Annotated in this window: 101 protein-coding genes and 3 pseudogenes (1 of these 104 only partly in view); 45 read left to right on the top strand and 59 right to left on the bottom strand. The window is 58.6% G+C overall.

Features of this window, described 5'->3' with window-relative positions; all coding sequences use genetic code 11:
* From ACEN84_RS01100 to ACEN84_RS01080, 5 genes are all read right to left on the bottom strand, one after another.
* Positions 1–1,004: the 5' portion of an FAD/NAD(P)-binding protein gene (locus ACEN84_RS01100; RefSeq protein ID WP_413708903.1), read on the bottom strand. 733 nt of this gene lie to the left of the window's left edge; the window shows 1,004 of its 1,737 coding nt (coding positions 1–1,004); it begins with the start codon at positions 1,002–1,004; its stop codon lies beyond the left edge, outside the window.
* A 78-nt stretch (positions 1,005–1,082) separates the two neighbouring features.
* Positions 1,083–1,316: a DUF2171 domain-containing protein gene (locus ACEN84_RS01095; RefSeq protein ID WP_413708902.1), complete on the bottom strand. Its 234-nt coding sequence runs from the start codon at positions 1,314–1,316 to the stop codon at positions 1,083–1,085.
* A 677-nt stretch (positions 1,317–1,993) separates the two neighbouring features.
* Complete coding sequence (locus ACEN84_RS01090) at positions 1,994–3,106, bottom strand: NADH:flavin oxidoreductase/NADH oxidase (protein WP_413708901.1); 1,113 nt, start codon at positions 3,104–3,106, stop codon at positions 1,994–1,996.
* A gap of 205 nt (positions 3,107–3,311) precedes the next feature.
* Entirely contained in the window at positions 3,312–3,998 is a 687-nt protein-coding gene (locus tag ACEN84_RS01085; RefSeq protein WP_413708900.1) for an HAD-IA family hydrolase, read from the bottom strand.
* Between the two features lie 469 nt (positions 3,999–4,467).
* Entirely contained in the window at positions 4,468–5,082 is a 615-nt protein-coding gene (locus ACEN84_RS01080; RefSeq protein WP_413709012.1) for a GntR family transcriptional regulator, read from the bottom strand.
* A 373-nt stretch (positions 5,083–5,455) separates the two neighbouring features.
* Here ACEN84_RS01080 and ACEN84_RS01075 point away from each other — a divergent pair, with 373 nt between their 5' ends.
* The 10 genes from ACEN84_RS01075 to atzF are packed head-to-tail and all read left to right on the top strand — an operon-like array spanning position 5,456 to position 15,822.
* Positions 5,456–6,583, top strand: a complete 1,128-nt coding sequence (locus ACEN84_RS01075; RefSeq protein WP_413708899.1) for a BMP family ABC transporter substrate-binding protein — start codon at positions 5,456–5,458, stop codon at positions 6,581–6,583.
* Between the two features lie 21 nt (positions 6,584–6,604).
* Positions 6,605–7,735 carry an ABC transporter permease gene (locus tag ACEN84_RS01070; RefSeq protein ID WP_130279538.1) on the top strand — a complete coding sequence of 377 codons (1,131 nt, stop codon included), beginning with the start codon at positions 6,605–6,607 and terminating at the stop codon, positions 7,733–7,735.
* Positions 7,735–8,661 carry an ABC transporter permease gene (locus ACEN84_RS01065; protein WP_112715961.1) on the top strand — a complete coding sequence of 309 codons (927 nt, stop codon included), beginning with the start codon at positions 7,735–7,737 and terminating at the stop codon, positions 8,659–8,661. The genes ACEN84_RS01070 and ACEN84_RS01065 overlap by 1 nt, the downstream gene beginning before the upstream one ends.
* A gap of 19 nt (positions 8,662–8,680) precedes the next feature.
* Positions 8,681–9,697, top strand: coding sequence for a formamidase (locus ACEN84_RS01060; protein WP_413708898.1), 1,017 nt, complete (start codon positions 8,681–8,683; stop codon positions 9,695–9,697).
* 9 nt (positions 9,698–9,706) lie between these two features.
* The gene (locus tag ACEN84_RS01055) at positions 9,707–10,408 is read left to right on the top strand and encodes a cysteine hydrolase family protein (RefSeq protein WP_203431202.1); all 702 of its coding nucleotides are present in this window, start codon (positions 9,707–9,709) and stop codon (positions 10,406–10,408) included.
* The gene (locus ACEN84_RS01050; RefSeq protein ID WP_413708897.1) at positions 10,408–11,463 is read left to right on the top strand and encodes a ring-opening amidohydrolase; all 1,056 of its coding nucleotides are present in this window, start codon (positions 10,408–10,410) and stop codon (positions 11,461–11,463) included. The genes ACEN84_RS01055 and ACEN84_RS01050 overlap by 1 nt, the downstream gene beginning before the upstream one ends.
* Position 11,464: 1 nt before the next feature.
* A complete protein-coding gene (locus tag ACEN84_RS01045) occupies positions 11,465–13,015 on the top strand; it encodes an ABC transporter ATP-binding protein (protein ID WP_413708896.1) in 1,551 nt (516 codons plus the stop codon).
* Entirely contained in the window at positions 13,015–13,683 is a 669-nt protein-coding gene (locus tag ACEN84_RS01040) for a cysteine hydrolase family protein (RefSeq protein WP_130279541.1), read from the top strand. Before ACEN84_RS01045 ends, ACEN84_RS01040 begins: the two co-directional genes overlap by 1 nt.
* The gene (locus ACEN84_RS01035; protein ID WP_130279542.1) at positions 13,676–14,029 is read left to right on the top strand and encodes a cupin domain-containing protein; all 354 of its coding nucleotides are present in this window, start codon (positions 13,676–13,678) and stop codon (positions 14,027–14,029) included. Before ACEN84_RS01040 ends, ACEN84_RS01035 begins: the two co-directional genes overlap by 8 nt.
* Positions 14,026–15,822 (top strand): allophanate hydrolase, encoded by a 1,797-nt coding sequence (gene atzF, locus ACEN84_RS01030; protein WP_413708895.1) that lies wholly within the window; start codon positions 14,026–14,028, stop codon positions 15,820–15,822. The genes ACEN84_RS01035 and atzF overlap by 4 nt, the downstream gene beginning before the upstream one ends.
* Positions 15,823–16,320: 498 nt before the next feature.
* Here the strand turns inward: atzF and ACEN84_RS01025 are convergent, their stop codons facing one another.
* The gene (locus ACEN84_RS01025; protein WP_413708894.1) at positions 16,321–18,177 is read right to left on the bottom strand and encodes a glycoside hydrolase family 15 protein; all 1,857 of its coding nucleotides are present in this window, start codon (positions 18,175–18,177) and stop codon (positions 16,321–16,323) included.
* A gap of 345 nt (positions 18,178–18,522) precedes the next feature.
* Here ACEN84_RS01025 and ACEN84_RS01020 point away from each other — a divergent pair, with 345 nt between their 5' ends.
* Complete coding sequence (locus tag ACEN84_RS01020) at positions 18,523–19,026, top strand: 2'-5' RNA ligase family protein (RefSeq protein WP_413708893.1); 504 nt, start codon at positions 18,523–18,525, stop codon at positions 19,024–19,026.
* A gap of 572 nt (positions 19,027–19,598) precedes the next feature.
* Here the strand turns inward: ACEN84_RS01020 and ACEN84_RS01015 are convergent.
* The 5 genes from ACEN84_RS01015 to ACEN84_RS00995 form a co-directional block, all read right to left on the bottom strand.
* Entirely contained in the window at positions 19,599–20,585 is a 987-nt protein-coding gene (locus ACEN84_RS01015) for an aldo/keto reductase (RefSeq protein ID WP_413708892.1), read from the bottom strand.
* Between the two features lie 188 nt (positions 20,586–20,773).
* Complete coding sequence (locus ACEN84_RS01010) at positions 20,774–21,979, bottom strand: mandelate racemase/muconate lactonizing enzyme family protein (RefSeq protein ID WP_112715939.1); 1,206 nt, start codon at positions 21,977–21,979, stop codon at positions 20,774–20,776.
* 15 nt (positions 21,980–21,994) lie between these two features.
* A complete protein-coding gene (locus ACEN84_RS01005; protein ID WP_148195186.1) occupies positions 21,995–23,356 on the bottom strand; it encodes a mandelate racemase/muconate lactonizing enzyme family protein in 1,362 nt (453 codons plus the stop codon).
* Positions 23,357–23,421: 65 nt separating this feature from the next.
* A complete protein-coding gene (locus tag ACEN84_RS01000; RefSeq protein WP_413708891.1) occupies positions 23,422–24,588 on the bottom strand; it encodes a mandelate racemase/muconate lactonizing enzyme family protein in 1,167 nt (388 codons plus the stop codon).
* 53 nt (positions 24,589–24,641) lie between these two features.
* Positions 24,642–25,352: a GntR family transcriptional regulator gene (locus tag ACEN84_RS00995; RefSeq protein ID WP_413708890.1), complete on the bottom strand. Its 711-nt coding sequence runs from the start codon at positions 25,350–25,352 to the stop codon at positions 24,642–24,644.
* Between the two features lie 201 nt (positions 25,353–25,553).
* Here ACEN84_RS00995 and ACEN84_RS00990 point away from each other — a divergent pair, with 201 nt between their 5' ends.
* From ACEN84_RS00990 to ACEN84_RS00965, 6 genes are all read left to right on the top strand, one after another.
* The gene (locus ACEN84_RS00990; protein ID WP_130279548.1) at positions 25,554–27,032 is read left to right on the top strand and encodes an ABC transporter substrate-binding protein; all 1,479 of its coding nucleotides are present in this window, start codon (positions 25,554–25,556) and stop codon (positions 27,030–27,032) included.
* A gap of 77 nt (positions 27,033–27,109) precedes the next feature.
* The gene (locus ACEN84_RS00985) at positions 27,110–28,069 is read left to right on the top strand and encodes a carbohydrate ABC transporter permease (RefSeq protein WP_112715931.1); all 960 of its coding nucleotides are present in this window, start codon (positions 27,110–27,112) and stop codon (positions 28,067–28,069) included.
* Positions 28,066–28,956, top strand: coding sequence for a carbohydrate ABC transporter permease (locus tag ACEN84_RS00980; RefSeq protein WP_112715929.1), 891 nt, complete (start codon positions 28,066–28,068; stop codon positions 28,954–28,956). The genes ACEN84_RS00985 and ACEN84_RS00980 overlap by 4 nt, the downstream gene beginning before the upstream one ends.
* Positions 28,957–28,966: 10 nt before the next feature.
* Positions 28,967–30,064 carry an ABC transporter ATP-binding protein gene (locus ACEN84_RS00975; RefSeq protein WP_413708889.1) on the top strand — a complete coding sequence of 366 codons (1,098 nt, stop codon included), beginning with the start codon at positions 28,967–28,969 and terminating at the stop codon, positions 30,062–30,064.
* A 30-nt stretch (positions 30,065–30,094) separates the two neighbouring features.
* Positions 30,095–31,258 (top strand): mandelate racemase/muconate lactonizing enzyme family protein, encoded by a 1,164-nt coding sequence (locus ACEN84_RS00970; RefSeq protein ID WP_413708888.1) that lies wholly within the window; start codon positions 30,095–30,097, stop codon positions 31,256–31,258.
* A 21-nt stretch (positions 31,259–31,279) separates the two neighbouring features.
* A complete protein-coding gene (locus tag ACEN84_RS00965) occupies positions 31,280–32,020 on the top strand; it encodes a ribonuclease activity regulator RraA (protein ID WP_130279549.1) in 741 nt (246 codons plus the stop codon).
* A gap of 1,383 nt (positions 32,021–33,403) precedes the next feature.
* Here ACEN84_RS00965 and ACEN84_RS00960 read toward each other — a convergent pair.
* The gene (locus ACEN84_RS00960) at positions 33,404–33,820 is read right to left on the bottom strand and encodes a hypothetical protein (RefSeq protein WP_112715921.1); all 417 of its coding nucleotides are present in this window, start codon (positions 33,818–33,820) and stop codon (positions 33,404–33,406) included.
* A 487-nt stretch (positions 33,821–34,307) separates the two neighbouring features.
* Here ACEN84_RS00960 and sdhD point away from each other — a divergent pair, with 487 nt between their 5' ends.
* Entirely contained in the window at positions 34,308–34,691 is a 384-nt protein-coding gene (sdhD, locus tag ACEN84_RS00955) for a succinate dehydrogenase, hydrophobic membrane anchor protein (protein ID WP_112715919.1), read from the top strand.
* 66 nt (positions 34,692–34,757) lie between these two features.
* Here the strand turns inward: sdhD and ACEN84_RS00950 are convergent, their stop codons facing one another.
* Genes ACEN84_RS00950 through ACEN84_RS00915 form a run of 8 tightly spaced genes read right to left on the bottom strand, consistent with a single transcriptional unit; the run spans position 34,758 to position 44,150 of the window.
* Positions 34,758–35,513, bottom strand: a complete 756-nt coding sequence (locus ACEN84_RS00950; protein WP_413708887.1) for a TIGR04290 family methyltransferase — start codon at positions 35,511–35,513, stop codon at positions 34,758–34,760.
* A gap of 2 nt (positions 35,514–35,515) precedes the next feature.
* A complete protein-coding gene (locus ACEN84_RS00945; RefSeq protein ID WP_112715915.1) occupies positions 35,516–36,550 on the bottom strand; it encodes a UDP-glucuronic acid decarboxylase family protein in 1,035 nt (344 codons plus the stop codon).
* A 12-nt stretch (positions 36,551–36,562) separates the two neighbouring features.
* Positions 36,563–37,675: a glycosyltransferase gene (locus ACEN84_RS00940; RefSeq protein WP_112715913.1), complete on the bottom strand. Its 1,113-nt coding sequence runs from the start codon at positions 37,673–37,675 to the stop codon at positions 36,563–36,565.
* The gene (locus tag ACEN84_RS00935; RefSeq protein ID WP_112715911.1) at positions 37,672–38,763 is read right to left on the bottom strand and encodes a glycosyltransferase; all 1,092 of its coding nucleotides are present in this window, start codon (positions 38,761–38,763) and stop codon (positions 37,672–37,674) included. The genes ACEN84_RS00940 and ACEN84_RS00935 overlap by 4 nt, the downstream gene beginning before the upstream one ends.
* Positions 38,760–39,890 carry a glycosyltransferase gene (locus ACEN84_RS00930; RefSeq protein WP_112715909.1) on the bottom strand — a complete coding sequence of 377 codons (1,131 nt, stop codon included), beginning with the start codon at positions 39,888–39,890 and terminating at the stop codon, positions 38,760–38,762. The genes ACEN84_RS00935 and ACEN84_RS00930 overlap by 4 nt, the downstream gene beginning before the upstream one ends.
* The gene (locus ACEN84_RS00925; RefSeq protein WP_413708886.1) at positions 39,887–40,966 is read right to left on the bottom strand and encodes a glycosyltransferase family 4 protein; all 1,080 of its coding nucleotides are present in this window, start codon (positions 40,964–40,966) and stop codon (positions 39,887–39,889) included. The genes ACEN84_RS00930 and ACEN84_RS00925 overlap by 4 nt, the downstream gene beginning before the upstream one ends.
* 38 nt (positions 40,967–41,004) lie before the next feature.
* On the bottom strand, positions 41,005–43,047 hold the full coding sequence (locus tag ACEN84_RS00920; RefSeq protein ID WP_112715907.1) for an NAD-dependent epimerase/dehydratase family protein: 2,043 nt from the start codon (positions 43,045–43,047) through the stop codon (positions 41,005–41,007).
* Positions 43,044–44,150 (bottom strand): NAD-dependent epimerase/dehydratase family protein, encoded by a 1,107-nt coding sequence (locus tag ACEN84_RS00915; protein ID WP_112715905.1) that lies wholly within the window; start codon positions 44,148–44,150, stop codon positions 43,044–43,046. The genes ACEN84_RS00920 and ACEN84_RS00915 overlap by 4 nt, the downstream gene beginning before the upstream one ends.
* A gap of 276 nt (positions 44,151–44,426) precedes the next feature.
* Between ACEN84_RS00915 and ACEN84_RS00910 the strand changes: the two genes are divergently transcribed.
* From ACEN84_RS00910 to ACEN84_RS00900, 3 genes are read left to right on the top strand one after another with little or no spacing between them, the layout of a single operon-like run.
* A complete protein-coding gene (locus ACEN84_RS00910; protein WP_130279551.1) occupies positions 44,427–45,812 on the top strand; it encodes a UDP-glucose dehydrogenase family protein in 1,386 nt (461 codons plus the stop codon).
* A gap of 15 nt (positions 45,813–45,827) precedes the next feature.
* A complete protein-coding gene (locus ACEN84_RS00905) occupies positions 45,828–46,817 on the top strand; it encodes an MDR/zinc-dependent alcohol dehydrogenase-like family protein (protein ID WP_413708885.1) in 990 nt (329 codons plus the stop codon).
* Positions 46,814–47,857, top strand: a complete 1,044-nt coding sequence (locus tag ACEN84_RS00900; protein ID WP_130279552.1) for a Gfo/Idh/MocA family protein — start codon at positions 46,814–46,816, stop codon at positions 47,855–47,857. The genes ACEN84_RS00905 and ACEN84_RS00900 overlap by 4 nt, the downstream gene beginning before the upstream one ends.
* A 488-nt stretch (positions 47,858–48,345) precedes the next feature.
* Here ACEN84_RS00900 and ACEN84_RS00895 read toward each other — a convergent pair whose 3' ends face one another.
* The 3 genes from ACEN84_RS00895 to ACEN84_RS00885 all read right to left on the bottom strand — a co-directional run bounded on the left by ACEN84_RS00895 (position 48,346) and on the right by ACEN84_RS00885 (position 51,230).
* Positions 48,346–48,609, bottom strand: a complete 264-nt coding sequence (locus tag ACEN84_RS00895; RefSeq protein ID WP_112715895.1) for a hypothetical protein — start codon at positions 48,607–48,609, stop codon at positions 48,346–48,348.
* A gap of 140 nt (positions 48,610–48,749) precedes the next feature.
* Positions 48,750–51,095: a glucose/quinate/shikimate family membrane-bound PQQ-dependent dehydrogenase gene (locus tag ACEN84_RS00890; protein ID WP_413708884.1), complete on the bottom strand. Its 2,346-nt coding sequence runs from the start codon at positions 51,093–51,095 to the stop codon at positions 48,750–48,752.
* Between the two features lie 6 nt (positions 51,096–51,101).
* The gene (locus tag ACEN84_RS00885; protein WP_354541261.1) at positions 51,102–51,230 is read right to left on the bottom strand and encodes a hypothetical protein; all 129 of its coding nucleotides are present in this window, start codon (positions 51,228–51,230) and stop codon (positions 51,102–51,104) included.
* Between the two features lie 462 nt (positions 51,231–51,692).
* Here ACEN84_RS00885 and cyoA point away from each other — a divergent pair, with 462 nt between their 5' ends.
* The 5 genes from cyoA to ACEN84_RS00860 all read left to right on the top strand — a co-directional run bounded on the left by cyoA (position 51,693) and on the right by ACEN84_RS00860 (position 56,394).
* The gene (gene cyoA / locus ACEN84_RS00880; protein ID WP_413708883.1) at positions 51,693–52,586 is read left to right on the top strand and encodes a ubiquinol oxidase subunit II; all 894 of its coding nucleotides are present in this window, start codon (positions 51,693–51,695) and stop codon (positions 52,584–52,586) included.
* Between the two features lies 1 nt (position 52,587).
* The gene (locus ACEN84_RS00875) at positions 52,588–54,600 is read left to right on the top strand and encodes a cbb3-type cytochrome c oxidase subunit I (protein WP_112715889.1); all 2,013 of its coding nucleotides are present in this window, start codon (positions 52,588–52,590) and stop codon (positions 54,598–54,600) included.
* Positions 54,597–55,292: a cytochrome c oxidase subunit 3 gene (locus ACEN84_RS00870; RefSeq protein ID WP_112715887.1), complete on the top strand. Its 696-nt coding sequence runs from the start codon at positions 54,597–54,599 to the stop codon at positions 55,290–55,292. Before ACEN84_RS00875 ends, ACEN84_RS00870 begins: the two co-directional genes overlap by 4 nt.
* On the top strand, positions 55,289–55,696 hold the full coding sequence (cyoD, locus tag ACEN84_RS00865) for a cytochrome o ubiquinol oxidase subunit IV (protein ID WP_112715885.1): 408 nt from the start codon (positions 55,289–55,291) through the stop codon (positions 55,694–55,696). Before ACEN84_RS00870 ends, cyoD begins: the two co-directional genes overlap by 4 nt.
* 410 nt (positions 55,697–56,106) lie before the next feature.
* Entirely contained in the window at positions 56,107–56,394 is a 288-nt protein-coding gene (locus tag ACEN84_RS00860; protein WP_354541259.1) for a hypothetical protein, read from the top strand.
* Positions 56,395–56,519: 125 nt separating this feature from the next.
* Here the strand turns inward: ACEN84_RS00860 and ACEN84_RS00855 are convergent, their stop codons facing one another.
* From ACEN84_RS00855 to ACEN84_RS00845, 3 genes are all read right to left on the bottom strand, one after another.
* Positions 56,520–56,780 carry a DUF982 domain-containing protein gene (locus tag ACEN84_RS00855; protein ID WP_112716163.1) on the bottom strand — a complete coding sequence of 87 codons (261 nt, stop codon included), beginning with the start codon at positions 56,778–56,780 and terminating at the stop codon, positions 56,520–56,522.
* A 343-nt stretch (positions 56,781–57,123) separates the two neighbouring features.
* Positions 57,124–57,537, bottom strand: a complete 414-nt coding sequence (locus ACEN84_RS00850) for a hypothetical protein (RefSeq protein ID WP_199629705.1) — start codon at positions 57,535–57,537, stop codon at positions 57,124–57,126.
* The gene (locus ACEN84_RS00845) at positions 57,530–59,773 is read right to left on the bottom strand and encodes a PAS domain-containing protein (RefSeq protein WP_413708882.1); all 2,244 of its coding nucleotides are present in this window, start codon (positions 59,771–59,773) and stop codon (positions 57,530–57,532) included. The genes ACEN84_RS00850 and ACEN84_RS00845 overlap by 8 nt, the downstream gene beginning before the upstream one ends.
* Positions 59,774–59,806: 33 nt before the next feature.
* On the opposite strand from ACEN84_RS00845, the gene ACEN84_RS00840 reads away from it, so the two are divergent.
* On the top strand, positions 59,807–60,175 hold the full coding sequence (locus ACEN84_RS00840) for a hypothetical protein (protein ID WP_413709047.1): 369 nt from the start codon (positions 59,807–59,809) through the stop codon (positions 60,173–60,175).
* On the opposite strand, the gene ACEN84_RS00835 is transcribed toward ACEN84_RS00840, so the two are convergent.
* Positions 60,139–60,267, bottom strand: a complete 129-nt coding sequence (locus tag ACEN84_RS00835) for a CheR family methyltransferase (protein WP_354541256.1) — start codon at positions 60,265–60,267, stop codon at positions 60,139–60,141. The two genes, ACEN84_RS00840 and ACEN84_RS00835, sit on opposite strands and share 37 nt — an antisense overlap.
* 772 nt (positions 60,268–61,039) lie before the next feature.
* Between ACEN84_RS00835 and ACEN84_RS00830 the strand changes: the two genes are divergently transcribed.
* Positions 61,040–61,909: an SDR family oxidoreductase gene (locus ACEN84_RS00830; protein WP_165402644.1), complete on the top strand. Its 870-nt coding sequence runs from the start codon at positions 61,040–61,042 to the stop codon at positions 61,907–61,909.
* Between the two features lie 225 nt (positions 61,910–62,134).
* Here ACEN84_RS00830 and ACEN84_RS00825 read toward each other — a convergent pair whose 3' ends face one another.
* Positions 62,135–65,416 carry a DEAD/DEAH box helicase gene (locus ACEN84_RS00825; RefSeq protein WP_413708881.1) on the bottom strand — a complete coding sequence of 1,094 codons (3,282 nt, stop codon included), beginning with the start codon at positions 65,414–65,416 and terminating at the stop codon, positions 62,135–62,137.
* A 669-nt stretch (positions 65,417–66,085) separates the two neighbouring features.
* Between ACEN84_RS00825 and ACEN84_RS00820 the strand changes: the two genes are divergently transcribed.
* Positions 66,086–67,021: a c-type cytochrome gene (locus ACEN84_RS00820; protein WP_112715881.1), complete on the top strand. Its 936-nt coding sequence runs from the start codon at positions 66,086–66,088 to the stop codon at positions 67,019–67,021.
* A gap of 1 nt (position 67,022) precedes the next feature.
* On the opposite strand, the gene ACEN84_RS00815 is transcribed toward ACEN84_RS00820, so the two are convergent.
* From ACEN84_RS00815 to ACEN84_RS00785, 7 genes are all read right to left on the bottom strand, one after another.
* Positions 67,023–67,430: a c-type cytochrome gene (locus ACEN84_RS00815; protein WP_413708880.1), complete on the bottom strand. Its 408-nt coding sequence runs from the start codon at positions 67,428–67,430 to the stop codon at positions 67,023–67,025.
* Positions 67,411–68,298 (bottom strand): cytochrome c oxidase assembly protein, encoded by an 888-nt coding sequence (locus ACEN84_RS00810; protein ID WP_112715879.1) that lies wholly within the window; start codon positions 68,296–68,298, stop codon positions 67,411–67,413. Before ACEN84_RS00810 ends, ACEN84_RS00815 begins: the two co-directional genes overlap by 20 nt.
* Positions 68,299–68,596: 298 nt before the next feature.
* Positions 68,597–69,199 (bottom strand): heme-copper oxidase subunit III, encoded by a 603-nt coding sequence (locus ACEN84_RS00805; protein WP_112715875.1) that lies wholly within the window; start codon positions 69,197–69,199, stop codon positions 68,597–68,599.
* A complete protein-coding gene (ctaD, locus tag ACEN84_RS00800) occupies positions 69,196–71,079 on the bottom strand; it encodes a cytochrome c oxidase subunit I (RefSeq protein ID WP_413709011.1) in 1,884 nt (627 codons plus the stop codon). Before ctaD ends, ACEN84_RS00805 begins: the two co-directional genes overlap by 4 nt.
* Before the next feature lie 26 nt (positions 71,080–71,105).
* The gene (coxB, locus tag ACEN84_RS00795) at positions 71,106–72,089 is read right to left on the bottom strand and encodes a cytochrome c oxidase subunit II (protein ID WP_130279554.1); all 984 of its coding nucleotides are present in this window, start codon (positions 72,087–72,089) and stop codon (positions 71,106–71,108) included.
* Positions 72,086–72,646 carry a c-type cytochrome gene (locus tag ACEN84_RS00790; RefSeq protein WP_354541274.1) on the bottom strand — a complete coding sequence of 187 codons (561 nt, stop codon included), beginning with the start codon at positions 72,644–72,646 and terminating at the stop codon, positions 72,086–72,088. The genes coxB and ACEN84_RS00790 overlap by 4 nt, the downstream gene beginning before the upstream one ends.
* A 52-nt stretch (positions 72,647–72,698) precedes the next feature.
* Positions 72,699–75,101 carry an FdhF/YdeP family oxidoreductase gene (locus ACEN84_RS00785; protein WP_112715869.1) on the bottom strand — a complete coding sequence of 801 codons (2,403 nt, stop codon included), beginning with the start codon at positions 75,099–75,101 and terminating at the stop codon, positions 72,699–72,701.
* A gap of 458 nt (positions 75,102–75,559) precedes the next feature.
* On the opposite strand from ACEN84_RS00785, the gene ACEN84_RS00780 reads away from it, so the two are divergent.
* From ACEN84_RS00780 to ACEN84_RS00770, 3 genes are read left to right on the top strand one after another with little or no spacing between them, the layout of a single operon-like run.
* Positions 75,560–75,913 (top strand): hypothetical protein, encoded by a 354-nt coding sequence (locus tag ACEN84_RS00780; RefSeq protein ID WP_413708879.1) that lies wholly within the window; start codon positions 75,560–75,562, stop codon positions 75,911–75,913.
* Positions 75,914–75,931: 18 nt separating this feature from the next.
* The gene (locus ACEN84_RS00775; RefSeq protein ID WP_112715865.1) at positions 75,932–77,107 is read left to right on the top strand and encodes a zinc-dependent alcohol dehydrogenase; all 1,176 of its coding nucleotides are present in this window, start codon (positions 75,932–75,934) and stop codon (positions 77,105–77,107) included.
* A 9-nt stretch (positions 77,108–77,116) separates the two neighbouring features.
* Positions 77,117–77,365 carry a hypothetical protein gene (locus tag ACEN84_RS00770; RefSeq protein ID WP_112715863.1) on the top strand — a complete coding sequence of 83 codons (249 nt, stop codon included), beginning with the start codon at positions 77,117–77,119 and terminating at the stop codon, positions 77,363–77,365.
* Positions 77,366–77,531: 166 nt separating this feature from the next.
* On the opposite strand, the gene ACEN84_RS00765 is transcribed toward ACEN84_RS00770, so the two are convergent.
* The 4 genes from ACEN84_RS00765 to treZ form a co-directional block, all read right to left on the bottom strand.
* Positions 77,532–78,848, bottom strand: a complete 1,317-nt coding sequence (locus tag ACEN84_RS00765) for an NAD(P)/FAD-dependent oxidoreductase (protein ID WP_112715861.1) — start codon at positions 78,846–78,848, stop codon at positions 77,532–77,534.
* Between the two features lie 107 nt (positions 78,849–78,955).
* Positions 78,956–79,813 (bottom strand): manganese catalase family protein, encoded by an 858-nt coding sequence (locus tag ACEN84_RS00760; protein WP_413708878.1) that lies wholly within the window; start codon positions 79,811–79,813, stop codon positions 78,956–78,958.
* A 225-nt stretch (positions 79,814–80,038) separates the two neighbouring features.
* Positions 80,039–81,922, bottom strand: a complete 1,884-nt coding sequence (malQ, locus tag ACEN84_RS00755; RefSeq protein WP_199629707.1) for a 4-alpha-glucanotransferase — start codon at positions 81,920–81,922, stop codon at positions 80,039–80,041.
* Positions 81,923–81,928: 6 nt separating this feature from the next.
* Positions 81,929–83,710 (bottom strand): malto-oligosyltrehalose trehalohydrolase, encoded by a 1,782-nt coding sequence (gene treZ, locus ACEN84_RS00750; RefSeq protein WP_112715855.1) that lies wholly within the window; start codon positions 83,708–83,710, stop codon positions 81,929–81,931.
* A gap of 482 nt (positions 83,711–84,192) precedes the next feature.
* On the opposite strand from treZ, the gene ACEN84_RS00745 reads away from it, so the two are divergent.
* Both ACEN84_RS00745 and ACEN84_RS00740 read left to right on the top strand, forming a co-directional pair.
* A complete protein-coding gene (locus ACEN84_RS00745) occupies positions 84,193–84,705 on the top strand; it encodes a ferritin-like domain-containing protein (RefSeq protein WP_112715853.1) in 513 nt (170 codons plus the stop codon).
* 106 nt (positions 84,706–84,811) lie between these two features.
* Positions 84,812–85,735, top strand: a complete 924-nt coding sequence (locus tag ACEN84_RS00740; RefSeq protein WP_413708877.1) for a neutral zinc metallopeptidase — start codon at positions 84,812–84,814, stop codon at positions 85,733–85,735.
* A gap of 76 nt (positions 85,736–85,811) precedes the next feature.
* Here ACEN84_RS00740 and ACEN84_RS00735 read toward each other — a convergent pair whose 3' ends face one another.
* Both ACEN84_RS00735 and ACEN84_RS00730 read right to left on the bottom strand, forming a co-directional pair.
* Complete coding sequence (locus ACEN84_RS00735; RefSeq protein ID WP_130279555.1) at positions 85,812–86,378, bottom strand: DUF1003 domain-containing protein; 567 nt, start codon at positions 86,376–86,378, stop codon at positions 85,812–85,814.
* A 448-nt stretch (positions 86,379–86,826) separates the two neighbouring features.
* Positions 86,827–87,084: a GlsB/YeaQ/YmgE family stress response membrane protein gene (locus ACEN84_RS00730; protein WP_130279859.1), complete on the bottom strand. Its 258-nt coding sequence runs from the start codon at positions 87,082–87,084 to the stop codon at positions 86,827–86,829.
* 305 nt (positions 87,085–87,389) lie between these two features.
* On the opposite strand from ACEN84_RS00730, the gene ACEN84_RS00725 reads away from it, so the two are divergent.
* Positions 87,390–88,274, top strand: a complete 885-nt coding sequence (locus ACEN84_RS00725; RefSeq protein ID WP_130279556.1) for an MBL fold metallo-hydrolase — start codon at positions 87,390–87,392, stop codon at positions 88,272–88,274.
* Positions 88,275–88,614: 340 nt separating this feature from the next.
* On the top strand, positions 88,615–89,388 hold the full coding sequence (locus ACEN84_RS00720) for an alpha/beta hydrolase fold domain-containing protein (RefSeq protein WP_413708876.1): 774 nt from the start codon (positions 88,615–88,617) through the stop codon (positions 89,386–89,388).
* 808 nt (positions 89,389–90,196) lie between these two features.
* Here ACEN84_RS00720 and ACEN84_RS00715 read toward each other — a convergent pair.
* From ACEN84_RS00715 to ACEN84_RS00680, 8 genes and pseudogenes are all read right to left on the bottom strand, one after another.
* Positions 90,197–90,358, bottom strand: a complete 162-nt coding sequence (locus ACEN84_RS00715; RefSeq protein ID WP_413708875.1) for a hypothetical protein — start codon at positions 90,356–90,358, stop codon at positions 90,197–90,199.
* A gap of 1,429 nt (positions 90,359–91,787) precedes the next feature.
* A pseudogene (locus ACEN84_RS00710) lies at positions 91,788–92,416 on the bottom strand (ABC transporter ATP-binding protein).
* 158 nt (positions 92,417–92,574) lie between these two features.
* On the bottom strand, positions 92,575–93,762 hold the full coding sequence (locus ACEN84_RS00705) for an NADH-quinone oxidoreductase subunit D (protein ID WP_112715837.1): 1,188 nt from the start codon (positions 93,760–93,762) through the stop codon (positions 92,575–92,577).
* 7 nt (positions 93,763–93,769) lie between these two features.
* Positions 93,770–94,393, bottom strand: a complete 624-nt coding sequence (locus ACEN84_RS00700; protein ID WP_112715835.1) for an NADH-quinone oxidoreductase subunit C — start codon at positions 94,391–94,393, stop codon at positions 93,770–93,772.
* Positions 94,394–94,500: 107 nt separating this feature from the next.
* Positions 94,501–95,004 carry a hypothetical protein gene (locus tag ACEN84_RS00695; RefSeq protein WP_130279559.1) on the bottom strand — a complete coding sequence of 168 codons (504 nt, stop codon included), beginning with the start codon at positions 95,002–95,004 and terminating at the stop codon, positions 94,501–94,503.
* Positions 94,985–95,173 carry a hypothetical protein gene (locus tag ACEN84_RS00690; protein WP_112715833.1) on the bottom strand — a complete coding sequence of 63 codons (189 nt, stop codon included), beginning with the start codon at positions 95,171–95,173 and terminating at the stop codon, positions 94,985–94,987. Before ACEN84_RS00690 ends, ACEN84_RS00695 begins: the two co-directional genes overlap by 20 nt.
* Before the next feature lie 9 nt (positions 95,174–95,182).
* Positions 95,183–95,359, bottom strand: a complete 177-nt coding sequence (locus ACEN84_RS00685) for a hypothetical protein (protein ID WP_165402646.1) — start codon at positions 95,357–95,359, stop codon at positions 95,183–95,185.
* A 12-nt stretch (positions 95,360–95,371) separates the two neighbouring features.
* The gene (locus tag ACEN84_RS00680; protein ID WP_112715831.1) at positions 95,372–95,587 is read right to left on the bottom strand and encodes a hypothetical protein; all 216 of its coding nucleotides are present in this window, start codon (positions 95,585–95,587) and stop codon (positions 95,372–95,374) included.
* A 1,200-nt stretch (positions 95,588–96,787) separates the two neighbouring features.
* Between ACEN84_RS00680 and ACEN84_RS00675 the strand changes: the two genes are divergently transcribed.
* The 3 genes from ACEN84_RS00675 to ACEN84_RS00665 all read left to right on the top strand — a co-directional run bounded on the left by ACEN84_RS00675 (position 96,788) and on the right by ACEN84_RS00665 (position 98,881).
* Positions 96,788–97,204, top strand: coding sequence for a hypothetical protein (locus ACEN84_RS00675; RefSeq protein ID WP_112715827.1), 417 nt, complete (start codon positions 96,788–96,790; stop codon positions 97,202–97,204).
* Between the two features lie 137 nt (positions 97,205–97,341).
* Positions 97,342–97,905 carry a hypothetical protein gene (locus ACEN84_RS00670; protein ID WP_112715825.1) on the top strand — a complete coding sequence of 188 codons (564 nt, stop codon included), beginning with the start codon at positions 97,342–97,344 and terminating at the stop codon, positions 97,903–97,905.
* A gap of 568 nt (positions 97,906–98,473) precedes the next feature.
* Entirely contained in the window at positions 98,474–98,881 is a 408-nt protein-coding gene (locus tag ACEN84_RS00665; RefSeq protein WP_413708874.1) for a hypothetical protein, read from the top strand.
* Between the two features lie 391 nt (positions 98,882–99,272).
* Here the strand turns inward: ACEN84_RS00665 and ACEN84_RS00660 are convergent, their stop codons facing one another.
* Both ACEN84_RS00660 and ACEN84_RS00655 read right to left on the bottom strand, forming a co-directional pair.
* A complete protein-coding gene (locus tag ACEN84_RS00660) occupies positions 99,273–99,461 on the bottom strand; it encodes a hypothetical protein (RefSeq protein WP_413708873.1) in 189 nt (62 codons plus the stop codon).
* 841 nt (positions 99,462–100,302) lie between these two features.
* Positions 100,303–101,283: a DUF4105 domain-containing protein gene (locus ACEN84_RS00655; protein WP_413708872.1), complete on the bottom strand. Its 981-nt coding sequence runs from the start codon at positions 101,281–101,283 to the stop codon at positions 100,303–100,305.
* Here ACEN84_RS00655 and ACEN84_RS00650 point away from each other — a divergent pair.
* Positions 101,204–102,198: pseudogene (locus ACEN84_RS00650) on the top strand (ATP-binding protein). The gene ACEN84_RS00655 and the pseudogene ACEN84_RS00650 sit on opposite strands and share 80 nt — an antisense overlap.
* Before the next feature lie 778 nt (positions 102,199–102,976).
* On the opposite strand, the gene ACEN84_RS00645 reads toward ACEN84_RS00650, so the two are convergent.
* Complete coding sequence (locus tag ACEN84_RS00645) at positions 102,977–103,084, bottom strand: hypothetical protein (protein WP_413708871.1); 108 nt, start codon at positions 103,082–103,084, stop codon at positions 102,977–102,979.
* A 274-nt stretch (positions 103,085–103,358) separates the two neighbouring features.
* On the opposite strand from ACEN84_RS00645, the pseudogene ACEN84_RS00640 reads away from it, so the two are divergent.
* Positions 103,359–103,593, top strand: a pseudogene (locus ACEN84_RS00640) (DUF378 domain-containing protein).
* 79 nt (positions 103,594–103,672) lie between these two features.
* Positions 103,673–104,128: a ferritin-like domain-containing protein gene (locus ACEN84_RS00635; RefSeq protein ID WP_413708870.1), complete on the top strand. Its 456-nt coding sequence runs from the start codon at positions 103,673–103,675 to the stop codon at positions 104,126–104,128.
* Positions 104,129–104,333: 205 nt separating this feature from the next.
* Here ACEN84_RS00635 and ACEN84_RS00630 read toward each other — a convergent pair whose 3' ends face one another.
* The 5 genes from ACEN84_RS00630 to ACEN84_RS00610 all read right to left on the bottom strand — a co-directional run bounded on the left by ACEN84_RS00630 (position 104,334) and on the right by ACEN84_RS00610 (position 109,547).
* Positions 104,334–104,552, bottom strand: a complete 219-nt coding sequence (locus ACEN84_RS00630; protein WP_413708869.1) for a hypothetical protein — start codon at positions 104,550–104,552, stop codon at positions 104,334–104,336.
* 6 nt (positions 104,553–104,558) lie between these two features.
* Complete coding sequence (locus tag ACEN84_RS00625) at positions 104,559–104,990, bottom strand: response regulator (RefSeq protein WP_112715815.1); 432 nt, start codon at positions 104,988–104,990, stop codon at positions 104,559–104,561.
* The gene (locus tag ACEN84_RS00620) at positions 104,987–106,114 is read right to left on the bottom strand and encodes a PAS domain-containing protein (protein ID WP_413708868.1); all 1,128 of its coding nucleotides are present in this window, start codon (positions 106,112–106,114) and stop codon (positions 104,987–104,989) included. The genes ACEN84_RS00625 and ACEN84_RS00620 overlap by 4 nt, the downstream gene beginning before the upstream one ends.
* Positions 106,115–107,844: 1,730 nt before the next feature.
* A complete protein-coding gene (locus ACEN84_RS00615; RefSeq protein ID WP_413708867.1) occupies positions 107,845–108,198 on the bottom strand; it encodes an ArsR/SmtB family transcription factor in 354 nt (117 codons plus the stop codon).
* A gap of 707 nt (positions 108,199–108,905) precedes the next feature.
* Positions 108,906–109,547: a hypothetical protein gene (locus tag ACEN84_RS00610; RefSeq protein WP_413708866.1), complete on the bottom strand. Its 642-nt coding sequence runs from the start codon at positions 109,545–109,547 to the stop codon at positions 108,906–108,908.
* A gap of 758 nt (positions 109,548–110,305) precedes the next feature.
* On the opposite strand from ACEN84_RS00610, the gene ACEN84_RS00605 reads away from it, so the two are divergent.
* The 3 genes from ACEN84_RS00605 to ACEN84_RS00595 are packed head-to-tail and all read left to right on the top strand — an operon-like array spanning position 110,306 to position 112,258.
* A complete protein-coding gene (locus ACEN84_RS00605) occupies positions 110,306–110,860 on the top strand; it encodes a nutrient deprivation-induced protein (RefSeq protein WP_413708865.1) in 555 nt (184 codons plus the stop codon).
* Entirely contained in the window at positions 110,853–111,269 is a 417-nt protein-coding gene (locus tag ACEN84_RS00600) for a phage holin family protein (RefSeq protein ID WP_413708864.1), read from the top strand. Before ACEN84_RS00605 ends, ACEN84_RS00600 begins: the two co-directional genes overlap by 8 nt.
* Positions 111,269–112,258: a DUF3618 domain-containing protein gene (locus tag ACEN84_RS00595; RefSeq protein WP_413708863.1), complete on the top strand. Its 990-nt coding sequence runs from the start codon at positions 111,269–111,271 to the stop codon at positions 112,256–112,258. The genes ACEN84_RS00600 and ACEN84_RS00595 overlap by 1 nt, the downstream gene beginning before the upstream one ends.
* Before the next feature lie 268 nt (positions 112,259–112,526).
* Here the strand turns inward: ACEN84_RS00595 and ACEN84_RS00590 are convergent, their stop codons facing one another.
* A complete protein-coding gene (locus ACEN84_RS00590; RefSeq protein WP_413708862.1) occupies positions 112,527–113,747 on the bottom strand; it encodes an adenylate/guanylate cyclase domain-containing protein in 1,221 nt (406 codons plus the stop codon).
* Positions 113,748–113,867: 120 nt separating this feature from the next.
* Positions 113,868–114,230, bottom strand: a complete 363-nt coding sequence (locus tag ACEN84_RS00585; protein ID WP_112715795.1) for a hypothetical protein — start codon at positions 114,228–114,230, stop codon at positions 113,868–113,870.
* Positions 114,231–114,874 lie beyond the last annotated feature (644 nt).

The following is a 114,874-nucleotide window of genomic DNA, read 5'->3' as shown; positions in this document are numbered from 1 at the left end:
CGGCCGGCCCATACGAACTGGTCGCTGGCTGTCCGTTCGCGGAAGTATCGATCGGAAATATCTTCTACCGTCGCAAGGGCCAGTCCAATGCGTGCAGCAAAATCAGGATCCGCACGGGCAAGCTCCTGCTTGAAGAGATCGAACACAGCGTCCAGAAGCCTGTCCGGTTCATCGTGCACTGCCTGCTCGACCGCCATCGGTGTACATATAGCCAATGGCTCGTAAGGGATAGGGCAGTAGAAATCGGCCTCAGGAAGCAGTCCCTTCCTCGACATCATCGTGATGTGCAGGTCCTCGCGACCTTGCAAAGGCTGGTACAGCAGCGCCCCCATATCGTCCCGCAGGAACATCCCGTGCGCCGTCGCCACCGAAACCACGGCGTCAATGCCACTGAGGGACGTTCCAAGAACGCCGACCTTGACGGCCTTGATCCGCTTGATAGCAGCTGCGGGCCATGGAGAGGCAAAATAGCCCGGAGATGTTTCTGTATCCTGCGGCCAGTCATGACCTGTTGCCATCACAACATGATCGAAGCTCAACCGGCAAGGCGAACTCTCGCTGCTTGTTGCCGTGACTGTTAGATCATGCGCATTCAATGCGATGTCGGCGATCCGGCAGCTTCCCCGGACGTCAATCGTGTGACCCGCCGCATGGCCACGCCTGACCAGCTCCCAAAACTGCGCAGCAAAGTAGTCACCAAGAACGATGCGGGGATAGAACTCGCGCTCGCCGATCGCGTCGCGTGCTATGCCGAGATTCTGTAGCTCCTCGTTGGACCGCGATCTGAGCCAGCCTACGAGGCTGTCAATGATCGGCGGAATCTCGATGCTCGCTATATTCGCCAACATAGCCTTGTCGTTGACGGCTGGATGGTAAGGAGTGCCTTTACCGGGGTCCGGACTTTCCTCGAAGACGGTGATCGAAAGTCCAGCCGGGTGCGAGATGAGCCCCTTGAGAGTATAGATCCCCGTCGGTCCCGAGCCGATGATCGCGATCCTTGCCATGCTGTTCCCGTAGCTGCTTGAAGGAGGAGCCGGACGGCCCGGCCCCATGGTTTGTTTCACGTCAAGCGTTGTAGGTCGTCAGTCCTCGACGGACCATGCGCTGCGAACATCAGCTTCGCTCTTGGAGAGGTGCACATGCTCATCGACATGATCCACCCATTCCAAGGGAACGAAATGATGTTTTCCATCGTCGGAGTCGGTCTTGGTAAGCTTGAAGCGGCTGTCGCCGTCCATGTGGTCGACCGTGCCGACATGCGCTCCGTCCTGAGAGATGACTTCCATGTGCTCGGTAATCTGTTCTGCTCGTATCATCATTTGCTCCTTTGCTGGCGGCGAGGAACGTGTAGATGATGATGATGTTCCATTGTCATCAATGCGAGGGTTCACATGAGAATGGGAATATGACGGTCGCCAAATACGCTGCCTCGTCATAGGCCCGCGCGAGGCTTTCTGTATTCGTGCACTGCAGCGACCGATAAGGGAAGATCCACCGGATCGGCTTCGAGGGAGCCTCATCGGTACTGAATTTGAAATATTGGCGCCGTGCGGGGTGCCGCCGACAGCGGGGCGCTTGACAGGCGAACGTTTCGGCTGACGCCAGATCCCACGCAGGCGCGATAGCCACCGCGTGATCCTGGCTGCGCAGCATCGCAGCCGAGACAATGCCCGCAGGCCGGAACCCATGGAGGCCGTCCAAGTTCTACTTTCATGTAAATGGTCAGATGGGGCGTGATGCGTAGAGCGATCTCATTTCTTGTCGCCTTGTTTTTGATGGCTGACGCAGTATGGATGCTATGGTGGTTGACCGGTGCTCTCAGCGTCTGGACCACTCCCATAGTCGCTATTCCGACCGTTTTCCTATTGCTAGCCGGTATCGCCTTGGCTTGGGAAAACATTTGCAGCTGGCGGGGACGGCGGCAACCGGAGAAGCGTTAGTTCGGTTGCCGCGAGGTCTCATCGAAGGTCTGAGTGGCAATACCCTACGGCAATCATCCCGCCGGCGTTCCGAACAGGTCCTTGAACTGACGAGGCTGGCTGCGAAGATATTGTTCGGGCGCATCAACGGTTTCCCCGAAATGCGCGGCAGCGTGCCACGGCCAGCGCGGATCGTAGAGGATCGCTCTCGCGATCGCAATGAGATCAGCATCCCCCGTTGTCAATATGGCTTCCGCCTGTTCGAAGTCAGTAATGAGACCGACAGCGATCACAGGTATCTTGACTGCATGTTTGACGGTGCGCGCGAAGGGTACCTGGTAGCTTGGACCGATTGAAATCTGCTGGTGAGCCGAGAGCCCGCCGGTCGAAACATGGATTGCCGAGCACCCTCTCGCCTCCAGCGCCTCGGCGAAAACGACGGTCTGAGCGTTGTCCCACCCCCCCTGTGCCCAGTCGGTCGCCGACACGCGCATCGTCACAGGCTTGTCGGAAGGGAAAGCCTCTCTGACCACATCGAAAACTTCCAGGGGAAACCGCATGCGGTTCTCAAGCGAGCCGCCGTACTCGTCGGTGCGTTTGTTTGACAGTGGTGACAGGAACTGATGCAGCAGATAGCCATGTGCGCCATGGATCTGCACAGCGTCAATCCCGAGAGCGGCAGCACGTCTTGCGGCGTCTGCAAAAGCACCACGCACCCGCTTAAGTCCGTCTCTATCGAGTTGTTGAGGCGGATCGTATTCAGGCTTGAACGCAACAGCGCTAGGAGCGGCGGTTTTCCAGCCGTTCTTTTCGCCTGGGCTCAGCTGATGACCACCAAGCCATGGCTTCTCAGTCGAGGCCTTGCGGCCAGCATGGCCGAGTTGGATCGCAACAGGCATGTTGGACCACCGTCTGACACTGGTCAGCACACGATCCATCGCGGCCTGACAGCCATCGGAATATAGGCCGACGTCACCGTAGGTTATCCGACCCTCTGGTAAGACTGCTGTCGCCTCGATCGTAAGAATGCCCGCGCCCGAGAGTGCGAGATGGCCAAGGTGAATGTGATGCCAGTCAGTCATTTCGCCGTCGGCAGCCGAGTACTGGCACATAGGCGCGATGACGATGCGGTTTCGCATGTTGAGCGACCCGATACGGATAGGCGAGAACAGTCTTGTCTTTGACATGTGGGCTCCTCTACGACGCACAGCTATGACGCTGGTGACAGCCGGTTGCAAGTGCATCTCATACGCAACACGCCTGACACCGTGCCATTTGAAAGGAGATCAAGAAGGGTTTTCGTCGCGGCACGTCAGGCGCGATCATCATGATTTAAAACGACACCGGAGCACCGGATGAGACAGCGTCGAGCGCCTGGCCGCCATCAAACGTTTACCTACCGGCAATACTGCTGCCCGTGATTTTTTCGATTCGAAGCACAGCGCCGTCGTTGGAAGGAACCGCTCTCAGTTGCCGAAAGTCGTCGACCGCCTCGTGTTCGCTTGCCAGGGGAGGATTATGAACGGCGCTGATCAGCAGGATGTTGCCCCCAGCAGCTTCGCCAGCGTTCAGACCCGGCATCGTATCCTCAAAGATCAGGCAATCTCTTGCATTGACACCCAGCTTCTCGGCGCCGAGAAGATAGGCTTCGGGATCGGGCTTCCCATGCACGACTTCCTCAGCCGTTACGAGAAACTCAGGTACAGGAAGTTGTGCAGCCTCCAGTCGACGCAGCACAAGCTTCTTCGAAGACGATGTCACCAGTGCCCACCGTCGCGCCGGCAGACTGTTTAAGAATGTCTGAGCGCCGGGAATGGCAACCACGTCCTCGATGTCATCAGCTTCCTCGGCTTCAATTGCCGCGGCTTCCCGTTCGGGATCTACCCCCGGCAGGTTCAATCGCCGGATCGTATCAACCGACCTCGATCCGTGCATTTTCGCAAGAAGCTCATGTGGATCTAATCCGTGGCGAACGGCCCACCTGCCCCAAACCCGATCAGTTGAAGCTGCTGAGTTGATGATCGTGCCGTCCATATCGAAAAGGAAGCCGGCAAATGGCTTTGTGAAAACAGAGATCATGAATAGCTCTTCCCGCAGTTCGTGTTTCGGACTCGCGGCAGCCAACCGCGTGAAACACGTGTGGTACCGCCTTCTACAGTCAAGGATGTGACCTGACCTTTTCTGACATCCAGCCATCCACTGGTGAGATCTCACGCGCACGGCCGCTCTATCAACGGCGGCCTATTTCTGGGGCATCGCGATGATCGCACTGATCACGTTTTTGAGGGGCCTCCCGTCAATGGTTCGTGAAGATTATGGACCTGGACGCGAGGTCCACGCGGTGCTTCGGCAGCTTTGTTATCTACGATAACCGCAGACGACGGACGCGTGTCGTCCCCTCAATCAGTTCACCCGATATCTAAACCCGGGAGCATTGATGCGCTCTCGCTTCCGACCCGAGCGGTGAGCTCGTCAGAGCATTATCGGATTGTTTGGACCGGACTGGTTGCAGCGTGACCCATTCTAAAAAGAACGCATCATCGACATATCAGCCCCTTGCGAAGACGCTGCTTGCGCTACTGACCAATTCAACGTGCTGGAAAGCATAATCGCCAGCCGCCGCTCCATCCGCTCTCAGGATTGCCTGGACGATAAGATCGTGCTCTTGAAATGATCTTGCCAAACGGTCAGGCAGGCGGAACTGGGCGCTGCGAAAAGGTGCAAGTCTGGCACGAGTTGCAGTCGCTAGCTCGAAGATATGATCGTTGCGCGCTCCGCGATAGAGGCGGGTGTGGAATTCGGCGTTATGCGCGGCGTATTCATCCACGTTAAACTGATGCACCAACACCTTTGAACCCTCGTGTTGGCGCTCGAGCAATCTGCGCTCGTCAACGCTCATACGCTCGGCACAAAGCCGGGCGCATATTCGCTCGAGCTCAGCCATCGCCTCGAACATCGAATGAAGATAGTGCCCAGAAACATTTGCAACAACTGCGCTGCGGTTGGGCTCGCGGGCAACCAGCCCCATCGCCCCGAGTTCGCGCAAAGCCTCGCGCACCGGTGTGCGGGAGACGGCAAAGCGGTCGGCTAGCGAGCCCTCATCGAGCTTTTCGCCCGGTAGCAGTTCTCCCGTCACAATCAGATCGGCAACTGCCCTCACCATCTGTTCGACGGTGTTACCGGCTCTAATGACCTCTCTTTTTCGTATCCGCGGCAACGCCCTGCCTTCTCTCAGCAATCTGCATACAGATGATACAGATTTACGAGATAGTCAAATATCTAGATAATTCAGGGATTTAAAAACTCGTCCACGAATCGAAGTTCGAAAGACGTTACGCAGAAGGCGTAATTTTCACCATGGAACCTGTTTTGATTATAAAATCATCATTTTATCCAACGAAAGTGCATACACTTTTATCAGGTGCGGCTGAATGTCGATTTTCAACTCCTCTTTTCAATGACTTAGGAACTGGCACGGCCATTGCATACACTTTTTCGTAACCCTTTTTATCGGCCCAGCCGTCAAGGAGCCTGCAATGACCGACCTCCTTCCCATGAACCGCCGCAAATTTCTGACTGCTACTGCTGCCGGCGCCTTCGCCGCAACCGTTACCGGCCTCACCGCGTCACGCTCGCTCGCCCAGAATGCTCTGACCATTGGTTTCATCTATGTCGGCCCAAAGGATGACTACGGCTACAACCAGGCGCATGCCGAGGGTGCCGCCGTCGTCAAGGCGATTCCCGGCGTCACCGTCGTCGAAGAAGAAAACGTCCCCGAGACCGTAGACGTTCAGAAGACCATGGAATCGATGATCAACCTCGACAGCGCAACGCTGCTCTTCCCGACCTCCTTCGGCTATTTCGATCCGCACATGCTGGCCATGGCCGCCAAATATCCGGATATCCAGTTCCGCCATTGCGGCGGCCTCTGGCAGGAGGGCAAGCATCCGAAGAATACCGGCTCCTATTTCGGCTATATCGGCCAGGGCCAGTATCTGAACGGTATCGCCGCCGGCCATACGACGAAGAGCAAGAAGATCGGCTTCGTCGCAGCCAAACCAATCCCGCAGGTCATCCAGAACATCAATTCCTTCCTGCTCGGCGCCCGCAGCGTCGATCCGACTATCACCTGCCAAGTGATCTTCACCGGCGAGTGGTCGCTGGCGGTCAAGGAAGCGGAAGCGACCAACGCGCTGATCGATCAGGGCGCCGACGTCATCACCTGCCATGTCGATAGCCCGAAGGTCGTCGTCGAGACGGCGGCTGGCCGCAATGCCTTCGTCTGCGGCTATCACGCCAACCAGAGCCCGCTGGCTCCTGAAAAATACCTGACCGGCGCCGAATGGGCCTGGGGCAACGTCTACACCGACTTCGTCAAGAAGGCCCAGGCCGGCGAAAAGCTCGCCAACTTCGTCCGCGGCGGCCTGAAGGACGGCTTCGTCAAGATGAGCCCGCTCGGACCGGCAGTGCCGGAGGCAGGCCGCAAGGCGTTCGAAGCGACGCATGCGGAAATCATGAAGGGCGGCTTCTCGGTCTTCAAGGGCCCGATGAAAGACAACAAGGGCAACGAGGTGATCGCCGGCGGCAAGAGCTTCGCCGAGGACGCGATCGAGCTCGAGAGCATGGATTATCTGGTCGAGGGCGTCGTCGGATCCACCGCCTGATGGATTGAAGGGAGAAGTGCCATGACGGTCGAGACCCACGATCCCGCAATGACAGCCGCTCCTGCCAAGCCCGCCTCGCTGCGCCCGGCCATCGAATGGCTGGCGCGGCGCACCGAGCCCGTCGCCATCGGGCTCGTGGCCATCCTGATCGGGCTCGCGCTCTTCTCCCTCTTCATCCTCATCATCGGCAAGTCGCCGGCGATGCTCTTCCAGCTGATGTATACCGGCGGTTTCGGCAGCTGGTTTTCGATCCAGAACTGCCTGAGCCGAGCTTCCCCTCTGCTGCTGACGGCACTCTGCGTAGCACTTCCCGCCCGTCTCGGCCTCGTCATCATCGGCGGCGAAGGCGCTGTCGTGCTCGGAGGGGTCGCAGCGGCGGCGATCGCTCTGCCACTCGTCGGCTTTGCGCCGGTCTGGCCGACGCTGATCCTGATGGGCCTGGCGGCAATGGTTGCAGGCGGCTTGTGGATCGGCCTTGCCGGCTTCCTGCGCCACTATCGCGGCGTCAACGAGACGATCTCCTCGCTGCTGCTCGCCTATATCGCCATTGCCCTGATGAACCAGTTCGTCGAGGGACCGCTGCGCGATCCGGCCAGTCTCAACAAGCCATCCACCGCGCCGTTACCGGCCGAATACATGCTCGGCAAGATCCCCGGCATGGACGTCCATTGGGGTCTGGCGATCGGCATCGCCGCCTGCATCCTCTCCTGGTTGCTGATCGAGGCGACCAGCTACGGCTTTGCCGCGCGCATCGCCGGCGGCAACGTCCGCGCCGCCCAGATCCAGGGCCTGCCGGTCGGCAGGCTGATCACCGGCTTCACCGCGATCGCCGGGAGTTTTGCCGGACTGGCGGGCATGATCGAGGTGGCGGCCGTCCAGGGCGGCGCCAATGCTTCGCTTGCGGCCGGCTACGGCTATACAGGCATCCTCGTCGCCTTCCTTGCGCGGCATAATCCGCTGGCCATCATCCCCGTTGCCATCCTGCTCGGCGGCATCGATGCCTCGGGCGGTCTGATCCAGCGGCGCATGGGCCTGCCGGACGCCACGGTTCTCGTCCTCCAGGGCACGCTCTTCATCGTCATCCTGTTCTGCGAGACCTTCTACGGCCGCTTCAAGATCTTCAATCCGGACCTCTGGAAAAGGAACCAGTGATGGAAAGTTCAGGCATCGGCATCTGGGGTGTTCCGCTTGCAATCCTGGCCGGCGCGATCCGCGTCTCCACCCCCTTCATCTTCGTCAGTCTCGGCGAGACGATCACCGAACGCTCCGGCCGCATCAATCTCGGCCTCGAAGGCACGCTCGTCTTCGGCGCCATGACCGCCTATGCCATCGCCGTCATGACCGGCTCTCCCTGGCTCGGCGTACTCGCCGCGATGGGGTCGGGCGCGATCTTCGGCTTGGTGCACGGCTGGATCTGTAAATGGCCGAAGGTCAACGATATCGCCATCGGCATCGCCATGATGCAGTTCGGGCTTGGCCTCGCCTTCTTCCTCGGCAAGCCGTTCATCCAGCCGGTTGCCCCGCGCCTGCCGGCCATCCCGCTCGGCTTCTGGTCGGCGAGCCCGCAGATACAGGCCGCCCTGAACATCAATGTGCTGTTTGTCATCGGCGCCGCGTTGGCATTCCTGCTCTGGTGGGCGTTCCGGAACATGCGCGTCGGACTGATCCTGCGGGTCGTCGGCGACAGTACCGATGCGGCGCGTGCCATGGGCATCAATCCGGACCGCGTCCGTCTGCTCGCCACGGCCACCGGCGGCTCGCTGGCAGCGATCGGCGGCGCCTATCTGTCGCTCTACTATCCCGGCTCCTGGAACGAGGGGATCTCCTCCGGACAGGGCCTGATGGCCGTCGCGCTCGTCATCTTCGCGCGCTGGAACCCGATCGGCTGCTTCTTTGCGGCACTGCTCTTCGGCGGCGCCGGTGCGCTTGGTCCGGCATTGCAGTCGGTCGGCGTCACGCAGGGCTATTACCTCTTCTACGCCGCCCCCTACGTGCTGACGCTCGCCATCTTGATCGCCACCTCGTCGCCCAACCGCTCGCTGACGGGCGCGCCGGGCGCCCTGTCACTGACGAAATGAACCAGAAAGGAGCCCAGCCATGAACGGCCTAGGCGGTTTGAACAAATCGGAGCACGGTGTCGGCATCGGCCTCGTCCAGCTGCAATTGCCGGTCACCGTCACCAGGGCGGACCTTGCGCGCCAGACGCAGGTGATCGTCTATCTCGTCGGCAAGGCGAGACGCAATCAGCCGGGCATGGATCTCGTGGTCTTCCCCGAATATGCCCTGCACGGCCTGTCGATGGACATCAATCCGGATATCATGTGCAGCCTCGACGGTCCTGAAGTCGCCGCCTTCAAGCAGGCCTGCCGCGACAACGCCATCTGGGGCTGCTTCTCGATCATGGAGCTGAACCCCGGCGGCATGCCCTACAATTCCGGCATCGTCATCGACGATCAGGGCAAGCTCAAGCTCTACTATCGCAAGATGCATCCCTGGGTCCCGATCGAGCCATGGGAGCCCGGCGATCTTGGCATTCCCGTGATCGACGGCCCGAAGGGCGCGAAGCTTGCGCTGATCATCTGCCACGACGGCATGTTCCCGGAAATGGCCCGCGAATGCGCCTACAAGGGCGCCGAGATCATGATCCGCACGGCGGGCTATACCGCGCCGATCCGCGACAGCTGGAAGTTCACCAACCAGTCCAACGCCTTCTGCAATCTCATGGTCACCGCCAGTGTCTGCATGTGCGGCTCCGACGGCACCTTCGATTCCATGGGCGAAGGCATGATCTGCAATTTCGACGGCACGATCATCGCTCACGGCACATCCGGCCGCGTCAACGAGATCATCACCGCCGAGGTCCGTCCCGATCTCGTCCGAGAGGCACGTCTCGGCTGGGGTGTCGAAAACAACATCTACCAGTTCGGCCATCGCGGTTATGTCGCGGTATCGGGTGGCGCCGGTGACGCGCCCTACAGCTACATGCACGACCTGATCGCCGGCCGCTACCGCTTGCCCTGGGAAGACCAGATCAAGGTCACCGACGGCACCTCCTGCGGCTTCGACACGCCGGCACGCCGCTACGGCGAAACCCTCAAACCCGCTGCCGAATAGGACAAGACGATGGACACTCTGGTCGAGACCAAGATGCATTACATCACCGCCGACCCCTATCCCTGGCCGTATAATGGCGCGCTGCGACCCGACAATACCGCTCTCATCATCATCGACATGCAGACCGATTTCTGCGGCAAGGGCGGCTATGTCGATCACATGGGCTACGACCTGTCGCTGGTCCAGGCACCGATCGAGCCGATCAAGGCGGTGCTTACAGCCATGCGTGCCAAGGGCTATCACATCATCCATACCCGCGAGGGCCACCGGCCCGATCTCGCCGACCTGCCGGCCAACAAGCGCTGGCGTTCGCAACGCATCGGCGCCGGCATCGGCGATCCCGGCCCCTGCGGCCGCATTCTCACCCGTGGCGAACCAGGCTGGGACATCATCCCCGAACTGTACCCGGTCGCCGGCGAGACGATCATCGACAAGCCCGGCAAGGGTTCCTTCTGCGCCACCGACCTGGAGCTGATCCTCAACCAGAAGCGTATCGAAAACATCATCCTGACCGGCATCACCACTGATGTCTGCGTCTCGACCACCATGCGCGAAGCCAACGACCGCGGCTTCGAATGCCTGCTGCTCGAAGACTGCTGCGGCGCCACCGATTACGGCAATCATCTCGCCGCCATCAAGATGGTGAAGATGCAGGGCGGCGTGTTCGGCTCGGTCTCCAATTCGAACACTCTGATCGAGGCGCTGCCCTGATGTCCTCAATGCGTGCCCATGTCTATCGCGTTGCGGCAGCCGGCCCCGACGACGTCTCCGGCGTCGAGGCGCTGTTTGCCGCCGGGCTGAGGCCGGAAAGCGTCGTTGCCATCCTCGGCAAGACGGAAGGCAATGGCTGCGTCAACGACTTCACCCGCGGCTTTGCCAGCCGCAGCTTCGAAGCGCTGTTCGCGAGGCATGACGTCACCGGCGTCTGCCTCGTCATGTCCGGCGGCACGGAGGGCGCGCTGTCGCCGCACTGGACGGTCTTTTCCCGCGAAAAGAGCGAGGCGCCGGCGGGCCGCGCGTTGGCGATCGGCACCGCACGTACGCCGGTCCTTCCCTTCCACCATCTCGGGCGCCGCCAGCAGATCCTGATGGTCGCCAACGGTGTGAAGGCGGCGATGCGCGATGCCGGCATCGATGACCCGAGGGACGTGCATTTCGTCCAGATCAAATGCCCGCTTCTGACGCTGGCCCGCGTTGGCGTCGCCGAGAACGAAGGCGAGGCGGTCGCGACCCGCGACACGCTGAAATCGATGGGCCTGTCGCGCGGTGCCTCCGCCCTCGGTGCCGCCGTCGCCCTCGGCGAGGCCGACCCAGGTTCGATTGCCGACGCCGACATCTGCACGCGCTACGCCATCTTCTCTCGCCGCGCATCCACCTCCGGCGGCGTCGAATTGCTTGACCATGAAATCGTCGTGCTCGGCATGGGCAACGGCTGGTCCGGTCCCTTCGCGATCGACCATGCCGTGATGGAGAATGCGATCGACACATCCTCCGTGCTAAAGGCACGCGATCGTCTGCCCGCCAGTGCCCGTCTCACCGCGGTGCTCGCCAAGGCTGAGCCCGACCCGTCGGGAAAGGTCGGTGGTCTGCGCCACACCATGCTCGACGATTCCGACATATCAGGCACACGCCATGCCCGCGCCTTCGTCGGCGGCGTGCTCGCCGGCGTCTTCGGCATGACCGATCTCTATGTCTCCGGCGGGGCCGAACACCAGGGTCCCTCCGGCGGCGGTCCCGTCGCCATCATTGTTGAAAAGGAGAGTTGAAGTGAGCATCGTTCGCGACACGCCCCTTCCCCAGGCCGGCAAGGCCATCGGTATCGATACCCTCGGCATGACCATGCGCTTCGGGTCGTTCACCGCACTGGACAACGTCTCGATCAGCATTCCTGCCGGCAGCTTTCACGCGCTGCTCGGAGAAAACGGCGCCGGCAAATCGACCCTCGTCAAATGCATCATGGGCTTCTACCATGCCACATCGGGCTCGCTATCGGTCGGCGGCCGCGAGGCTGCGATCGCCTCGCCCCGGGATGCGGCTGCCTATGGCCTCGGCATGGTCTACCAGCACTTCACACTGGTGCCGTCGCTAACCGGCGCCGAAAACCTGGTGATCAGCGGAGCCGAAGTGCCCGCAGTCATCAACTGGGCCAAGGAACGCCGTGATCTTGCGGCCTTCATGGAACGCATGCCGTTCAAGATCCCGCTCGAACGCCCTGTCAGCGAGCTGGCGGCCGGCGAAAAGCAGAAGCTTGAGATCGTCAAGCAGCTCTATCTCGGCCGCTCCTTCATCGTGCTTGACGAACCGACATCGGTGCTGACCCCGGCCGAAGCCGACGAGATGCTGGGGCTCGTGCGCGCTATGACCGAGCGCGGCGAGCTGACCGTACTGATGATCAGCCACAAGTTCCACGAGGTGACCAAGTTTGCCGATGCCGTCTCGATCCTGCGCCGCGGCAAGCTGGTCGGCAGCGGCAAGATCGGCGAGCTCTCGATATCCGATATGGCGGCGATGATGATCGGCGACGTCAAGCTTGCCGAGCTCGACGCCCGCACACCGGTTTCCGATAGCGCGCCGATGGTGCTTGCCGTCGAGGCCGCCAAGGCACCGGATCGCTCCGGCCTCAAGACCATCGAGATCGACAGGCTCACCGTCCGCTCGGGCGAAATCCTCGGGATCGCCGGCATATCCGGCAACGGCCAGAAGGAACTGACAGAAATTCTCGCAGGGCAGCGCCCGCTGGAAGCAGGCAGCGTCTCCGTCAAGGGCAGCCGCTACGGCGCCACCCGGCCGGAAACGCGCCAGCACAACGTCCGCTTCATCCCCGAAGAGCCGCTGCAGAACGCCTGCGCCCCGAAGATGACCGTCAGAGAGAACCTTGCCTTCCGCACCTTCGATCTCAAGGACGGCGGCGGCGATGCTATCTGGCTGAGCAAGGGACAGATGAAGAAGCGCGCCGCCGATCTGATTGCCGATTTCAAGGTGAAGACCGCCTCGTCCGCCTCGCCGATCGCGGCTCTGTCGGGCGGCAACGTGCAGCGTGCGGTGCTTGCCCGCGAGCTGACCGGCGATGTCGATCTCCTGATCGTCTCCAATCCCTGTTTCGGCCTCGACTTTTCTGCTGTCGCCGATATCCGAGCCCGCATCATGAAGGCGCGCAACGCCGGAACGGCGGTGCTGCTGCTGTCGGAAGATCTGGACGAGCTCCTGGAAATGTCCGATCGCATTATGGTCATCTCGGAAGGCAAGCTGGTTTACGAAACGCCAGCCCGCGGTGCCGACATCGGCGTGATCGGCGCCCATATGGCAGGACATCACTGATGGTCGGCATTGCGGCAGAACCATTTGCCTTCCCGGCAAGACCGGGCGAACTGGCCCTCGTCGTCATCGACATGCAGCGTGATTTCGCCGAGCCCGGCGGCTTCGGCGCCAGCCTCGGCAACGATGTCAGCCGGATCACCAGGATCATTCCCGACGTCAAGCGCCTGATAGAAGGCTTCCGCCAGGCGGGACTGCCGGTCATTCACACGATGGAATGCCACAAGCCCGATCTTTCCGATCTGCCGCCGGCAAAGCGCGATCGCGGCAGCCCGTCGCTGAGGATCGGCGATGCCGGTCCGATGGGCCGCATCCTGATCGCAGGCGAGCCGGGAACAGCTATTCTCCCTGAGCTTGCACCCGTCGATGGCGAGATCGTTATCGAGAAGCCTGGCAAGGGCGCCTTCTATGCCACGCCGCTCGGCGACATCCTGAAAGAGAAAGGCATCGGCCAGCTGGTCTTTGCCGGCGTCACCACCGAGGTCTGTGTGCAGACGACGATGCGCGAAGCCAACGACCGCGGTTACGAGTGCCTGCTCGCCGAAGAGGCGACCGAAAGCTATTTCCCCGAATTCAAAAAGGCGGCAATCGACATGATCCGCGCCCAGGGCGCGATCGTCGGCTGGACCGCCCATGTGGACGATATTCTGAAAGGAATCGCCGATGCCTGAAACGACGCGCGAGATGCTAACGCTGGGCGGCTGGAATAAACTGGCCTTCGAGCCATTCCGTGACGGGGTGGAGATACACTGGATCCGCAGGTTCGAGGCGGACCAGCCGGGGATAGCGCTCTTGAAATACGAGGCAGGAGCAGCAGTCCCCCGGCACCGCCACCAGGGCTTGGAGACGATCTTCGTTCTCGATGGCACGCAATCCGACGAGGCGGGCGACTACGGCCGAGGAAGCTATGTCGTCAATGCCGAAGGCACCGAGCATTCGGTGTGGAGCGATACCGGATGCGTGGTCCTGATCCAGTGGGACAGGCCGGTGAGGATTTTGGAAGAGGAAATGGCATGAGGACGGCACCAGCCTTCGATATCAGTTCACTGCACGCCTTCTACGCCGACGGCGGAAAGGCCGAGGATGTGATCGAGGCGGTCTTCGCCCGCATCGCGGCGGTAAACGATCCGGGCATCTTCATCTCAATTGCCAGCAAGGCGGATCTGCTCGCCCAAGCATCGGCGCTCGGCACATTCGACCCGTCGGCAAAGCCGCTCTGGGGCATCCCCTTCGCCGTCAAGGATAATATCGACGTCACGGGCATGCCGACCACCGCCGCCTGCCCCGACTATGCCTATACGCCCGAAAAGGATGCGACCGTCGTTGCCCGGCTGAAGGCGGCCGGTGCCATTGTCGTCGGCAAGACCAATCTTGATCAGTTCGCCACTGGCCTCGTCGGCGTCCGCTCGCCCTATCCGATACCGCGCAACGCCATCGATCCCAAGCTTGTGCCAGGGGGCTCGTCTTCCGGATCGGCGGTCGCCACCGCCCAGGGCATCGTCAGCTTCGCGCTCGGCACCGATACAGCCGGCTCCGGCCGCATTCCCGCCGGCCTCAACAACATCGTTGGGCTGAAGCCGAGCCTCGGCGCGCTTTCGACATCGGGCGTCGTCCCCGCCTGCCGCACGCTCGATTGCGTCTCGGTCTTCGCGCTGACGGTCGACGATGCATGGTGCGTGTTCTCGGCTGCGGCCGCGCCAGATGAAACCGACGCTTATTCGAGAGATTACGGCCCGCTTGCGCTAGAGGCGCTGCCGCCGGTTCTGAGAATCGGCGTGCCGGCGCGTGCCGATCTGCGGTTCTTTGGCGACGAGGCGATGGCTGAAGCTTTTGACAAGAGCCTCGATGACCTCGCCGGGATGGGCTACGCGATCACCGAACTGCCCTTCCACGATTTCTATAAGGTCGCCGATTTGCTCTACGAGGGGGCCTGGGTCGCCGAGCGCTATGCCGCCGTCAAGGAATTCTTTGATGCGAAGGAAGCGAGCTTCCATCCGGTAACCCGCAAGATTTATGGCGGCGCCAGGACGCTCTCCGCCTCGGACGCCTTCCGCGGCCTCTACGCGCTTCAGGCCTATAAAAAGCAGCTCGCGCCTGTCATCGCCTCGGTCGATCTGCTCTGCGTGCCGACGGCACCGCGGCACTTCACTGTCGCCGAGCTGGAAGCCGAACCGATCCGCGAGAACTCGCGGCTGGGCACCTACACGAATTTCGTCAATCTGCTCGATCTCTGCGGCATCGCCGTACCCTGTGGCCGGCGCCGCGACGGCCTGCCATCGAGCGTGACGCTGCTTGCGCCAGCTGGCCAGGACGGCATCGCTGGCGCCGTGGCGCGGAGGCTTCACCAGGCGAGCGGCCTAACGCTGGGTGCTACCGGCTGGACGCTTCCAAAGACCGCTGCCGTGGCGCCACCCGCGCGTGGCCAAATTGAAATTGCGGTGGTCGGAGCTCATCTGAGCGGCATGCCTCTCAATGCCCAACTCACATCCAGGGACGCGCGTTTTGTGCGCACCGCAAAGACATCCGATGCGTACCGATTGTTCGAATTGACATCCCAGAAGCCTTCGAAGCCCGGCCTGCTTCGCATCCGTGATGGAGAAGGCGGCGAAATCGACGTGGAGGTTTGGCGTTTGTCTGCTGAGGCGTTCGGAAGTGTCGTCGCCGAGATACCATCCCCCTTAGGGATCGGGACGATCGCCTTGGCCGATGGGTCCAGTGTTAAGGGCTTCCTCGTTGAAGCATCTGCAGTGAGCAACTGTGCCGACATTACGGCATTTGGAGGCTGGCGCGCGTTCCTGACGGGTAAATAGTTGCCCGTCATCCTGCCATTGCCATGCACGCCGCGTCGGTCGATGCGGTCAATGTCGCTGAGTGCTGATGAAGCAAGAGATGTTCGCAAAACCGTCGATGGCACATGAGTTGACGCACGGCTGACCCATGCGATGAACCGTTTTTGTTTTTCAGCGCTGTTCACAGCGGCAAAATCATGTCGTCGTTCATTAACGCTGCATTAACCAAACCGCCTCAGTCTCAGCTTGTCAGTTCCTCTCTGGCATCGACTGCTTTGCGGGGGCGTGGAGCAGTTTTAATTGGAGATCACGCGGGCGAGCGTGATCTCCTTTTTCCCTTGCAACGGTCGCTCGCAAGGGACGGCCGCCGAGAGCGGTCAGCAGTCTCCGAGACAGGGTGGCGTGCTCACGGATCAAGCCGGATCCTCCGGCCAGTCGGCCCGGCACTGCTATCGAACGTGCGCTCGACAGATGGCTATTCATTTCTGCTCGCACGCCGGGATCCGCAACCGCCATTGCTTACGGCCGCCATTCTTGGTCGTTTCGTCGATCAAGCTCACGGTCGAGATAATAGGCTGCGCTGATCAGCGCCAAATGCGTGAAAGCTTGCGGAAAATTGCCGATCAAGTCAGAGCGGACATCGAACTCCTCGGCATAAAGACCGAGATCGTTGGCGTAGTTGAGGACCGCCTCGAATACCTGCCGCGCCTTCTTCAGGTCGCCGGCGCGCGCAAGGCATTCTGCATACCAGAAAGAACAGGCCGAGAAAGCACCTTCCCGGCCGCGCAAACCGTCGGCGCTCTTGTAGCGATAGACGACGCCGTCGTCAGAAAGGGTTCGCCCGATCGCGTCAAGAGTTGCCAGCCATCGCGGGTCTGTCGCACTGACGAAGCGCACCAGTGGCATCAGTAGCAGGGATGCGTCGAGGCTATCGCCATTCTTCGTTTGAACAAAATGTCCGTTTTCCTCATTCCAGAAATTGGCCCAGATGTCCTCATAGATATCATTGCGCACGTCGATCCATTTGGCGAAAGGCGCAGCCAGCGAGCGCTTGCTCGCAAGGCGTATCGCGCGATCAACCGCCACCCAGCACATCAGCCGGGAATGGAGGAAATGCTGCGGCTCCCGGCGCATTTCCCAGATACCCGCATCGGCATCCTGCCAATGCTCGCACACATTGTCGATGACGTCTCGCACGCCACGCCAGCCGTCATGAGAGATGGCGTGACCGTATTTGTTGCTGAGATAGATCGCATCCATAAGCTCGCCGTAGATATCAAGCTGGAACTGCTCGGATGCCTTGTTGCCGATGCGAACCGGACGCGCTCCGCCATAGCCCCGCAGATGGTCAAGACTGACCTCTTCCGGCACTTGCCCACCATCGACGGCATACATGATATCAAGTTTGCCTCGGGAACCGCATCTCATAGCGCGCTTGCCGATCCAGCCGTTGAAAGCCTCGGCCTCCTGCTGGTATCCAAGTCGCATCAAGGCGTAAACAGTAAAGGATGCATCCCGGATCCATGTCGCGCGATAATCCCAATTGCGGCTACCCCCGGGCGCTTCGGGCAAGCCAAAAGTTCCCGCTGCAACAATAGAGCCGTGGCGCCTTGACGTCATCAGCTTCAGCGTCAGCGCTGATCTGTTGACCATCTCCCGCCATCGGCCGCGATAGGTTGATTGCGAAGCCCAATTCTGCCAATAGGCAATGGTGGCGTCCTCGAAACCATCAATCTCCGATATCTCGATTTGACGCTGATCGACAGCTGCAAGGATGAAATCTGCCGTCTCTCCGGCCATCAGGAGACCGCCAGCTACGACGTCGGCGCCATCGGCGGAAAGGCCAGTGTTGGACGACAAACGAAATCCCTGAACGGAAGCTGACGGCTCCCAAGATGCCTCTTTGCCGTTCACGATAGCGCCCATCTTTTGCCGGGCGTAGTCGAAACGCGGCGCGCAGCGCATCGTGAACTGGACCTTGCCGCGCGTGATCTTCAGACGCCGCGCGAGCGTCGTCGCTGTGCCGGCTACGCCGTTGTTGACGGCCATGAAATCAGTAAGTTCCGCGCTCGCATCAGCGCCCATCCAACGGGTGATGAGCACATTGGTATCTGGACGGTATTGATGGACCACCCTGGCATCAGCGATATTCGGCGAGATTTCGAAGTTTCCACCATTTTCGGGATCGAGGAGCGCCGCGAAGATTGTCGGACTGTCAAAGTTCGGCCAACACATGAAATCGATCGTCCCATCCTTGGCGACCAAGGCCAGTGTTGCGAGGTCACCGATAACGCCATGATCAGAGATCGGACGCGGTATGACGTTTCCCTGCTTTTCACGTTCAATCTCGTCGTATCCTGTCGACAGGCGTTCCATCCGCCACTCCAGTCATGTTGCCTGCTCAAAACGCGCCGACCGAGATTCGGTTTCGTGGCGATCGGTGACAACATTAAAGCGCTAATTCCACAGGGAGGTCTGTGGGTGGTAAGGATCGCCTGCCTTCTCGGCTACCTGCATTCTTCGCTCCGGTCCCGGCAGCGGGCGGCGCCGTGCCCCGACAGCCTCATGGTGGTGTCGACCTGGCGTTCATCTCTCCACCGGCGATCAACCGCCGAGCGATGCTGGTAGCTTGTTTGGCCAGACCAGCGCACTGAGCGCCTTTGCGCGCTTCTCTGAGATGCCCCTGCTTGTATTTTAACTGCGTCAATCTATCTCGATGCTATGATCCTGACCGCAGCATTCCCCGATGACGATCTCGCAGCGTTTGAAGCCTTGCGTAAAAGGCACTTTCCCAGTCCCCGCAACTTCTTGCGCGCGCATCTGACGATGTTTCATCAAATCGATAACATCCGCCTCGCAGACATCCGTTCAACACTCGCCGCCCTGGCAGCAGACGTCGTGCCTGCGACAGTGACAACGACCGGCATATACCACCTTGGCCGTGGCGTCGCATTCGCGGTCGCCTCCGACGAGCTCAACAATATTCGCGCTGCCTTGCGACGCAGCTTTCAGTCGTGGCTTTGCCCGCAGGACCTTCGGCCATGGCGGCCGCACATTACCGTGCAAAACGGGGTCGACACGAAAAAGGCCAACCTGTTGTTCGACGAACTACGCAAAGAGTTTGAGCCGAAGACATTGAACATGATTGGGTATCAGCTATGGCACTACCAAGGTGGTCCCTGGAAGCTGGAGGCAGCGTATAGCTTCTCCGATCCGGCGAGATAGGCAACTGGCTGTTGCCCCCGCTTGATGCCGGGAAGCCGACGGGTTGAAAGCCGCGAAGAATGGCAACGGTGGCGCCATCGATCATGGACAACGCATGGTTGAAGACCCACTTTATAAGCTCTGGCGAACGATCAGGCCTGCAGCGGTTGGACGCCAATCCCGCGGCCTCTGCCACTTGACATTGGCAGCGGGAGAAGTACCGACGTTGGACATCAACCAGATTTTTCTATCAATCTTGCTTTTGTGGAGATCCTTATGAGCTTGATGAGGGAAACCAAGGACGCCGAGCAGGCCGGTTGTTTGAGCGCGCGAAATGGGGCCTTACTGTTTGCAAACCCTTATCAAGGTCGACCTGACCTCTATGCGGCCTGGCTTAGAGGTTATAGAGACGCTTGGGCAAACGTGACAGGCACGGGGCTCAAAACATCTGCAGAATTATCTCCGGACGGTAACGCTTCCCCACTTGGATAGGACGATCAGCGGCGGCGGCTCATCGCCGTAAGATGTCTCGTTTGCCGACAGGACATGGCAGCCTGAAATGGCTCTGTAAGGCTGCGACGGGAACCGGCGCTCTATCGTTCGGCCGTTGGCGCAGGAGCGCTGGCATAGCGCTCACCGTGAACCGTGATGGTCGAAAGTAGGCGATCGATTTTCTCCAGATCACTTTCACTGAACTCAAGGGAAAGCGCATCGAGATTTTCGTCGAGCCTTTGCAGCTTCGTCGTTCCGGGAATGGGAACAATCCATGGCTTCCGTGCCAGCAACCAACCGATCGCAACCTGTGCAGCGGTCGCCCGCTTTTCCTCCGCGATTGCCTTGATCGCATCAATGATCGGTTGGTTCGCCGCGCGATTTTCAGCTGAGAGATAGGGATTTGTCTTGCGCTGATCGTTGTCGGTCGCGAAGTTCGTGCTTTCCCCCATCGTCCCCGACAGGAAGCCGCGTCCCAGAGGGCTATAGGCTACGAACCCGATCCCCAATTCTTCGACGGTCGAAAGAACGCTCGCCTCGGGGTGGCGCCACCACAGGGAGTACTCACTCTGCACGGCGGCAACCGGCTGGACCGCATCAGCTATCCGGATAGCTTCATCGTCGGCCTCCGATAGCCCAAAGTGCAAGACTTTACCGGCGTCGATCAAATCCTTGACCGTTCCTGCAACATCCGCCATCGCAACGTCAGGATCGATACGGTGCTGGTAGAGAAGGTCGATGTGATCGGTTCTAAGCCGGACAAGCGCGGCATCGACCATCCGACGGATACTCTCCGGCCGGCTGTCAAGGCCATTGCTTGATCGCCCGTCCCTGAAGCCAAATTTTGTGGCAATCACGACGTGGTCGCGGATCGGTGCGAGAGCCTCCCCTACGAGTTCCTCGTTCGTGAAAGGACCATAGATTTCGGCGGTATCGAAGAAGGTCACTCCGCGATCGAATGCCGTTCGCATCAAAGTGATCGCATCGCTTGAGCGCATCGCGGGACCGCGGTGATGGTTCAAACCCATGCAGCCAAAACCAATAGCCGAGACTTCCAGACCCTGCCGGCCGAGCGTCCGTTTGAGCATCTTTTCCTCCTTCTATGATTTGGATCAAGGCGGCCAGACATTGCAATGAACCAGTCGCTCACCTGCCCACCCATCTTCCGGCAGGAGACTTGGCTGCTTCAGACACCTGCCAGCGGGGCCGAGAAATTTGGGTGACACGTTCGTTGAAGGCTATTTTTCGCCTGGTCGTTGCTCGCGCTGATGACGCTTCAGTTCAGGTCGAAAAATCCTGCATCTTCCTCCTTGAGGTATTTCTTCGCGCTCTCCGCGTCGATGTCGAGACCGAGGCCTGGCGTCTCAAGAAGATCCACCATGCTGTCCTTCACGATCTCTTCCGGCAAGCCAATGATCAGATCTTCCCACCAAGGATCCGAGGCGGTCGGATATTCGAAGGCAACATAATTTGCCGGCAGCGTCGCGCACACATTAATCAACGCGCCGAGACCAAGGAGCCCGTTTGCCGTTCCGTGTGGGGCCATCAGGATCGAGTGCATATAGGCGTGTTCGGTGATCCATTTCAGTTCCGCGATACCTCCGACATCAGCCGGGTCAGGCCCGATGACACGAACGGCTTGCGTTTCGATCAGCTCCTTGAAGTTGTGACGGAGATAGATCTGCTCGCCGGTGTGAATCGGTGTCGAGGTAGAGGTGGTCAGCTCCCTGTAGGCCTGAGGATTGACCCAGGGCACATAGTCGCCTGTCAGCATGTCCTCCAGCCACATCAGATTGTATTTCTCGACCGCGCGAGCAAACTTTATCGCATCCGGCAACATCCAGCCTGGGCCACAATCAAGCGCCAGGCTGACTTTGTCCCCAAGCACTTCCTTCATTGCGATGACGCAGTCGAGCATATGGTTGAAGCCGCGCTCGCTGATGACGCCCTGATCCATCGCGCCGTGGTAACCCGCCTTGGTCTGCGTCACACCATAATGAAATTCCTCGACCGTATCCTTCATATTGGAGTGGAACGAGATCCCCTGCTTGACCATAAAGAAATTCTGCGGCTGCTCCATCATCCATCTGACGTCGGCGGCGTAATCCTCCGGCCGATCACCCGAACGCTTCCGGCGCACCGAGCCATTATAGACGCGCACCTTGTCTCGCACCTTGCCCCCAAGCAGCTTGTAGGCCGGCACGCCAGCCGCTTTGCCGGCGATATCCCACAATGCATGCTCAATGGCGCTCACGGCCGCGCCATATGGCTTGAACGAGCCGCGCTGGCGGATCTTCAGCATCACCCTCTCGACGTCGGTGGGGTCCTCACCGATCAGAGCGTCGCGAAAATGCAATACCCATGGCTTGAGGTAAGTCTTGGTAAATTCCACCTCGCCGAGGCCATAGAGGCCCTCGTCGGTCACAATCCGGACGATGGGGTGTTTGCCGATAACAGCGCAGCGCAGGTCGGTGATCTTCATCTTCGTTTTCTCGCTTCAACTCCAGGTACGATCCCAGGAATACTCGTCATCCCAATGGTCAGTGGGCTGCCAAATGCCGGCGACACCCGGCTGCAAATGCTGCAGGATGACCTCGTCGACGACATCGTCGATCCCAAGCCCCGGCTTGTCGGGCACAGTGATAAAACCATCCTTCACCAATGGTCTTGGTAGGCCCGTCACAATGTCGTCCCACCAGTCGACATCGGCCGAATGATATTCAAGGGCCATGAAGTTTTCGGTCGCTGTCGCAACATGAGCAGCCGCCATCGCCGCGATCGGGCTCTCCGCCATGTGGATCGCCATTGCCACACCGCGATCCTGGGCCATGTCACCGATCTTCTTGGTCTCAAGGATGCCTCCGCTGGTCAGAAGATCCGGATGGATGACCGAAACACCGCCACTGTCGAGGAGCGGCTGAAAACCCTCCTTGAGATAGATGTCTTCGCCGGTACAGATCGGTACGGTGGTAGCATCCTGCAATTGCCGATATTGCTGTGCGTATTGCCAGGGGATCACGTCCTCGAGCCATGCCGGCACATATTTCTCGATGCGTCGCGCGAGGCGAATGCCGTTCTGCATCGAAATATGGCCGATGTGGTCGATCGCGAGCGGTACATTCATTCCAATGACTTCGCGAACCTCGGCGATGTATTGCTCAAGCAAGTCCAGGCCCTTGTCGGTAAAGTGCAGACCCGTAAATGGATGCTGGACGTTGTGCAGGTCATAGGCTGCATTGCGAAGACGGCGTTCGTCCGCCGTCTTCAACGGTCCGCGCGTCGGGCTGTCGCGATATCCTTCCAGCGAGCCTGCAGGAAACACCACCGCTCCAGGGACATCGGCGATCTGCATCAGCCCAAGGTCCATCTTGAGGAAGGTGAAGCCGAGATCCATGCGCTCTTTTAGGCGCTTGCCGGTTTCCGTGCCGCTCGGCACGGTGGCGTCCGTGTCGCAATAAACGCGTACCTTCTCCCGGAAGCGACCGCCGAGCATCTGGTAGACCGGAACGCCATAGGCCTTGCCGGCAAGATCCCAAAGGGCAATTTCGACCGCCGATACACCGCCGCCTTGCCGTCCATGTCCGCCGAACTGTTTGATGCGCCGGAACAGGCGATCGATGTCGCAGGGGTTTTCGCCAAGCAAGCGGCTCTTCAGCATAAGCGCGTAGGTGGCGCTCGCCCCGTCCCGAACCTCGCCGAGCCCGACGATTCCCTGGTTCGTATAGATCTTGAGAAGCGCAGAGGTGAAGGGTGCACCGACGATTTCGGCAACCCGCATGTCGGTAATGCGAAGGTCCGAGGGCTTGGAATTCTGGTTCACCCGATCGAGCGCGTCTTCGGCTCCGTCTGCCTCTTTCATAAGTTGATCCTCGCTCCTGTCGACAGGGCTGGCCGCCGCGCGGCCGGCACAGCCAAAAACGTTGGTCAGTCCAGTGCAATCTCGTGGTCTTGAAGGTAGTCGCGGTTCATCTCGATACCGAGCCCGGGCTTGGGGCTGAGCTTCAGGTTGCCATTTGAGACATCGAGTGGGCGGTCGATGAGATGATCGTATTTGCCCAGGTTCCACTCCGATGTCTCGAGTTTGTAGAAGTTCGGAACGGTCATCATCACCTGGGCGCCAGCGACAACGTTGATCGGGCCGGCGGCGTCATGCGGGGAGACCGGGATATAATAAGCTTCGCAAAGAGCTGAGATTTTCTTCAGTTCGGTAATGCCCCCCGTCCAGGTGACGTCCGGCATGATGTAGTCGGCAAGCTTGTTTTCGAGAACCGGAACGAAGTCCCACTTGGTGTGGCCGCGCTCGCCCCACGAGATCGCGGCGCTTACCTTCTCCCGGACCTGCTTGAGAGCGTTGAGGCTTTCGGGTGGGCAAGGCTCCTCAAACCAGTCTATTTGCCCCGCTTCCTCAAGGCTTCGGCAAAGGCGAATGGCAGTGGGGACATCGAAACGGCCGTGGGCGTCGATCAAGATGTCGACATCAGGACCCGCTGTCTCACGGATCAGCGCGGTGAGCTCTGCGGCTTCGCGCTCATCCTTTCGGGTCATGGTGCCGTCAAGATAGCCGTCTCGCTGTTCTCGCGCGTTACCATCGGCGATGCGTCCTTGTTGGGGGAAAGGATCGAACTTCAGTCCGGTGTGACCAGAATCGACGATGTCGCGGATTTCGCGGATGACGGCCTCTCTGCTGGTAAACTTCGCCTGATTGGGATGGGTGTAGAGCGCGATCTCGTCTCGTACCGGGCCCCCGAGAAGCTCGTAGATCGGCTTGCCGATGACTTTCCCGCGAATATCCCATAGAGCTATGTCGATCGCGCTGACGCATTCGACAGCCGCACCTCGGCTGCCCATATAGGTAAAGCTGCGAAATATCTTGTGCCACAAGTATTCGATGCGCCCCGGATCCTCGCCTTTCAGTGCTTGGCCGATCTGGCGCAGGATCGTACAGAGCGCACGATTGGCGAGTTTCGTCGTCGTTGTGATCTCTCCCCAGCCGCTCACCCCGTCGTCGGTCGTCACCTCGACGAACAGGAACTCGCCCCAGTAAGACGCATCCGACTTGATGAGCCACGGCCGTACACTGGTAATCTTCATCTGGGGTACCTTTGACTTGGAGGCATGAAGGAGAGTCTACACCCGGGCTTTGTCTATCCCGCACGAAGAGCGCTACGCGCCCGCATGTGTTCGAGGAGATGACGGCCGGAGCCCTCGACGTGCCGGGCGATGAGTTCAGCTGCCGCCTCGGCGTTTCCCGACTTCACATGCGCGATGAGCTCACGGTGTTCACTCAGGATGGCGGCCCGGCGGGCAAGCGTGAAATTGAACCGCCGCCCGACTGCGCGCAGCACTTCACGGTGCTTCCACCAGAGTTCGGCAGCATGACGGTTATAGTGCTTCTGGTACATCACCGTATGAAAAGCCGTGTCCAACTCACTGTGTTTGAACGGGTCGGCAAAATCGTTTTGCTCAATCAGATCCTGAATGCGCTCAAGTTCGGCAATGTCGTCAACGGTTACCATCGTGACGAACCAGCGTGTCAATGCCGGTTCAATGAGGACACCAATCTCGTAAATATCGCGAACAAAGTCCTGATCGATTGGCCGGACGCGCGCACCCCGGTTCGGCACGAATGTGACGAAACCCTCTCCTCGCAAAAGCTGCAAGGCCTCGCGCACCGGGTTGGTGGACGTACCATGGCGCCGGGCGAGATCGGTCACAACCAGCCGCTCGTTTGCCGCCAGCCGGCCCTCGATGATGTCGTCCCTGATGATTTTGTAGAGCGAGGCCCCCTCGCTCGATGCTCCATCGGCATCGATGCCTTCAGGTGGTCCGGCTCTGAAATCGCTCGTCTCGTTCAAAATAATCCCCATCCAATACTTGACTTACTCGCCTATCATGCAAATCGGCTTCAAACAATGTACGATTTTGCCGATTGACAGACATTCCTTGATCTGAAAACGTGCAATCCGTCTGATGGGATACACTGCTTGAGGAGGCGGCCCAGCGGACAGGAGCGCTCGCCATGGACCGAGCGGCTCGGGAGAACCTGGAGGATACCCATGACGAGGATTTCACTCGGAGGTGCCGTCCTGCGCGGCACCGTCTCAACCGCTTTGCTGATGTCGATGATGTCTGCCTCTGCCATGGGCGCATCGGTCGACCTGAGCAAGTGGTCACCCGACTATGTAAGGTCGATCGCCGGCACACAGGACTTCGATACCGCAGCGGACTGCAGCAAGGTAACACCCCTCGACTATAAGGGGCGGCTGACCTTCTGGTACCAGGGTATCTTCGAGGGAGATCCCGATTCACTTCGGCAATATTACAAGGACTTCTTCGCGACGTTCCGCAAGACCTACCCCAACATTCAGCTCGAAGAACAGGGACTGACCTACAACGATCTTCTCGACAAGTTCCGCACCGCGCTTCTCGGCAACGCCGCACCGATGGCCGTCCGCCTGCAAATCCTCGGAGGCGTCGAGTTCGCTGCCAAGGGTTACCTTCAGCCTTTGAAGCCAGAGGATGTCGGCTACAAGACCGAGGACTTCTGGCCCGGCGCAATGAAGGCCGTCAGTTGGGATGGCGTGCCTTATGGCATTCCGACCAATAACGAGACGATGGCATTCATCTGGAATGCCGACATATTCAAGCGCGCTGGCCTCGATCCCGACAAGGCGCCAGCCACCTGGGATGACGTCGTCAAATATTCCAAGCAGATCCATGACAAGCTTGGCGTGTCGGGCTATGGCCTCGTGGCCCGCAAGAACGCTGGCAATACGCCATACCGTTTTATGCCGCAACTATGGGCTTATGGCGGTGGTGTCTTCGACGAAGCATCCGCCGATCCGACCTACAAGGAGGTCGAACTTGCCAGCCCTCAAAGCAAGGCGGCTTTGCAGGCCTCCTATGACATGTATGTCCGCGACAAGTCGGTTCCCGTTTCGGCGTTGACCAACCAGCAGGCTGACAATCAGCCGCTATTCCTTGCTGGCCAGCTGGGAATGATGGTTTCGCACCCGTCCGATTACGACGTCATGCTCGACCTGCAGAAAAAAGCAACGGCGACGGACAAGGAGAAAGCACAGACCGTTATCGACAACATGCGTTACGGCCTGATCCCGACCGGACCTGACGGCAAGCGTGCCGTGGTCTTCGGTGGCTCGAACATCCATATTCTCAAGCCCGAATATGTCGAGGGCGGCACGGTCGATGAACCCGCAGCCAAGGCGATCATCTGCATGTGGAGCAGCCCGGAATGGTCGCTGAAACTCGCTTATGTGGGATCAAACCCCGGAAACCTGAACGGCTTCAAGACGAAGTGGATGAAAGACCGGCTGGAAAAGATAAAGTTTCTTGACGTGACGACGTCCATGCTGCCCTACGGCATTCCCTTCCCAGCACTTCCGCAGTCACCGGAAATCATGAACATCATCGTGCCCGACATGCTGCAAAACGCGCTGACCGGGGCGATGACCGTTGACCAGGCCGCAGATGACGCGGCTAAAAAGGTCAAGGAACTGATGGATGGTGGCCTCTAGACAAGGTCCTTTGATCTCGGACCGGCTGCAGAGCGATCTGAAGCCGGCCTTCTTCCCACGGATGAGGGCTTTGCATAGTGACGATTTTGACCGGAAAGGCCGAAAACACTGGCCGGTGGCATAACCGTAGATCTGGAGTGATGCGCAGGGTTTGGGATCATCGCTTCGACTACGCGTATGTGCTGCCGTCGATCGCGGTGATGCTTATCGTGATCGCCTACCCCATATACTATACGATCGAACTGTCCTTCTTCAACACGCCGCCCGGTCTGCAGCTGCGCGACAAGATCTTTGTCGGCATCGACAATTATACCGCCATCCTGAAAAGCCCGGTGTTCTGGACGGTGACCAAGAACACGCTTATCTGGACGGTTGGGTCGACTTTCATCTCCTTCGTTCTCGGGTTTGCCTGTGCACTGGCGCTGCATCGCGACTTTGCAGGCAGAGCGATCATGCGCGCCATCCTGATTATCCCATGGGTCATCAGCGCAGTCGCCGCGTCTTACATCTGGAAATGGATTTATCATTCAGACTTCGGCGTGATCGGCGCGGTTCTGGTCGGCCTCGGTCTCGCAGACCGGCCACCCAACTTCATCGACAATGTCGATACCGTTCTGCCTTCCCTCATCATCGTCAATATCTGGCGCGAGTTCCCGTTCGCCATGATCATGATGATGGCCGCTCTTCAGACCGTTCCCGACCAATTGCTGCGCGCAGCAAAAGTAGATGGAGCCAACGCGTGGCAGCGGTTCTGGCACGTGACCTTCCCGCATGTCGGCAACGTTTCGATCGTAACGATCCTGCTTCTGGCGGTCGCCAACTTCAATTCGTTCATCATCCCATGGATCATGACAGGCGGTGGCCCGTCGAACGCGTCGCACATCTGGATCACCCACATCTACGAGCTCGCCTTCGGCCGCCAGCGGTGGGGCGTTGCATCTGCATATTCGGTCCTGCTGTTCCTGATCCTGATGTCGTTCGGTTACTTCTATGTCCGCGCGCTCAGCTCCAACGATAAAAAGGAAGCGGCCGAATGAGCACGATTGCACAGACCCGAGCCGCGCCCAAGCCGCACCACCGCACGCGCGTCGATGCATGGCGATGGGGCGGGCGCATCTTTCTGCTCTTCATGCTGCTCTACACAGCCTTGCCGATGATTTGGATGTTGCTCACGTCAATCAAATCGGGCTTCGCAGCAATGCAGTTTCCGCCTCAATGGTGGCCGGATCAGCCGACGCTCGCCAGCTACCAGAAGCTGCTCGACCCGCAAAACAGCGTCGGCCAGGATTTCCTGCGTTTCTTCTGGAACAGCCTATTCGTCTCCACGGCGACGACCATAATGTCGGTGATCGTCGCTGTCCCGGCCGCCTACGCCTTCTCTCGCTTCTCATTTCCTGGACGGAACTTTCTGTTTTTTGCCGTCCTGCTTCGGAACATGTTTCCAGCGGTGATTTTTCTCGTACCGCTTTTTATCCTCATGCGGGCAATCGGGCTGGTCAACACCCACGGGTCCCTCGTCCTGACCTACCTCACCTTCGGCTTGCCTCTGGCCATCTGGCTCCTCAAAGGGTTCTACGACAACATTCCAATCCAACTGGAACAAGCCGCGCGCATTGACGGGGCGACACGCTTTCAGGCCTTCGTTCTGATCGTTGTGCCGCTGTCGACGCCCGGGATCATCGCAACAGCGATCTACTCCTTCATCGGCGCCTGGAACGAGTACATTTACGCCTATACCTTCCTTTCGAAAAATGAGCAGCTGACCTTGCCTGTCGGCATCCAGCGCTTCTTTTCGGAAAACACCACCGACTTTCCTGGCCTTATGGCGGCCAGCTTCATGATGAGCGTACCGGTTGTCGTCCTGTTTCTGCTTCTGCAACGATACTTCGTCCGCGCGCTGACAGAGGGCGCCGTCAAGCACTAGGGAGTTGCTCGTGGCCCATGTGGTCTTAAAGGATCTGATCAAAAATTATGGCAGCTTCAATGCTGTTAAAAGCGTTTCGCTGACGGTCAACGATGGCGAATTCGTCGCACTCGTCGGCCCTTCAGGCTGCGGCAAGACGACGACGCTCAACCTGGTGGCGGGGCTGACGTCGGTCACATCTGGCGACATCGTCATCGGCGATCGTGTGGTCAACGACCTCGACCCCAAAGACCGGGACATCGCAATGGTGTTCCAGAATTACGCTCTTTATCCGCAAAAATCCGTCTACAAAAACCTGGCGTTTCCGCTGCAGATGCGAAAACTGCCGAAGGACGAGATCGACAAGAAGGTCAGGGAAGCGGCCCGCGTCCTCGATATGACGCAGTTGCTCGAACGCAAGCCGCGGGAGCTGTCGGGCGGACAACAGCAGCGCGTGGCACTCGGCCGCGCTCTTGTTCGCGACCCTGCCGTGTTCCTGATGGATGAGCCGCTCTCCAACCTGGATGCAAAGCTGCGCGTTCAAATGCGCTCGGAGATCAAGCGGTTTCATCAGGATCTGAAGGCGACGATCATCTATGTGACGCATGACCAGCTTGAGGCGGTGACGATGGCAGACAGAATGGCGGTGATGAATGGTGGCTATCTCCAGCAATACGATACGCCAGCGCAGGTCTTTGCCAATCCCGTAAACATGTTCGTTGCTGGATTTGTCGGCAGCCCGGCGATGAGCCTGGTGCCCCTCGAAGCATCGACAGCCGAAGGAAGAGCTGTTTTGACCAGCGCGGAAGGCTGGCATCTGGAACTCTCCCCAGCAAATGCTCGCAAGGTCGACAAGGCAAAGTCGAGGAAAGTCGTTCTCGGTGCGCGCCACTCGACCATCAAACTGCACAAAAGTGCGGTTCCGGGAAGCGTGCCCGCCAAGGCCTATACCGTAGAGCCGACGGGAGACGTCACCTTCGTGCAAGCGTTCCTCTCCGGCGCGATCGTCAATATCAGCGTGCCGCCGGCTGTCGCGGTTGCGCCGGACGAACAGATCTGGCTCGAATTCGATCAGGAGCGGATCCATCTCTTCGACGGTGAAACAGAAATGGCCCTGAGAGCTGATTGACAGCTAGCGAATGCGCAACACGAGGCGTCGATGACGGCAAAACTCAAGATCACTGCAATCAAGCCCTATCCAGTATGGGTGGGCATTCGCAATCAGATGCTGGTCAAGGTCGAAACCGATCAAGGGATCTTTGGCTGGGGCGAAAGCGGCTTGAGTGGGCGCGAGCAAGCCGTCGCGGGAGCGATCGAGCATTATCGCGAATTTCTGATCGGCCGCGACGCGATGCAGATCGGCCGGATCTGGCAGGAGATCTATCGCAGCCAGTATTTTGAAGGTGGCCGGGTTCTTCAGGCGGCGATGTCGGCGATCGATATCGCTCTTCACGATATCAAGGGCAAGGCCCTTGGCGTGCCGGTCTATGAACTGCTCGGCGGCAGGCAGCGCGAGCGCATTCCAACCTTTGCATCGACCGGTGACGAGGCCGAGGGGGCTGCCGCCATCGAGCGCGCGCGTGAATTGCGGGCACAAGGCTGGCAGGCAATCCGTTTCTTCCCGGCCGGGCAGGACAGCAAGGATATTTTCGAGCCGAGAGAATCAATTGGCCGAACGGCATCGATGCTGAACGAGGCACGCGAGGTATTGGGTGATGACGTCGTCCTCGGTATCGATTATCACCACCGCTTATCGGTGGCGGAGGCGGCGAGCTTCTGCAACAAGCTCGGCCGCGGTGTTCTTGATTTTCTTGAAGAGCCGATACGCGATGAAACACCGTCAGCCTATGAATCCTTGCGCAGAATGACGGATATCCCCTTTGCCATTGGTGAAGAATTTGCCAGCAAGTGGCAGTTCTTGCCGTATATCGAGCGCGACATTCACCAGTTCAACCGGATTGACGTCTGCAACGTCGGGGGGCTCACAGAAGCGATGAAAATCGCCGGCTGGAGCGAGGCGCACTACGTCGATTTGATGCCGCACAATCCACTTGGCCCGGTCTGTACCGCTGCGACAATCCATTTTGCAGCCGCTGTTGCCAATTTCGCTTGGCTAGAGACCCGGGCGCCTGAAGCCAGGCTCGGCTTTGACAATTCGGACTTCTTTCCAGTTCAGCCAAGACTGGACGGAGCAGACTATCCAGTCAGCGAACGGCCCGGGCTCGGCATCGAGGTAAATGAGGATGCCATTGCCGCCGAGAGCTTCCGCTTCTGGGAAGCGCCGCATCTGAGGCGCCGCGACGGTTCAGTCACCAACTGGTAATTACCAAACACTGGAGCCCCCATGACCATGACAACGGATATTACGCGGCCGCCCAAGGAATTGATTGAGGCTCTCGAAGAAATCGGCGCGGCAACGATAGCGGGAACGCTTGGGCACATGGGATTTCGCAATCCGCACATGGTCGGCCCCGTTTCGCAGCGGCGAGGCAGATCGATCGTCGGACCGGCATTGACACTCCAGTTCATGCCCCAGCGGCCTGATCTCTTCAGCGAGGGCGAATACGCTGATCCGGAGACGCAGTTGCACCGCCATGTCCTCTATCACGTGCAGGAAGGCGACGTGGTTGTCGTCGATGCGCGCGGCGATATGAGCTCGGGTGTCTTCGGCGATATGATGTCGACCTATTTTAAGGGCCGCGGCGGCGCCGGCATCGTTATCGATGGATGCATGCGCGACAGACCCAACGTCGAAAAGCTGGACCTGTCGCTGTGGCTTCGCGGCTGGACGCCGAACTACCATGTTCAGACGAGCATCTATCCCAACGCAGTGAACGTACCGATTGCCTGTGGTGGCGTCACGGTGATCCCCGGAGACATCATCGTGGCGGATGATGACGGGGTGGTCGTGCTCCCCGTTGCCATGGCCTCAAAGGTGATCCAGGAATCAAAAACCCACCATGACTGGGAAGAATTCTCCCGTATGAAGCTGATGGCTGGCGGATCCCTGCAGCGATACTATCCGTTGCACGATGATGCTCGGGGCGAATACGAGGAATGGACCAGAACGAACACCCGGCGCTAGCGCGATCTGCGGAGGGTGCAGCAGCGAGAAACGGATCCTTCACCCAGTCCTGAGTCAAGGGGCGAGTTGCGGTCGGCTCTCGTTTCCTGTTTTGCTGCTCGGAGGCCGAACGACAGCTCGTCTTTTCGCTCGTTTCCCGTCTGCGTTCCAACCGGAGTATTGAAAAATGAAAACGCTACTGATGGCTGGTAGATCGGATTGGCATCGATAATCGCGACCGCGACACCGGGAATGGCCGACAGTCTGACGCTTACCGGCGGCGATCTTCACATAGGCTACTGGGATGGCGACCGAGACCGGCGCGACTGGCGCCGCCACCATGCGCGCCAATACTACCGCCCTGGTCGTCGCTGCCGCGTGACCACTGTCCGGCATCGTTATCATCACCGCTGGGTCTATAGTGATAAGCGTATCTGCCGCTGGTAGACGACGGTTTGAGAAGCACCACATTGCTTTTTGCAAGGAAATTGCCGGGCCCGGCAACCAACCTTACGTAGCGTCCAAGCCGCTATGATTAATCCTAAGGGTCAGGCTGACAGCCCGCTTTTAAGCGTTCATCATGGCTATGGTTTGAAGGGCAATCCAAACCAGCTGCCTCGTCCTGTGCATCCACCTGTGCAGGGCGAGGCTTATTCCTCCCGCGTGCCGGCCACCCCAACCCCTGCGCTTCCACCGACAATGACCGACCCCGCAGGCGGCCAGCGGTGTTGAAACGATCCCCGTTTTGCCGCCCGGACGAAAGGCTGATCGCCACCATGGCCTGGGCCCACTTGACACCTCGCGAGCCTTACGTTGGAAATGCGATGCCAGTGCGCGGCCCGACTGTCTGCGCCGATTTATCCTGCCGCTTGACGCCACTCGATTTTTTGCGATTACGATTGCCTATGAAGACATTGACCGGCCAGCGCATGCGCACATTACTGATGCATCTCGACCACTTGAGTTTTCGGCCCCCGCCATCGAGCGTGGGACGGCGAACAACTCGCCTGGCCATGCAAAATGATTTGATCGAAGTCATAGGAGACCTTTCCTTGGCCTACAGATGCCGGTTGACAGAGAAAGGCCTCGCAGCGCGCTTTGATCTCGCTCGCGATAGTCGCGCATCTTAGCTCCAACCGGAGTGCCTGCTTCGATCATTATGCTGATTGGGTCGACGTTATCGGCGATCAATACCATCTTTGGCGCGGCTGGAAATGGGCAACGGCCGGCTGGTGCGATAGCAATGACAGGAACGAAGACGCAATACGATCGTGCGGTCGCGTCTCAATATCCACTTGCATCTGCCTATCGTGGATACTGTCGGCAGAGCAAACTGAACGCCACATTGGGCATGAGCAGGAGGCTCGCCCTTGTCCGCAAGCCTCCTGCGATGCTTGATTGAGCCTACCGCGTGGCGCCCCACAGATAGGCGACGGCGGCGACAATGCCGACTGCGGTCAGCGGGTTTTCGCGTACGGTCGCTTCAACATCGGCCCAGACGCTTCGAGCCTCGGCACGGGCGGCCCTCGCCCCGTCTTTTGCAACCTGAGACGCCGCCTGTCTCACTTGACCAGCGTCACGCCTCAAGGACCGATCAGCCGGTTCAGAGCTGGAAGACTCATCGGCCTCAAGCCCGCGCGCTGCCTCGCCTGCGTCAGCGCGGCCGGTTGGAATGGACGTTGTCGACGCGGATACGGGGTCTGACGCCGGGAAAGTGTCTTCGAGAGCTCTGTCGAGCTCGCCTTTTTGCGACCGTGAGCGTTGTGCCGCCTGTTCGCGAAGCAACGATTGGACGGCGGGTGAATCCTTAGGGTCTGCCATTGTGTTTTACTCCCTGGTTGAAAACAGCCGCCCCGAAAGCGGCCTTTGCGATTAGAAGCTGATCTTGATTATGAACGTCTTGGGGACGAAGATGTTCATCTGTTCCTGTCATGGCTGCTGGGCGACGAAATTCCCTGCGCACAGGATTTCAATTCCGCCCTTTACAACGCGGCATCATCGACGCTTGCGGCGCAGTTCTTGCGACGTTCTCCTGTGGGCCCGTCGACCGACGGCTAACGACAACCAGCGAAATTCGTTCGGCTGATCACGACAAATACTGAGGACTACGCGCATGCGGCGCTGCTCCGGACCCGCAGGCACTCTCCGACCGGGCGCTGACCCTTGACCTTGGTTCGGTATTCTACCGACGCCACGGAGATCACGATCTCTTGTCGGAAACGTACAAAACGGCTTCTAGCGGCCGCCACTATTGACGGAATGCCGGGATTGGTCACAACCTCGTAGGGATCTAGCTCGGAGGAAATTGATGACAACGCCGCTCGGACGGGTTCGTGGTTTAGGATCGTCAAAATCGGGAACGACAGCTTATGTGATCAAGCAGGCGTCCGGCTTGGCCCTCGGCATCCTCACGCCCTATGTAATCGGGATCGGCATCTATTTGCTTGGTCGAGACCGGCCTTTTGTGGTGTCCTCCATTGCAAGCTTCTGGGTAGGACCCGTCCTTGTCGGCTTCATCATTTTGAGCGCCATACACATGGACGCTGGAATGCGTGCGATCATAGAGGACTACGTGCACGGCCACATGAAAAAGCTGGCGTTGCTTTTCCTGAACTCGGCATTCACGTGGTCGGTCTGCGTGGCCTCGGTCTTCGCCATCTTGTTGATCATGTTCGAGAGCGCGAGCCGCTAAGACCTCGGACCGGTTTTTATCGGCGACCGCGAACGGGAAAAAAATGTGGACGCCAGAGCTGCTTGTTCATCGGATCCCGGGTGGTGGTTCGACCGCATAGTGGCGCTCTGCCCGGCGGCAGAGATAAACTTCTCGCTCTGGATGGCACTCGACTGCGAAGCCACAGCTGCGCAGCATTGCCTCAACCGCCGCTCTGTTGGGTACGAACCAGTTCGTGGGATCTGAGGCGTAACGGTTCTCCACAAAGAACAGCTTTGGGTAAGTCGCGCGATCAAATACGGCCCATTCAGAAAAATCGTAGTCCTCTTCCACATCGCCGACGCGCTCGTCGCCCCGCTGCAGACACTGAAACAGAAGCTGGTCTGCAACGACATGCTCATGGAGAAGATCAAGGGCAAGCAGCGGATGGCGCAGATGGTAGAGAACGCCCATGAAGATCACCAGATCGAACTTTTCGGCGAGCTTTTCGACGTCATAGACTGACATCTGCCTGAACTCGACATCCAGGCCGGATCGTTCAGCAGCAAAGCGCGCCTGTCTTAGATACAGCGGATCATTATCGATCCCCACGACGCGCCCAGCATTGCGTCGTTTCATCTCGAGTGTGTAAAAGCCCGCGTTGCAGCCGACATCCAACACACTGCGCCCGCCAAGGTCCTCCGGGATGCTTTCCTTGAAACCCTGCCATTTGAAGCTGGGATAGTCGCCTAGGAAATGGTTCGGCGCGGTCTTTACCCCATTGATATCGAGATTTTGAAACCATGGACCCAGCGCCTCGATGCGCGCTTCCAATATCTTTCGATCGTCGGTGAGCTCGCCCATGCTTACGCTCCGATCGGCAGCGACGCAGCCGCGCGCCTGTCTGCAATGCGAGGGGCTGCTGGTGCGTTGGCGGCAAGTGTCGTGCAGAACCAGTCGGCGGTCCGCTGCAAGCCTTCCCGCAGCGAAATCTCCGGCTTCCAGTTCAGGAGCTCTTGAGCGCGTGCAATATCGGGGCGTCGTCTCTGCGGGTCATCCTGCGGCAAGGGACGATGAACGACCGTCGAGGCCGAGGGAACAAGCTCACTCACCATTGCCGCCAGTTCGTTGATCGTGAACTCGCCCGGGTTTCCAAGGTTGACGGGACCATTCGGATTGACCGCGATATCCATCAACGCCATCAGGCCGGCCACAAGATCACTGACATAGCAAAAGGATCTGGTCTGCTCGCCGGTCCCATAGATCGTCATCGGATCATTCGAGAGCGCCTGAACGAGTAGATTGGATATGATGCGCCCGTCATGAGGCTGCATCCGCGGCCCGTAGGTATTGAAAATGCGCGCAACGCGTGCATCGACTTGCCCAGCACGAAGCATGTCGAAGCACAAGGCTTCAGCCGCGCGCTTGCCCTCGTCGTAACAGGCACGCGGGCCGGTGCAGCTGACATTGCCGCGATAGTCTTCCCGCTGAGGGTGTTCAACCGGATCGCCATAGACTTCACTCGTCGAAGCCTGGAGAAAGACCGCATTGTCGCGCTGCGCAAGCTTCAGCAAGTTGCCCGTCCCTGCCACACAGGTCATCATCGTGTGAACAGGATCCGCCTGATATTGGGGTGGGGAGGCTGCACAGGCCAGATTGTAGATCTCCTGGACGGGCTCATTGGGCGCGGTGAAGGTGCAGATGTCCTGCGACATCAGGCGGAAGTTCGGGTGGTTCATCAGGGGTTGAACGTTTTGCGTAGACCCGGTGATGAAGCTGTCCACGCAGATGACGCGATTGCCTCGCGAAAGCAACGCGTCACACAGGTGCGAACCGACAAAGCCGGCGCCGCCTGCAACAAGGGTGGTCTTCATGTGTCCGTCGCGGTTGCTCTGCAGCATCTTCCGTCCTCCTTACGCTGACAATTGTTGATGGGCAATGCGCGGTGCCGGTGCGGCTGGCAGGCATGAGATCGCCTCGGCGAGCTCACGCGCCCGCGCCCGTCCCGTATGTCCGCCAAGCACGATTGCCCGCGCCCGCTCGGCCATTGACCGGCGGCGCGCTTCCGGCAATTCCACCAACGCGCTGATGACGTCCTGCGAGTTTCGGGCGATGATCAGTGCTTGCCCATCCGGCAGAAGCTCATCGAGGCCGCGCCACGCATCGCTGATGATCGGCGTTGCGCAGGCAGCTGCCTCAAACAACCGAACGCTCGGGGACCAGCCGGCAGCGATCATATGAGCGCGCGTGACGTTGAGCGTGAAGCGTTGACGACTGTAGAAACGTGCATGGTCTGAGGGCGGCAGGTGATCGATGCGTTCAACATTGGCGGGCCAGTCGATATCATCTGGATATTGTGGGCCGGCAACGACGAACCGCCTGTCGGGAAGCTGACGTGCAGGTTCGAGAAGCAGCTGCTCGAGCGTCGGTTGTCGATCAGCGCTGTAGGTGCCCAGATATCCCATCTCCCAGATGGTGGGATCATCGGTCTTGCCGTATCGGTCCGGGTCAACCGAACAATAAAGCGCAATGGCACGCTGAGCGCCGTATCGGGTCTCCAGTTCCTTGAGCACTTCGCCGCCCGAAAACGAGAAATAAGCCTGAAAAACTGCGATCTGACGGCGCGCAAGATATTCCTCGTCGCCACGATCGAGTTTGGAAAGCGTTACCGGCGTGTCGATGTCGTAAAAGCATAGCCTCTGCAGTGCGATCGTTGCCAGGCGATCGATAACGTCGATGCCCTGGAACACGTAGGACCCGACGACCACCGCATCGGCAGCGCGCAGGCGCTTTGCATATCGCGTGACCATTTCGTCGAGATCTTCATAATAGGCCAGTTCGCAGAAATCCGGCTCAGCGAGATCGCGGTTGTTTGCGTACCAGGGCACATCACGTTCCAGGAAAAGCACCTTGTGACCATTTTCGTTCAGACCTCTGATAAGCGCTCTGAACGTCGTGGCGTGGCCATTGCCCCAGGATGAAGACAGAGACAGCCCGATGAAGACCAACTGCAATGACCGTGTCATTCCGCTGCCTCCAGTCGACGCGCCGAAAACGAGCGTAAAATGCCGTCGACCCTATCGGCACGGTGATCATAGGTGTGTTGCGAAAGGACTCGCGCGAGCGCATTCTTGCCTATGGTCATGGCTCGCTCGGGGGTTAACGAGGCGAGAATTTCTGCGACATCCTTCCCGTCGCGAGCGACCAAGACCTCGCTGCCAGGCACCAGAAAGAGTTCAATGCCCTCCCAATGATCGGTGATGAGGCAGGCACCGGCACCGGCGGCCTCGAATACGCGCGTTGCAGGGGAAAAACCATTCTTCGCCATGCTGTCGCGCGAGATATTGAGGACCGCTTTCGGCGTAACATTGAACGCGTTGTGATCGCGCGTGGATAAATGACCAACATAGCGGACATTGCCGGGCATGGATTTTCCATGCCAGCCAGATCCGCCGAGCAAGAAGGTTTGGCCGGGCCTATTTGCCGCTGCCGCAAGAAAGAAGTCTTCGACACGCCCTTCCCGATCGGGCAGCCGGTTGCCGAGAAAGCCGAGTTCTGCATCATAGCGCTGGTCGGGTTCGACCGGATGATGCGTCAGAGGATCAAGGGCATTGTAGATCGGAATGCAGTCGGCCGCTCCAAGGCGACGATAAGCATCCACAACGGGCTCACCGCCGCCGTAGGTCAGGACGAGGTCGATGCGTGCAAGCGCCTGACGAAGCGGGTGGTCGGGGCGAGCATGAAGTTCGGCAAGTGTCGCGGGGGCATCGACATCCCAGAAGATCTTCAGCGCGCGGGCACGCGCGTTGCGAAGAAGCTCGGCAAGCAGGAGATCGTCTTCAAAGCCTACACCACTCGCCTTGATGACAACATCGGCTCGCGCTGCCTCGGCTGTCGCCTGCCTTAGTCCGTCGATCGACCCGTCATAAACGACAACCTTGCACCATTCGGGCGGATCGATGTCGCGGTTCTGCTGACGTTCAAACACATCCGGCTCATAGAAGGTGATATCGTGCCCCTTGAGCGCAAGCGCACGTAGGAGGCCGCGGTAATAAGTGGCGGCGCCATTCCAGTAGGCCGACACGATGCTCGAACCATAAAATGCGACCTTCATTGAGCGGCCTCCAGTGCTGTAAGCTTTTCGGTGACCCGCCGGCTGCCGCATGTAGAAAGGATCGACAGGAGTTCATCCACACGATGACCGCAGGTGTGACGGGTACGAATTGTTTCGAGCCCGGATGCAACGAGTGCCGCCGAAAGCTCAGCATCTTTCAACACCCGGTCCAGCGTGAGGGCCATCTCTGACCCACTGGAGGCGACAAGGTAGTCCTGCCCGGAACGGAAGAGATTTTCGGCATCGTCCCACGGCGCCGAAACAAGTGGGATGCCACAGGCGAGCGCTTCGAAGACACGGATGGTCGGTATTCCGGGGAGGTGCTCGACGTAAGGGCGGCGCGGAATATGAACTGTCACCCGGTGCTGCGCAAAAGCAATGGGCGCTTCGGCATTTGCGATCCAGCCTCCATACTCGATATGGGCGGCCACAAGAGCGTCAAGCGCGTGTTGCGGATATCGGACCCCCCGAACGGTCGTCCTCAAGCGCAGCGCCTCCGACGGGCGCACGAGATAGTTGATGATCTCCTCGGAGCGTTCGTCGTCGCCCCAGTTGCCAATCCAGATCAGATCGCCGGTCTTTTCGATTTCCGGCATTGGCCGGAAAAGCGCGACATCAGCGGCTTCGTGCCAAGTGAAGACATTGCGGCCCCACCCCGCCTTGAAATAGCGCTGTCGCAATGTCTCGCCGAAGGCGAGAACACCATCATAATCAGCAAGCTCTAGGCGCGCGATATCGTCTTGAGCGGACACCGCGCGATGATGGGTGTCATGGAACAACAGCGTGAAGGCACCCCCATTGCGCCGCGCGCGTCCAAGACGCGCGACCAGAGCCGGTTCGGTCCACTCATGGACGATGACGACATCGGCGTCAGCCAAGGCCTCCTCATGCTCGAAATCAGCGTCGTAGACCTCGGCTTTCAAGTCCGGGAACGTCTTGCGAAACATGTCGATCGCCACCATGCCCTGATCGGCCACGAGATTGTCGCGGCTCCAACTATGGCTTGGCTCAAGCGCCAGTGCATCATGGCCGCGGCCGATAAGCTCACGCATGACGCCACGCAGAAAATGGGCGTTTCCGTGGTTCCAGTCAGATACCAGCGAATGGGTGTAGAAGATGAACTTCATGTGTACTCCATGGCGGTTGGGGCTTGCACAATTGAAAGAACGTGCCGATAGATCGCGCGAACGGATGCGGCCTGGGCCTCGACGGTGAATGCGCGCGAACGAGCCTGCGCCAGCCCTCCCAGGCGCTTGCGAAGCTCTTTGTCGTGCACCAGACGGCTGATTGCCGCTGCAAATGCTTCCTTGCTGTTGGGATCGGCAAAAAGGGCTGTCCCGCTCCACAGCTCCCGATAGGTTGGGATGTCCGCCAGAACCATGGCGCTTGCACTGCGTGCCGCCTCGAGCACCGCCAGGCCAAACGGCTCGTAAAGCGACGGCGAGACCACGATGGCAGCCTGACGCATCAAGGCCATGGTCTCGGAATGATCCAGTTCGCCGCGATGATCGACGTTGAGAAGCTGCAGAAACTGCCGGTTAGGTCCCCGGTTAGAGCCTGCCATCACGACCGGCCAGTCGAGACCACCGGCTGCAGCATCCAGTGCGGCACCATTCTTTCCATCGTCCCACCAACGTCCTGCTGCAAAGACGTAGTTCTCTTTCTGGCCCGAAACCTCCGGTAAACAAGTGCCGTTGTGGACAACGCGCAGCCCCTTTATCTCGCCGTAGACTTCAGTGGAGAGCCGGGCATGACTTTCGCTGGGCATCACGACCGCATCGGCCCGATTGAACCCCTGACGGTTCAGTTCAAAATGCCATTGCCAGTTTTTTGGCGCATGATCGTCCCGGACTGCCTTAAACCAGGTGCATACGCATGAATGGCCGACAGCCACGACAGGGATATTCGTTCTCAATCGGGCGGCCTGTGACGGCAAGTTGAGATGGATGAGATCGGCCCGTTCGACAGCTGCGTAATGCTCGATTGCACCCGTGACCCCATGCAACGCCGCCTCGTTGTCCACCATCCAGTCGAGCGGAAGATCGCAGACATGGAGCGCACCAATCTGCTGTGCCTCCGCAGCCTGGGCCGCTGATGGTGCCGACCCAAAACAGATGAACGCCGTTTCGACGCCCAAGATGCGCAACCCGGCTGCCAGATCCATGGCGTAACGCCAGACACCCCCCACAGCGTCGACCGTCATCAGCACCTTCATCCCTTGGCATGCGGTTTGAACCCCTGTCATGCTGGAACCTTCTTTCTGGGCTGCAGCCGAACGCGACCGGCGAAGCGATGTTCCTCAAGCCAGTCGGCAAGATGGCGCAGGCCCGCTTTCCAATGAATGTTCGATTGCCAGCCAAGTTCGCGGGTGAGCTTTCCCGCATCGGCTACAAAATAATATTGATCACCGGCGCGCCAGTCGCCAAACCGCGTATCGAGCGGATGGCCGACAAGGGATTCAATTTCACGCAGCACTGTCAGGACGCTGACGGCATTGTTCGCGCCGCCACCGAGGTTGAAGACTTGCCCCCTGACCTTTCCGATGTTGCCGAGAACTGCGCGATAAGCGGCGACTGCATCGTCGACATGGAGCACGTCACGCACCTGCTTGCCGTTCCCATAGATCGAAATCGGCTCTCCCTGGAGCGCGCGTATCAGGAAGTGAGCGACCCAGCCCTGGTCTTCGGTGCCGAATTGCCTTGGTCCGTAGATGCAGCTCATTCGAAGCACCGCCGTCGGTATCGCGAAGGACTTCGCGTAGTCCAGGACATATTGGTCGGCGACGCCCTTTGAGCAGCCGTAAGGCGTGCAGAACCGCAGAGGCCGATCTTCGGCGATGCCGCGTGAGCGAATTGCTGCGTCTTGCGGGACATAGGAATAATCAGTCTCGACCATGATGAGATCGTCGAGAGATCCATAGACCTTGTTGGTGCTTGCAAAGATCACCGGCGCCTGCCTGCCAGCTTTACGCACAGCCTCAAGAACATTGATCGTGCCACGCCCGTTCGTTTCGAAATCATCGATCGGGTGGACTAGGCTGGTCGTCACAGCCGTTTGGGCAGCGAGATGGAAAACTGCCTTCGCGTCTGTAAAGACCGGCTCGATGCCACGAACATCGCGAATGTCCGAAAGAACGGGATGTACCCGCTTTCCATGTCGTTCCGTCAGCCAGGCAAGGTTCTGGTCGACGCCCGGCCGATTGAGATTGTCTAGGATTACGACGTCTTCACCCTCAAGCAGCAAGCTGTCGGCGAGATTGGAGCCGATGAAACCACTGCCGCCGGTAATGACGATCGGAGCGGAGCCTTTTGCCAGATTGGGCGCAGCAAGCCTGGTGATATCTTCCAGCCGGGGAACCCCGCCCTCGATCAAAAGACGTGCGAGAAGCTTGGGTTGGTTGTCGTGGGTCACCGCGCCGAGATGGTAATGGCGTGGATCGAACCAGAGCCCCTCCTGTACGGGAATGTCGGGCGCCACATCGGCCCATGAATACCAGAACAGGCGATCGGCGGGAACCGACAATGCCTTGATGAACCGCCTGGCCTGCTCCGTCTCGTCATTGCGCCAAGTGGAATAGCCCGTTTCTGTAATCCAGATTTGCGCGTCTTCATTAAAGCGGTCAAGGATACGACGCATCTCGCCAAGATGCATGTCCCACCCACCCCAGGTGCCCTCCTCGCTATCCCAGGTTCCGGGAAAGCCATGGAAGCCCACCGCATCGACGACGCTGAGGAGGCCGCGATCCCCCATCAGGTTGAACCAGTAGGGATCGAATGGGCAAGGTCCGCCAAGAACAGGCCTCCACCCGCGATGCTTGGCCCAATAGGCGGCCTTCCCGATCATCTCACAGAAGAGCTGGAAGTCGCCGTCTTCGCGCCAATCCCAATCAAGCAGGTTGTTGGGCTCGTTCCACAGCTCGACAAATTCAAAGTATCTGCCGTAGCGGGTCAGCACGTGATCGACGAAATCGGCGTAAGCCTTGATATCACGCGGTGCGCCGGACGATCTCCCGGTGCGCGACATCGAAGGTGGCGTGTAATGGATGCAGGGTAGCAGATCGATTTGACCGCCGAGCCGCGGGATGAGCCAGTCGAACCAGGCTTCGCCGCCGGGTGCCAGATATTCGGCCCATGAAAGATGGGTTCTGAGGTAGCTTGCGCCGCTTGCCAGAATGTCCGGCAAAAGTCGTTCGGTCCGCTCGAACTCACCGGGACGGAACCATTCGACAAACCCATAGGTCTTGGTCTTCGCAGCGGACCTGTCGGATGAGAAGGATACTGTCATGATACAAGGCCTCGCTCTTCCAGATGGCGTCTCATCTCCCCGCCCCGGTCGATGGCGCCGGCGGCGCGGACCCATTGTGCGAAAGGTCCAAGCGATGTCTCCAACCTTTGCTGCGGTTCGAAACCGAGGAGCTCACGCGCCTTCGAGATATCGGCAAAGCAATTGCGGATATCCCCGGCCCGTGCCTTGCCCATGATCTCGGGGCCGATCTCCGGCACGCCCATGGCAGCGGCCAGGAGAGCAGCAACCTCGGCAATCGTATAGGACTGGCCGCTGCCGATATTGATGGTGTGCCCGTTCAGATTAGGCTTCTCCACCGCAAGCCGGAACGCCCGCGCGACGTCACGTACATGAACGAAATCACGCCGTTGCTGACCATCTTCAAAGATCATCGGGGGCTGATTATTCGCGAGCCTGGAGGCAAAATTGGCGAGGACGCCGGTATAGGGGTTTGAAAGCGCCTGACCTGCACCAAAGACGTTGAAGAGGCGCAATGCCACGGCATCCACACCATAGGCCTCACCAAAGATCAAAACCTGTTTTTCCTGCGCATATTTTGTAAGCGCGTAGATGGAAGCAAGGTCGACAGGCTTTTCCTCGTCGGTCGCCACCGGGATGAGAGCCTCCCCATCCGGCCCAACGAGGTTCCACTGACCTGTCCTTATATTGTCGGCCCGGCGTCTGATCAGGCCGATCTGATCTCCCGTTTTGCTGCGGTAGCGGCCTTCACCGTAAACGCTCATCGACGAAGCCACGACAATCCGCCTGACCGGCCTGTCGATCATTGCCTCCAGCAGGACTGCTGTTCCAAGGTCGTTGCCGCCGACATAGCGGGCAATCTCATACATGGACTGGCCGACACCTACTTCCGCAGCAAGATGTATGACGCCATCGACGGCCTCCAGAGCGCGTTCAACGACAGCCTTGTCGCGGATGTCGCCCCTGACGACCTCGGCTGCGTCCGGTACCTCGACCTCCGCGTCGCCATGCACCTGATCGATCATCGCATCAAGAATGCGGACGTTGAAACCGTGCTCCAGAAGCTCTTCGGTGACGTGACGACCAATAAAGCCGCACCCACCGGTCACTAGAATATTCTTCATATCGACCCCATCGTCGCTGGTGATGATGGGGCGCGAACTTCGGCTTCTAACGAAAGTTCCTGCTATGACATCTTTAATGACATCGACATCATCAATGAGAACATCCCCGCAGCTGGCGGGCTCCCTTCGCTACGATTGACTGCTCAAGATGCGAGCCGGGCGCGTTGAGGCATCTTGCGTGTCATCATCAACGTCATCTTCATTGACATGAACAGGAACTCTTGCCGATGAGCAAAGTTCGACCGGCAAATGCTCTTGCAACCGGAGACTTCCCTTATGAAAGTTGTAATGATCGGGGCGGGCTATGTCGGCCTCACGACTGGGACCTGCTTTGCATCTCTCGGTCGCGACGTTTGTTGCGTCGACGTCGATGTAAAGCGGATCGAGGATCTTCAGCGGGGCAAGATTCCGATCTTCGAGCCGGGTCTGAGCGAGCTTGTTGCAGACATGACGGCAGCCGGAAAGCTGACGTTTTCCTCTGATTTGGCGCGCGAGGTAGCAGGAGCCGACTTCGTTTTCATCGCGGTAGGAACACCGTCAGGGCCAGACGGCGACATTGATCTGTCCTATGTGACCGCAGCCGCACGCGCCATAGCCACCGTCCTACCCGATCATGCGATCGTGGTCGTCAAGTCGACGGTGGTCGCCGGGACAGCGCGCGCGGTAGGCGAGATCATAAGGACACTCAAACCCCATGGCAAAGTTCGCATCGCATCGAATCCTGAGTTCCTGCGAGAAGGCTCTGCGCTATCGGACTTCATGCAGGCAGACCGAATCGTGGTTGGCGCCGACGACCCCGATACGGCTGCAGCGATGCGTCAGCTCTATCTCCCGCTGATCGAAACCGGAACACCCTTCATCAGCACGACAACGACCGACGCGGAGCTTATAAAATATGCGGCGAACGCGTTTCTGGCACTGAAAATTGGCTTCATCAACGAGGTCGCCAACATTTGCGAAAATACCGGCGGGGACGTTGGTGCGGTTGCGCGTGGTATCGGCTCGGATCGCCGCATTGGCGAGAGCTTTCTGCAGCCGGGACCCGGCTTCGGTGGCTCCTGCTTTCCAAAGGACACGCGAGCTTTCGCCGCAACGGGCAGGCGGTTTAAAAGCCCTCAATCTCTGATCGAACAGGTCATTACGGCAAACGAAGAGCGCAAGACAATGCTCGCCAATCGAATTCTTGAAGCCCTTGCCGGTCAACAATCTGCCCGTGTCGCAGTCCTCGGGATGGCCTTCAAGGCTCACACGGACGATGTCAGGGAATCGGCCGCACTGTCGGTCGTTCAAGTCTTGGCAAGAGCCGGTATCGATGTATCCGGTCACGATCCGAAAGGACGCCTGCACGCTGAAACTATTCTTGGATCCGGCGTCACATGGCATGACGATCCCTATGAAGCCGTCCGCGGCGTCGACGCTGTCGCTATCATGACGGAGTGGGATGAATATCGCGAGCTCGACCTCGCCAAGGTTGGTCATCTTGTGGCCGGGAAACTTCTGTTTGATTTCCGCAACCTGTTCACAGCCGAAAGTGTCACGCGCCACGGATTTTCTTATCATAGCCTCGGACGTCCTGTGGCCAAACCGCGTGACGTGGACCGACGCAAGGTAAACCCTGGAGCAAACCCTGTATGGGCGGATATTGCCGCCTGTGCCCGTTGAACGCCGGAGAAGATGATGGACAACAGCAGTCGAACTTTATCTGATCATTTGAGCGCGGTCGTGATCTCCGCCCCTGGAGTGACAGAGCTCGTGCAGCAAGAGCTTCGTCGTCCAGGTGATGGCGAGGTGAGGATAAGACTGGAAGGCTGCGGTGTCTGTGCCTCCAACCTTACGCCTTGGTCAGGACCGGAATGGATGCAGTTTCCGACCGAACCAGGCGGGCTTGGTCATGAGGGTTGGGGTCACGTCGATGCGATAGGTCCAGGGGTCGACCATCTAAAATTAGGTGATCGCGTTGCTGCCCTTTCCTATCATGCCTATGCGAGCCACGACTTTGCCAAGGCAGACATGGTCGTCGCACTTCCGCAAGAACTTGCCGGCCAGCCCTTCCCCGGAGAACCGCTCGGATGCGCCATGAACATCTTCAAAAGAGCTGAAATAGGCCCGGGACAGACGGTCGCCATTATCGGTATCGGCTTTCTAGGGGCATTGCTGACGCAGTTGGCGGCAAAGGCCGGTGCTCGGGTCATCGCGATCTCGCGGCGACAGACCTCTCTGGCGGTTGCTAAGATCATGGGGGCGTATGAGACGATCGAAATGGACGATCACTGGCGCATCATCGAGCGGGTCAAGGCGCTTACCGGGGGCCGGTTCTGTGACTGCGTGATCGAGGCGGTTGGCAAGCAGTGGCCAATCGATCTTGCAGGCGAATTGACGATGGAGCGCGGGCGCCTGGTGGTTGCCGGCTACCATCAGGATGGAGCACGGCAGATCAACATGCAGCTATGGAACTGGCGCGGTATTGACGTGGTCAACGCACATGAACGGGACCCGGCGCTTTATATTGAAGGTATCCACGATGCCATCAAGGCGACATGTGAAGGAAGGCTCGATCCTTCGCGACTGTACACCCATCGCTATCCTCTCAGTCAGCTTGGCCAGGCATTGAACAACACGCGTGACCGGCCGGGCAACTTCATGAAAGCATTGGTGGTAAACTCATGAACAGCCCTGTTGCGAACGCGTCCTTTGAGGCTGCTGAAAGACCTGCCAGGGTTGGCTTTGTGGGCGTTGGATGGATTGGCAGACACCGTATGGAAGCAATGCTTGCCACAGGCGCTGTCGAGGCGGCTTTCATCGTCGAACCATCAGAAGAAATGGCAAAGGCGGCCATGGTGGCTGCGCCGGGAGCAGAGCGGGTGGATTGCCTCGATGATCTTCTTGGCCAGGACGTTGATGGCGTCGTCATCGCTACACCAAGCGCCCAGCACGCCCAGCAGTCGATAAGGTCACTTGAGGCTGGACACGCGGTCTTTTGCCAGAAGCCGCTCGGGCGCAGTCTTGAGGAGGTCAACGCTGTGCTCACGGCCGCCAGGACGGCCGACAAGCTCCTTTCAGTCGATCTCTCGTACCGATACACGCACGCAATGCAACGGATCAAAAGCCTGCTTCAGGCGGGCGAGCTCGGTGAGGTGATGGCTGTCGACCTGACATTCCACAATGCCTATGGGCCGGATAAAACCTGGTTCTACAAGCGTTCGAAATCCGGAGGCGGGTGCGTCATTGACCTGGGGGTTCACATGATCGACCTGGCGCTCTGGTCCCTGGACTTTCCTGAGATCGTCGCGGCCTCAGGCTCCCTTATGTCCGCTGGCCGTCCAGTTTCCATCACCGCGGAAGAGGTGGAAGACTATGCATTGGCAACGCTGCAGTTGGCCAATGGCACAGTTGTCCGTCTCGCCTGCTCCTGGGGCCTGAATGCAGGTTGTGACTGTGTCATCGATGCAAGCTTCTACGGTACCAAGGGTGGCGCTGCCATGCGCAACCTGAATGGATCATTCTATGACTTCTACGCCGATCATCTAGTCGGAACGCAACGCAGACGGTTGGTCGATCCTCCAGACGACTGGGGTGGACGGGCTGCAATCGACTGGGCGAGACGGCTGGCCACCGGAGCCAGGTTCGACGAAGCTGCCGAGCATCTCGCCGAGGTTTCACGCGCCATGGATATGATCTATCGCAGCGCATCAATCTGCGACCACTGATGAAGCGAGATAAGCGCTTTGAGCGTCTTGGTTCAGGAACCATGGCCTGCGAGCTCGGTTCTAGTCGAAAACCAGCAGGGGGTGGAAATGCCGCGGCGTAGATTTGATTTGGAACAGACGCCAACCACATCGGATCTGGTTATCAGAAGCGGCTTGCCACCCTGGATCATAACAGCCTTGCGGCAAGCCGGCATCAAACGACTGAGCGTCATGTCCACCTTGTCGGATGAGCGGCTGTTGACGATCCCCGGGATCGGGCGGCGCGCCGTTTCCATGATCCGCCAGGAGCTTCAAAGGCAGACCGGGGAGCGAGGCGAGCCTGCAAGGGATGCATCGAGCTTTCCCTCACTCTAAATGCCAGCGTCAACGCAGATCATCAAGGGTGTTGCCAGATGCGAGACGTCTGGAATTGAATTTGCGGTCAGTGCCCGTGGGGACCCGCGTCATGCAGGCGGTCTCTTCGTCCGGGCAAAAGAGCAACGCTTGCTTCACTCGCGTTCGACAAATTTGTTGAACCGGCTCGTCCCGCCGTCTTTTGTCTGGTCCTGATAAAGAAAGGCAAGCCTGTTGTCGTCGAAGATCTTGAAGAAGTCGTCCCATCCGATTTCTTCGAAATCGTCTTCCGGCTCCCCGAAGTCGACGTGAAGGAGGCCCCCTTTGCCCTTCGTTCGAATGACGGATGGGCGACCCTGACGGGCTTCAATCCATTTCTTGACGATATCGTGGTCAGTCGTCGTTGCTGCATTGCTCATCGACAGCTCCTCGCTTCAGGTGATGATGCCACCGAACATCGACGATAAGGCGGAGTTCCAACTGCGGTGCCGCACGGGCTTCTGGCGAGGCGGCGGTGCGCTTGCTAGAGCCAAGCGCTTTGCCGTTCTCTGGTCGATCATCAGTCGGACGATAATGTATACCCAATCACATAATCCCCCGGCTTGGTCCCCACCGACCCATGCCCGCCGGCAACCATCACCACATACTGCTTGTTGTCAGATGTCGTATAGGTCATCGGCGTCGCCTGCCCACCGGCCGGGAGACGGGCCTGCCAGAGCTCGGCCCCGCTGGTGACGTCATAGGCGCGCAGATAGTTGTCGACGGCAGCGCCCAGGAAGGCCACGCCGCCCTTGGTCATCATCGGGCCGCCGATGCCGGGGACGCCGACCTTGAAGGGCAGCGGCAGCGGCGTCATGTCGTGCACCGTGCCGTTCTTGTGCATATAGGCGATCTTGCCGGTGCGCAGGTCGACGCCGGCGACATAGCCCCATGGCGGCGCCTGGCAGGGAATGCCGAGCGGTCCGAGGAACGGGCCCATGAACACGCCGTAGGGCGCGCCGTCATTGCGGTTGAGGCCCTGTTCGCTGCCCTTCTCGTCCTGGCCGCGCGGCGGGATATCGGCGGCCGGAACGAGCCTCGAGGTGAAGGCGAGATAAGTCGGCATGCCGAACATGATCTGCCGCTCCGGATCCACAGCGACGGAACCCCAGTTGAAGGTGCCGAAATTGCCGGGATAGACGATCGTGCCCTGAAGCGACGGCGGCGTGTAGCGGCCCTCGTATTTGTAGCGGTGGAACTCGATGCGGCAGGCGAGCTGATCGAACAGCGAGACGCCCCACATGTTCTTTTCCTGCAGCGGATCGGGCGAGAAGGTCAGATCCGAGATCGGCTGCGTCGGCGCCGTCTTGTCTTCCGGGATCGCCCCACCGGGGGCGGGGATTTCCTTGAAGGGAATGATCGCCTCGCCGGTGCGCCGGTCGAGCACGTAGATATCGCCCTGCTTGGTCGGCGCCACCAGCGCCGGCACGACGGAGCCGTCGGGCTTGGTCATGTCGAAGAGCACCGGCTGGGCCGGAACGTCCATGTCCCAGAGATCGTGGTGGACGAACTGCTGCACCCATTTCAGCTGCCCGCTATTGATGTCGAGCGCTGCGACAGACGACGAGAACTTCTCGACATTGGCGCTGCGGTTCATCCCGAGCTGGTCGGGCACCTGGTTGCCGAGCGGGATATAGACCATGCCGAGGCCCTCATCGACCGAGAGCACCGACCAGCTGTTCGGCGAGTTGGTCGTGTAGGTCTGCCCCTCCGGCAGCGGCGTGGTCACATCCGGATTGCCGGAATCCCAGTTCCAGAGCAGGGCGCCGGTATTGATGTCGAAGGCGCGGATGACGCCGGACTGTTCCTGCGTCGAATAATTGTCGTTGACGGCCCCGCCGATGATCAACTTGCCCGCAACGGCAACCGGCGGCGAGGTCGAATAGTAGTAACCGGCCGGATTGTATTTCATGCCGGTCTCGAGATGCAGCGTGCCCTTGTCGGCAAAGTTCTCGCAGACCTTCCCGTCCACGGCATCGAGCGCGATCAGCCGCGCGTCCGAGGTCGGCAGGTAGACGCGGTCGGCGCAGGGCTGGCCGGCCGCCGTCGCCGTGTCTTGATAATAGGTGATGCCGCGGCAGGTCTGGTGCTGCCGGTCCGGGTTCATGCCGGAATTGGCGTCGAACTTCCATTTCTCCTTGCCGGTCTTGGCATCGAGCGCGATGGCCCAGTTATGCGGTGTGCAGAGATAGAGCGTGTCGTTCACCTTCAGCGGCGTCACCTGGTAAGTGGTCTCGCCGACATCATCGGGCCGCTTCACGTCGCCGGTCTGGTAGCGCCAGACCTCCTTGAGATCCTTGACATTGGTGGCGTTGATCTGGTCGAGCGGCGAGTAGCGCTGACCGAACGGCGTGCGCCCATACTGATGCCACTCGCCATCCGGTACATCGCCGCCGAAGGGCGGGGCGGCCGCGACCACATCCTTCGGCAGGTCGCCTGCGAGATCATGCGGATCCGTCGTCATCGAGTAACCGGCAACCAGGATGGCGATGATCACGGGCACGCCGAGCGGCCAGGGGTTGGCGCTGTAGACCGCGCCGGTCGGGCTCGCAAAACCGAGCGGCCGGCGGATCCAGGGCGTCAGCAGCCAGAGACCGAGCAGGATGATCAGCCCGCCGCGCGGCCCGAGCTGCCACCAGTCGAAGCCGACTTCCCAGACGGCCCAGATCAGCGCCGCGACGACGAGCGCCGCATAGACCCAGAGCGCTACCGCCTTGCGCATGAGGAGCAGCACGGCGGTGATGATGAACATCGCGCCGGCGAACAGATAGAAGATGCTGCCGCCGAGCAGCACGAGCCACAGCCCGCCGCCGCCAAGCGCCAGTCCGATGAGGATAAAAAGGATGGAGGTTATTGTAAGCATCATTGGGTCCTACTGCGACTGATCAAGCGCGTGGGGTGACGGTTGTCCTGGTCGTTCCTGTTCCCCCAGTCCTTTCCAGAAAAACAAGGCAAGCACCAATACCAACAGGATGGCGACAATAGCGATGAAGCGGGACATTCGAATTCCTCCAGAAGGCCGGGCGAACCTCAAGCAACGCCGATAGTTCCAAGGCCAATTCGGATAATGAGCGATCGCAGCGTTGTTCGAGCTCGCAAGCTGTCGCGATTGACGTTGGGAACAGTGAGTGCACATGTCGCGGCTGCCTGTTGTTGCGCTCCCGGAGGCAGGCGCAAACGCGACTTTGACATGACCGAGCCTGTTCGTCATAGCAGCGACCAAACGAGAGCCTGGTGGGATTCGACGGGACAGCGTGCGGCGGAAAACCAAGCTCGTCGAGGGTCGCGCGAGCCGGTATCCGCTTAAATCGAGCGTTCAGCAAGATTTCTTTGCAACTTTTATCCCACCTAACGGTTTGGGCGCCTTCTTTGATCCAATCGGGGCCTGCGTTATGACCTCATTTCCAAAAAACGGACAGCGCCAATGATTTGGCGTGCGGCTCGGAAATGCCAGGCGAGGCTGTTGGCGCCAAATATCCTGCTCCTCCTCTCGCTCGGTGCGCCTCTTTCATCATGTTCGCTTGCCATACTCGACCCGCTCGGCCCGGTCGGTAGAGGCAACGCCCAGATTCTGATCGACGCGACGATCATCATGCTGGCGATTGTCATTCCGACCATTGCCCTCGCCTTTTGGACTGCATGGCGCTACCGGGCTTCGAATAAGAAAGCTGACTATCTTCCCTATTGGTCATATTCCGGACGGATCGAAGCAGTCGTCTGGTCGATTCCAATTCTGACGATAATGTTCTTGAGCGGGCTGATCTGGATTGGCTCCCATGAGCTCGACCCGTTCCGGCCATTGCCTTCCAAGGCGCCCACGCTTGAGGTGCAGGTTGTTTCGCTCGACTGGAAGTGGCTTTTTATTTATCCTGAGGAAAAGGTCGCCTCCGTCAACCAACTGGTCATTCCGGCCGGCAGGCCCGTGCATTTTTCCATCACCTCTGCCAGCGTCTTCAACGTCTTTTTCGTGCCGCGGCTCGGCTCCATGATCTACGCGATGCCGGGAATGACCTCCCAGCTTTATCTTCAGGCCGATCGGCCGACACAGATCTGGGGAACCTCGGCGCAGTTTTCCGGCGATGGCTTTTCGGACATGCAGTTCAACGTCCATAGCCTGACGGAAGATGAATTCGCAAAATGGATTGATCATGCCAAACTCGCAGGCCCCGTCCTTGATCAGAGCAGCTACAGCGACCTGCTCCATCAATCGCAGCGCATGACGCCGACCGTCTACGGTAAGGCGGATCCGCATCTCTTTCACTTGATAGCCAATCACACGGTCGCCTCCGGAGCAGGTCCGCAACCAGAGGCACCCGATCACGCTGGTCGAGAGACGTCAACCGGGGGAAAGCATTGACATGTTCGGGAAACTAGATCTTTCGGCGATCCCATTGTCGCAGCCGATCCCCTTGATCACTTCGGCAATTGTGGTGGTGATCGGCCTGGCTGTCGCCGTTTTGATCACAACCAAAAAGCTATGGCCCTACCTCTGGCACGAATGGATTACGAGCGTCGATCATAAGCGCATCGGCATCATGTATTGCCTCTTGGGAATACTGATGTTGATCCGCGGCTTTGCGGACGCGATCATGATGCGCACGCAACAGGCTGTTGCGATCAATGCCGAGGGATATCTTCCGCCAGAGCATTACAATCAGATCTTCACGGCACATGGCACGATCATGATCCTGTTCGGCGCCATGCCTCTTGTCCTGGGTTTCATGAATTTCCTTGTACCCCTGCAGTTGGGCGTGCGCGACGTTGCATTCCCCACGTTCAACTCTGTAGGATTCTGGCTGACTGCGAGCGGCGCATTGCTTGTCAATGTCTCTCTCCTTGTCGGGGAATTTGCCCGCACCGGCTGGCTTCCCTACCCTCCCCTCAGCGAAACGACCTACTCTCCAGGTGTGGGCGTGGATTATTATCTCTGGGCCGTGCAGATTTCCGGTATCGGCACGTTGATAACGGGGATCAATATTGTCACAACCATCTTGAAGATGAGATGCCCGGGAATGAGCTATCTGCGCATGCCGGTGTTTTGCTGGACGGCGCTCGCCTCCTGCCTCCTCATCGTTGCGGCCTTTCCGATCCTTACGGCGACGCTGGCAATGCTGACCCTCGATCGTTACGTCGGCTGGCACTACTTCACCAGCATGTCGGGGGGCAACCCGATGATGTTCGTCAACCTGATCTGGGCATGGGGGCATCCGGAGGTCTACATTCTGATCCTGCCGGCCTTCGGGATCTTCTCCGAGATTTTCTCCACGTTTTCCGGCAAGCCTCTGTTCGGATACCGGTCTATGGTTGCTGCGACGCTGTTCATCTGCGTCGTCTCGATGCTTGTGTGGCTGCACCACTTCTTTACGATGGGAGCCGGCGCCGCTGTGAACACTTTCTTCGGAATTTCCTCAAGCATCATCGCCGTCGGGACGGGCGTCAAGATCTACAACTGGATCTTTACAATGTATGGCGGCCGTGTCCGTCTTGAAGTGCCCATGCTCTGGTCGCTGGGCTTCATCTTCACGTTCATCCTGGGCGGCTTGACCGGCGTTCTGCTCGCCATCCCGCCGGCCGATTTCGTCACACATAATTCCATGTTTCTGGTCGCCCACTTTCACAATGTCATTATTGGCGGCGTCGTGTTTGGCATATTTGCAGGCGTTGAATTCTGGTTCCCCAAAGCATTCGGCTTTCGTCTGCATGCAGGCTGGGGCAAAGCCGCGTTCTGGCTGGCCCTTTTCGGCTTTTGGGTGACCTTCACGCCGCTCTATATCCTCGGTCTGGATGGAATGACCAGGCGGCTGCAACATATCAATTTCGAGCACTGGACGCCGTGGCTCTATGTCTCGGTTGTCGGGATCGCCATTCTGATCGCGGGCGTGGTGGCGCAGGTCCTACAGCTCATCGTCAGCATCCGAAACAGGGACGCGCTCCGCGACGTGACGGGAGACCCGTGGGATGGCCGCTCTCTAGAATGGGCGACCGCCTCACCGCCTCCCTTCTTCAATTTCGCCGTGACGCCGAACGTAGAGGGTGAAGAAGCATATTGGGGGATCAAGCTGCGGGCAATTGAAACTCAGCAACTCTCGCCGGAACCACATTACGAAGCGATCGAAATGCCGATCAACAGTCCCGTCGGTTTCTACACCGCCTTTTTCGCAACGGTCTTCGGCTTTGCAATGATCTGGTACATCTGGTGGCTGGCAGCGCTGTCCCTTCTGGCAGCGTTCATCGGCTTTGTCGTATTCGCATGGCGAGATGTGCACGAGTTCGAGGTACCGGAAGAGGAAGTCGAACGGGCCGAGCGCAAGAGACGCGCAGCACGCGAGGAATTTCTCAACCGTCTGGCACAGGAGGGAGGAACGGCATGACCGACAGTCGCTTCCCCGCAAGTATAGAAACGATCCGCCGGGTCAACCAAGATCCTCACCGCCTCGGGCACCGCTCGCACGGGCCGTCCGAGCCAATCGAGGGCGCCGGCCACGGCGCGTCTGGCCCGGCGCAAAAGCGTATCCTGGTCGGCTATGGCTTTTGGATCTATCTCCTGAGCGACATTGTCGTCTTCTCATGCTTCTTTGCAGCTTTCGCGGTGCAGAGGAGTGCGACCGCAGGTGGGCCGACAATGGCAGACATCGTCGATGTCAATCGCGTCGCACTGCAGACAGGTGTGCTTCTTCTGTCCAGCTACACTTGTATGCTCTCCTTTGCCGCCACCAACGCCCGCAGTCGCCTGTGGACGCAGGTATTCCTTTTGGCGACCGGTGTTTTGGGCTTGTCGTTTCTCGTCATGGAATTCCAAGAATTTGCTGAGCTGGTTGGTCGTGGTATCGCACCGCAACGCAGCGGCATGCTCACCTCGTTTTTCGGCCTTGTCGGATTGCATGGTTTGCATGTCACTGCCGGTGGGCTGTGGCTTCTGACGATGATGGCGCAAGTCCAGGTCAAAGGTTTCAGACCAGAAATCATCCACCGATTGCTTTGCTTCAACCTGTTTTGGCATGCCCTTGATATTGTCTGGATCGGGGTTTTCACGATCGTCTACCTGATGGGGGTGAACGCATGAGTTCCGGAAATTTGCCTCGACGCGAAAACGATGATCTTCTCAGCCACCGGGCTGATCACTCACCCGGCGACGAGCCACCTGAAGACTATGGCCACTGGATCAGAAACGCCAACATTGGGCTTTTCCTTTCGGTGATCCTGACGGGGGCAGCGTTTTATCTCGTACGATCCGACATCATCTACCCGCCGTCGGTGCCTGTAGCACTCATCGTGCTTGCAATCGCTCAGATGGGCGTTCACCTGGTATTTTTCCTTCACATCACCACGGGACCCGACAACACCAATAATGTTCTGGCGTTGGCTTTCGGCGTCATGGTGGTGATGTTGATCGTGATTGGCTCGATCTGGATCATGGGCCACCTCACCCATAACATGATGCCAAGCCCAGACATGATGCCGATGTAGCTGGCCAGGCCACGTCGATGAGGATCGTTCTCCCCGGCTTTCCTGAAGCCGACCGTCGCGGGCGTCGCGTCGGCAGCCTCATTCATGGACCGAGGCTTACCATCAAAAGGAACTGCAGCGCGATGCCGGCGAGAGCGAGTGCTCCGGCCAGGGCGAGGATATTGCACGGTCCGAACATGATGGTCTCTCTTTCTCGATTGGACCGCCTAACTGTCAAACCCGCAAAGAGTTGCCAGGAGCGACCACAAGCGAGAAACTTGCAGTCACCGCGGAGTATCGGGCTCAGCAGTGGCCGAATACGCCCTTCCGACCGCGCCAGATCTCGTATCGCAAAGAGCGGCGCCAAGATCTTGTACATTGTCTGTTTGCGTACTATCGCGACAAATCCTCACTCGGCCTGGCGGCTCAGCATGGCAATGGCACCAATTTCTGCTATCTTTTCTGGAATTGTCGGAGTCGGCGTCATGAAGAGTGTTGTACCTGATATTGTGCCTGAGGCATTTTACTGGGCAAGACCGGTCAAGCAGACCGATGGGGCACTTTCGATCGTGCAGATATCAACGGTTTTCGGGGAGGCTCCGGATTATTGGACTGTTGCTGTCCTCGGCTCCGAACAACATCATATGATTGAAGACTTCCAGCTCCTTGCGATCATCGACCCTCCAGACACCACGTCGCTCCGACAAGCAGCTGAATAACCGCGCCGGTCATAGCCATGTGTCCAACAGATGGAAGCACGTCGTCATTGAGCAATGAGACGCAGATGATCGCGTCAAAGAACCCGAAGGCGATGCCATCTCTGCTTCGTTCCACGCACTTCAGCTCAAGAGAGCACTTTGGCGAGCGCCGCAGCCTCAATAAACGCGGCCCGGGCAAGCTCAGAGCTTCCCCGGCGGGTGATAGCATCGACGCATCGGCGCTTCGCGGCGGCGTACTCTGGGTGGCTGTCTGGCGGCCAGCGATTGTGGAGTTGAGCGAGGGCTGCATCAGGCCCGTCGATGCGTTCGCGCAGGCCCTCCCCTAGCCTTAAAAACACCGGTGAGGTCCAGATAAGGTGGAAGTCGACATCGATAATCTTTTCCATGAAAGATCCCTCCGTTAACGTGTTCAGACAAACATCGTCACGGTCCTGCGGTTCCAGAATTAAGACGGTTGGTCCGCTGGCGGACGAGACCTCAAGGCGCCGCGGGGTTTCGGACGCCAACCCGAGAACGCCGCTGGCTTGGCAGACAAGACCTGCCAGGCCGATGCCGAGATCATTCGACCTCAGTGCTCGGGCTATAACAACCCTTTCCACACATTGGCTTCGGCGACTGCTTCCCACCCCGCGACGCAAGCACCGAAATCATCAGCTTCTTGATTTCGGGCTCTCTCATCAATCACTGGCCGGTACTATCTTCGCGACGGCGTTAACGATCTCGCGAAGGTCAACGGGGTTTCTGCAGGCGAGGCACGTGGGCGAATTTCGTCGGGATCACGTCCGAGTCATAGCCGGTCATGAAGACGATCGGAACCAGACGACCGGCAAGGAGTTCGGCGACGGAGAAATCGGCCCCATCCCCGAGGTTGATGTCAATCACCGCAGCAGAGGGCAGTTCATTGGCAATCAGATCGAACGCTTCATCCTTGTCGGCGCAGGGACCAAGAACGTTCGCTCCCGCCTCTTGGAGTGCGCGTGCAGTGTCAGCGGCCACATAGTACTCGTCCTCGACGATCAGAACCGTCTTATCTGTAAGGTCAGCCATAAGTGTCCAGGAAAACTGTTGTTGGTCGGGCCAGCGCCCGGCGGCCTCCAAGGATCCTACCGCTGCCAGCGCCGTCTGCAAGCGAATATCAATCATCGCCCGGAAACGTACTCCCGTTAGCCGAGACAGGAATTGAAATAGTGCAGTGCACGCCGTCGGTTCCGAGCGAATAGGTGGTTTTAGCCTTGAGCTGATAGGGCAACGCCTTTTCGATCAGTTCGCGACCTTGACCGCTTCCAACCGGTGCAGCCTCAATCTGTGGCATCGATACACCTGTCTCCCGCCAGTCGATGTGCAGCCAAGGTTGGTTCCCTTCTCCGTCCGTCTGCAGCCACCATCGAATGGCGAGTCTGCCATCATGCTGACGAAGGGCGCTGTACTTCACCGCGTTGGTCGCAAGTTCATGCAGCGCCATGGCGAGCGTCTGGACTGTGGATGAACGCAGCCGAATTCCCGACGGCCCCTCAAGCGAAACGCGTTCAGCGCTCCCATCCATCGCGCCAAGTTCACCCCGGATGAGGTCGTCGAAGGTGACCCGGTCATGCTCGTTCAGCCGCGACAGGAGTCCCTGCACGCGCGCGAGGGCTTCCAGCCGGTCTTTGGAGCGCTCGGTGAAGGCAGCGAGATTTTCGCTGGTTTGGGCCGTGTTGTCGGCAATCGACTGGATGACGCTCATAAGGTTCCGTGTCCTGTGCTGCAGCTCGGCGACGAGCACCTGGCGCTTGTGTAGTCCGCGCAAGTCGTCAACGTCGGTCGACGTGCCGAGCCACTCGACAATGATGCCGGCAGCGTTACGCACAGGCGCAGCACGAGTGTGGAACCATCGATAGGTGCCCGTCGCGGCATGACGAACGCGGTATTCGACTTCGAACCCGCCCGTCCTCACCGCTTCTGACCAGCTAAGACGTGCCGTCTCGCGATCATCGGCATGCACCGGCTCGAGCCAACCGAACCCGTGGCTGTGTTCCTCGGCCTGATCCGTATACTGCGTCCATTGCGGGCTTGCCCAAGTCCAGTTGCCTCCGTCATTGGCCCTCCACACGAGTTGCGGAATGCCTTCGAGAAGGGCTCGCTGTCGTTCTTCGGCGGCAGCCAGTGCCTGCTCCGTTTCCTTGATCTCGGTGATATCGTGACCAATGCCGCCGATGTGGACGACGGCTCCTGCCTCGTCCTTGATCGGAAAATCCGTGTTGCGTAGCCAGCGCAATGCCCCGTCGGAAGGTCGTTGAATGCGATACTCAAAGGTGACCCTTTCCCCATCTCGAACGCGCTGAAGGTTGGCTGCGGCCAGCTCGCGATCATCCGCAACGACAAGCTCCAGCCAGCCGCTCATATTGTCGCCGCGCAAGGCTGCCTCGCGGTCCAAGCCATAAATCACCTCGAAAGCGGGTGTCAGATATTCCCACTGAAGGGTTTCCGCGTTGCGGATCCAGAGAATGGCCTGGGAAGCTTCCCCAAACTGGCGCAGACGCTCCTCGCTCTCGCGTAGGGCGGCCTCGACACGCGCTCGCTCGGAAATATCCACGAATGTGACTACGGTTCCATCGTCGCGGTCCTCAACCGTGCGGTAAGGTCGCAATCGCATGGCGTAGCGCTGGGAACGCCGGCTTCCGACCTCGCGCTCGATCGGGATCAGGTCCTTCAGCACTTTGCTCGTATCCTCCTGAATGTTGTCGTAGTTCAGCTGATGGGTAAAATCGGAGATGGCGCGGCCAATATCGTGCCTGGTGATATTGAACAGCTCCGCAACAGGCGAGGTGAACATCTTGATGCGCATCTCCGCATCAAGAAACAGCGTACCGATCTCGGTCGCAGCCGAGAGGTTCTGGAGGTCGCTGTGGGCAGCAGAAATGCTTTCGAGTTTGCTTTTCAGCTCGGCATTGACCGTGTGAAGCTCTTCGTTGATCGACTGAAGCTCTTCCTTCGACGTCTCCAGCTCTTCGGCCGTTGAGCGGTACTCCTCGTTCATCGACTGAAGTTCTTCATTGGCTGCGCGCAAATCCTGCATCGACGATTCCTGGCCGGTCCGGCTGACGATCAGCGCCTCCTGGGCGGCTTTAAGCTCGGCATATAGACGGCGAACCTCGTCGGGCCTGGCCTCCGGCACGACATCGGGATCCTCGCCGTCGTGCACAGGACCACCGTCCATGAAAAAGACCAGCGCCTGGGTCGCCGGCTGCGCGTCATTTGCGACGGGCGTCACGTTCATCGAGATGCGGCGGCGCTGATGGTCGAAGTTAACAACCGTTGGCAGCGTGATCGTCGGTTCTCCCTGCTCGATCGCCCGTGAGAGCGCAAGGCGAAGGTCGAGACGCAGTTCCGAACGGACCACTCCTGGCAGGGTCCTGGAGATCGGACCGGCGGAATGGAAGATGAAACGCCCCGCCGTCGGAGAGAGATGAATGATATTCTGCCCATCATCAACAAGAGCGCTTGCCGGGGCATTGTGCTCGAGAGCGGCGACGTGCAGGGCAAGAGCGGCGCGCTCCGTCCCGATCGGAGTGGCGCGTTCGGTATGGTTGATCTGCTCGGGTGCTGCGAATTGCGGCAGGATGGGAAGCAGGTGGCTCGACTTCGGGCGTGCACTATAGATCCGCGCATGACGATCGACGGGGGCGAAGAGATCAGCAGCAACGTCTGCGGTTTCAGCCGAGCCGAGGAAGAGGTAGCGCCCTGGCTTGAGGCCATAGTGGAAGATCAGCAGACCTGGGCCTGGAGGCTTCTTTCCAGGTAGATCAGCAGGTTCCGGCAGGAAATGACGTCGAGCCGCATGAAGGGCGGCTCCTTAAGGATGCTGTGTTTGGCAAACAGTACGCTTTCGCGCAATTCCTTGCGAACGCGAAAATGCGCGCCAGCGCACTACGAATGCCGGCACTGCCAGACTGCACATGGATCACGACCAAAACCGCTGCGTCGATATTGCCGGGCAGCATTCCAAGAATTGCGTTCAACGGCTTGATCGCCCCGGTGGACCCGCCGATGACAATGACGTCTCTATTGGCCATGTTTGCCTCCATGGCCCTAACCTCGCCCGGGACGGAAAGTTGCGAGGCAGATCCAAGCATTTACCCGGCCGCATTTGTTGGCGCGCCGTTGCTTGGGGGCGGCATCGAAGGCCTAATGCATCGATCGCGCGAGAACCAGCCGAATTTCAGGGTTCCCGACACGCCGTCAACCGGGATCGCGCGGCGCACCGACAGTCACTGCTAAGGATCGGTCTTCCGCCCCTGCGTGACGGCGAAGAAATCGGCCTCGAGGCGCTACCGTTGCGGTAGCGGCACAACGAGGCGATTGCAAACCGGTACCGAAACAGTTCCGACGTACCCCGCCATCCGATCGAACCGTCCGTTCCACCATCGCGTCGGCAAAACGAGGTCGCCGAGCGCGGCGATAATAGTCCGTCCCCAAAAGCCTTCAAATCTGTCGGGGGGGTCGTCAAGTCATCCGCATTCCTCTCGTCTCGTCTGGCATCTCTTGAACGTCCGAAAGCCCTTAGGTTACCTCCTTCTCGAAAAGACGCGAGGCGATGGAACTGTGATTGCCTGCAGATGTTTGGCATCCGCTCAACAATAATGGACAAACAATAATGGAGAAGACGATGACGAATGACGTAAGCCGACCAACGCCGCCCTATCCCGAGCAGCAGCAAAGCCCGCCGGGCAAGACGAGGGCCATGGACCCCGTTCCCGACCATGGCGAACAATCCTACAAAGGCGATGGCAAACTGAACGGCAAGGTGGCACTGATCACAGGTGCCGATTCAGGAATAGGCAAGGCTGTCGCGATCGCTTTTGCCCGCGAGGGCGCCGATATTCTCGTCTCCTATCTGGACGTTGAGGAGGAGGACGCGAAAGACACGGCAGAATGGGTTGAAAAGGCCGGTCGCAAGGCGGTCCTGGTCCCCGGCGACATTAAGTCCGAAGATCATTGCCGTTCCCTGGTTCAGCGCGCTGTCGAGGAACTCGGAGGCATCGACATTCTCGTCAACAATGCCGCATTTCAACGCACATATGCTGATATTGGTGACATCACCGCGGAGGAGTGGGACGAGACGTTTCGCACCAATATCTACGCCCCATTCTTCCTTTCCAAGGCTGCCGCTCAACACATGAAGGCCGGAAGTGCGATCATCAACACGACCTCGATCCAGTCGCGTCAACCCTCACCGCAGCTTTTGGCCTATGCGTCGACCAAGGGGGCAGTCCTGAACTTCACGGCTGGACTTGCCGAGATGCTTGCCGACAAGGGGATCCGTGTCAACGCGGTGGCGCCCGGCCCGATCTGGACCCCGCTCATTCCCTCGACAATGCCAGCCGAAAAGGCTGCCAAGTTCGGCGAACAGACCCTGATCGGCCGCGCCGGGCAGCCAGCGGAATTGGCTGGCGCCTATGTACTGCTGGCCTCCGACCTCGGCAGCTACATGACCGGCGCCGTCATCCCCGTGACGGGCGGCGAGGTGATGATCTAAATGGCAAAACCACTGACAGCGTCGGCTCAAGACGCTGTCAGCCCAAAGCCGCGCCGACGATAGGTCTCCTTCAGGAGCAGGCCCAACGCGAGCCACACAAGCCGAGCTGATACCAATCGGTCCTCCGTCGCGCTTCGACGCGATCAGGACGAATGTCTTCGAACAATCGGGCGGAAAGCAAACGTTGATCCATGCGGCGATGCGCCAAAGTGAACGGGCTGCCGCCTAATGCAACGACAGAAGCTTTTCGAAGAAAGACAAACGTTCGGCGCCCGTCTGCGTTGCTCGCTCGAACACCACACGGTCGTCGTGTCGAGTCGATCCGACATTCTTAAGCAAGGTGGTCACCGCCTTCGCAGGCGTTTTCGGGGTCAACGTGACGGCCAATGCCTTGGGGCCGGCCTCCAGTCTCGCCAAACCAAAGCGCGCCGCCGCGATTTGCAGCCTGGTCAGCCGGAGCAAAATTAATACGTCCTCAGGCGGATCGCCGAACCGGTCTTCGAATTCCTCTTCGAGATCGTCCACCTGCTCGATGGAGGCCGCTTGCAGTAGGCGCACATGGAAATTGAACCGCACCGCCGGATCCGACACGTAGTCGCGCGGGATGGAGCCGGAAACCCCGAGGTTAACGATCGAGTGCCGGTGATCCAACGCTTTTTGGCCATGCAGCCCCAACAGCGCTTGCTCGAGGAGCCGTTGGTAAAGCCCGATGCCGATCGCCTTGATGTGCCCGCTCTGCTCCTCGCCGGCAACGTCACCTCCGCCGCGAAGGTCGAGATCTCGCATGCTGATGGAAAGCCCGGATCCGAGGCGATCGTTCTCGACAAGGGTAGATAGTCTCAACCGCGTTTCCTCCGAAACGTCGGCGCCCTCTTCGGTCACAAGGTAGGCAAAACCCTGCGCTCTCGCCCGTCCAACCCGGCCGCGCAGCTGGTGGAGCTGCGCAAGCCCAAATTTATCAGCCCGCCAGATAAACACGGTATTGGCTAACGGAACGTCGAGGCCGTTTTCGATGATATTGGTCGCCAGCAGGACGTCCCCGTCGCCGCTGGCAAAGCCAACGATTGCTTCGTCGATGTCTGCGGCCGACATCTTCCCATGCGCGATCCTGATGGCCAGTTCTGGAGCGATTGTCGCGAGGATTGCTTCGACTTCCCCGATGTCCTCGATCCTTGGAACGACAACGAAGCTCTGGCCACCTCGGCGAAATTCCCGCATCAGTGCCGTGCGCATCGACGCCTTGTCAAATTGGCCAAGCGACGTTCTGACGGGCCGGCGTTTCGATGGCGGGGTAACCAGGAGATTGACATCCTGGATGCCGATCATGGCCGACTGCAGAGTGCGTGGGATGGGGGTGGCGGACATGGCAAGTGTATGAAGCGCCGGCGCAAGTGCGCTCATCGCCCGCTTTTCTTTCAAGCCAAAACGGTGCTCCTCGTCGACGATGAGCAGGCCAAGGCGGGAGAAGGCCACGTCTTTCGCGAGGATAGCCTGCGTCGCGACAACAATGCTGATCTCGCCACTGACAAGCCCGGCTTTTACCGCCTTAGCGCCGGAAGGCTTGACCAGCCGCGACAGCATCGCGACCGAGACTCCTGTGTCACCAAAGCGGCGTTGGAACGTCGAGAAATGCTGACGAGCCAGGACAGTTGTCGGCGCAATGACCACGACCTGGCCGCCGGCAAGAGCCACGGCCGCAGCTGCGCGTAACGCAATTTCGGTCTTGCCGAAGCCGACATCGCCACAGATCAGCCGGTTCATCACCCGGCCTGAAGACAGGTCCGAAAGCACGGCCCTAATTGCGGCCAGCTGGTCCGGCGTCTCCGAATAGGGAAAGCGGCGGGCAAACCGGCTATATTCCCCGCGTGGCGCAACGAACCTTTTGGCTTTTGCCGCCTGCCGCTCACGGGCAAGCTTCATAAGATGACGGGCGGTCGACCGGATGTCCTTAACGATCCTTGCCTGGGTCTTTCGCCAGGCATCTGTGTGAAGTCGCTCGAGGGTGACGGACCCGGCTTGCGAGCCATATCGCCAGATCTTGCCGAATTCTTCGGTCGGCACCAACAGGGAAGCGTCATCCCGGAACTGGAGCCGGGCAGCATCCCTTTCAGACCCTTCGATTGCGACGCGCTCCAGATCAGACAAGATCGAAATACCGTGATCTTCATGAACGACCACGTCGCCGATTTCAATCTCAGGCTCGATCAGCGCAGAGCTGGTTGACGGCAGGGAGGCCAGATCTTCGCTTGCGGGGATAAGGACGAGGTCCCGGTCTTCATCCACGAAACCTTCCTCGACGTCGCTTTCCAACCTGATGAGGCTACCAGCGCGCGCCTTCAGGACCGCATCCCACGCCGTTGCCTCCCCGCAAACGCGCCCTGACGTCTTTTCGACCCGCTGACACAGCGCATCCAGCGAACGGCCGCGGCCCGCTATGACGACCTTTCGTCCCTTTTTCAGGTTAGCAAGAGCGACATCCTCGCGAAACCGTCGAGGGTGTCCGGCCTCCCCAGCGGTTGGCAATGCATTGCCTGCCGTTACGTCAAGCTGGACAGTTGCAAGCGTCGCGATCTTTGCATCCCACTCGGCGCGGTCAAGATAGAGGGAGCGAGGATGTGGACCGTCGTGAGCCCTGAACCTGTCATCTGCCTGGCGCGCGTCATCGACGATGTCGAGATATTCATCAATGCGTGCTTCTGCTCGGGGCGCGAATGCGACGCGACACTGTCCGAGGACATCGAAGACGGTCGGCATGGTATCGTAGAGTTGCAGGAGGGCGAGCTCCATGCTGCGAGACGGCCTCTCGCCTTTTATCCCGTCATCGGCAGGGATTGCCTCCGATGCCGGACCAAAGACCATCTCGTCTTGAAGTTCAGTCGTCCTCTGGGTCGCGGGGTCATAGGATTTGAGTTCGACGACCTCGTCGTCCTCGCTCAGAACGATGCGCATCGGCGCTGTCGCTCCCGCGGGAAAAATGTCGATGACCTCATCTCTGATTGCGAGCTCCCCAGGCTCATCGGCCACGCTTTCGGTAGCATACCCCGTGGAACGGACAAACGCTTCGAACATCTGCCTTTCAAGGTGCCTCCCCGTCCTGACTGAAAAACGGCTGTTCCTTATGATTTCCAAGGGTGGGATCCGCTGAAGAACAGCATTGAGCGAGGTGATCAGCAGCCTTGGTGTCCGGCTTGGTTCGCTCCAGACACTCAAGGCGTCCATCCGCCTTCCCATGCAATGGCGAGATGGGGGGACGCGATCATAGGGCAAGCAGTCCCATGGTGGCAACTCGACGACGTCCAGGTCCGGAAACAGGCATCGGATCGAATGTGCGACGCGCTCCGCGGAGAGTTCACTCAAGGCAACGTAGCAGATCGACATGCGCGAACTTTGAAGCAGGGCGGCAAGACGCGTCGCAATGAAGGCCACCGGCGCCTTGGTCGGCGGAGTTTTCTCGTCCGCAAACGGGAGTGATGGCGGATCTGTGGCTTCGTATTCGGTAATGCGCAATGAAAATCTCGCTGTGACTGGTCCGTTGCAAGAACAACGGATGCGGGTTGTTGTTCCGCGGTCTGCTTCGTCAAATTGCGCCGCTTCAAGGCTTGCCCGTCGCGTCTGGGGATTTCGTATTCCGTGCAAGCTGCCATTCGCCGCCGCGGCCAATCGAACGTGCCGGGCGTAGCGCCTGCCCGGCATTTCTCTGGCCGTTTTTTCGAACGCGGAACTATCCGTGCGCCCCGTTGTTCGGCGCCAGACGAGAAAGTCGGGCGAATGATGGGCATTGACGAGACTTCCAGCACCGCAGCGTTTGTCCCGGGCAACATGCAGAGGGGCTATCGCCTGACTTCGAGCGATGGCGGACGACTGCGCAATAGGGAGCGCGTCCCCGGCGAAAATGTGATTAGATGCGAAAGGACGGGCAATTGTGGCCGACCTGGAAGAGCCAAAAGGCACTGTCCACCGCGTTTTAACCAGGCGTCGGGGTCCAGAACGCGTTTCCATCAAGGGATTGTCCCATACGGAGAGATGCTTTCGATGGCGCTAGCGGGAGGTGGAACAACAACACCGCCGAGCAACACTGCCGGCGCGAAGCGTTGCTGTTCACTGAATAACAGACGAACAGTCATTTGGCTCAGGCTTTTCGGTCGCTGAGCAATTTTGAGTGCAGGTCGGTGCATCATGTCTGCTGAAGTCATTACCCAAGTCCGGTTCCGCCCCAGCATCTTCCTGGCGCTCGGCGTCGGGCTTGTGGTCTTGGCCGCCTCGCTTCTCGTGTTCTTCTGGATAACGTCCGCAGCCCCTCGTTTTTCCAAGGATGACAAAAACCTGCAGAGCGGTGATGCGGTCCGCGGACGCCTCGTATTCCTTGGCGCCTATTGCTCTTCCTGCCACGCCGAACCTGGACAACAAGATCCGTTGAAACTTGGCGGCGGACTGGCGCTCGCATCGGCTTTTGGCATTTTCCGGGTGCCCAATATTTCTCCGGATCCGGTTGACGGAATAGGCGCTTGGTCTGTGGCGGACCTTGCCAATGCCCTCATCGCCGGTGTCTCACCCGAAGAAAAACACTATTACCCGGCCTTTCCCTATACCAGCTACACCAAGATGAGCCTCAACGACGTGCGAGACCTCTATGCCTATCTGCGCACGCTGCCCTCCGTCTCGGGCAAACCGCCGTCCCACGACTTGCCGCTGCTTTTCCGTTACCGCCGTTTCATCGGGATCTGGAAGCTGCTGTTCTTCACCGAAGGCAAGGCGCCAGATGTAACGAGCGAGGAAAGAGGCGCCTATCTCGTCGAAACCCTGGGACATTGCGCCGAGTGCCATTCCAGCCGCAACCTTCTCGGTGCGATCAAACCCGACACCCGCTTCGCGGGGGGAACCGACCCAGAGGGGTCGGGTTTCGTTCCAAACATCACGCCCCGTCGCATCGGCAACTGGACTGAGGACAACATCGAAGAAATGCTGCGCACCGGTCAAACGCCTGATCACGGCAGGGTAGGCTCTTCCATGGCAGATGTTGTCCTCAACACCGCGCAACTGTCGCAAAGTGATCGGGAAGCGATCGCCCGCTATGTAAAGCTGCTGCCTGCGCGACCGGCAGCGTCCCCCTGACTTATTGGGAATAAAGATAGGCAACCAGATCCCTGGCTTGACGCTCGGAGATCCCTGTAACCGGCATTGCAGTGCGAGGCGAAAACGTCGGTGGAGATACAATCCAGCTTGCCAGATTTTCCGGTGTGTTGTTGAGGACACCGGCGACATAGACACGCCGGCGCATGTCGCTCAACGCACTGCCGACCTTGCCGTCGGCACCGGGAACGCCCGGAATTGTATGGCAGCCAGCGCATCCGAACTTACGGAAAAGCGATGGCGCCATGGCGGGGTTCCCGCCTGTCATCGCGATCGCGACCGCCTTGCGTTGCTGTCTGTCCTTTTCTGCGGCAGTCAAAAGACCGACGGCTGCTGCGCATGACAGGATTGCCAAACTAAACAAGCAAAGTTTAGTCGATGCGCTGTCCATGAGGGCCTCCCCGGCTCGATGCCGATATCCACGCCGCAAGCATTGCCAGTGCGGCGCCGGCATAGATGATGCCGCCTGGCACCCACATTACCAGGCCCGCCAGTTGCTGATCCTCCAGTGGCGTCATTCCCCACTGCGGCGCGGCCTTCGTCTGCGACATATAGAGAACGCGCGGCGCGAGCGAAATCAGCGCCCCCAGGATGCTTGTATGCATCATCGTCACGAAAAGATGCCAAGCGCCGGCGCCCCTTCCCATCTTATAGAAGATCGCCCACCAAAAAATGATCGCTGTCACCAAAAAGCTGAGATGCTGCAGCCGGTGCAATAAAATGGTGGTTACTGTCGCATCGAACAGGGCCGGCACGTGCCAGAGCCAGATGGCCAGCGCGTGGAGCGCCGTCGCGACAAAGCCGCGGGTCAGGAAATCCCAGGCGTTGTCCGTCGCCCTCGCTTTGATCAGCTTGACCAGCACGTGCCGGGCAGGCCGCGGCAGGCCCCAGAAAACTATCCCGATCGGACGCGCCAGGACGAGCAGCGGGGCCGCAGCGGCCATCATAAGTTCATGCTCGACCATATGGAAGGTGAAGAGGTGCTCGCCGAGGAAATGCAGAGGAGACACTAGCGCAATGACCAAACTCAGGCTGCCGCTCCAATAAGCCGAAGCTGACAACAAAAGGCGTCGCGCATCTCTTGATCGCTGCCAGAGCCTCAGAAAACCCACCCCATAGAGAGCGCACGCCAACGCAATCGGCGTTACAATCCAAGGGTCGAACGTCCATTGCTGAAGTCCGGCATGCTCCTCCCCGCCGTGAGCGATGGCCGGGCGAGTGCTTGACAGCAGAACAAGCAGGGGGATCAACGTTCGCATGCGCTCAGCAGCAGGGTCGCCGCCCCCTGTAACAAGAGCGCGAAGATGAAAGCGCAACCCACCGCTGCACCGAGCCCGGCCACAAATTTCCCACCACGTGACCCCGATGCGCTCCGGGTCCAGCAGGAAACAATCGTTCCGCCAGCCGCAAGCAGCAAAGCCCCAAAGCAGGCTACCATCGTCGTGACCAGACCCGCCACGCAGTCGATGTGAGGCAAGATTTGCCCGAGCTGGACGTTGAAAGCCCACACGACCGGCGGTACCACCCACCCGCAATATTGTGCGATGGCCCGGCGTTTCATAGGCGTGGAACCCAGTAGAGGCAGGCATACAAAGGCAGCCAGGTGAGTACGACGAAGTGCCAGTACAGACAGTTGTCCTGGACATCGCCGAAACGCCTCGTGTTATCGGCATGCCGCGAAAACATCAGGGCGGTCAGCACCAGTGTGTCCACGATATCCGTCAGGATATGGGTCGTGTGAAGGCCGAGGATTGTCCAGGTGATCGATCCATAGGCGCTATCGTCCCAAAAGACATGCAGCGCCGGGAATTCGAAGCCGCGAAAAACGAGGGGGATGACCCCCATGAACGACATGACGATGAGCCCAAACCGAACGCGCTGCAGGTTTTCTTGCCGCGCCCAGCGCGACACCAGGAGGTTTGGTATCACGCTGACGACCAAGAGCCCGGTCAGGATCGTACCCGGCCAAAGATCGGGGGGTGGTGCATCGATTGGCCACATGGGCGCCAGGCTCATCAGGTAAAGGTAGACAGCAACCGCTAGGCTGAACCCCGAGCCTTCGATCAGCATAAAGGCACAGGTGCCCCACCATGTCGGGCTGGCGGTGCCGGTGGCATGCATCGGCAGGTGCGAAACATCAAGAACGACATGTCGGCTCATGAATCATCCTCCGGTGTGCCTTTCGGCCAAAACCACCCGATCAATGTGACTGCAATGGGCATCGACCCCCAGATGACGGCCCAGGGCGAGAACATCGACCAGACGAGCATGACCGAGGTGGCTAATGCCGCCCAGAACGGCCAGACCGAATTGCGTGCCGAGGATTCACGTGCCTGCGGCAATGCCTCAACAACGCTCGTCACCAAAAGTTCGCGGCGATCGACCCGCAAACCGGAAGCCACCGCAAGCGCGCCGGGCGTCGACCAGAGCGGGTTGCGGTCACCGACGACCGGTATAAAACAGAAATTCGGCGACGGTGGCGGCGAACTTGTCGCCCATTCGAGCGTCGGGGCATTCCAAGGATTGTCTCCTGCCGGCTGGCCGGAGCGCCAACTCCGCAACGCGTCGATGAAGAAGATCAGGAACCCTGCGGCAAGAACGATCGAACTTACGCTCACAAACAAATTAAGCCCGCTCCAGGGCAGCTCGGGTTGATAGGTGTAGATGCGTCGCGGCATTCCCTGCAGGCCAAGAATATGCATGGGAAAGAAGGTCAGGTGGAAACCGGCAAAGATCAGCCAGAATGCCCACCGCCCGAGCACCTCGCTCATCATCCGCCCGGTCATCTTCGGAAACCAGTAGTATACTGCCGCGAGCAACGGGAAGACGGCGCCCCCCACAAGCACGTAATGAAAATGCGCCACCACGAAATAGGTATCGTGCACCTGCGTGTCGAACGGTACCGAGGCGACCATCACACCGGTCATGCCGCCGATCACGAAGGTGACGATGAAGCCTATGATGAAAAGCATCGGCACCTTGAAGATGGGGCGCCCTGCCCAGATCGTTGCCAGCCAGCAGAAGATCTGGATGCCGGCGGGCAGCGCGATCGCCATGCTGGAAGCTGTAAAGAAACTCTCTCCGAGCCGTGGCAGGCCGACCACAAACATGTGATGGACCCAGAGACCGAACGACAGGATCCCGGTTGCGATCAGCGCCATGACGAGCGGCAGATATCCGAAAACCGGCCGCTGGACGAAGGTCGGCAGGATCGTCAAGACCATTCCGACTGCCGGCAGGAAGATGATATAGACTTCCGGATGCCCAAAGAACCAGAAGAGATGCTGGTATAGCAGCGCGTCACCGCCCTCGGCCGGATTGTAGAAATGCGTGCCGACCAGGCGATCCATGATCAGCGTCGAGCTCGCAAACATGATTGCCGGCATCGCCATGATGACGAGGAAGGCCGTGACCAGCATCGCCCAGACGAAGAGCGGAATGCGGTCAAGAGACATGCCGGGAGCTCGCTGTGTGAATACTGTCACGACGATTTCCACCGCAATGGCCAGTGCCGACAGTTCGGTGAAGGTGATCATCTGAGCCCAGATGTCGGCGCGCTTTCCGGGACCGTATTCAGGCCCTGCCAAAGGGACGTAGGCAAACCAGCCGACATCGGGTGCAGCATCGAGCAGGAACGATAACCAAAGCAATATCCCGCCAGCGAGAAACACCCAGTAGGAGAACGCATTCAGGCGCGGGAACGCGATGTTGCGCGTGCCGATCATCAGCGGCACGAGGTAGACCGCCATCGCCTCCATTACCGGCACGGCAAACAGGAACATCATGTTCGATCCGTGCATCGTAAAGATCTGGTTGTAGCGGTCCGGATCGATGATCCTGGCTTCCGGCTGCGCCAGCTGCAGCCGCATCGCCAGAGCCAAAACGCCGCCGAGCATGAGGAAAACGAAGGCCGTGACGATGTATCGTCGCGCGATGACCTTGTGATCGACCGTAGCAATTGCTCCCCAAAATCCGCGCCGGGTGCCCCAGGTCACGTCCAATGCGTGGACCAGGCCCGCGTCGTCCAGATCCGTGTCCATCACCACCGGCGAGTGCTGTTCGGCCATTATTTCAAACTTTCCATATAGGCTGAGATCTGCCGGAGCTCTTCCGATGAAAGCGGTACAAGCGGCATGTTGTTGCCAGGCTTGAGGGTTTGGGGGTCGGCAATCCAGGCGGCAAGCGAGCCTCGGCTGTTGTCGATAAGGCCGGCGCCGATTGTTTGCCGGCTGCCCACATGGGTCAAATCCGGACCGGAACTGCCGTCGGCCGCCGTTCCGCGGATGGTGTGGCAGGCACTGCATTGCCTGGCCATGAAAACCGCCTTGCCGGCGACGAGTTCAGCATCTTGCGGTTCAAGGGCCGCTGAGCGTTGCGCGGCTTCCCACTTCCGGTAGGTTTGTTCATCCTCCGCAATAACCAAGAACGCCATGTGGCTGTGCTGCAGGCCGCAGAATTCGGCGCATTGTCCCCGGTAAGAGCCAACCCGATCGGCCCTGAAGGTGAGCACATTCTCACGGCCCGGGATGAGGTCCTGCTTGCCCGCCAGGCTCGGCACCCAGAAGGAATGAATGACGTCAATGCTGTCAAGCAGCACGCGGACGTCCTTGCCAACCGGAATGTGGATCTCATTTGCGGTCTGAAACGTTCGCGCCGGATCCTTGTCCTCATAGATGAATTGCCACCACCATTGCTGTGCTCGCACCCTGATCGTCAGATCTGCGTTAGGGACCGGCCCGAGGCCCCGCGTTGTGTAAAAGCTTGCGATCGTCAAACCGGTGATGATGACAATGGTTGCTGCCACCGCGGCGATCACCGCCGTCCTCATCCGTCTTTCAACACCGCTCTCGCCTTGCTTCGGCCTGTCGCGCCGCAGCAAGGCCCACAAAAGCATGGCCATCACCACCAGCCAGACGATGATGCAGACGATGACGATGGCGAGGATCAGGTTTCTGAGGAGAAGCGCCGAATGGCCTTGCGGGTCGAGCGCAGACTGCGCCCCGGCGCAGCCGCTCAAAATAGCGGGCAAGACGAAGAGGACCGGCTTCACGGCGAAGGTCCCTGATCGGGATGAAGCGGGACCGGCCCCTCGTTGAAAAGCAATGCAGCAGGCGCCCGGTTTTCCGCAGGTCGCGTCTGCCGGTCATCGTTACGCGCCGGGGCGTTGACACTGGCCGTATAGGCGCCGATTGCCTTGACGTATCCTGATAGCTGCCAGATTTGGTCGATCGTCATCCGGCTTTTGAACGGCGGCATGCCGTGTGGCCTCCCATCCCGGATCGACGCCACGATCGAAACCATCGAGGGACCGTATAGCCACCAGCCATCGAGAAAAGACGGTCCCTTACCGCCCTCCCCCTCGCCATGACACTGCGCGCAGCCAAACCAAGTGTAAAGCCGCTTGCCCTGCGACAGATCGTAAGCCGTCTTCTCATAAGGCCTGGCGAGCGCGAAGTAAACCTGTGGCGGGGTGCCTGCGATCCCGTTCGGCATCAGCCTCAGCCCCTCCATCGCCTGCGCGACCGGCGGATCGGCGCGGTATTGCCGTGGCTCCCGCAGATATGCGATCGCTGCGCTGGACGATCCAGCGATGATCAGCAGACCTATCGTGAGCAGCAGCGAACTTCCACGCGAGACGGTAGCCAAAATGCTCCTCTCCCTAGTTGACTGGCACCGCCGTAGACGGGGCCAGTCGCACCGGCAGCAGCTTGTAGGACGGGGTTTTGGCTTTCGGGCTATGATGGGCGAGCGGAAATAACGGGTTGGTCTCGGGGTAATATGCTGCACAGCAGCCCTCCGGGATGTCATAGTCCAAGATCCTGAACCCGTGGACGGCCCTCCTCGTCTCTGGCTCGATCGCTGTGATCAGATCAACGGCATCGCCGGGCACGAAACCAAGTCTCTCGATATCGTTGCGGTTCATGAACACCACCTGCCTTGTGCCGTCGACGCCGCGAAAGCGATCATTATACCCGTAGATCGTCGTGTTGAACTGATCGTTCGATCGCAGGCTTGCGAGATGAAGTACGCCCGCGTCGCGTGCCTCAGGGGGGAGTTCCGGAAAAAGGCGCTCGGGGGTGAGAAAATTCGCCTTGCCGCTTGCCGTCACCCATTCCCGTTCCCGCGCCGGAAGTGGGCGCGGTATCCCGCCTGGCTGGAAGAGCCGCTTGTTGAAGTCTCGAAAGGTTTCCGGATATGTGGCTTCAATGGCATCGCGGATCAAAGAATAGTCATCGACCCACCGGTCCCAAGGCACCGCGCCAGTGGTGAGCGTCGCCTTGGCGATCCCGGCAACAATCGCCGGTTCGGACAAAAGGTGACGGCTTGCCGGCCGCGTCTTGCCGCGTGATCCGTGGAAATGCGCCACCGAACTTTCCATCGACACCGCTTGCGGGCCGCTTGCCTGCATGTCGATTTCGATCCGCCCCAGGCACGGAAGCAGATACGCGATCTCCCCGTGAATGACGTGGCTGCGGTTGAGCTTGGTTGCGATCTGCACGGTCAGTCGCAAATTGCGCCAGGCCGCCTCCATGGCCTCGGTCTCTGGCGCCGCGCGCAGAAAATTGCCGCCAAGGCTGATGAATGCCTTGGTGCTGCCATCGATGATCGACTTGCAAGCGTCCACAGTCGTGTGCCCCTCCCAGCGCGGCGGCTCGAATTGATAGAGCTGCTTCAGCTTGTCGAGCGGCACGAGGCTCGGTTTCTCGGTAATACCAACTGTCCGCTGACCCTGAACGTTGGAATGGCCGCGCACGGCACAGATGTTGGCACCGGGCTTGCCGATATTACCGCGCAAGAGGGCCAAATTACAGACCATATGAACGTTTTCAACCCCAAGCAGATGCTGGGTCAAACCCATCCCATAAACCATCAGCACGGCGTCTGACGCCGCGTAGACTTCGGCAGCTTCGATCATATCCTGCCGCGTCAGGCCGGAGACGCGCTGCAGTTCATCCCAATCATGTCGCCGCGCCGCGGCAGCGAATTCCTCGAAGCCGGCCGTATGGGTAGCGATAAAATCATGATCAAGCACATGTTTGGTATCAGCCGCGGCAACAGACGATGCGAAGGCCAAAGAAGCTGCGCTGGACGGGTCCCTCGGTTGATCATCACTGCCAGCGACTTTGCTGATATTGGCTGCACGCAGCGCATCGTCCGCCTCGATAAGGGCCTTCGAGATGCCGAACATCGCGGCAATATCGCCGCCGCTCTTGACCTGGTAATAGTTTGAGGAAATCGGCGTTTCCTTGCCGGTCAACATCTGGCCAGGCGACTGCGGGTTGACGAAGCGCTCCAGGCCCGGTTCGCGCAGCAGGTTCAGGGTCACCACCTTAACCCCGCGGTCGACCGCGTCCTGCAGGTCGTGCAGCAGACGCGGCGAGGAGGTACCCACATTCTGGGCGATGTAGAAGATGCAATCGCAGTTCTGAAAGTCGGACAAGAGCGCCGTTCCGACCGAAGCTCCGATGCTTTCCGGAAGGCCGACCGATGAACTCTCATGACACATGTTCGAGGAGTCAGGCAGGTTATTGCTGCCATAAATCCGGGCCATGAGCTGATACATGTAGGACGTTTCGAGAGACGCGCGGCCCGATGTGTAAAATTCAGCTTGTTCGGGTGAGATGGCCCGCAACTCGCGGCCGATCTCCTCAAAGGCGGCATCCCATTCGACGGGGAGGTATCTGTCACTTTGCGCGTCCCAGCGCATCGGGCGGGTCAGGCGGCCATGCTCCTCCAGATCGTGATCACGCCAGCTCTCTAGCTCAGACAGCGTGTGATCTGCAAAGAAGGCCTGGTCGGTTCTTCGGCTGGTCACCTCCCACGCGGTCGCCTTCGCACCGTTTTCGCAAAATTCGAGGGGATGGGTTTTTGCCGGCTTGGCCCAGGCACAGCTCACGCACATGTAGCCTTCCGGCTTGTTCTGCTGCGCCAGCAATCTTGCCCCGGACAGAGGGACATGCTCTCGGAACAAAACTTCGCTGACGGATTTCGCCGAACCCCAGCCGCCTGCAGGGCCGCTGTCGAAACCGAGCTCGGGCGTCTTCTTTGGGTTTTTTGTCATGATGTGCCGTCTGGAACTGGAAAAGACTGATCAAGGAGGAATTCACCCGAACCAACTTGGCACGCCAGAGTTCCGTGCCTCTTCAATTTTTTGCGTTCACGGGGTTCGCAGTGGAACCGCGGCTGTCGCAACACTCATCGATTGGCGCCCGGCGGTTTGGTTTCATCGTCATTTTACCCGAAGTAGCGGCTCGTGCAGCATCTCTTCACGACAGCCTCGACGATGCCGATCGATGCCAGAGCGATTTTTGCGGACGGTCACAGCCATTCGCGATGCCGAGCGTAAAGCATTGCGCGGTGAAGACGCGCCAGAGACGCCAGGGTCGCGCTGCATTCGCAGATCGGCCGCCCGCCTTACCTTGATCCGCGCCGACCCCCATCGGAGAAAAACCAGCGGCGTCTGGAACTTTGCGAGATCCGGCAGGTTCGCCGCCTTGTACAGTACAGCTGGAGCCGACCATGCGTTTCTTGCCTACGCGATTTCATGCCGTTCTCGACTATCTTGTCGGGCTGATCGTGATCGCGCTGCCTATCGCCCTGCAGATGGAGGGTGCGGGCTTCGTCACCCTGATCGACTTGGGGCTATTCGTGATCGTCTACAGCTTGCTCACTGACTATGAGCTGGGTGCCGTCCACTTTCTGCGGATAAGGTTTCACCTAGTCCTCGACGCTGCTTTCGGCTTCGCCATGCTCATAGCACCGTTAATCTTCGATTTTCCGCCCGCGGCGCGCTGGACCGCCTATCCAATCGGTATTCTTTCCATCGTGCTCTCCCTGACCACGAGAACCCGCGCGCTCGGGACCGCATCTTGAGACAATAAGGAGACAGTGATGAAGGCACTCTGCTGGCATGGAAAAGGCGACATTCGCTGCGACAGCGTCCCAGATCCCAAAATAGAAGATGGTCGAGACGTGATCATCAAGATGTCGGCCTGCGCGATTTGTGGGTCCGACCTCCATTTGATGGACGGCTACATCCCGTTCATGGAGAAGGGCGATATTCTCGGCCACGAATTTATGGGCGAGGTGGTTGAAGTCGGTCGCGACAACAAGAAGCTCAAGGTCGGCGACAGAGTGGTCGTGCCCTTTACAATTTGCTGTGGCGAGTGCTCGCAATGCCTGAAGGGCAACTGGTCGGTTTGTGAGCGAACGAACCGCAATGCCGAGAACGCCACGAAGGCATTCGGCTATCCGACAGCGGGGCTGTTTGGATATTCGCATTTAACGGGCGCCTACTCCGGCGGACAGGCCGAATATGTGCGCGTGCCCTACGCAGATGTCTCCCCTATCATCATACCGAACGGCATCTCTGACGAGCAGGCACTCTTCCTCGGCGACATTTTTCCGACCGGATGGATGGCAGCGGCCAATTGCGAGATCGAGCCAACAGACATTGTTGCGATCTGGGGCTGTGGCCCAGTCGGCCAGTTCTGTATCAAGAGCGCACTTATGCAAGGCGCCGCCCGCGTCATTGCGATCGACAACGTACCAGAGCGTCTGGCTCTCGCCGTCGCAGCTGGCGCCGAAACGATCAATTTTGATGAAATCGAGGGTACCATCCCCGATCACATCAAGGATATGACTGCTGGCCATGGCGCCGACAAATGCATCGATGCTGTTGGTGCTGAATCGCATGCAACGGCATCCTTTGATGCCATCGTCGATAAGGTAAAAGCCGCCACATTGCTTGGAACCGACCGCCCGCATGTTCTCCGGACCGCAATAATGGCATGCCGTCCTGGCGGTATCGTCTCAGTTCCCGGCGTTTATGGCGGGTTCCTCGACAAGATCCCGTTCGGAGCGGCAATGAACAAGGGCTTGACGATCAGAACCGGCCAGACCCATGTCAACCGTTACTCGCTCGATCTCCTGCGCCGGATCGAGGAGGGCGAAATTGATCCAAGTTTTGTAATAACCCACCGCGCTGGCCTCGAACGCGGGCCCGAACTCTACGAGACGTTCCGTGATAAGAAGGACAATTGCATAAAGGTCGTTCTGACTGCGTGAGAACCGCTAATGGAGGCCAAAGACCTCAAGGCGGCTTGCCGCAAATTCGAACATGAACACGGTGTGGAAGCGTTCCTCGACGCCATCGCCGAGATTATGACCGACCGGATGGCCGCTTATGGGCTGGAGGTGAATTTCTTCGATGATGCCGATCAGAGGGCCGACGCGCCCTCTGACGGTTTTCCATGCTCCGAGCCCGTCAAACTCCCAGCTGGGAAGACCGTGTCAGACCCGAAGCGCGCAAAGAATCCCGCCTGAGGAGTTCCGGCCAGCTGCGCGGCGTCTCGTAACCGATCCAGTGAAGCTGGCGTTCTGTGCTCGAGCGCCCGAAGGACGATAAACTGCTCTTCAAGATCAGTGCTCATCTGCGAGCGACGCAAATATCCTTTTTAGGGGGAAGCTCGAACACTTGATGTTGCAAGCGTCACGATCTCCCCTGGCCACTTGCGAGTTGCCTTGGTAGGTTTTCTTTCGAGGCTGAACCCACACCGTCCTTTCCCAATTCGACCTGATGCTCATCGATGATGCGAGCACCGCGCTGACGCGTTAGGTAGCGCGTGATCCATTGAATGCTGACGAGAAGCCGCTTTTCAAAATTCACCAGAAGATAGACGTGAACGAGAGCCCACAGTAGCCAGGCAAGGCGGCCCTTGAGTGTCCATGACCCGAAATCGAAAACCGCAGCGTTTCGTCCAATCACCGCGGTGTTGCCACGGTTCTTGAACCTGAACGCCCCCGGTGATCTCGTCGCGCCGTTTAAGAACCGCCCGAGATAGATCCCCTGCTGCTTGGCAACCTGGGCCAGACCCGGGAGCGGCTTGCCGTCAGCTCCGATCGCCAGCGCGGTGTCTCCCAGAACAAAAATGTCGTCAAAACCGATGGCACGGAGATTTCCATCAACTGGAATTCGCTGTGGGGCTCCTCTTGTAAGCCCAAGCCATTCCGACGCTGGTGAGGGTTTAACGCCCGCCCCCCACACCACGCAGCTGCATTTTATGAATTCGCTCTGGAGCTGGACACCGGTCGCGGTGACGTCGAGAACAGGTTCACCCAGCCGGACCTCCACGCCGATACCCACGAGGTAAGTCAAAGCATAGGAAGACAAATGTTCGGGAAAGGCGGCCAGAAGCTTCGGTCCTGCCTCTATCAGCACCACGCGGAAGCGCTCCGATCTCAGATTCCGAAAGTCTCGGTCGATCATGAACCGGCCAAGCTCTGAGACTGCTCCGGCCATCTCGACCCCCGTCGGGCCGCCGCCGATGACGACGAAGGTGAGCAGATCCTGATGTCTGTCGCGGTCAGTCTCCCGCTCAGCGTCTTCAAATGCAAGCAGCAGACGCTGTCGGACAAGGCGCGCCTCGTGAAGCGTTTTCATGCCGGGAGCGAAGATGCGCCATTCATCACGGCCGAAATAGTTGTAGTCCGATCCCGTGGCAATGACCAACCTGTCATACTCGACCCCATCCCCTTTATCGAGCAGCACCCGCCTCGTCTCGGTATCGATGTCAATGACTTCGGCCATCAGCATGTTGATGTTGTGGTATCGCCCAAGTGTCTTTCGAATGGGTTCGGCGATATCAGCCGGAGAGAGCGCCGCCGTCGCTACCTGGTAAAGCAGTGGCTGGAAGAGATTATGGTTGCGCCGATCGACCACAGTGACGACATGACCGGTATTGCCTAGCTCTTTGGCACAGGCGAGCCCGCCAAAGCCTCCGCCAATAATCACGATACGATTTTTCATATAAAGTATGCCACCCCCGTTTTGACGAGTTTACTAACCGCGCCCGGGCCCTCAACCTTCCGACGGCGGCCGCGCGCTGGTCTCGCCCGCGGCCCCGATTCTGGCTTTCAGCCGATCTGTTCGTTCTGAGCGCCGCTGTCGGGCCTGGCCGGCCCGAGGACGGGTTCCTCGCCCAGCGGTTCGTTCTGGAAAATCGAAAACTGCCCCTTTCCGTCCATCGAAGGGCCCTCATTCCAGCGTGCAGCCGGGGGAACCGAGCCATCCGAGGCGGTTGCGAAGAAATCGTAATTGTGAGCCTGATCTTCTTTTTCCTGCGGAAAGCTGTTCGGAATGGGCAATGCGCCTTCGTGGCCGCCAAGCTCCTCGATGACAGCCAGCCATTGCTGCTGGTGCATCGTGTCCCGAGCGATCATGAAATGCAGCATGTCCTTCATGCCCTCATCGTGAGCCGCATTGTAGAGCCGTGTGGCAAGTACTCGACCGGTACTTTCGGCCGCCACGTTGCAATACATGTCGGCCGCAAGATTGCCGCTGGCGTAGATGTGAGACATGTCGAAGGGAACGCCCTCGCTATTGCCGGGGAATGCGGCCATACCCGTCGAAAGGATGTGACGGTGAAGCATGCCCTCAATGACGTGGCGGGGGTTTTCGCCGCCCATGACGGCGCCGACGATACCATCAGCCGCACCGGCCTCGGCCAGGCTCGCAGGCGCCTTGTCGAGATTGAGTGCCACTGCGGTTGCCAGCATCTCGATGTGACCAATTTCCTCGGTCGCCGTATGCAGCAACATATCGCGATATTTCGTGGTCGGACCGCGCGCTCCCCAGGCCTGGAAGAAATATTGCATGCAGACGCGGATCTCGCCTTCGACGCCGCCGATCGCCTGCTGAAGCATTCGCGCAAAGATGGGGTCTGGCGAGCTGACCTTGACAGGGTACTGCAAGCGCTTATCGAAACTGAACATGAGTAGTCTCCTCGTAAGAGTGTCCGATACCTAGACTGATACCGGGCTGCCAACCGAGACGAGCCATAGAAGTTCCCGGGAAAACTTCAAAACGACAACCGGTTATGGAAGTGTACGATAGGTGACGGTTGGTGGCTGGCGCTTTCGCCCAGGTGAAGCGATCTCGCGGGCGTTTCGTGCCCGTTTTGCGTGAATGCCTGTCACTATCTCATCGCGCTCGCCAACTTATTTCTTGGGCCGCTCGTCCCGCATGGCCTCAGCGATTTCCAGAAGCAGCGGCAAGCCGGAAAGCTGCTTGAGTGACACAGATAGCTTCGGCTTCCAGTTCGGATAGGTGCCGCTCGTACCCGGAATGTTCGTCGGTCGCTTTTCGGCCGTCATGTCGGCCAACCGAACCGCAGCAAGTGCAGAGGCGGTTTTTGCAATGAAGCGATGTGCGCTGACGACCAAGTCTTTCAGCTTGTCGTCGTCAGCTCTCGGCGAAGGCAGGTGCTTGGGCGGGTTGGTACCCTCCTCTTTCAGCGCGACCTTCAGATCTTCTCGCTCATGCTGGCGTTCTTCTGCATGCGCTTTCGTCATCTCGGATGGAACGATACCATGTTCGGACCTGGCTTTGATGTCCGCGCCACGCCACCAGCCGGCCAATGTCTGATGGTCGTGTGTGGAAATACAGGCGAGCGACAGACGCGGATATGCACCTGCCGGCGTGAAACCCTTCTGTCCCCGTTCATAAGACAGGATGCGATAAGAGAGGATATTGGCTTCAGCAAGATCCTCCTGCAGGCCTTCCGGCAGCATGCCGAGGTCCTCTCCGATCACCAGGCAACGGTAATTTGATGAGGCTTCGGCCAGAATCTGTAGCAGCTCGTTTTGCGGGTAATCCACATAAGCACCTTCGTCGGGCGTACTGTCGAGCGGGACGAGAAATAGCCGGCGCAGGGCTGCCGCATGATCGATCCTGATGGCGCCTGCGTACCGCATCGCAGCCGTTACCATTCGCCGAAATGGCGCGTTGTTGCCCGAAGCGATTTCTGCAGGATGATAGGCTGCCAAGTGCCAGTCCTGGCCCTGGGGAGCAAACGGATCGGGCGGACTTCCGACCGTTGCATCGGAGATGTAGTTGCCTTGTTCGCTCCAGGTTGCCGAGCCGTCAGTTGCTTCTCCGACAGCCAGGTCGAGGTAGAGACCGATACGCAGACCGGCGTTTCGCGCAGCGTCGGTGGCTTGTCTCAATTGGCGATGGCAAACCCATTGCAGCCAGATATTGAAGTCGATCTGGTCTGCATGCTCGTCGGCAAACCTTGCGACCTCTGCGTTCTCCGGCCGCTGATATTCCGCTGGCCAAGATGACCAACCCGCGCCGAGACCTTGATCAGCCATCACCGAGGACAAAGCTTCAAACAGCGCGTGACGGCGCAGGACCTCCCCACCCTCATCGACAAAGCGATCGAACGCTTGGCGATCTTCCGCTTGACGATCTGAAGAGGATCGCCAAGCCTGCCAGATGCGGCGCAAAACAGCCATCTTGGCCTCGGCCACCCCGCCGTAATCGACGAGATCGCTCGACCGCAACTGCCCTATCCGCAGATCGAGCTGCGGATCGCTTTTGAAGCCGGGGACATGGTCGACCGCGATGTACAACGGATTGAGCATCTGCCGGCTTGATGGCTCGTAGGGGCTGCACCGGTCAGGATCGGCAAGGAAAGGCGCATGCAGAGGGTTAAGCCCGATGAAGTCGGCGCCAAGCGTCCCGGCAAGGAGGATGATGTCGATCAGGTCCTGGAAGTCGCCAATGCCCCAATTGCGTTCAGATCGCAGCTCGTAAAGCTGCAAGCTGATGCCCCATACTCGATCGGTCAGAAGAAAATCCGGCAGAAAAGCGCGCGGGATGGCTTTGCTGGAAGCTTTATGGGTGGCATGCCGCCCAAGGCACTCGGCATCGCTGTCGACGCGGACGCCGAGCGCCGCAAGGATTTTTCGCTTCGTGCCGTCGCTAATCGCAACGTCCCCATTGTCCGGGCTTGGCCTTTTAAGGCTGATCCCGTGTTCTGTTGCCAGCTGGTCGAGACGCGCATTTGAAGGAGCGTCACTTTTTTTACGGGAGACCATGCAGATTTAACCTCCCGCTTGGGCAATGCTGACGACAACAGCCCAGGATGCCATTTCGTCTTCAGTCGATGTTCCGAGTGAAAATATCTCCGTCTCCGCCGACGATGTCGAAAACCGCGCCGGGTGGTCCGAGAGGTTGGCAACTGCACGCAGCGTCAAGCCATCGTTAAAGGCCCATTCGACGACAGTGACGCGGCCCTCCTGCCGAAACGAAGAGCCAATTGGGCCCGTGGTTTCCAGCAGCGGAACGATCCGGTCATGCCGCAGAGCAAGAAGTGATCGATAGAACGCCAGCATTTCGGCGCCGGCCGCACCGGTGAGCTCAGACCAGTTAAGTTTTGACGCGTCAAACGTCGACTTGGCTGTTGGATCGAGTAAATCATCGGCATCGAACCCAGGAAGACGGGATAATTCCTCTCGGCGGCCCTGTCTCACCTTTTCGTTCAAGTCTTCATCGAAGTCGCAGAAATAAGGGAACGGCTGGCGCGCGCCCCACTCTTCACCCATAAACAGCATAGGGATCTGCGCTGACAGCAAATAGAGAGCTGTGACCGCTTTGAGCGGCTCCAGCGGCCGATAGGTAATCATACGGTCGCCAAGCGCCCGATTTCCAATTTGGTCATGATTTTGGATGAACGATACAAACGCGGTCGGAGGCAGGTTCGAAGTCGGCTTGCCCCGGCTCTCGCCACGATAGGGCATATGTTCGCCCTGGAATACGAAGCCTTCAGCAAGAGCGAGCCCGATCTTTGAGGGGTCATCGGCATAATCCTGGTAATAGCCGAAACTTTCACCGGTCGCGGCAATATGAAGGACGTGATGTACATCATCATTCCACTGGGCGGTGAAATGGACGGCCCGGCCATTCTGATCCCGCTCTAGAAGATCGCTGTCGTTATCTTCGTTCTCGACGATCAGATGAACATGCCGACCGGCAGCGATGGCTCGGACACGACGGGCAAGCTCATGGAGAAGATGCTCCTCGCTGTCGTCCTTGATAGCGTGTACGGCATCCAGCCGCAGCCCGTCGAGCCTGAATTCCTTGATCCAGTAAACCGCGTTCTGGATGAGGAATTCGCGAACTGCTCTTGAACCGTCACCGTCATAATTGACCCCGTTGCCCCACGGGGTCTTGTGGCTCTCGGTAAACAGCGGTGCGTAATTTGGAAGATAGTTCCCATCTGGCCCGAAGTGGTTGTAGACAACGTCGAGGAAGACGCCAATGCCGCGTTCGTGTGCAGCGTCGACCAGTGCCATCAGGTCTTCGGGGCGACCATAGGTGCTGTCCGGCGCGTAAGGGAGAACACCATCATAGCCCCAGTTGTACCGGCCGGGAAAATCGCTGATCGGCATGATCTGGATGGCGGTTACACCAAAAGCTGCCAGGTGATCGAGCTTGGTGATCGCGGCCGCGAAAGTTCCCTCCGATGTGAAAGAGCCGACATGCAGCTCGTAGATCACCATCTCTCCCCAAGGACGGCCTGTCCAGGCATCGGTCTTCCAGCGATGTCGTGACAGATCGATGATCTCACTCGGCCCATGCACGTCCTGAGGCTGGTATCGCGAGCCCGGATCCGGCACCTCCAATCCATCCGGCAAGACGAACTTATAGAGGGCACCGGGCCTGACACCATTCACGCGACAGCGATGCCACCCGTCTGCCTGCCGCTCCATCAGCTGCGGCTGAAGACCTTCCAGGTTGACCAGAACTCTGTCTTTCAAAGGCGCCCATAGCCGAAACTCGACACCATCCTCATAGATCAGCGGGCCGAACGCGTATTCGATCACGACATCATCCTATCTTTAGAATTCATAGCTCCGGCAGGGAGACCTGATCTCATCCGACACCATGCGGGTGGCGAATCTGACATCGCCCAAGACGGCACCAAGTTCCGTATGCCAGCGGCCTTGGCGGATAAGTTTATCGATGGAAGCATTCAGGTCTCCAGGACTGCGAGCGGACTGACAACTAGAAGCACGGATCGAAGTTCCACGACGGGACCGTCCGTACGGTCAAGAACGTTAAGAAGCTGAATGCGCGACTCTGGTTGCAACGGCGGCGGATGGGGGAAAGACATACCGTTTTTCATCGCCATGGCGGGGCGGGCGGCATTTTGAGCTCAAGCGCTGAAAAGATGCGTGAGATGCGGCCGTCAAAGTTACGGAACAAATGCTTCGAACACGCATTGTTTTTTTGATCTCTGCAACCGGCGGCGCCGCCACCGGGCGGAGCAGCACGCGCCAGAAAGCTGGCCGACAAGGAGGATATTATGGCAACGAATTCGACCAAGACACTCGACGATCTCTTTCTCGACACCCTGAAGGATATCTATTTCGCGGAAAAACAGATCCTGAAAGCTCTGCCGAAGATGGCGCGCGCTGCGCAGTCCGAGGAAGGCAAGGCTGGCTTCCTTCAGCATCGTGATGAAACACAGGGCCAGATCGACCGCCTGGAGCAGGTTTTCGAGATCCTTGGCAAGCCCGCGCGCGGCAAGACCTGTGAAGCCATCCAGGGCATCATTTCCGAGGGCGAAGAGATCATGGAAGAATTCAAGGGGTCGCCTGCTCTCGACGCTGGTCTGATTTCGTCGGCTCAGGCTGTCGAACACTACGAGATCGCACGCTATGGCACCTTGATCGCCTGGGCCAAGCAGCTTGGCCTAAAGGACGCCGTTGCCCTGCTGGAGGCTAATCTTCAGGAGGAGGAAGCAACTGATCAGAAGTTGACGCAGCTCGCCGAGGCGCAGGCCAATCCTAAGGGCAAAGGTTCCAAAGCTGCTTAAGTTGGGCAGTTTCGCCGTGAAGGCCGCCTCGTGAGGCGGCCTTTTCGTTTTTACGCAGCCTTGACAGCGTTAGTAACGGACCGTCCCAAATCAAAGGAACTGAGAGATGGAATGGCAAGGCAGACGTCAGTCTCAAAACGTCGAGGATCGCCAAGGCGAAAGCGGCGGGCTCAACGATAGTGCGTTCGGTCGGGGCGGCGGGTTCACCCTGCCGATCGGACGCCGCGGTGGCGGGCTGAGCATCGGCACGATCATTTTTCTCGTCGTGATCTACTTGGTTTTCAAAGCAATGGGCGTCGACCTTCTTCAGGTGCTGGGGGACGCCAACTCTGACGGATCGGGATACGAACAAAGCGAACGTCAAAACGCGGGGGCGGGGCAGACCCCTGCCAGCGACCAGATGACAGTATTTGTGAAGACGGTGCTTGCAGAGACTGAAGATACCTGGCAGGGCATTTTTCAGTCGCAAGGGCTTTCTTATGCGGATCCGAAGCTGGTGTTGTTTCGTGATCAGACCCGATCCGCCTGCGGCGCGGCGTCGGCTGCGACCGGACCGTTTTATTGCCCTGAAGACCAGAAGGTGTATCTTGACACGACCTTCTTCGAGGAGCTCAGCAATCGCTTCGGCGCCAGCGGTGATTTCGCTGAAGCATACGTAGTGGCTCACGAGATCGGGCACCACGTACAGAACCAGCTCGGCATTCTCCCGAAGTTCAATCAAGCCCGACAACAGATGAGCGAAAGCGATGCGAACAAAATGTCGATCCGCGTCGAGCTTCAAGCCGACTGCTTTGCGGGCATCTGGGGGAAGTACACCCAGCAGAAAGGCATCCTCGATGCAGGCGACACGGAAGAGGCTTTGAACGCCGCACAGCAGATCGGCGACGACACACTGCAAAAGCGCACGCAGGGTTATGTCGTGCCGGAAAGCTTCAACCATGGCACCTCCGCTCAACGTGTAAAGTGGTTTAAGCGAGGGTTCGACAGCGGCCAACTTTCATCATGCGACACCTTCTCGGGACCGGTCTGATGCAAAATTGCCTGAGATCGTCGTCCGGGTGATCGTCCGCAAAAGCCGGTTCCTGCCATCGCAAGCTAAGGGGGGCTCAGTGCTCCTGCTTGTCGGCCGTGACGTCAAGGTCTGAGGATGAACCTTCTGTGATCTTTTCCATTGTGTCGAGAACCTCCTCGGGCGTGACGTCTTGCTGGAGCTCTTCGATCTCCTGCTTCTCCTCTAGGTCGAGGCCAAGCTTGTCAGCGATCGCGGCGACCATTGTCAGAAGCTGTGTCGTCTCATGTTCGGCAAGCAGCGAAATTTGCAAGTTGAGGTCCGCCCTTTTGTCGTCTGCCTCTGCCATGCGATTCTGGCTGATCATGACAAAGGTCGAGATGAAGATCGCCTCCACCGACGCCACCATTGCCAAAATAACCAGAGAAGGGTCAAAAGCAGGAAGAAGCGGAAACACCTGTACATTGATCAGGATCCACCCGCCAAACAGGACCGCGTGGAGGTAGACGAAGATCATGGACCCGGCGAAGCGAGTAATCGCTGCTGCCGCGCGGTCCTGGAAGGACGCCGCGCAGGCCTCCTGGCGCCGTCTTAGCAGAAGGGCCTCGATGTTGCGGTCGAGACGGCTGGCAACGCCATGGTTCTGGTCGGGCGTGGAAGTCATATGAGCGCTCCGGTTCGACGCCGGAACTTCCCCCTGCTCCTGAAGTTCCTTAAATCGTGGTGAAAGCTTGCGTCGAATGATCATCGTGACACGCGTGCGAGGCCGCGGCGAACGCATGGGGAGACGATGTGCCCCTTCAGACGACACCGCCGCCTGCTAAAGCATGGTCCCGTTTCAAGACTGCGAAGTTTGTCCGCTCAGGTCCGACAGCCAGGAGCACAGGTCGCGCATGCAACCCTGTCTTCGATGCGCCACAATCAGGATCGAATGAGATTTGCTGTGGCAGCTCTTCCCGCTCGCCCACAAGCCGCCTCGGATCTCACACAAGAGGGCGCTCGACCAACAATGGCAAGCGCCCTCGTTCAGTTCGATGATCGTACTCAAGTTGCAGTTTGCAACCTTCGTGAGCAGGCTGCTCAGATGTTCTCGTAGATCCAGCGGGGGCCGATCAAGCCGTACGCCTGATCATTCGCGCCAGAGCGATCAAAATACAGGCGCCGATGAAGCCAGCGATCAGGTAGCCTAGCCAGCCGCCGAGGACGACGCCGAAAAGCGAGAGAATGAAGTTGGCGACAATGGCTCCGACGATACCTAGAATGATGTTCATGATGACGCCCATGTTGCTCTTCATGAACATCTCTGCGAGCCATCCGGCAATGCCGCCGATAATGATTGCCGCGATCCAGCCAATGCCTGCGTCTTCCATGGAGACTTCCCCTTCTATGAGATTGATATGAGCTTCCGAAATCCGGAAGCAGCCGGTAAACATCAGCGACGACGATTTGTTCCGCGACATGGATTGACTGCGCCACTTCCACCGTCGATTGCCACGAACAATCGGCGAAGCAGACGCGGGTTCCGGAGCAAGAGAACTTCCTCATCTCTTGCGTTATCACGTCTGGATCAGTGCCCGCCACAAACTAAGCCGATGCTCCTGCAGGCGCTGGGTGACCTCTCCTGGAACTTTCGACGGTGCAGCCAGTTTGTGGACCTCCAACAAAGGAGCCTCTCATGACTGTACAACTTGCGCTCGAGGAGAGTGATCTTGCGCCGGTAACTCAAGCCGGATCGGATACCCTCGTATTTGCGCCGGACCTTTCCTATCGACGGATGTCCATTGTCAACGTCATCTTCTATGGCAACCCTTCGAAAAAGAACGAATGGGTATTGATTGATACCGGACTCCCGACATCGGCAAACGCCATCATCGAGGCGGCGGAGCATCGTTTCGGGGGCGGCACCAGCCCGGCCGCGATCATCATGACCCACGGTCATTTCGATCACGCCGGGTCGTTGGCAGCGCTTGCTGAGCGTTGGGACGTGGCCGTTTACGCTCATCCGCTGGAATTTCCATACCTCAACGGTGAGGCGTCATATCCGCCGGCAGATCCTCTGGTGGGTGGCGGCGCGATGGCCTTGTTGTCACCGCTTTTCCCGCGCTCCCCGGTTAACGTCGCTTCGCGGCTGAAGGTGCTACCACCAGATCATAGCATTCCTGTCATGCCAGGATGGCGATGGCTGCATACTCCCGGTCACGCGCCAGGTCACATCTCTCTGTGGCGCGAGAGTGATCGTACCTTGATCGCAGGTGACGCCGTCGTCACCACCGGTCAGGAGTCGGTTTACGAAGTCATCGTCCAGAAGCCCGAGATGCACGGGCCGCCACGCTATTTTACGCCGGACTGGGATGAGGCAGGGAAGTCTGTCAGAGCGCTTGCGGCTCTGGAACCTGATCTTGTCATCACCGGGCACGGCCGACCCGTTCGCGGCCCTAATATGCGACGCCGGCTGCACGAACTGGCAAATAATTTCGCATCGATCGCAGTGCCGGAAGGCCGCCCCTACGCTCTCGATCCGGCAAAGCCGGGTAAGAGTGGTAACGACGCTTATCGGTAACATTCCGGCAAATTGGGGAGACAGGGATGGAAGAAGAGACACCGCACTCACGATCGCGACCCCCATTTCCAGCGCCGGTCGCTCATCTCTTGACAAACCTGTTCATCGCGCTCGACCTCGAGGACAATACCCTCCTCACCCGAAGGCGCGCCCGGATCTTGCGACTAGCGAATTCGACGCAGGTCGTCGCCAGATGTAGAACGCGACCATTATGTTCGATCAGCGCCACTATCGAGGCCGCCAGCGGCTTGCGGCTTATGAAACGAATACTGCCTCCTGATCGTTACCGGACCCATTTTGTTGGTCGTCTGTCCCAGCCGCGGACCATCGAGTTTATGGCATGAGAATCGACCCGACGAGCATCTTCACGATCCGGGATCTCTCGAGGGCCCGGCGTTTGAACAGGATTTTGTCGGTCCTACCGCGCTATCACACCGGCCGCAGGATGAATGCAAAGATAATCAACAGCCTTGTCGATTTGGTTCAAGCCGCGCTGCCGCCGTCGGCGCGCCAGCGGGTACACCTGGAAAAGGATGAGGTCGCAGCCTCTGATCATCATACGATTCCTATACGCCTCCTTCGGCCGCGCCGGAGACCGCAAGCTCTCCTCTTGCACTTTCATGGCGGTGCATGGGTTGTCGGAAACGCTCGGCTGGACGACCAATGGAACGCCAGAACCGTCCGCTTGTGCAACGTGATGGTGGCCGCTGGTGACTTTCATCGAGCCCTCGATGACGATCTAGAGCGCGCAATTGAGGACGCCGTCACCCTTATCGACTGGGCGTTGGATCATCTAGCAAGCTTTGGCCTGGACAAGCTGATCGTTGAAGGTGAATCGTCCGGTGCTCATTTGGCCGCAGCTGCGTTGGTAAGAGTTGCCGAGCGGCGCCCGATCAAACGATTGGCTGCGTTTGTGTCTCTTTGCGGGGCTTTCGATATGGGTGGCTCAATAAGGCTGAGGACGTCCGAGCGCAGTCTGCTGATCGATCCGCAATCAGCGCTCCTCAATCTCGACAGACTAGTGCACGGGCCGTCGCTCCTCGATGTGGGCAGTCCGGACGTTTCGCCGATCCTCGCTGATGCCTCCAGCGTTGTTTGTCGCTGGCGCGCTTGATCCTGTTAAGGACGATAGCACGCGCATGTATGAGCGGTGGCATCAGCAGACGGGTTGCGCCCAACTACTCGTGGTCCCTGATGCACCGCACGGTTTCGAGCGGTTGCCGACCCGCGTTGCGGCCAAAACTCACTCCTTCGTCGCACGATGGATCGAGAGGATTCTCGGTCCTGCGTAGCGGATAAGGCCGGATTCGGGCTCTGGCGTCCATCATGTCCACGGGCGCCATCAAACCGACCTACCCGCCTCGTCGGCTGGACTAAAGCGGTCTCTCGCGTGCGCATCGTTTTGCTGGGCAGGTTTTGGGCCTTTTAGAGTACCTACCAGGTCTTTTCTCGCCAGCCTGCCTCTGAGCCCCAACGAGTTTGCTATCTTCGCTCTTTCGCTCGCTGCTCCCGGGACGGATCGAGAGCTGTCGCGGATCGAAATACGCCCTGAACGCCGTGATCCCGTCCTCGCCGAACTCGATCACACTGACACCGTCGTACTGGAAGGATTGGTCACCGACCCGGCCTTCGCTCCTCCACTCCAGAAACACAGTGCCCTCCCTTGCTTCCACCTTTAAAATCGGGTTCATATTCTTTCAAATGTATGGACGTAATTCTGCCAGAACGATTTCGCGGCGTGTTGCTCGTCACGATTGACGAGCAACCTGAGTTTCGGTCGCAACACGACGGCGCCTTAACCTATGAGATGGCTTCCACATCAAGGGATTTATCAAGTCCGATGCGGGAAGAAGTTAAGACCTTGCGCAGGCTTGTTTCGGGCGGAGCAACAACTATAGCCCGCAATAGGGCGATCGCGATTGCTACATCACCCAGGTGCTGGCGATGATAACCGCGACCAGAACGGCGATGAGAGCAATAACTGCCCAGGCCGAGCGCATCTTGCCTGGTCGTGCCGGATGGCGACCTTGTGCGTCATATGCGGTTTGCTCGTCTGCCGTGCCGTACCGGTCTTCGTCCTGCAAAACGCGTCCTCCAATGCGTTCTCCTACCGCTGCGACTAAGCTTAGGCGGCTCGGCCACGATAGCGAGATCGGGCAATAAACAGAATCATCGTTCGGGGTACTGGCCGATTTCGCGGCGAACCAACTTTAAAGTGCGATCCGGTTGGACGATATAAGTCTCCTGGACCCAGTTTCCAAACTGATTATAGAATTCGTGTGGCAAGACGCTGCCAATGGGCGATCTCGTAAGCTTGCCGTGAGGTTGTCCACCATATGTGATGCTTCCAGGGATTGGCTCCAAATCTTCAGGTGTTGAGCATGAAGCTGCGACCAAGCTCAGGATCATTGCAGTTGATGTCAGAATGGGGTTCATCATAGGTCCATTAATCGTGAACAGCAGTCGCGGCGATGCCGGCGCACGCCACGCGCGGCTAAAATTCAAGCCGCAAATACGAGAACAGCGCCCATCGCAAGAACGGCGCTCAATCCGAGTGCGGCCAGTCCGGACGTCACGTATTCGGAGAGCCGTCCGGTGTCGGCATGCCTAATTTCCTCTTTGGTTCCGAGGACCGCGGCAAACCCGGCCGCAATCCAGCAGACGAGCGCTGTGACCCCTAACACGACAGCGAAATGAGACGTGGTGGTTGAAAAGTCTATCATGTCCGTACCTTCGCTTTACTCGTGCACCTTATGGGCTTCGTTGGGGAGGCCGCTCGATAGCCAGTGAGCAGTTACTTTTTCCCGGGGAAGATCGGCAGTGATAGCTGCCATCGTGCGAGACCTCCTATGATCGATGTTTGAAAAACCTCCGTGCAGGCACGGTGTTCCCGCGGGATTGCTCTTGGTCCGCTATCGCACGCCCGGACACGTCGGCCAGAACTGCCCCGGTTACTTCAATGATCGCTGGCCAAAGGAGATCAAGATCGTAGCACGTCGCGCCGTCCAGACTGGTCGCTGGGCTAGGAGTCGATCGCGAATGCCCGGGTTTATCATTTGCTTGTGAAAATCTTAAATGCGATTGTGTTAGCCCTGAATGCCGCTAGTCGCGATTAGGTGTTATCATGTTCGCATTTAACATCTCGTCCCCCATCGAAGTCATTCGAGGCTTGTCGGAAAGAATGAAGCGCCGATGGATCGACCACGGACTAACCCAGCGGGGATGGGCGGCAAGATCTTATGTCTCATGCGGATCGGTGAGGTATTTGAGGACAGTGGGAGATTTCGCTAGCGAGTCTCGTGAAGATTGCTTCGCCCTTGAGGCCGAGGCCGTGGCTGACTTTGACCACCTGTTTCCAGGTCGGCCGCCGCAGAATATCGATGATGTCGTTGATCGTCCTCTTAAGCAGCGGGTACGCCGGAAATGAAGTTCAAACCAATCCATCAAATGAGTGTTTATCTGGATCCCGAAGGTGAGCGACAAGAAACTCGGCATACCGCCTAACCAGAAAATTCATTCGATCTTTCCGTCTCGTATAACAATGGTGCGATCAAGCCGCGCCGCGAGCCTGGAATAGGTGACGATCAGCAGAGACGATCCGGCTTCCCTTCCCAGCTCGAGCATCACATCAAGGACCATGTCGCCGGTTTGCTCGTCCAAATTTCCTGTCGCTCATCAGCAAGAATGAGCTGCGGTCTGGCAGCCAGCGTTCGGCCTGATGGCAACGCGTTGTTGCTGGCCTCCTGACAGTTGCTCTGGATAGCGGCTCGTGTACTCTCGTAATCTCAGAGCCTCGACCAGGGTATGTTCCCAGCCGCGATCGTAACGCCCCGCCAGCTTTGCATGAAAGGACATGTTCGCAGCGACGTCGAGCGAAAGAATAAGGTTGAACTGCTGAAACACAAGACCACCCTGGTTCGGCGATATCGAGCGCGTTCGGCCCCAGAGAATTTACCGAGGTCACTGCCATCCATGAGGACTGTTCCGCTGCCGACGCGATCAAGCCCTTTAGCGAGATGAAGAAGGGTACTTTTCCCGCTCCAGGAATTCCCTGTTAGAGCAGCGCTTTCGCTGTCGGCGACATCGAGATCAATCCTCCCAAGGACCTCGATGGCACCTTCGTCGTTGAGAGCGAGGATCATGACTTCTCTACTGACCTTCTCGAACCTGTCAATCTTCATGAAATAAAGGAGGATGTCCGTCCCGACAATGACGATTGTCGCCGGACGGCCGGAATCGAACATAGCAGCAGGGAGTGTTCCGGCGGCCACCGCTCCGCGGCGCACAACCTTCGGGCTCGTCAACGATCCACTTCACCAAAGACGATGTCAAGCGAACCAAGGACGGCCGAGATATCTGCAAGTTGGTGGCCGCGGCACATGAAGTCCATCGCCTGCAGATGAGTAAATCCTGGAGCCCGTATTTTGCATCGGTACGGTGCGTTTGTTCCGTCAGCGACGAGATATACGCCAAACTCACCTTTAGGTGCCTCTACCGCTGCATATGCTTCGCCCGTAGGCACCCGGAACCCCTCGGTATAGAGCTTAAAGTGATGGATGAGCGCCTCCATCGAACGTTTCATGTTCATGCGTTTGGGTGGGACTATCTTGCCATCGGCCGAACTGACGGCTCCAGCGGCTGCCGTCCCCATCAAACGCTCTAGGCATTGCTTCATGATCCTTACCGACTCGCGCATCTCCTGCATCCGGATCAGGTAGCGGTCATAACAATCACCATTCTTGCCGATCGGTATGTCAAACTCCAGGTCTGAATAGCACTCGTAGGGTTGCGAGCGGCGGAGATCCCATGCCGCACCGGAGCCTCGGATGAGAACGCCGCTAAAGCCCCAGGCCCACGCATGTTGAAGACTGATCACACCGATATCAACATTGCGCTGCTTGAAAATGCGGTTGCCCGTGAGAAGGTCATCGATATCGTCGAGCACCTTTGGAAACCTGTCGCACCAGGCAGCGATATCGCAGAGCAGATCGTTCGGGAGATCCTGATGCACGCCGCCCGGCCTGAAATATGCCGCATGCATGCGAGAACCGGAGGCTCTCTCGTAGAAGACCATGAGGTGTTCCCGTTCCTCAAACCCCCAAAGCGGCGGCGTGAGCGCGCCTACATCCATTGCTTGGGTTGTCACGTTGAGCAGGTGCGACAGGATGCGGCTGATCTCTGCATAAAGAACCCGTATGAGCTGGCCGCGGATGGGTACATCCACGCCAAGCAGCTTTTCGATCGCAAGACAGTAAGCGTGTTCCTGGCACATGGGAGCGACATAATCGAGGCGGTCGAAATAAGGCAGGGCTTGAAGATAAGTCTTGCGCTCAATCAGCTTCTCGGTACCGCGGTGTAGAAGGCCGATATGCGGATCCACCCGCTCGACGATCTCTCCATCGAGCTCAAGAACGAGCCGAAGAACCCCGTGCGCGGCTGGATGCTGCGGGCCGAAATTGATATTGAACGTCCGGATGTTATGTTCCATGAAAGCCTCAAGGCGCCTTTGTGTCGGATCCGGGTTCGCCGCTCTTTTCGTCGCCCGGCAGGATATACTCGGTGCCCTCCCAAGGAGAGAGGAAGTCGAAGTCACGATATTCCTGGCGCAGTTCGACCGGCTCGTAGATCACACGTTTCGCTGCATCGTCATAGCGAACCTCCACGAATCCTGTCAGCGGGAAATCCTTTCTTAGAGGATGGCCTTCGAAGCCGTAATCTGTCAGGATCCGCCGCAAATCGGGATGTCCGGTGAACAGGATGCCGTACATGTCCCATGCCTCTCTCTCGTACCAGTCAGCGTTTGGGAACAGCGGGCAAAGAGAAGGGACGAGTGTTTCTTCGTCCGCCGCAAGTTTCACGCGAACGCGCATGTTCTTATGCGGAGAGAGGAGATGGTAGACGACGTCAAAGCGTTTTTCTCTGGCCGGCCAATCGACGCCGCAGATATCGAGCAAGCAGATGAACTGGCCATGTTCGTCGTCTCTCAGAAATCTCACCAGCTCTATAACGCAGGCCGGCGTCGTCAAAATTGATAGTTCGCCGCGCTCGCATTGCGAAGAAATGACTGCATTCTTCTGATGAGCTAAGACATGTGAGAGATAGCCGATAAGCTGGGACATTTTTATCCTCCGGCGGGCCCAACTAGGACAAGCTCCGCAAGTTCCAGGCGCCAATGCAAGGCTTTCCAACCGGTCCTTCGACCGTCGGGCGGCACCGTATACGGTTTTCAGTCGCTGGCAGGCTTCACGGGGTCAAAATCGACGAACGTAGCCGCCCTACCCTTGGAGACGACAACATCGCCCTGGCGACCGCTTCGGCTCACGTCGACCCCGCGCATGTCGAGCCCTTCACTTTCCTTGCCAGTTTTGGCCGCGAGAGCCGGTGCTGCAACACCGTGTCTTGGACGGGTCTGCCTTCCGGACGGGCCGTTACGGCTCACCTCATCGCCCGTTCCCTCACAGGCAAACGCTTGACCGCGACACTCTGGTCTTTGTTCAGGGAAAGATGCCAAATCAACCTCCTGATCGACGGGATTTCCTTTAGCTGAAGCTTTTGCCAAGGCAAAAGAGATCGCCAGCGAGAGTGTTGCCACGGCCTCAGTTAGCTCGCCTTCGTCTTTCGCATTTGCCAGCCTGAAGCCGTGTTCACGAACGATTGCAAGAGCTTCATCTCTTGCCCAGGGCGGGACCGCGCGGTTGAGCGCAGGTGAACTATTTGCGGGTAGTGTCATGGCTGTGATGGCTGTCTCTTTCGCCACCTCCGCCCGATTTGGAGCTGCGCGATCTATTGTCGCTATCGGCCTGCGCCTTGTTGGCTTTAAGAGGAGCCTTGGCATTTTCGTGGGCCGCTCCAGGTCCACCCTGGCGAAGAGTCGTGGGATGTTTACTTGATGTCGACATACGACCCCCCTATCGATCCTGTTGATAACCCTGATGGGTCGTATTCTGATTGCTGTTGCCCTGCTGGCCGATCTTGTCAGGATTCTTCGGGCCGTTTGCGGCGGCAACATCAGCCTGCTTTCGGTTGTCACCGGCGCCTTTCGGCGAACGATTGGCTGGCGGTGTGGGAGGCATTTTGCTGGTCATTGGGGCGTCCGATCAGTCTGAGTTTCTATTTGCGGAATGGTCCTGGTACTGCTCAGTCTGAACAGCCTTTCCATCCAGGCCGCGCTCTTTCGAATGCTGGGCTTTATCCCTGTTGGACAGGACCATGTTCTCGGGGAGTTTATCAGCCGGAATTTCTGTCATGGCGCCCGTACCACCCCCTTTGGCCTTGGCGCCGATCCCGATGTGCTTGCGGTCTCCATGTGGCATCTGACTTCCTTTCAACGAATCCCGTCCAAACTCCAATGCAGCGGCGGAGTTTCCGTCGGCTCTCAAATTTTCGTCTTGGCGGTGATTTTGCCGCCCCCCCGGAAATACGGCGACATCCTTTCTTGTTTTTGCCTCATCCATCGCCCGCCCGTGAGAGCACAGCGCCCTAGGGCCTTTCGCGTGGGTCGCTGCTAGCTTTGCTAAAAGGAGTTTCGCTGCTTCCAACAATCTGCCCTGCTCGAGATGTCCGCCTCGCAGCGTGCCGGGAACAATCCGGGCGTTGCCGTGCACGGCAGCGGGCGCCCCCCAAGTGCGCTCGGCACGGCCGGGAACCCTTCGCATGACCAGACCCGCCGTGTTCCACTGACGAGCGCTCAGCGTAGCGCTATGTCAGCGATCAGGCAGTTTCGGATGCAGGGAAAGCTCGGAAGCGCATGGCTGGTAGGCGATCATCGTTTTTCATCTCGCGTCGTGTCGGACCTGGAGCGTCTAAAGCTCATCCGCGAAGAGACTATTGCCGGGCGACCTGTGCTGAGGTTCGTCGGGCCCCACGCGTAATTTCCGGCCGTCTGAGCTTCCAGCTCCACGGGCGCAGCCACCGAGCGAAATCGCCAGAGTTCGAACATGGCGATTTAATCTCGCCATCGCTCTTTCTGAAAGCCAGTGTGCTGATGGCTCGCGCCACGCGGGTTTCACCAGTTACCACCCGAACAACCGTGTGCGCAATCGAAGCCCTTCAAGGTAATGCCCTGATATCCGGGGGGCGGGCTGCTACAGTGTCATATCTTATGGTATCGCCTGTAGAGCGTCTGAGGCCAGACAGTGCCCTGAGAGAAGACGCCCTTCCCTCGCCCCTGAAGCCCTTTTCCCGACAGCGTCATGTCAATCGTCTCTCCTTCCCTTGGACGATGACAAGACCGACATGGTCATGAATATTGTTTGCGCGTGGTGCCGACGTCCTCTCGACTGAAAGAGTGTTCGAACATCTTCGCAGCTCGGATCGTGTTAGCGACGGTGAGCGCGCGTTGCTGGTGCAGTAGCCACAAAGTGAAATGTCGAGAATCTCAGTCCTAAACCGGCCTTCGCAAGGCCCGCAAAGTTTAATATTGATCGGAGCGTAAGGCACTCAGCAACGCATGCGATATTGACATCCGATGATCTACACATGACAACGAAATTGCCAAACAGGGGAGAACACCAATGGCCGACGAAAGCAATCCCAGCTCCGCACCAGCAGACGCGGTAGTGTCACCGGAAGCCCCGGTAAAAAAGAAGCGCGCACCGCGCGTTAAAAAGGTGGAGGCGAAAGCCGCCCCAACAATCGCCGAGCCCGCGAAGAAAAATCGCGGCGGTCGGCCCAAGCGCGCCGAGGCTGCTGCAGCACCTGAAGTCGCCAGTACCCCCGCGACCCGCGCTAAGCGCACATCGTCGCCATCCGCAGCAGCAGGCAAGCGCGGTCCAAATCGCGCTGCCACGCAGACGACTGGATCTCCGCTGGCGGACGATCTGGCAGATCTTCTCCAGCTTGAAGAGGAAAACCAGCGCCTACGCAAGTCGCTCGCCGAGAAGCTTCGCACTGAGAATTCCGATCTGCGTAAGCGTCTTGGCCTAAAGTAATCATCGCTCGATGGCGGACGGTTTGCTACTCGTCCGCCATCCGGTAAACTGGATCCTAGAGAATCGTTCGCCGGATCGGTACCCGATCCGGTTTCCGCGCCGCGTTCATCAGGCGCGTCAAGCGAGAGGGAACCTCGATGTCGCCGTGGAACATCATCTCCAGATTCAGGTCCAAAAAGGACGTGTCAAAGGCGACCGTCGTTTCGCCAGTTCTGCCCGTCAGCTCCGAAGCCAGCGCTATGGAGGACCATTTCGATGGTTTACCGGTCGCTCAGGCAGACGATACAACTGCCCCGCCAGATCCTGTCGCCGTCATGACCAGTCCCGACGATCATACCGTAACACCCGTCGGCAGCCCGGCTGCGGAAGCGGCGGCTGTAGCGGAGGCCGAAGAGAAGGAAGTTACGGCAACTGCTCCGGCCAGCGAAATCTCCAACTCCCAAAAGTCCAAACGGCCAACCTACGATATCCGTGCGAGCAAAAAGGCTCGAAAGGGACCCCGCATCACCTTAAAGGGCAAAGAAACAGGCACCCAACCGCCATCGGCGGCCCCTATGCAGACGTCGGACCAGGATGGCTATTTGGACGCGGTCTATGGCTTGGACGATGACATCAAGCAACTGAGGGCAGCCCTCGCTCAAAAGCTCGAGACCCAGAACGGCCAGTTAAGAAATATGCTGTCGCGTTTTGAGGACAGGTGACAGTACGACTGCTCGAGCGACACAAGAGGCGTCGCGTCGAGTATATCCGACAAACTGGTCGATGCCGCGTGGGACAGATGCGTGCTGATGCTTAGCTCTGCCTGATCGCCAGATGACTGGTATGAGGCAACCGGCAGATCGCTTGAAGCCCGGCGACACTCACGATGGATGTATCTTGGCTCGACCTCCTCGAGGAATCCCGGCCCGAGCTATCTTGACGTGATCAAGCTGGCCATAACACAGTGTTTCCTCACGCCCGCAATCTTTGTTTTATCACATATCCTTCGCGTCACCGTCCTCGCGCACGGCCGGTGTGTGTTGCCGCCAAGCACCGCGAGCGATCGTTCTACAAGGCCCCTTGGATGAGGCGCTAACGTTTGTATAGCTCGGCGCCTCGGGCCCATAACGACTCCTGAGCCATTGTTAGGGCCGCTCGATGAGGTTATTGGGGACGAACACGGAATTCGTCCCTTCAGACTGGGCAGCAGAATATCTCACTTCGATACATCCACTTCGACTTGCTCCGCGCGTCAAGCCTGTGGTCGCCAATCGTACAGGAAATAGTCACATGTCCCTTTTCGTCATCCCAGATCCTGAACAGCAGCTATTGGATTCCCTAAACGCTTTTTTCGAGTCGCATCACATTGAGGGCGATAGTGTGGCCAGCGCTCTACGTCGCAGCGTTGATACCGCGAAATGGAGCGCGAAGCAGAACCGTGCTATTGCCAGACGCTATTGCCTGGAGCTCGGATGGACGCCGGACGATCTCGCTGCAATGATGGTCATGCAATGCAGTCTTACTTCTATGACCAGCGGAGAGTTCACCTCGTCGCCGGGCCAGTTGACCCCTGAAGGCGAGGGATTTCGGCGTATTTTCGAGCTGTGCCTGGAGACGTTGGTCCGCACTGGCCGTATCAGCCTTGAAATCGCCGACATCGAGCGACGAGAACTCGAAGCCGAGATCGCCGAACTCTAAGATTTTGGCACCGCTCCTAGCCGCACCTCCCTGCACGCACGGCAATTGGAGTTCGAGAGCCAGTCGTCTCAAGCGAAGTGAAGATTTGACCCCGTAGTCGAGCGATTGAGCGTGGCGGCGAGCCGGTTTTATGAATGATTGAACGGTCTTCGCCCGCGGCAGTTAAGTGACCGCAAGGCGTTTGAAATCCACCTTGTCCGGATGCATCGCCCAATGTTATCCGTAGAAGCCCGGCGCCGGATCAGTCCGCACCGGGGTTTTTTCTTTGTTGGACAACGATCGCCATCTGCCGCGACATCTCAGTTGCCTAAATTACACCTTCCGAATATATTTTGCTGTCCGCTCCATTCGAGCGACCGGTGCAGCGTTTCATCTGGGACTTTATTAGGGATTAGAGCGCCATGCCAATGAAGCCGATGTCGCGGCCTTGATTTTTATGCAGTGCATCTGAGAGTTCATATCCACTTGCTGAAAAGGACAAGCCGATGGCTGACCCCAACGTTAAAACTCGTGCCTGCCCGATATGCAAGGAAGAGATCAAAGTTGCCGCCACCCGCTGTATCCATTGCCATTCAAACATCCCTCCAGGTGCAGACGGACGAGCTCGGCCCCCAATGATCATGGGTCGGCGCATTCGTGCTATGGCCCATAAGGCACCGGCCCCGACATTTAACGCCGGTCCATCGTCGGCATGCAATGATCTCGAAATCGATGACGCCGGCGTCTGGGAATACATCGGTGAAGACGAAGAGTATTGCTACTATTGGGGCCCTTCCTGAGCCACAACGGAGCTTCAGCGATCTATCTCATCACGGCGCCCGGGCATCGTGTTCCGCGATGAGATGATATCAAGCCTGGTCTCGCACCCCGAATGACTGTGCTGGTCAAGGAGCCGGCGACGGAAGGCTTCAGCAGGAGACGGTACATCGTTGACGGTGCAGTCAGCCAGGAAAACGGCAGGTTCCGCATCTCCGCCAGGCTCTTTAGAGCCTCCGACGGCGTCGTTGTCTGGGCGGGAAGCCATTACTACACGTCGGTGACTCTCGGTAAGGCGGCAGAGGAAAGTTCGGGCGGCTATGCTTCTGAAATAGCAGGTACCCTACAGCGAAAGCCATAGCCTAACGAGATATTTTTTCCATACCAGCCATGGCGCACGACCTACAATCACCTGAGGATAAATGATCGTATCGTACGTCGCGCCTGCCGCTTCCTGATGCTACCATTCGGCTCCCCTATTTCGCTTCAGCCGCCGCTTGGTGAAACGCTGTCGTCAACCCGGTGGCGTGAACAGTTTCGCGAGATCGAACGGATAGCCATCCACGAGGGATCCGCAGGACGCTGTTCTTCGCCACCAAACTCGCGTGCGATCTCGCCCGCACGAGCGCTGCAAGTCGGGGTAACTTGTCGAAGGTCGAACTCTTTCAGGGTGCTCCCGAGTTCGAGGGGACGCCAACCCTGATCTCCTTTGAAAACTTCGGCGAGAGGCCGTCGCGACGGGCTCGTTCGCCGATGTGAGAGGATGCCCTGAGCTCGTCCAGTGGAACCGAGTTGTTCAGTGCTCCTCGTTCGTAGGCGTATTCGGGCAGGTAGCCGTTGATGATCAGACGCCAGTCCAGCGGCACGCTGGCCCCAACTACACGCATCATCTTGAGCACGGTCGTGGTGCAGTTGCTGGTCAGGGAATTATAGAATTGCGGGGTCTCGGCGAGAGCGTTCGCATCTGTCACATACTCGCGAAGCAACGACCGCATCTGTTTAGGAGAGGCCCTGAGACGGTAGAGCTGGACATCCTCGCCGCGGAAGTTCGAACGCACGCCGACAACATCTCTTTCTTCGGCTGCGATGAGCACCATCGGGTTGCTCTTGAACAGATCCGCAAGAGGGGAGAAGGCACCTCCTTCTGACCGGCGAACCTCGATCGACCATGCGAGCTGTTCGCCGTCATCGAAGCCGAAGCTGAAGATCACGTGGGCGATCTCCGGCCCCGACCAGTAGGACATAATGAGGTCGAGTGTCCGCAGCTTGCTCAGATCGTAGGTTCGCGTCATCCAGCGCTGATTGACCGCCTCGGTGCTACTCCGCCACTCGAAGTCGCGCACGTTGAACAGCGTGAGGACATCGCCGTCGATAGTTCCCGTGGCCTGTCTGGCGACGTCGGCGGCCCAGGTTCCGTATCTTGGGGGCTCGATCGAATTCCACCAGGCAACGACCACTGCGAAGGTCAACACGTATGCGGCGGCTGCCCTCAAGCGCCACCGCGTAAACAATCCTGCCATCGCCGAGGCGCTCAAAAGCGCGAAAAGCCCGGCGACAAGGGCTCTCATGAACTCGGAAGCTGGAAGGCGGTACCACAGAGCAAGTGTTGCCCACGCTGCGGCAACCGTTAGCAGGAATGCCAGCATGATCCAGCTTGCCAGCCGAATGGCCCGATGCCAACCCATCGCCTTCCTCCGGTTGCCCTTGGGACTTCAGACCGAGAATGCCACTTGCGGGTCGATCCTGATAGCCCTCGCCGGGATCTACGACATGCGGCTGATACGAGTTTCCAACCGTCTGAATGGAAGTGATGGACGGAGGAATGCAGCGGAGGGCCTGGCGGCGGCAGATGGCGTGGCTAAGCGAGAGGTCCGTCAAGAAGAGGCGGAAGCCATGACCGACAACTGGAGGGCACGCCTGCGCGACAGACTGGAAGACTTGGCCGATACCTTTGTCGTCGCCGGGGCGAAACAGGAAGACGTCTTCGACGCCATTACCGAGGAGGTGGAAAACCTCAAGGTCGCGCTGGATCGAGACCCTTATCCGGCGAACGACGACACTGCGGTGATCGAGGAACCGGCGAACGACTGTCGGCGGACCGGGCACAGGAAAACTCATGTCGCGACCGCCCTCGGTGTCCAGGCGATCGAGCATCATCGCCGCAAGGTCAGCTTCTTCTCAACCATCGAACTGGTCAACGCGCTCGAGCAGGAGAAGGCCAACGGCAAGGCAGGCCAGATCGCTGAGACGCTGGTTCGTCTCGATCTGCTGATCCTCGATGAACTCTATCCCTACCGTTCAGTGCCTCAGGCGGAGCGCTGCTCTTCCACCTGTTGAGCAAGCTCTACGAGCGCACCAGCGGCGTCATAATCACCAACCTCAGCTTCAGCGAATGGGCCACCGTCTTCGGAGACGCCAAGATGACCACGGCTTTGCTGGACCGGCTGACCCACCGTCGCCACATCCTCGAAACCGGGAACGACAGCTTCCGCTTCAAGGCCAGCTCGGCCGCAGCCGCACAGAAGAGAGGAGAAAAGGCCAATCCCTTGACCGAAGCCTGATCAGAAAACCATACCTAGAGGTGGCTCACTTCTCGGTGGAAAAACCGGCTCAGTTCCGCGTGGAAACCAACAGCCCTGGGCGATTGAGCGTGGCGGCGAGCCGGTTTTGCCTCACACTTGCGGCGTTAGCGCAGCTCCAAACAATTGCGTCCACGGTCCGGCTTAACACTATTTGTACGGCGACCGATGCCATCTCCAAACGTTTGCTTGCGGAACCTCAACTTGAGTTCCGCATTAAGGTGACGTCTATATGGCCTTTCGCCAGGCGAGCGCGAAGTCGACAATCACACACGCGCTGTGTGCCATGATCAAGGGCTCTGTTGTGTCAGTGGAGGAAGGATGCGGCAATATAGTTGGACCTTGATGAAGCCTGGCGCCGTGCCAACAGTTGGCCTTGGGACGATTAGTGACGTCGAAAGCGCAATCCATCGATGCCAGCTCAAGGGAATTCCATCTGCCAGTTGGCTTGTTCAGGAACTCCGGAAACGACAGGATCTGGCCGGCACGGCGCAATATACTCATTCAATGGGAAAACCAGACGAATGGCGTTTTGCTTGGATCGAAATCCAGATTTAGGCCAAGCCCGTTTTGTTTTGTACGGTCGACACAATCGACATTTCCGGGAAATCGATTACCTTATCAAATGGCGCGGGCCCTCCCCTCGCCCGGGTCGTCTCCTCTCTCCAACTGCCTGGAGATGGCTGCGTGTTTGCGTTCGACGGCCGTCATGCTCCGTCGCACAGGAGATCGCCTCATAAAACCCAGGCTAAACCCAGCCCTACCACCCGTGGGGCGATCTCTCGTGCGTATTTACAAGGGAGCCGGCGCTAACCGTAACGCCTTTCCCCGCCCAGATGCTTCCCAAATCGACGGCGCGCGTTAACACGGTTGGCGCTTGCAGGCCGCCACGTCCAGCGCTGGACACCCTTTGCTATTGTTCGCGGGGCCCCACTTGAGCCTCATGTTTCATCTTGCAAATGGAAGATAAAAGCAAAAGCAGACGGCGGCGGTGGCAGCAGCTGCAAGATATGTCAGTCTGCTTTTGCGGTATCCGCCCGGTACGGGACCGTACACAGGCCGCGAGCGGGATTTTGGCGCGGTTGTCGGGGAACAACGGCCGGCGGCCGCAAGTTTGCCTGCCTCCAACCTCGGAGAAGAAAATGCGCATCGTAAACATCATTACCCTTCTTCTCCATCATTGGCGGGATCAACTGGTTGCTGGTCGGGCTTGCAAACACTGACCTGGTTGCGAGCCTATTCGGTGGCCAGGACAGCACCTTTTCTGTCGTTGTGTACGTTCTGGTCGGCCTATCCGCGATTTGGCAGCTCGGTCCGCTTTTCCGTGCGATGTCTGCAGACCAGACCGCTGCTGAAGCAAATTCCATTCGCCACTAACAAAACCAATGGAGCATGAGAGCATGACTGACAATCAAACCGCGAGATTTTTGTTACCGGTCTCCGCAACGCCCATGCAATGGAGAATCAAGCGCTCAGCATAATGAAACCTCAGATAAAGCGGATTGAGAACTATCCGGAGATCGCCGCGAAACTTGAGCAGCACATCGCCGAGACGGATGGCCAGATTCAACGGCTTGAAGACATCCTCGCCGCTTTAGACGAGGACCACTCTTCACTCAAAGACATGGCACTGTCTCTCACCGGAGCTATGGCAGCGATGGGACATTCAGTTGCTGGGGATGAAATTCTCAAGAACTCATTTGCCAACTACGCCTTCGAAAACTTTGAGATTGCCGCCTACAAGTCACTGCTGACCGTCGCTGAGGCAGGCGGGTATTCAGCTGCAACGACGGGCCTGCAGGCCAGTCTGGCGGAGGAGCGGGCAATGGCGGAGTGGCTGGATGCGAACATCGTCGCGGTAACGACGAAATTCCTCAGCCTGCGCGAGGCGGGCGAAACCGCGAAAATCTAAATGTGTAGAGCGCTTAGCGTATGCTCAGCGCTCTCGCCTTTTCGTAACGCCAAGGAGGATTAACTAGAGGCCGTGCGCAAGATTTTCCGGCGACACTGATACGTGCCAGCAGGTTCGCTGAATACGCAGTAGAATAAACCGGTTCGGGCTGGCCCGGGGGTTCTGAGAAGATAGCGGGCATGTTCTTTGATCCGGCTTGCAAGGCCTAGACGTCCTCGATCTGCCACCTGTTGGTTGGCCGGGCGGGCGGTACGTCTCGCTTTCCCAACTGCGGTCTGTCGCGCAGCGCATCGGCTTCCTTCTCGATCACGTAGATGATCGAGAGTCTATCGGCGCCCTTGGCCACAAGCTCGTCGACAAGGTCGGCAATGCGCGGCTTGATCTCTGCCAACGCCATCTGAGGGTTCTTTGCTTCTGCCGTCACGCTTTCCTAGATCCGCGGGCCTGCCTCAATAAGTTCGACGTCCTCAGCCAGGACGAGAGACGCCGGAGGGTTGAGTTCAACGCATCCTTCAATCAGCCCGGAAATGTAGGCGAGCGCGTTTTTCATACCGTTGATCGTGTACGGCTTCTCAATCGCGCCGAGTGCTCCAGCGAAATCTCTCGGTATCTTCTTGATGTTGCCGCTGACAAACACATAGGGAATGTTCTTGGCGGCTAAGTCCCGCCCCACCTCGATGCCTGTGGGGCCATCTTGTAGATGGATATCCACGAAGGCGAATTCCGGCCGCTGCGCCGCGATTGCTTCCCGTGCCTGGTCTCGGGTAGCGGCAGTACCGATTACTTGATGGCCGGCCATCTCCACCTCGTTCTCAAGCTCCATCGCCAACAGCATTTCGTCCTCGACAATAAGTACTTTCAATTTTTACTCTCCTGCGGCGCTTCCACGAGCATCGTTACGTCAACAGTGGTTCGATGACCCTCGATCCGTCTTTCGATCTTTGCCCCAACTTGCCTTGCAGAGGTCTCCAGAAGGATACGGCCGATTTCAGCGGTCTCGATATCTACTTCCACTGGAATTGAAGTGTCCTCTACGCGGATCAGAAAATGACCGTTCAGTCGCTTGACGACCACGTGGATCTGGCCGCCGCCATCACTCAGCCCCCGGCGTACGGCGTCCCCAACAAGTTCGTTAACGATGAGCGCCAGCGGGGTGGCTTTCACCGCAGGGACATAAACTGGATGAAGCTCATGCGTCAGGCGAATATCCGGCCGCTTGATCGCACCGACCAGATCCGAGACCATTTCGCGGGCAACGTCCGCGATATCGAAGCGGGAAACGTCGTCCAGCGTAAAGAGTTTGCGCTGGACCGTACTGAGAGCTTCAACGCGGTTGAGCACTGACATGAGGATCTGTCGATGGTCTTGGTTCTTCGTTATGCGAGCCTGCAATTTTACGATTGATGCCATCGTAAGCAGGTTGTTCTTCACCCGATGATCGACCTCATGCACGAGTAAGGTTTTTGCGCCCAGCGCTGATTGAAGCCGTTCAGTGTTCTTCGCGACCTCCTCTTCGGCTTTGTGGCGTGCCGCAGCGAGGTCGGCCTCGCGGCTCTTGACGTTGGTGAAGTCCAGCTGAGATGCGAAGAAGTAGACAATTCGGTTGTCGTCATCCCTGACGGGAGACAAGAAAAGAGCGTTCCAGAACTCGCTGCCATCCTTCTTATAGTTCAGGATATCGACGGCGATATCAGAGCCGGCTTCCACAGAAGCACGGATCCTAGCGACGGCCTCACGACTGGTGTTGGGCCCCTGTAAGAACCGACAATTCCGGCCGACGACTTCCTCAGCAGAGTAGCCGGTCAACTTCTCGAACGCCGCATTGCAAAATATAATCGGATTGTCGTCCTGATTGGGGTCGGTAACGATCATCGGCATCCTGGTCGCCTTGAAGGCCGCGGCGAAGGGGTCTTCACGAACGTGCCTGGCGACAAGGCGGTCGCCGGCGGTTTGTGCAGCATTCCTTCTTTGTTCGTTATCAGTCATAACATCTCAGATTGTGGTTGAGCAGGGTGCGGTAGACTGCGGCGAAACCGGCATCGGGCGCAACCGAATTTCGAATTTATCGGCCCGCAGAGACGGCTTTTTTTGTAAGAACAAGCGGACTGGTCATCTCACTCAAAGAAAGCCCGGGCACTCGGCATCGGTTCTAGAGAATTGCGCCACGCCTGTTTGTCAATAATCGCGTCTCCAACTGCGACTTTGCCGGATGTAGGAAACCGGCGATCAAAATCAGCTTTATCTGTGGCACAATTCACCAAAGGTCACGCCGGCGTCTCACCAGCAATACAAACGAGAAAGCCCCTGCAGCAGTAAGGCCAGTCACGAAATGGAATAGAGTGAAAAAAGTTCCATCCCTCCAGCAGTTGGCGCGGTTGCAAAATACGCAGCGCGCTCTTTTTTTGGGGTTGGCGATAGAGGAGGCAACGCTCCGGCCCACGCGCCGCGATTATCGCAGCACGATAATCAGCTCGCAACGCCGGGGTGGTTGATAAGGCGACAGCATAATGCGCGAGTGCATGTTTGTCTGATCGCCAGATGGTTGGCCCGTCTCTTCCGCCACGAATTGGAGACGGTGAACCTTTATCGAGTTCGAATCCTTTGCCGGCCGTTAATGCAGCTACCTGAGCCTTGCTGTCGTGGAACCACGTTCATATCTCATTGTTAGACGAGCATCATAAACATGAGTTGATGCATGCGGTCCATCCCCATGAGTTTGGTCGCTTATCAATCATTGAGCCGCAATATCTGCAGCAAAAATTGGAGGATGCCGTGAACTATATTTGGCTTTTTGTCGTCTCCGGCGGGGCGGCCCTCTTGGGGTTCGCTCTGGCGTTCGGAATGATATCGCAGGATCCTAAGAGATCGATTGGAGCGATTGCCGGCTCTTTTATAGTGGCTATCCTCGCGCTCGGAGCCGGGATCTACGTATCCCAAGCATCTACTGCGCCGATCCAGCCCCCGGACAGAAATCATACCGAGAAAAGCCTTCCGGCTGGACCGGCGCACACAGAAGAGCTGCCGGGGGAGCCGAAATCCCGATGACGACCTTGCTTGCCGGACGACCAGCTTTTCGCCTGAGGTCCTGCTCTGAGTTGATGACTGTCTCTGCCGGGCGACGTTCTTCACCGCAAGCATCTAAGCGCGTTCATCTCGCTCACATGTTCTGACGTGACACCAATCCTGGCGATCTCCCTCGTCATCGGCAGGGTAAACACCACTCCCCCCGGTTCGCACCCGGAGTTCGAGATCCTGGGCTGCGGCAATGACGGGGGTCACCGTCGGGCTGCTCATGGCAGAGAGCCCCATGAGAATAAACTTCGTCATTCTGCGCATTTCGATTTCCTCCGTTCGCGAAACATCGGACAGATCCTATTGTTCCAATGCAGGCAAGCGCGGCTGAGGCAGAGGTCGGAGAAGAACTTGCTGAGGGAGGGGTGCGCGAGTATCCGTCTTTCTCTGAAGGACGCGGCGTGCAGCACGGATAGTTTGGCAGCGCGCCCGGGCCGCTGAACTGATGCAGCCTAACCGCCGCCAAGCTGTCGCGGAAGGGGCGCCAGACCCTGATTGATTGCGTGGCAAACGATCATGGAGCCCGATGCGGGTAGCGCTCGCACCGTTCCGCGACAGTGGAAAATAGACGATACGGAAAAGCGGTGACCATCGTGGTGAACCGGCTTCGATGCGCAGGCTATCTTCGCAAAAAGTTTTTCACGCTATTGCTCAACCTCTCCAGCGCATCGATGTCTTGAGCTACGGGAGCGTCTTCGCTCCAGGTCTATTTCCTTCCGGTCAGCCTGGATGATACCGCTGGTGACATCAAAAAGCCTGATGATGCCGGGGTGACCGCAAGAATAAAGGGCAGTCTGTTTTTCGAACCGTCGAGACACGAAGCCATCTCGATGCAGTTGCGTGAGCGCATAGGTAACATTGCGTCGGGTTGTACGGCATTTCCCTGTTAGCTCGCTGATGCTCATTTCGTGCCCGATGAGGTGAGACAGAACACGGAAGCGAACCGGGTTCGCCAATGCATCCAGTAGAGAGACTTTTAATCGGATTTCGTCGTCCATGATGTCGGCTGCTCCTTCTTCCATATCTGGAGCACCAGCGTTGAAGCGCCACCTGTCTGTGCGTTGCCGTACCAAATTGATTAGACGGGATTTCAAGCGCCTGCTAATAAAAGAAGTACCAGTGCCATCGGATAGTTGCATGCCAGTATACCGTCCGAGCACGTCTGCGCTGCGGATGGATGGGCACAGTCTGGATCGCAAGCCTTGGGGAAAGCCTGTGCACGTTGGCAATCGTTTTTGACGAGCGATGGAACGATGCTGCGAAGCGGTAAGGGTGCCGACCTCTCCACATGGATGCCCGCATGCTTTTCAAAATTCGATGACTCTCGCGGTCTCGAGCTCGTTGTTCGCGGTCGCAATTTTAGCGAGCTTGGCATGAGGCTAGCTGTCGTGGAAGTGGCACGTGTCATGAGCCGCGGAGTATCAACCAACTGAACTAACGGCTGGCAGGCCAGATTGCTAACCTGGGGGAGCTCTCCTCGTTAGTTAATCCAGGTCCTCCGAGTTCAAGCCAGCTGCAAAATCTCGTCTCGCGTTTGCGACAAGCTTACCGGTGTCGGTAATTCCAGTCTTCGACAGTTGGATAAGCAAGGTTGCGAGACGAAGCACACAGTGTCGATCGCGCTCGACCTTGAACTCTCTGCAGAGGGTCTTCAACGCGGCATTGAGGACCAGAGTGTCGAGCATAAACACATCACTCCTGATATTCAGGCAAGGCGGCGGCGAAGAAATGCGTTCTCAGCGCGCAGTTTTTCGACAAGAAGCGTTCGCAGCCTCCTGTTTTCATCTTCAAGCTGCTGCAGCTCAGCCCGCTCTTCCTCAATGGCGAGCGAGGGGGGCAGGAGAGCAACATCAGACCGTGCCGCTGATTTCCGGGGTTTGTATTTAGTCGTAACTGGATCAGACATGGGCGACTTCGGCTTTTGCGCACGAGGCCGCTTCTCATCCGCGCTTTTTGACCGGTTGCTGGTTGTCGCCTCCGCAACGTCGGCAGCGGGGACTGGATGCGCGTCAGTTGATTTTGGGACAATCTCGTCCTTCGGCTCTGCGATGGCAGGAGAGATGTCGCTTCTCATCCCGAGTTCGGTTCTCGGCTCAGCGCCCGGTTCCACAGCTTTGACTTGCAGCGGCAAGTTATTGTTCTGCCGCTCTACGACCGGTGCCTGCTGCGTCTCGCTGCTCGCTCCAATCTCAGCTGCTGGTCGCCGCATATTGGAGTGCAGTTCATTCTCCACGTCTTCTGAAATCGACTTTAGGTCCAGGTTTCCCCAGATGGACGTCGGCTTATCCGCACTCCGACGGGTCCCCCCCTTGTACTCCACTATGAAATTTTTGTGCGCTCTTTTCATCGGTTTCGCCCTCGCTGTCGAAGAGGCCAATTTTGCCATCCGCATCAACTATTCAAATCGCTATCTGATGTAAATGGAGCTGCGCAAGTTTCGACAGCCTGCCCATCAACGCGACCTGCTCCGGCATCATCTAATGACACTTGTCCTGGACGGAACAATCAAAACCGTCTCAGCCGTAGCAGCACTGCCACGAGCGCCATTATGCAAGCCGCGTCAGCGTATTATGACGCATCATCTATCGGAACTTAAGCCTCGCGTTTCTGTGGCCTCGACCAGCTGTCGAAAATATCGAAGAGCTCCCGCTTCGGTAGCCCTCAACAGAAGCGGCCCGGCTTGCGCTGTCAGCGCTGTCAGCGCTCCACCATCGCCCGGTCAGATGGCATCACCAATAAAGAGCGCAACGACATGGCAGCACCAAGCGGCAGGTTGCGGTCTGCGCGTTAAGAAAGCCAACCGAGAAACGAAGGGCCAGTATGGCAGGGTCGCTTGACAGCCGCTCGGTTGCGAACAGAGCCGGGGCCGCACCTTGCCAGAAAAGGGCTGCGAAGAAGGACATTGAGCGCTGCACAAGCGCCCAGCCGCGACGGCGCGCCAATCGGCCGAAAAGCCTAAATTGCCGATATCCCGGTTACGACCGTTTCATCGACGACCTGGACCATGGAAGCTCCAGACACGGCGCCGCAATTTGTGGAACATTTGGCTTCAGTTCAGGTTCGGCGCCCATTCACGACTGCTAGTCCCATCGAGGAGGAGATCTCATGCCAAGCGATCCATCGAGCCCACGTGGCCCAAACGAGAACGGCGTTTCCAGTGCCGCCGCCGGTCACACGGCCACTTTTGAAGATCTCCAGGCCAAAATAGCGGATGACGTCACCGCGACGAAGGAAGCCGTCAAGCACGGCTCTGATACCGCAATGCAAAAAGTTCAGGAAACTGTTGCTGAACAGACGGGTTTTGCCGCCCGCCAAGTCACAGGGATAGCCACTGCCCTGCAGAAGGTTGGCGCCGAGCTCGAAAATGGTGAACAAGCTGAAGTGGGCCGCTACGCCAGGCAAATCGGCGCCAGCCTCCAAGCTATCGCCAAAGACATGGAAGGCAAGGACCTCGGCGCCCTTGCTGGGATGGCCGAGGACTTCGGTCGTAAGCAGCCACTGGCCTTCCTTGGCGCCGCCGCACTGGCTGGACTGACAGCCAGCCGCTTTCTCACGGCTTCGGCTAAGCGTAAAGCCCTGTCTGAAATGGACCCGACCGCTCGCAGTTCCGGGCGAAAGGCAGGGTCTCAGGATTTGACGGAGGGGTCTATCGATGGCTGAGCAGAATCAAAATGCGCCGCTCTCTGAATTGATCAGCGGTCTGATTGCAGATGTGTCCGGCTTGATGCGCAAGGAGATCGACCTTGCCAAGACCGAGGCATCAGAAAGAATTGCCTCGGCACTCGGGGGTATCGAGGTCATAGTGGTCGGCCTCGTACTCTCGATCGGCGCCGTCGGCGTTCTACTGAGTGCTCTGGTCAGCGGCCTGGCCCTCCTGTTCGTTCGCAACGGCATGGGCGACGCAGAATCGAACGCGCTTGCAGCGCTGATCGTCGGAGCGGTGATTGGCGTCGTCGCCTGGGTGCTTGTCTCCAGAGGGATCGCCGCTTTGCGATCCTCCAACCTGAAACTCGATCGCACAACAACGTCTCTTCGCCGCGATGTCGGCATCGTCAAGGAGAAGATCTAATGACCCCCTCGTCGGAAAAATCATCAGCAGACCTCCAGCAAGAAATCGATGAGGATCGGAAAAGGATCGAAACGCGCATTGAAGCGATCCAGGAGAAAATGTCGCCTGGCCAACTCGTTGACGAAGTTATTGCCTACGCCAAGTCCAGCGGCGGGGGTGAGTATGTCAGCAACCTCGGCAAGGCCCTCAAAGAAAACCCCTTACCCGTCGCGCTGATGGGGGTCAGTCTGGCATGGTTGATCGCCAAGCAGGCAGGGGCGCCGAGCGCCAAGGCATCCGCCGGTGACGAGCACTATCCGTTGTACCCTGCTCAGGGCGTCGTGCGGCGGGTGGGTCCTCCGGAAGACGTCGGTGGTGCTCGATACAGCCACTTCGCCGACGACGCCGGCCACCGGTTTAAAGCTTTGACCGATGATGCCGGTCGACGCGCCGGACACTTCGTTGATTCAAATGGCAGAATTTACAGAGGTTTCAGCGACGCCGCCGGCAGACAGATCACGCGCATCTTAGACGAGGCGGGTGCCGTGCTAGGCGCCGCGACGGGGTGGGCTTCCGACACCTGGAAACAAATCACGGATGCCGCGGACGGTATCGCGCACAAGACTAGTGATGCGACAGGCAACGCAGCGACGTCGGCCTCGACGGCGGCCGCAAGCCTGCATGATCAGTCAGCACGGATAAACGCAATGATCCTAAAGCAGTTTCGTGAGCAGCCGATCGTCGGCGGTGCTCTCGCCTTTGCCGTGGGCGCCGCAATAGGAGCGGCTATTCCGCCCACCGGTGCAGAAGACGATGTTCTGGGCGACGTGGCCGACAAGGTTAAGGAGAACGTTGCTGACCATGCTTCCGAGTTGCTTGATCAGAGCAAAGGATTGGCGTCGGATACCTACGATACCGCCGTTTCGGTAGCCTCAGACGTTCACGATGCCGTTAAAGAACGGATCGTTGGCGAAGTCGATCAATACGGGAGCGGTCGGCCGGCCACCTAAGACCTTGAGGAGCAGGCCGCAGCCGAGCTTCTGGTTTCAGCGCCACCTCCATAAGTTGCGACAGCAGCTTGCGCCTCAATTTGGCGCTCGCTGCCGGTCCCAGAGCGTTGATACGCAATAGCGTTGCAGGCCAGCGTCACCAGCACATGAAGTGGGAAACGCCGACCAAGCTCATGCTCATCGGCTCGGGCCACGGTGGAACGCGTCTCTCTCGAGCCGATCGGATTCTTCCGAGCCGGTCGCCGAGTATTCAGGTGTGATCGACACCTCACCCTTCTTCAATTAAACCGAATATGCTGACGGGCGTTTCAAGACCGCGCAACCGATGGGATCCCAGTGCTACAACCTCTGAAGAGCAATTTGCTAGTGATATGAACTCCGCAGAAAGCAACACTGATTGTTTGGTCTTCTTGGTGAATTCCTCCAGCCTCGATGCGATGTTGACCGCAGGTCCGATCGCAGTGAAATCCAGACGTTTCCGCGACCCTATGTTGCCATACATGACATCGCCGACATGTACCCCAATGCCGTAGCGCAGAGCGTCCTTACCGGTTTCCAAAAGTTGACCGTTCAGGGTTTCCATTCGCGACTGCCCCTCTTTGATCGCGTAGAGGAGATCGTCGCAGGCGTCCGGGTTGCTGAGCGGGAAAATAGCCAGAAGGCCATCTCCCATAAACTTCAATATCTCGCCACCGCGGGTCTCGATTGGGTCACAAATCGCGTCGAAGTAGCCGTTTAGAATTTCGATTATATCGTCACGGGGCCACAGATCTGACAAGGCCGTGAAGTCTCGCAGGTCGCAGATCATGATTGCGGCTTTGAAGGTCTTTCCACTGCCTCGCGTCGTAGCACCGGCTAGAATTTCAGCGCCTGCGTGAGCGCCTACGTATGTTTCGAGAAGCGTGCGGGCCATAGCATTCTTCATCCGGATCTCGCTTGCCAATGCCAGCGCAGGCAACAAGTCCTTCAGGTAATCCATCTCGTGCTGGAGGAACCCGAGCGGCCTCTTGGTGGCGAAGGTGACGACGTGGCACTTTCCGAGTGTATGTTTGATCGGCCACGCAACATAGTCGGTATATCCCTCGCGGTGGAGCTCTTCAAAAAGTGGGTACTTGGATATCTCGTCGGTACGCGCAACGAGATGTTGCCGTACTTCCAGAGCTCCGTTGTAAATTTCGGTGGCTGGTTTGCGGAGGAAAATCTCAGTGGTGTCGACGTTGTAGTCGAATGTATCGATCTCGGCTTCGACTGCACCGGATTGCCACAGTATCCGGGCACCCTGCCATTGCGGATGCTGAATTCTTAGGTGAAGAGACGATCTGGCGACTGATATACCGTCAGCCACGAGCCTCTCGCACATTTCCACCAGCAAGTTGTCAAGGAACCGCTGCGCGCTCGTGTCATACATCAACCAATCGAGGACCGCTCGACGCTTGTGGGGCCACGATCCACTGCGCGTGCGTGGAAGGTGTGAAACGGTATTGCTCATAGAGGTCCTCCTGCCCGCACATCCTAAGGGTGCCAAGCGCAATGGGGAAGGAGGTTTTGTCCATCAAGCTGTGGTTCCTCAGATTGTCGGCGCTTATCGCCCGAGGCTCAACCTGGCAATCTAGTTGCAGACCTGAACCCGTTCAGTATGATAACCGTAATCGTATCGGTCCTGCACCGTCCTGCGTTCGTACCAGCACTCCCGAGCCGGAGCCGCATAATATCGCGGTGCGCTGTTTTCTATCGAGCCAGCTATGATGCCCCCGATCAGACCACCTGCAAGCCCGCCTGCAATTGCGCCGCCATAGTCATTGTGATGTCTATGCCTGCGCCAATCCCGCCGCGGTCCGTCCCAGCCATCCCAACCGCGGTGATCCCGCCACCCGCGATTGTAGTAGTCCTGCGCGTCCGCGGCCGCGGGAGCCAGGGCGATCGGAGCGGCAAATGCAGCGACCACCGCAGCTAAAACAATCTTTTTGAACATTAGGTTACTCCGATTTTTGTGCCCCGCTCCTACCGCGGGCGTCGCCGGTTTGGATAAGAATTACGACGCGCGGCATGAATTCAAGCTGAATGACCCGTTTATCCATGTGTCAGCTTAGCACGTCCCGGACGCCAAACGGTGGCTGGCGGCCCACCGGTTGAGCACCTTGCCCCCGTTTGGTCGAGGTGCTAGTCGTCTCGCGCGACGCTCAAGAACACCTTCCTCAGTTGCTGTTCGCGCATTCGGTTCGGTCATCAAGCGGGTCCGCCGACATGCTCACGGCTCATCGCGCTGCCACCCCATAGACCGACACTGCTTCTCAGCCACGTATTGGGCGTCTGAGAGGCTTCTGTACTGACCTGGAAGATCATAACGGCGCCGCTGAAAAACGAAGAAGGCCTTCCCATCAATTCTGTTGTACGTGACCAACGGTGCGTCTTCTTCATTGCTCATGCAGGGCATCCCTCGTTTTTCGCGGGAGTAACCCGCGAACAGGGCGTCGGTTCCGTTCATCGCGGATGGTCGACGAAGCCGAGCGTGTCACGCCGATGCGGATCGCGACGCACCGCGGCCCCGCATGGCCGATGACGAGCACCTTATCGATGAACCGGGAAGAAAAACGGCGCGTGCCGCTTGAACGGACA

Origin of the sequence: Rhizobium sp. Rhizsp82, from assembly GCF_047325115.1 — a bacterium.
Lineage (GTDB): Bacteria > Pseudomonadota > Alphaproteobacteria > Rhizobiales > Rhizobiaceae > Rhizobium.
Note: the sequence above shows the minus strand (reverse complement) of the source record. Positions and strands in the feature narration are given on the sequence as shown.

Excerpts from the sequence above, each read along its gene's own strand:
- ACEN84_RS00810 (WP_112715879.1), bottom strand. The coding sequence starts at position 68,298 with ATGCGAACGTTGATCCCCCTGCTTGTTCTGCTGTCAAGCACTCGCCCG.
- ACEN84_RS00670 (WP_112715825.1), top strand. The coding sequence starts at position 97,342 with ATGTCGCCGTGGAACATCATCTCCAGATTCAGGTCCAAAAAGGACGTG.
- ACEN84_RS00860 (WP_354541259.1), top strand. The coding sequence starts at position 56,107 with ATGGCAATGGCACCAATTTCTGCTATCTTTTCTGGAATTGTCGGAGTC.
- ACEN84_RS00660 (WP_413708873.1), bottom strand. The coding sequence starts at position 99,461 with ATGTTTGAATGGCAATGGATACAGCGGGTGGCGGCAACTTTGATCTCT.
- ACEN84_RS00745 (WP_112715853.1), top strand. The coding sequence starts at position 84,193 with ATGGCAACGAATTCGACCAAGACACTCGACGATCTCTTTCTCGACACC.
- malQ (WP_199629707.1), bottom strand. The coding sequence starts at position 81,922 with ATGGTCTCCCGTAAAAAAAGTGACGCTCCTTCAAATGCGCGTCTCGAC.
- ACEN84_RS00935 (WP_112715911.1), bottom strand. The coding sequence starts at position 38,763 with ATGAAGGTCGCATTTTATGGTTCGAGCATCGTGTCGGCCTACTGGAAT.
- ACEN84_RS00870 (WP_112715887.1), top strand. The coding sequence starts at position 54,597 with ATGACCGACAGTCGCTTCCCCGCAAGTATAGAAACGATCCGCCGGGTC.
- ctaD (WP_413709011.1), bottom strand. The coding sequence starts at position 71,079 with ATGGACACGGATCTGGACGACGCGGGCCTGGTCCACGCATTGGACGTG.
- ACEN84_RS00960 (WP_112715921.1), bottom strand. The coding sequence starts at position 33,820 with ATGGCAGACCCTAAGGATTCACCCGCCGTCCAATCGTTGCTTCGCGAA.
- ACEN84_RS00890 (WP_413708884.1), bottom strand. The coding sequence starts at position 51,095 with ATGATGCTTACAATAACCTCCATCCTTTTTATCCTCATCGGACTGGCG.
- ACEN84_RS00990 (WP_130279548.1), top strand. The coding sequence starts at position 25,554 with ATGACGAGGATTTCACTCGGAGGTGCCGTCCTGCGCGGCACCGTCTCA.
- ACEN84_RS00695 (WP_130279559.1), bottom strand. The coding sequence starts at position 95,004 with ATGACACTACCCGCAAATAGTTCACCTGCGCTCAACCGCGCGGTCCCG.
- ACEN84_RS01000 (WP_413708891.1), bottom strand. The coding sequence starts at position 24,588 with ATGAAGATTACCAGTGTACGGCCGTGGCTCATCAAGTCGGATGCGTCT.
- ACEN84_RS00775 (WP_112715865.1), top strand. The coding sequence starts at position 75,932 with ATGAAGGCACTCTGCTGGCATGGAAAAGGCGACATTCGCTGCGACAGC.
- ACEN84_RS00980 (WP_112715929.1), top strand. The coding sequence starts at position 28,066 with ATGAGCACGATTGCACAGACCCGAGCCGCGCCCAAGCCGCACCACCGC.
- ACEN84_RS00665 (WP_413708874.1), top strand. The coding sequence starts at position 98,474 with ATGTCCCTTTTCGTCATCCCAGATCCTGAACAGCAGCTATTGGATTCC.
- ACEN84_RS00740 (WP_413708877.1), top strand. The coding sequence starts at position 84,812 with ATGGAATGGCAAGGCAGACGTCAGTCTCAAAACGTCGAGGATCGCCAA.
- ACEN84_RS00900 (WP_130279552.1), top strand. The coding sequence starts at position 46,814 with ATGAACAGCCCTGTTGCGAACGCGTCCTTTGAGGCTGCTGAAAGACCT.
- ACEN84_RS00765 (WP_112715861.1), bottom strand. The coding sequence starts at position 78,848 with ATGAAAAATCGTATCGTGATTATTGGCGGAGGCTTTGGCGGGCTCGCC.
- ACEN84_RS00635 (WP_413708870.1), top strand. The coding sequence starts at position 103,673 with ATGGAGAATCAAGCGCTCAGCATAATGAAACCTCAGATAAAGCGGATT.
- ACEN84_RS01035 (WP_130279542.1), top strand. The coding sequence starts at position 13,676 with ATGCCTGAAACGACGCGCGAGATGCTAACGCTGGGCGGCTGGAATAAA.
- ACEN84_RS00780 (WP_413708879.1), top strand. The coding sequence starts at position 75,560 with ATGCGTTTCTTGCCTACGCGATTTCATGCCGTTCTCGACTATCTTGTC.
- ACEN84_RS00925 (WP_413708886.1), bottom strand. The coding sequence starts at position 40,966 with ATGACGGTCGACGCTGTGGGGGGTGTCTGGCGTTACGCCATGGATCTG.
- ACEN84_RS00895 (WP_112715895.1), bottom strand. The coding sequence starts at position 48,609 with ATGAGCAATGCAGCAACGACGACTGACCACGATATCGTCAAGAAATGG.
- ACEN84_RS01050 (WP_413708897.1), top strand. The coding sequence starts at position 10,408 with ATGTCCTCAATGCGTGCCCATGTCTATCGCGTTGCGGCAGCCGGCCCC.
- ACEN84_RS00735 (WP_130279555.1), bottom strand. The coding sequence starts at position 86,378 with ATGACTTCCACGCCCGACCAGAACCATGGCGTTGCCAGCCGTCTCGAC.
- ACEN84_RS00970 (WP_413708888.1), top strand. The coding sequence starts at position 30,095 with ATGACGGCAAAACTCAAGATCACTGCAATCAAGCCCTATCCAGTATGG.
- ACEN84_RS00815 (WP_413708880.1), bottom strand. The coding sequence starts at position 67,430 with ATGGACAGCGCATCGACTAAACTTTGCTTGTTTAGTTTGGCAATCCTG.
- ACEN84_RS00610 (WP_413708866.1), bottom strand. The coding sequence starts at position 109,547 with ATGAAAAGAGCGCACAAAAATTTCATAGTGGAGTACAAGGGGGGGACC.
- ACEN84_RS00700 (WP_112715835.1), bottom strand. The coding sequence starts at position 94,393 with ATGTCCCAGCTTATCGGCTATCTCTCACATGTCTTAGCTCATCAGAAG.
- ACEN84_RS00725 (WP_130279556.1), top strand. The coding sequence starts at position 87,390 with ATGACTGTACAACTTGCGCTCGAGGAGAGTGATCTTGCGCCGGTAACT.
- ACEN84_RS00760 (WP_413708878.1), bottom strand. The coding sequence starts at position 79,813 with ATGTTCAGTTTCGATAAGCGCTTGCAGTACCCTGTCAAGGTCAGCTCG.
- cyoD (WP_112715885.1), top strand. The coding sequence starts at position 55,289 with ATGAGTTCCGGAAATTTGCCTCGACGCGAAAACGATGATCTTCTCAGC.
- ACEN84_RS00805 (WP_112715875.1), bottom strand. The coding sequence starts at position 69,199 with ATGAGCCGACATGTCGTTCTTGATGTTTCGCACCTGCCGATGCATGCC.
- ACEN84_RS00840 (WP_413709047.1), top strand. The coding sequence starts at position 59,807 with ATGGAAGATGAAACGCCCCGCCGTCGGAGAGAGATGAATGATATTCTG.
- ACEN84_RS01095 (WP_413708902.1), bottom strand. The coding sequence starts at position 1,316 with ATGATACGAGCAGAACAGATTACCGAGCACATGGAAGTCATCTCTCAG.
- ACEN84_RS00945 (WP_112715915.1), bottom strand. The coding sequence starts at position 36,550 with ATGCTGCAGAGCAACCGCGACGGACACATGAAGACCACCCTTGTTGCA.
- ACEN84_RS00615 (WP_413708867.1), bottom strand. The coding sequence starts at position 108,198 with ATGGACGACGAAATCCGATTAAAAGTCTCTCTACTGGATGCATTGGCG.
- ACEN84_RS00680 (WP_112715831.1), bottom strand. The coding sequence starts at position 95,587 with ATGCCACATGGAGACCGCAAGCACATCGGGATCGGCGCCAAGGCCAAA.
- ACEN84_RS00655 (WP_413708872.1), bottom strand. The coding sequence starts at position 101,283 with ATGCTGGCATTCCTGCTAACGGTTGCCGCAGCGTGGGCAACACTTGCT.
- ACEN84_RS01065 (WP_112715961.1), top strand. The coding sequence starts at position 7,735 with ATGGAAAGTTCAGGCATCGGCATCTGGGGTGTTCCGCTTGCAATCCTG.
- ACEN84_RS00905 (WP_413708885.1), top strand. The coding sequence starts at position 45,828 with ATGGACAACAGCAGTCGAACTTTATCTGATCATTTGAGCGCGGTCGTG.
- ACEN84_RS00605 (WP_413708865.1), top strand. The coding sequence starts at position 110,306 with ATGCCAAGCGATCCATCGAGCCCACGTGGCCCAAACGAGAACGGCGTT.
- ACEN84_RS00950 (WP_413708887.1), bottom strand. The coding sequence starts at position 35,513 with ATGGGCGAGCTCACCGACGATCGAAAGATATTGGAAGCGCGCATCGAG.
- ACEN84_RS00885 (WP_354541261.1), bottom strand. The coding sequence starts at position 51,230 with ATGTCCCGCTTCATCGCTATTGTCGCCATCCTGTTGGTATTGGTGCTT.
- ACEN84_RS00690 (WP_112715833.1), bottom strand. The coding sequence starts at position 95,173 with ATGTCGACATCAAGTAAACATCCCACGACTCTTCGCCAGGGTGGACCT.
- ACEN84_RS01005 (WP_148195186.1), bottom strand. The coding sequence starts at position 23,356 with ATGAAAGAGGCAGACGGAGCCGAAGACGCGCTCGATCGGGTGAACCAG.
- ACEN84_RS01060 (WP_413708898.1), top strand. The coding sequence starts at position 8,681 with ATGAACGGCCTAGGCGGTTTGAACAAATCGGAGCACGGTGTCGGCATC.
- ACEN84_RS00940 (WP_112715913.1), bottom strand. The coding sequence starts at position 37,675 with ATGACACGGTCATTGCAGTTGGTCTTCATCGGGCTGTCTCTGTCTTCA.
- sdhD (WP_112715919.1), top strand. The coding sequence starts at position 34,308 with ATGACAACGCCGCTCGGACGGGTTCGTGGTTTAGGATCGTCAAAATCG.
- ACEN84_RS00675 (WP_112715827.1), top strand. The coding sequence starts at position 96,788 with ATGGCCGACGAAAGCAATCCCAGCTCCGCACCAGCAGACGCGGTAGTG.
- ACEN84_RS01085 (WP_413708900.1), bottom strand. The coding sequence starts at position 3,998 with ATGATCTCTGTTTTCACAAAGCCATTTGCCGGCTTCCTTTTCGATATG.
- ACEN84_RS01010 (WP_112715939.1), bottom strand. The coding sequence starts at position 21,979 with ATGAAGATCACCGACCTGCGCTGCGCTGTTATCGGCAAACACCCCATC.
- ACEN84_RS01090 (WP_413708901.1), bottom strand. The coding sequence starts at position 3,106 with ATGTCAAAGACAAGACTGTTCTCGCCTATCCGTATCGGGTCGCTCAAC.
- ACEN84_RS00590 (WP_413708862.1), bottom strand. The coding sequence starts at position 113,747 with ATGAGCAATACCGTTTCACACCTTCCACGCACGCGCAGTGGATCGTGG.
- ACEN84_RS00920 (WP_112715907.1), bottom strand. The coding sequence starts at position 43,047 with ATGACAGTATCCTTCTCATCCGACAGGTCCGCTGCGAAGACCAAGACC.
- ACEN84_RS00930 (WP_112715909.1), bottom strand. The coding sequence starts at position 39,890 with ATGAAGTTCATCTTCTACACCCATTCGCTGGTATCTGACTGGAACCAC.
- ACEN84_RS00595 (WP_413708863.1), top strand. The coding sequence starts at position 111,269 with ATGACCCCCTCGTCGGAAAAATCATCAGCAGACCTCCAGCAAGAAATC.
- ACEN84_RS00705 (WP_112715837.1), bottom strand. The coding sequence starts at position 93,762 with ATGGAACATAACATCCGGACGTTCAATATCAATTTCGGCCCGCAGCAT.
- ACEN84_RS00910 (WP_130279551.1), top strand. The coding sequence starts at position 44,427 with ATGAAAGTTGTAATGATCGGGGCGGGCTATGTCGGCCTCACGACTGGG.
- ACEN84_RS00730 (WP_130279859.1), bottom strand. The coding sequence starts at position 87,084 with ATGGAAGACGCAGGCATTGGCTGGATCGCGGCAATCATTATCGGCGGC.
- ACEN84_RS01025 (WP_413708894.1), bottom strand. The coding sequence starts at position 18,177 with ATGGAACGCCTGTCGACAGGATACGACGAGATTGAACGTGAAAAGCAG.
- ACEN84_RS00600 (WP_413708864.1), top strand. The coding sequence starts at position 110,853 with ATGGCTGAGCAGAATCAAAATGCGCCGCTCTCTGAATTGATCAGCGGT.
- ACEN84_RS00785 (WP_112715869.1), bottom strand. The coding sequence starts at position 75,101 with ATGACAAAAAACCCAAAGAAGACGCCCGAGCTCGGTTTCGACAGCGGC.
- ACEN84_RS01015 (WP_413708892.1), bottom strand. The coding sequence starts at position 20,585 with ATGCTCAAACGGACGCTCGGCCGGCAGGGTCTGGAAGTCTCGGCTATT.
- atzF (WP_413708895.1), top strand. The coding sequence starts at position 14,026 with ATGAGGACGGCACCAGCCTTCGATATCAGTTCACTGCACGCCTTCTAC.
- ACEN84_RS00875 (WP_112715889.1), top strand. The coding sequence starts at position 52,588 with ATGTTCGGGAAACTAGATCTTTCGGCGATCCCATTGTCGCAGCCGATC.
- ACEN84_RS00915 (WP_112715905.1), bottom strand. The coding sequence starts at position 44,150 with ATGAAGAATATTCTAGTGACCGGTGGGTGCGGCTTTATTGGTCGTCAC.
- ACEN84_RS00585 (WP_112715795.1), bottom strand. The coding sequence starts at position 114,230 with ATGTTCAAAAAGATTGTTTTAGCTGCGGTGGTCGCTGCATTTGCCGCT.
- ACEN84_RS01070 (WP_130279538.1), top strand. The coding sequence starts at position 6,605 with ATGACGGTCGAGACCCACGATCCCGCAATGACAGCCGCTCCTGCCAAG.
- ACEN84_RS00965 (WP_130279549.1), top strand. The coding sequence starts at position 31,280 with ATGACCATGACAACGGATATTACGCGGCCGCCCAAGGAATTGATTGAG.
- ACEN84_RS00620 (WP_413708868.1), bottom strand. The coding sequence starts at position 106,114 with ATGACTGATAACGAACAAAGAAGGAATGCTGCACAAACCGCCGGCGAC.
- ACEN84_RS01020 (WP_413708893.1), top strand. The coding sequence starts at position 18,523 with ATGATCCTGACCGCAGCATTCCCCGATGACGATCTCGCAGCGTTTGAA.
- ACEN84_RS00850 (WP_199629705.1), bottom strand. The coding sequence starts at position 57,537 with ATGATTGATATTCGCTTGCAGACGGCGCTGGCAGCGGTAGGATCCTTG.
- ACEN84_RS01080 (WP_413709012.1), bottom strand. The coding sequence starts at position 5,082 with ATGGTGAGGGCAGTTGCCGATCTGATTGTGACGGGAGAACTGCTACCG.
- ACEN84_RS00720 (WP_413708876.1), top strand. The coding sequence starts at position 88,615 with ATGAGAATCGACCCGACGAGCATCTTCACGATCCGGGATCTCTCGAGG.
- ACEN84_RS00770 (WP_112715863.1), top strand. The coding sequence starts at position 77,117 with ATGGAGGCCAAAGACCTCAAGGCGGCTTGCCGCAAATTCGAACATGAA.
- ACEN84_RS00685 (WP_165402646.1), bottom strand. The coding sequence starts at position 95,359 with ATGACCAGCAAAATGCCTCCCACACCGCCAGCCAATCGTTCGCCGAAA.
- ACEN84_RS01055 (WP_203431202.1), top strand. The coding sequence starts at position 9,707 with ATGGACACTCTGGTCGAGACCAAGATGCATTACATCACCGCCGACCCC.
- ACEN84_RS00830 (WP_165402644.1), top strand. The coding sequence starts at position 61,040 with ATGACGAATGACGTAAGCCGACCAACGCCGCCCTATCCCGAGCAGCAG.
- ACEN84_RS00820 (WP_112715881.1), top strand. The coding sequence starts at position 66,086 with ATGTCTGCTGAAGTCATTACCCAAGTCCGGTTCCGCCCCAGCATCTTC.
- ACEN84_RS00855 (WP_112716163.1), bottom strand. The coding sequence starts at position 56,780 with ATGGAAAAGATTATCGATGTCGACTTCCACCTTATCTGGACCTCACCG.
- ACEN84_RS01040 (WP_130279541.1), top strand. The coding sequence starts at position 13,015 with ATGGTCGGCATTGCGGCAGAACCATTTGCCTTCCCGGCAAGACCGGGC.
- ACEN84_RS01075 (WP_413708899.1), top strand. The coding sequence starts at position 5,456 with ATGACCGACCTCCTTCCCATGAACCGCCGCAAATTTCTGACTGCTACT.